Source organism: Pseudomonas sp. URMO17WK12:I6 (genome assembly GCF_003253625.1).
Classification (GTDB): domain Bacteria; phylum Pseudomonadota; class Gammaproteobacteria; order Pseudomonadales; family Pseudomonadaceae; genus Aquipseudomonas.
In genome coordinates, this window is record NZ_QKYZ01000003.1 from 339876 (window position 1) to 455218 (window position 115343).

At 58.3% G+C, this 115343-nt stretch carries 98 protein-coding genes and 7 pseudogenes (2 of these 105 cut by a window edge); 32 read left to right on the plus strand and 73 right to left on the minus strand.

The genetic code is table 11. The annotated features are described in order from the left end of the window. The 11 genes and pseudogenes from F475_RS07515 to F475_RS07560 form a co-directional block, all read right to left on the minus strand. Positions 1-1683: the 5' portion of a malto-oligosyltrehalose synthase gene (locus F475_RS07515; RefSeq protein WP_111453572.1), read on the minus strand. The gene continues 1104 nt to the left of window position 1, outside the view; 1683 of the gene's 2787 nt are visible here — the first part of the coding sequence; the start codon lies at positions 1681-1683; the stop codon falls past the left edge of the window. Then, on the minus strand, positions 1680-3758 hold the full coding sequence (gene malQ, locus F475_RS07520) for a 4-alpha-glucanotransferase (RefSeq protein ID WP_111453573.1): 2079 nt from the start codon (positions 3756-3758) through the stop codon (positions 1680-1682). The genes F475_RS07515 and malQ overlap by 4 nt, the downstream gene beginning before the upstream one ends. Further along, positions 3755-5551: a malto-oligosyltrehalose trehalohydrolase gene (gene treZ, locus F475_RS07525; RefSeq protein ID WP_111453574.1), complete on the minus strand. Its 1797-nt coding sequence runs from the start codon at positions 5549-5551 to the stop codon at positions 3755-3757. Before treZ ends, malQ begins: the two co-directional genes overlap by 4 nt. Before the next feature lie 13 nt (positions 5552-5564). Then, positions 5565-7151 carry a glycogen synthase GlgA gene (gene glgA / locus F475_RS07530; protein WP_111453575.1) on the minus strand — a complete coding sequence of 529 codons (1587 nt, stop codon included), beginning with the start codon at positions 7149-7151 and terminating at the stop codon, positions 5565-5567. Between the two features lie 570 nt (positions 7152-7721). Next, positions 7722-8675, minus strand: a complete 954-nt coding sequence (locus tag F475_RS07535) for a D-2-hydroxyacid dehydrogenase family protein (RefSeq protein ID WP_111453576.1) — start codon at positions 8673-8675, stop codon at positions 7722-7724. Between the two features lie 13 nt (positions 8676-8688). Next, on the minus strand, positions 8689-9732 hold the full coding sequence (locus tag F475_RS07540; RefSeq protein WP_111453577.1) for an alpha/beta fold hydrolase: 1044 nt from the start codon (positions 9730-9732) through the stop codon (positions 8689-8691). A gap of 139 nt (positions 9733-9871) precedes the next feature. Next, positions 9872-10306, minus strand: coding sequence for a YqaA family protein (locus tag F475_RS07545; RefSeq protein WP_018926117.1), 435 nt, complete (start codon positions 10304-10306; stop codon positions 9872-9874). Next, the gene (locus tag F475_RS07550) at positions 10306-10752 is read right to left on the minus strand and encodes a DUF411 domain-containing protein (RefSeq protein ID WP_018926116.1); all 447 of its coding nucleotides are present in this window, start codon (positions 10750-10752) and stop codon (positions 10306-10308) included. The genes F475_RS07545 and F475_RS07550 overlap by 1 nt, the downstream gene beginning before the upstream one ends. A 203-nt stretch (positions 10753-10955) precedes the next feature. Then, a pseudogene (locus F475_RS30980) lies at positions 10956-11483 on the minus strand (methyl-accepting chemotaxis protein); the annotation flags it as partial. A gap of 333 nt (positions 11484-11816) precedes the next feature. Continuing rightward, positions 11817-12950: pseudogene (locus F475_RS30985) on the minus strand (cache domain-containing protein); the annotation flags it as partial. Positions 12951-13190: 240 nt separating this feature from the next. Beyond that, a complete protein-coding gene (locus tag F475_RS07560; RefSeq protein ID WP_111453579.1) occupies positions 13191-14186 on the minus strand; it encodes an aldo/keto reductase in 996 nt (331 codons plus the stop codon). Between the two features lie 115 nt (positions 14187-14301). Between F475_RS07560 and F475_RS07565 the strand changes: the two genes are divergently transcribed. Continuing rightward, a complete protein-coding gene (locus F475_RS07565) occupies positions 14302-15228 on the plus strand; it encodes a LysR family transcriptional regulator (RefSeq protein WP_111453580.1) in 927 nt (308 codons plus the stop codon). Here F475_RS07565 and F475_RS07570 read toward each other — a convergent pair. The 6 genes from F475_RS07570 to F475_RS30425 form a co-directional block, all read right to left on the minus strand. Continuing rightward, positions 15217-16176, minus strand: coding sequence for a GNAT family N-acetyltransferase (locus tag F475_RS07570; protein WP_111453581.1), 960 nt, complete (start codon positions 16174-16176; stop codon positions 15217-15219). The two genes, F475_RS07565 and F475_RS07570, sit on opposite strands and share 12 nt — an antisense overlap. After that, positions 16176-17465 carry a phenylacetate--CoA ligase family protein gene (locus F475_RS07575; protein WP_177431093.1) on the minus strand — a complete coding sequence of 430 codons (1290 nt, stop codon included), beginning with the start codon at positions 17463-17465 and terminating at the stop codon, positions 16176-16178. Before F475_RS07575 ends, F475_RS07570 begins: the two co-directional genes overlap by 1 nt. Before the next feature lie 40 nt (positions 17466-17505). Beyond that, positions 17506-19908 (minus strand): aldehyde dehydrogenase family protein, encoded by a 2403-nt coding sequence (locus F475_RS07580; protein ID WP_111453583.1) that lies wholly within the window; start codon positions 19906-19908, stop codon positions 17506-17508. A gap of 1 nt (position 19909) precedes the next feature. Further along, positions 19910-21040 (minus strand): acyl-protein synthase, encoded by a 1131-nt coding sequence (locus F475_RS07585; protein WP_026286419.1) that lies wholly within the window; start codon positions 21038-21040, stop codon positions 19910-19912. Between the two features lie 21 nt (positions 21041-21061). Next, a complete protein-coding gene (locus F475_RS07590; RefSeq protein WP_111453584.1) occupies positions 21062-22303 on the minus strand; it encodes an MdfA family multidrug efflux MFS transporter in 1242 nt (413 codons plus the stop codon). Positions 22304-22600: 297 nt separating this feature from the next. Further along, on the minus strand, positions 22601-22738 hold the full coding sequence (locus F475_RS30425; RefSeq protein WP_018926108.1) for a hypothetical protein: 138 nt from the start codon (positions 22736-22738) through the stop codon (positions 22601-22603). A gap of 159 nt (positions 22739-22897) precedes the next feature. Here F475_RS30425 and F475_RS07595 point away from each other — a divergent pair, with 159 nt between their 5' ends. After that, the gene (locus F475_RS07595) at positions 22898-23086 is read left to right on the plus strand and encodes a hypothetical protein (RefSeq protein WP_018926107.1); all 189 of its coding nucleotides are present in this window, start codon (positions 22898-22900) and stop codon (positions 23084-23086) included. Here the strand turns inward: F475_RS07595 and F475_RS07600 are convergent. Beyond that, positions 23076-23477: a hypothetical protein gene (locus F475_RS07600; protein ID WP_018926106.1), complete on the minus strand. Its 402-nt coding sequence runs from the start codon at positions 23475-23477 to the stop codon at positions 23076-23078. The two genes, F475_RS07595 and F475_RS07600, sit on opposite strands and share 11 nt — an antisense overlap. Positions 23478-23712: 235 nt before the next feature. Here F475_RS07600 and F475_RS07605 point away from each other — a divergent pair, with 235 nt between their 5' ends. Further along, positions 23713-26058 carry an acylase gene (locus F475_RS07605; protein ID WP_111453585.1) on the plus strand — a complete coding sequence of 782 codons (2346 nt, stop codon included), beginning with the start codon at positions 23713-23715 and terminating at the stop codon, positions 26056-26058. A 56-nt stretch (positions 26059-26114) separates the two neighbouring features. Here the strand turns inward: F475_RS07605 and F475_RS07610 are convergent, their stop codons facing one another. Together F475_RS07610 and F475_RS07615 are read right to left on the minus strand one after the other, a co-directional pair. Further along, positions 26115-27116: a FecR family protein gene (locus F475_RS07610; RefSeq protein ID WP_111453586.1), complete on the minus strand. Its 1002-nt coding sequence runs from the start codon at positions 27114-27116 to the stop codon at positions 26115-26117. Between the two features lie 131 nt (positions 27117-27247). Next, positions 27248-32110 carry a dermonecrotic toxin domain-containing protein gene (locus tag F475_RS07615; RefSeq protein WP_111453587.1) on the minus strand — a complete coding sequence of 1621 codons (4863 nt, stop codon included), beginning with the start codon at positions 32108-32110 and terminating at the stop codon, positions 27248-27250. A 229-nt stretch (positions 32111-32339) separates the two neighbouring features. On the opposite strand from F475_RS07615, the gene F475_RS07620 reads away from it, so the two are divergent. After that, the gene (locus F475_RS07620; protein WP_018926102.1) at positions 32340-33380 is read left to right on the plus strand and encodes an Ldh family oxidoreductase; all 1041 of its coding nucleotides are present in this window, start codon (positions 32340-32342) and stop codon (positions 33378-33380) included. Positions 33381-33403: 23 nt separating this feature from the next. On the opposite strand, the gene F475_RS07625 is transcribed toward F475_RS07620, so the two are convergent. Then, entirely contained in the window at positions 33404-33721 is a 318-nt protein-coding gene (locus F475_RS07625) for a YqjD family protein (RefSeq protein WP_018926101.1), read from the minus strand. Positions 33722-33887: 166 nt separating this feature from the next. On the opposite strand from F475_RS07625, the gene F475_RS07630 reads away from it, so the two are divergent. Continuing rightward, a complete protein-coding gene (locus tag F475_RS07630) occupies positions 33888-34139 on the plus strand; it encodes a hypothetical protein (RefSeq protein WP_007983592.1) in 252 nt (83 codons plus the stop codon). Here F475_RS07630 and F475_RS07635 read toward each other — a convergent pair. Next, positions 34132-35052 carry a LysR family transcriptional regulator gene (locus tag F475_RS07635; protein ID WP_111453588.1) on the minus strand — a complete coding sequence of 307 codons (921 nt, stop codon included), beginning with the start codon at positions 35050-35052 and terminating at the stop codon, positions 34132-34134. The genes F475_RS07630 and F475_RS07635 overlap by 8 nt on opposite strands. 85 nt (positions 35053-35137) lie before the next feature. Between F475_RS07635 and F475_RS07640 the strand changes: the two genes are divergently transcribed. Together F475_RS07640 and F475_RS07645 are read left to right on the plus strand one after the other, a co-directional pair. Further along, complete coding sequence (locus tag F475_RS07640; RefSeq protein ID WP_086946109.1) at positions 35138-36061, plus strand: carbon-nitrogen hydrolase family protein; 924 nt, start codon at positions 35138-35140, stop codon at positions 36059-36061. A 68-nt stretch (positions 36062-36129) separates the two neighbouring features. Continuing rightward, complete coding sequence (locus tag F475_RS07645) at positions 36130-37692, plus strand: alkaline phosphatase D family protein (RefSeq protein ID WP_111453589.1); 1563 nt, start codon at positions 36130-36132, stop codon at positions 37690-37692. 235 nt (positions 37693-37927) lie between these two features. Here F475_RS07645 and F475_RS07655 read toward each other — a convergent pair whose 3' ends face one another. The 3 genes and pseudogenes from F475_RS07655 to F475_RS07665 form a co-directional block, all read right to left on the minus strand. After that, on the minus strand, positions 37928-38401 hold the full coding sequence (locus F475_RS07655; RefSeq protein ID WP_111453645.1) for an LEA type 2 family protein: 474 nt from the start codon (positions 38399-38401) through the stop codon (positions 37928-37930). A 55-nt stretch (positions 38402-38456) separates the two neighbouring features. Further along, a pseudogene (locus F475_RS07660) lies at positions 38457-38687 on the minus strand (xanthine permease XanP); the annotation flags it as partial. A gap of 44 nt (positions 38688-38731) precedes the next feature. After that, the gene (locus F475_RS07665; protein ID WP_018926095.1) at positions 38732-39625 is read right to left on the minus strand and encodes a LysR family transcriptional regulator; all 894 of its coding nucleotides are present in this window, start codon (positions 39623-39625) and stop codon (positions 38732-38734) included. 101 nt (positions 39626-39726) lie between these two features. On the opposite strand from F475_RS07665, the gene F475_RS07670 reads away from it, so the two are divergent. The 6 genes from F475_RS07670 (at position 39727) to F475_RS07695 (ending at position 44850) form a co-directional block, all read left to right on the plus strand. Further along, on the plus strand, positions 39727-40818 hold the full coding sequence (locus F475_RS07670) for a polyamine ABC transporter substrate-binding protein (RefSeq protein WP_018926094.1): 1092 nt from the start codon (positions 39727-39729) through the stop codon (positions 40816-40818). A 22-nt stretch (positions 40819-40840) separates the two neighbouring features. Next, positions 40841-41800, plus strand: a complete 960-nt coding sequence (gene speB / locus F475_RS07675) for an agmatinase (RefSeq protein WP_018926093.1) — start codon at positions 40841-40843, stop codon at positions 41798-41800. Between the two features lie 107 nt (positions 41801-41907). Continuing rightward, positions 41908-42624 (plus strand): YafY family protein, encoded by a 717-nt coding sequence (locus tag F475_RS07680; RefSeq protein WP_018926092.1) that lies wholly within the window; start codon positions 41908-41910, stop codon positions 42622-42624. Between the two features lie 52 nt (positions 42625-42676). Beyond that, positions 42677-43018 (plus strand): nuclear transport factor 2 family protein, encoded by a 342-nt coding sequence (locus tag F475_RS07685; RefSeq protein ID WP_008010768.1) that lies wholly within the window; start codon positions 42677-42679, stop codon positions 43016-43018. 91 nt (positions 43019-43109) lie between these two features. After that, on the plus strand, positions 43110-44228 hold the full coding sequence (gene zapE, locus F475_RS07690) for a cell division protein ZapE (protein WP_111453591.1): 1119 nt from the start codon (positions 43110-43112) through the stop codon (positions 44226-44228). Positions 44229-44358: 130 nt separating this feature from the next. Next, positions 44359-44850, plus strand: coding sequence for a GNAT family N-acetyltransferase (locus F475_RS07695; RefSeq protein WP_018926090.1), 492 nt, complete (start codon positions 44359-44361; stop codon positions 44848-44850). A 65-nt stretch (positions 44851-44915) separates the two neighbouring features. On the opposite strand, the gene F475_RS07700 is transcribed toward F475_RS07695, so the two are convergent. Both F475_RS07700 and F475_RS07705 read right to left on the minus strand, forming a co-directional pair. After that, the gene (locus F475_RS07700; protein WP_111453592.1) at positions 44916-46661 is read right to left on the minus strand and encodes a phosphoethanolamine transferase CptA; all 1746 of its coding nucleotides are present in this window, start codon (positions 46659-46661) and stop codon (positions 44916-44918) included. A 181-nt stretch (positions 46662-46842) separates the two neighbouring features. Then, positions 46843-47034, minus strand: a complete 192-nt coding sequence (locus F475_RS07705; RefSeq protein ID WP_111453593.1) for a DUF6026 family protein — start codon at positions 47032-47034, stop codon at positions 46843-46845. Between the two features lie 272 nt (positions 47035-47306). Here F475_RS07705 and gnd point away from each other — a divergent pair, with 272 nt between their 5' ends. Genes gnd through F475_RS07720 form a run of 3 tightly spaced genes read left to right on the plus strand, consistent with a single transcriptional unit; the run spans position 47307 to position 50625 of the window. Next, a complete protein-coding gene (gene gnd, locus F475_RS07710; RefSeq protein WP_018926087.1) occupies positions 47307-48287 on the plus strand; it encodes a phosphogluconate dehydrogenase (NAD(+)-dependent, decarboxylating) in 981 nt (326 codons plus the stop codon). Continuing rightward, a complete protein-coding gene (gene zwf, locus F475_RS07715; RefSeq protein ID WP_018926086.1) occupies positions 48284-49807 on the plus strand; it encodes a glucose-6-phosphate dehydrogenase in 1524 nt (507 codons plus the stop codon). The genes gnd and zwf overlap by 4 nt, the downstream gene beginning before the upstream one ends. Further along, entirely contained in the window at positions 49804-50625 is an 822-nt protein-coding gene (locus tag F475_RS07720) for an HAD family hydrolase (RefSeq protein ID WP_111453594.1), read from the plus strand. Before zwf ends, F475_RS07720 begins: the two co-directional genes overlap by 4 nt. A 55-nt stretch (positions 50626-50680) precedes the next feature. On the opposite strand, the gene nhaB is transcribed toward F475_RS07720, so the two are convergent. The 3 genes from nhaB to F475_RS07735 all read right to left on the minus strand — a co-directional run bounded on the left by nhaB (position 50681) and on the right by F475_RS07735 (position 54089). Further along, positions 50681-52183 (minus strand): sodium/proton antiporter NhaB, encoded by a 1503-nt coding sequence (gene nhaB / locus F475_RS07725; protein ID WP_018926084.1) that lies wholly within the window; start codon positions 52181-52183, stop codon positions 50681-50683. A gap of 67 nt (positions 52184-52250) precedes the next feature. After that, a complete protein-coding gene (locus F475_RS07730; RefSeq protein ID WP_111453595.1) occupies positions 52251-53540 on the minus strand; it encodes a hypothetical protein in 1290 nt (429 codons plus the stop codon). A gap of 282 nt (positions 53541-53822) precedes the next feature. Beyond that, the gene (locus tag F475_RS07735; protein WP_018926082.1) at positions 53823-54089 is read right to left on the minus strand and encodes a hypothetical protein; all 267 of its coding nucleotides are present in this window, start codon (positions 54087-54089) and stop codon (positions 53823-53825) included. Positions 54090-54432: 343 nt separating this feature from the next. On the opposite strand from F475_RS07735, the gene F475_RS07740 reads away from it, so the two are divergent. Further along, the gene (locus F475_RS07740) at positions 54433-55758 is read left to right on the plus strand and encodes a sigma-54 dependent transcriptional regulator (protein WP_007937802.1); all 1326 of its coding nucleotides are present in this window, start codon (positions 54433-54435) and stop codon (positions 55756-55758) included. Between the two features lie 68 nt (positions 55759-55826). Here the strand turns inward: F475_RS07740 and F475_RS07745 are convergent, their stop codons facing one another. The 10 genes and pseudogenes from F475_RS07745 to F475_RS30995 all read right to left on the minus strand — a co-directional run. After that, a complete protein-coding gene (locus F475_RS07745; protein WP_111453596.1) occupies positions 55827-57131 on the minus strand; it encodes a transporter in 1305 nt (434 codons plus the stop codon). Positions 57132-57177: 46 nt separating this feature from the next. Beyond that, positions 57178-57924 carry a hypothetical protein gene (locus F475_RS07750; RefSeq protein WP_111453646.1) on the minus strand — a complete coding sequence of 249 codons (747 nt, stop codon included), beginning with the start codon at positions 57922-57924 and terminating at the stop codon, positions 57178-57180. A 45-nt stretch (positions 57925-57969) separates the two neighbouring features. Next, the gene (locus F475_RS07755) at positions 57970-58650 is read right to left on the minus strand and encodes a C39 family peptidase (protein WP_018926079.1); all 681 of its coding nucleotides are present in this window, start codon (positions 58648-58650) and stop codon (positions 57970-57972) included. A gap of 67 nt (positions 58651-58717) precedes the next feature. After that, positions 58718-59659 carry a heme utilization protein gene (locus F475_RS07760; protein ID WP_111453597.1) on the minus strand — a complete coding sequence of 314 codons (942 nt, stop codon included), beginning with the start codon at positions 59657-59659 and terminating at the stop codon, positions 58718-58720. A gap of 64 nt (positions 59660-59723) precedes the next feature. Continuing rightward, positions 59724-60317, minus strand: a complete 594-nt coding sequence (locus F475_RS07765; protein ID WP_018926077.1) for a hypothetical protein — start codon at positions 60315-60317, stop codon at positions 59724-59726. A gap of 1 nt (position 60318) precedes the next feature. Beyond that, positions 60319-60771 carry a hypothetical protein gene (locus F475_RS07770; protein WP_111453598.1) on the minus strand — a complete coding sequence of 151 codons (453 nt, stop codon included), beginning with the start codon at positions 60769-60771 and terminating at the stop codon, positions 60319-60321. Positions 60772-61151: 380 nt separating this feature from the next. Further along, a complete protein-coding gene (locus tag F475_RS07775; protein ID WP_064618099.1) occupies positions 61152-61676 on the minus strand; it encodes an AAA family ATPase in 525 nt (174 codons plus the stop codon). Next, the gene (pnuC, locus tag F475_RS07780; RefSeq protein WP_111453599.1) at positions 61673-62236 is read right to left on the minus strand and encodes a nicotinamide riboside transporter PnuC; all 564 of its coding nucleotides are present in this window, start codon (positions 62234-62236) and stop codon (positions 61673-61675) included. The genes F475_RS07775 and pnuC overlap by 4 nt, the downstream gene beginning before the upstream one ends. Before the next feature lie 238 nt (positions 62237-62474). After that, on the minus strand, positions 62475-63209 hold the full coding sequence (locus F475_RS30990; protein ID WP_370695259.1) for a methyl-accepting chemotaxis protein: 735 nt from the start codon (positions 63207-63209) through the stop codon (positions 62475-62477). Between the two features lie 123 nt (positions 63210-63332). After that, a pseudogene (locus F475_RS30995) lies at positions 63333-64142 on the minus strand (cache domain-containing protein); the annotation flags it as partial. A 261-nt stretch (positions 64143-64403) separates the two neighbouring features. Here F475_RS30995 and F475_RS07790 point away from each other — a divergent pair. Beyond that, on the plus strand, positions 64404-65234 hold the full coding sequence (locus F475_RS07790) for an undecaprenyl-diphosphate phosphatase (RefSeq protein WP_026286415.1): 831 nt from the start codon (positions 64404-64406) through the stop codon (positions 65232-65234). Then, positions 65231-65659, plus strand: a complete 429-nt coding sequence (locus tag F475_RS07795; RefSeq protein WP_018926071.1) for a DUF1294 domain-containing protein — start codon at positions 65231-65233, stop codon at positions 65657-65659. Before F475_RS07790 ends, F475_RS07795 begins: the two co-directional genes overlap by 4 nt. Before the next feature lie 6 nt (positions 65660-65665). Here the strand turns inward: F475_RS07795 and F475_RS07800 are convergent, their stop codons facing one another. Both F475_RS07800 and F475_RS07805 read right to left on the minus strand, forming a co-directional pair. Continuing rightward, the gene (locus F475_RS07800) at positions 65666-66025 is read right to left on the minus strand and encodes an MmcQ/YjbR family DNA-binding protein (RefSeq protein ID WP_111453601.1); all 360 of its coding nucleotides are present in this window, start codon (positions 66023-66025) and stop codon (positions 65666-65668) included. After that, positions 66022-66930, minus strand: coding sequence for a LysR substrate-binding domain-containing protein (locus tag F475_RS07805; RefSeq protein WP_086946411.1), 909 nt, complete (start codon positions 66928-66930; stop codon positions 66022-66024). The genes F475_RS07800 and F475_RS07805 overlap by 4 nt, the downstream gene beginning before the upstream one ends. Before the next feature lie 130 nt (positions 66931-67060). On the opposite strand from F475_RS07805, the gene F475_RS07810 reads away from it, so the two are divergent. Both F475_RS07810 and F475_RS07815 read left to right on the plus strand, forming a co-directional pair. After that, positions 67061-67672, plus strand: coding sequence for an FMN-dependent NADH-azoreductase (locus F475_RS07810; RefSeq protein ID WP_064618091.1), 612 nt, complete (start codon positions 67061-67063; stop codon positions 67670-67672). Positions 67673-67841: 169 nt separating this feature from the next. Continuing rightward, positions 67842-68879, plus strand: coding sequence for a dienelactone hydrolase (locus F475_RS07815; RefSeq protein ID WP_111453602.1), 1038 nt, complete (start codon positions 67842-67844; stop codon positions 68877-68879). Between the two features lie 27 nt (positions 68880-68906). Here the strand turns inward: F475_RS07815 and F475_RS07820 are convergent, their stop codons facing one another. From F475_RS07820 to F475_RS30660, 3 genes and pseudogenes are all read right to left on the minus strand, one after another. Next, the gene (locus tag F475_RS07820; protein ID WP_111453603.1) at positions 68907-70094 is read right to left on the minus strand and encodes an MFS transporter; all 1188 of its coding nucleotides are present in this window, start codon (positions 70092-70094) and stop codon (positions 68907-68909) included. 169 nt (positions 70095-70263) lie between these two features. Next, complete coding sequence (locus tag F475_RS07825; RefSeq protein WP_026286413.1) at positions 70264-71853, minus strand: ABC-F family ATPase; 1590 nt, start codon at positions 71851-71853, stop codon at positions 70264-70266. Beyond that, a pseudogene (locus F475_RS30660) lies at positions 71837-72108 on the minus strand (hypothetical protein); the annotation flags it as partial. The pseudogene F475_RS30660 and the gene F475_RS07825, both read right to left, overlap by 17 nt. 348 nt (positions 72109-72456) lie before the next feature. Here F475_RS30660 and F475_RS07835 point away from each other — a divergent pair. Then, positions 72457-72738 carry an excalibur calcium-binding domain-containing protein gene (locus tag F475_RS07835; RefSeq protein ID WP_081626508.1) on the plus strand — a complete coding sequence of 94 codons (282 nt, stop codon included), beginning with the start codon at positions 72457-72459 and terminating at the stop codon, positions 72736-72738. Positions 72739-72777: 39 nt separating this feature from the next. Here the strand turns inward: F475_RS07835 and dapF are convergent, their stop codons facing one another. Then, complete coding sequence (gene dapF / locus F475_RS07840; RefSeq protein WP_111453604.1) at positions 72778-73596, minus strand: diaminopimelate epimerase; 819 nt, start codon at positions 73594-73596, stop codon at positions 72778-72780. A gap of 154 nt (positions 73597-73750) precedes the next feature. Here dapF and F475_RS07845 point away from each other — a divergent pair, with 154 nt between their 5' ends. Continuing rightward, positions 73751-74092: a hypothetical protein gene (locus F475_RS07845; RefSeq protein ID WP_018926064.1), complete on the plus strand. Its 342-nt coding sequence runs from the start codon at positions 73751-73753 to the stop codon at positions 74090-74092. Here the strand turns inward: F475_RS07845 and F475_RS30665 are convergent. Both F475_RS30665 and F475_RS07855 read right to left on the minus strand, forming a co-directional pair. Continuing rightward, complete coding sequence (locus F475_RS30665) at positions 74062-74274, minus strand: hypothetical protein (RefSeq protein ID WP_111453605.1); 213 nt, start codon at positions 74272-74274, stop codon at positions 74062-74064. The genes F475_RS07845 and F475_RS30665 overlap by 31 nt on opposite strands. 182 nt (positions 74275-74456) lie before the next feature. Further along, positions 74457-75134, minus strand: a complete 678-nt coding sequence (locus tag F475_RS07855) for an SOS response-associated peptidase family protein (protein WP_028940522.1) — start codon at positions 75132-75134, stop codon at positions 74457-74459. A gap of 234 nt (positions 75135-75368) precedes the next feature. On the opposite strand from F475_RS07855, the gene lpxO reads away from it, so the two are divergent. After that, positions 75369-76268 carry a lipid A hydroxylase LpxO gene (gene lpxO / locus F475_RS07860; RefSeq protein ID WP_111453647.1) on the plus strand — a complete coding sequence of 300 codons (900 nt, stop codon included), beginning with the start codon at positions 75369-75371 and terminating at the stop codon, positions 76266-76268. 80 nt (positions 76269-76348) lie between these two features. Here lpxO and F475_RS07865 read toward each other — a convergent pair whose 3' ends face one another. Then, positions 76349-77209 (minus strand): Ku protein, encoded by an 861-nt coding sequence (locus F475_RS07865; RefSeq protein ID WP_111453606.1) that lies wholly within the window; start codon positions 77207-77209, stop codon positions 76349-76351. 213 nt (positions 77210-77422) lie between these two features. Here F475_RS07865 and F475_RS07870 point away from each other — a divergent pair, with 213 nt between their 5' ends. Both F475_RS07870 and F475_RS07875 read left to right on the plus strand, forming a co-directional pair. Continuing rightward, a complete protein-coding gene (locus F475_RS07870; RefSeq protein ID WP_111453607.1) occupies positions 77423-77785 on the plus strand; it encodes a hypothetical protein in 363 nt (120 codons plus the stop codon). A gap of 51 nt (positions 77786-77836) precedes the next feature. Further along, entirely contained in the window at positions 77837-78985 is a 1149-nt protein-coding gene (locus F475_RS07875; RefSeq protein ID WP_111453608.1) for a PQQ-dependent sugar dehydrogenase, read from the plus strand. Positions 78986-79040: 55 nt separating this feature from the next. On the opposite strand, the pseudogene rimI reads toward F475_RS07875, so the two are convergent. Continuing rightward, a pseudogene (rimI, locus tag F475_RS07880) lies at positions 79041-79487 on the minus strand (ribosomal protein S18-alanine N-acetyltransferase); the annotation flags it as partial. 200 nt (positions 79488-79687) lie between these two features. Between rimI and F475_RS07885 the strand changes: the two are divergent. Both F475_RS07885 and ilvA read left to right on the plus strand, forming a co-directional pair. Next, positions 79688-81166, plus strand: coding sequence for a RimK family protein (locus tag F475_RS07885; RefSeq protein WP_168206168.1), 1479 nt, complete (start codon positions 79688-79690; stop codon positions 81164-81166). Between the two features lie 222 nt (positions 81167-81388). Further along, positions 81389-82384, plus strand: a pseudogene (gene ilvA / locus F475_RS07890) (threonine ammonia-lyase, biosynthetic); the annotation flags it as partial. Between the two features lie 30 nt (positions 82385-82414). Here ilvA and eco read toward each other — a convergent pair. Then, entirely contained in the window at positions 82415-82897 is a 483-nt protein-coding gene (eco, locus tag F475_RS07895) for a serine protease inhibitor ecotin (RefSeq protein ID WP_086944229.1), read from the minus strand. 390 nt (positions 82898-83287) lie between these two features. Here eco and F475_RS07900 point away from each other — a divergent pair, with 390 nt between their 5' ends. Next, positions 83288-83557 carry a DUF1652 domain-containing protein gene (locus F475_RS07900; protein WP_026286409.1) on the plus strand — a complete coding sequence of 90 codons (270 nt, stop codon included), beginning with the start codon at positions 83288-83290 and terminating at the stop codon, positions 83555-83557. On the opposite strand, the gene F475_RS07905 is transcribed toward F475_RS07900, so the two are convergent. The 3 genes from F475_RS07905 to F475_RS07915 form a co-directional block, all read right to left on the minus strand. Then, positions 83554-83952 (minus strand): hypothetical protein, encoded by a 399-nt coding sequence (locus F475_RS07905; protein WP_018926052.1) that lies wholly within the window; start codon positions 83950-83952, stop codon positions 83554-83556. The two genes, F475_RS07900 and F475_RS07905, sit on opposite strands and share 4 nt — an antisense overlap. A 91-nt stretch (positions 83953-84043) precedes the next feature. After that, entirely contained in the window at positions 84044-84313 is a 270-nt protein-coding gene (locus tag F475_RS07910) for a DUF2790 domain-containing protein (protein ID WP_018926051.1), read from the minus strand. 171 nt (positions 84314-84484) lie between these two features. Continuing rightward, the gene (locus F475_RS07915) at positions 84485-85018 is read right to left on the minus strand and encodes a hypothetical protein (protein ID WP_111453611.1); all 534 of its coding nucleotides are present in this window, start codon (positions 85016-85018) and stop codon (positions 84485-84487) included. A 373-nt stretch (positions 85019-85391) separates the two neighbouring features. Here F475_RS07915 and F475_RS07920 point away from each other — a divergent pair, with 373 nt between their 5' ends. After that, positions 85392-85688: a hypothetical protein gene (locus F475_RS07920; protein WP_111453612.1), complete on the plus strand. Its 297-nt coding sequence runs from the start codon at positions 85392-85394 to the stop codon at positions 85686-85688. A gap of 82 nt (positions 85689-85770) precedes the next feature. On the opposite strand, the gene F475_RS07925 is transcribed toward F475_RS07920, so the two are convergent. The 19 genes from F475_RS07925 to F475_RS08015 all read right to left on the minus strand — a co-directional run bounded on the left by F475_RS07925 (position 85771) and on the right by F475_RS08015 (position 111388). Continuing rightward, positions 85771-87900, minus strand: coding sequence for a lipase family protein (locus F475_RS07925; protein ID WP_177431094.1), 2130 nt, complete (start codon positions 87898-87900; stop codon positions 85771-85773). 11 nt (positions 87901-87911) lie between these two features. Further along, the gene (locus F475_RS07930) at positions 87912-88685 is read right to left on the minus strand and encodes a hypothetical protein (protein WP_111453614.1); all 774 of its coding nucleotides are present in this window, start codon (positions 88683-88685) and stop codon (positions 87912-87914) included. Position 88686: 1 nt separating this feature from the next. Next, the gene (locus F475_RS07935) at positions 88687-89487 is read right to left on the minus strand and encodes a hypothetical protein (RefSeq protein ID WP_111453648.1); all 801 of its coding nucleotides are present in this window, start codon (positions 89485-89487) and stop codon (positions 88687-88689) included. 7 nt (positions 89488-89494) lie between these two features. Beyond that, entirely contained in the window at positions 89495-90346 is an 852-nt protein-coding gene (locus F475_RS07940) for a DUF4123 domain-containing protein (RefSeq protein WP_111453615.1), read from the minus strand. Continuing rightward, entirely contained in the window at positions 90343-92415 is a 2073-nt protein-coding gene (locus F475_RS07945; RefSeq protein WP_111453616.1) for a type VI secretion system tip protein VgrG, read from the minus strand. The genes F475_RS07940 and F475_RS07945 overlap by 4 nt, the downstream gene beginning before the upstream one ends. Before the next feature lie 229 nt (positions 92416-92644). Then, positions 92645-93376, minus strand: coding sequence for a hypothetical protein (locus F475_RS07950; protein WP_018926045.1), 732 nt, complete (start codon positions 93374-93376; stop codon positions 92645-92647). Between the two features lie 396 nt (positions 93377-93772). Then, a complete protein-coding gene (locus F475_RS07955) occupies positions 93773-94711 on the minus strand; it encodes a carbohydrate kinase (protein WP_111453617.1) in 939 nt (312 codons plus the stop codon). A 13-nt stretch (positions 94712-94724) separates the two neighbouring features. Continuing rightward, entirely contained in the window at positions 94725-96221 is a 1497-nt protein-coding gene (xylB, locus tag F475_RS07960; RefSeq protein WP_111453618.1) for a xylulokinase, read from the minus strand. 117 nt (positions 96222-96338) lie between these two features. Beyond that, positions 96339-97814, minus strand: coding sequence for a mannitol dehydrogenase family protein (locus tag F475_RS07965; protein WP_111453619.1), 1476 nt, complete (start codon positions 97812-97814; stop codon positions 96339-96341). A gap of 16 nt (positions 97815-97830) precedes the next feature. Beyond that, entirely contained in the window at positions 97831-98934 is a 1104-nt protein-coding gene (locus F475_RS07970; protein ID WP_111453620.1) for an ABC transporter ATP-binding protein, read from the minus strand. A gap of 32 nt (positions 98935-98966) precedes the next feature. Next, complete coding sequence (locus F475_RS07975) at positions 98967-99797, minus strand: carbohydrate ABC transporter permease (RefSeq protein ID WP_111453621.1); 831 nt, start codon at positions 99795-99797, stop codon at positions 98967-98969. A 10-nt stretch (positions 99798-99807) separates the two neighbouring features. Then, the gene (locus F475_RS07980; protein ID WP_064618053.1) at positions 99808-100737 is read right to left on the minus strand and encodes a carbohydrate ABC transporter permease; all 930 of its coding nucleotides are present in this window, start codon (positions 100735-100737) and stop codon (positions 99808-99810) included. Between the two features lie 182 nt (positions 100738-100919). Beyond that, positions 100920-102230 (minus strand): sugar ABC transporter substrate-binding protein, encoded by a 1311-nt coding sequence (locus tag F475_RS07985; RefSeq protein ID WP_111453622.1) that lies wholly within the window; start codon positions 102228-102230, stop codon positions 100920-100922. A 288-nt stretch (positions 102231-102518) separates the two neighbouring features. Continuing rightward, entirely contained in the window at positions 102519-103424 is a 906-nt protein-coding gene (locus tag F475_RS07990) for an AraC family transcriptional regulator (protein WP_111453623.1), read from the minus strand. 80 nt (positions 103425-103504) lie between these two features. Then, a complete protein-coding gene (locus tag F475_RS07995; protein ID WP_064618047.1) occupies positions 103505-104386 on the minus strand; it encodes a hypothetical protein in 882 nt (293 codons plus the stop codon). 189 nt (positions 104387-104575) lie between these two features. After that, positions 104576-105442 carry a phospholipase gene (locus F475_RS08000; protein ID WP_111453624.1) on the minus strand — a complete coding sequence of 289 codons (867 nt, stop codon included), beginning with the start codon at positions 105440-105442 and terminating at the stop codon, positions 104576-104578. A gap of 149 nt (positions 105443-105591) precedes the next feature. After that, a complete protein-coding gene (locus F475_RS08005) occupies positions 105592-106887 on the minus strand; it encodes a glycosyltransferase (protein WP_018926033.1) in 1296 nt (431 codons plus the stop codon). A gap of 146 nt (positions 106888-107033) precedes the next feature. Further along, complete coding sequence (locus F475_RS08010; protein WP_111453625.1) at positions 107034-110825, minus strand: hypothetical protein; 3792 nt, start codon at positions 110823-110825, stop codon at positions 107034-107036. A 200-nt stretch (positions 110826-111025) separates the two neighbouring features. Further along, entirely contained in the window at positions 111026-111388 is a 363-nt protein-coding gene (locus tag F475_RS08015; RefSeq protein ID WP_111453626.1) for a response regulator, read from the minus strand. Between the two features lie 269 nt (positions 111389-111657). On the opposite strand from F475_RS08015, the gene F475_RS08020 reads away from it, so the two are divergent. Continuing rightward, positions 111658-115149 (plus strand): response regulator, encoded by a 3492-nt coding sequence (locus tag F475_RS08020; protein ID WP_111453627.1) that lies wholly within the window; start codon positions 111658-111660, stop codon positions 115147-115149. Then, on the plus strand, positions 115149-115343 hold the 5' end (the start) of the coding sequence (locus F475_RS08025) for a protein-glutamate O-methyltransferase CheR (RefSeq protein WP_018926029.1). 618 nt of this gene lie beyond the right edge of the window; 195 of the gene's 813 nt are visible here — the first part of the coding sequence; its start codon is at positions 115149-115151; the stop codon falls past the right edge of the window. Before F475_RS08020 ends, F475_RS08025 begins: the two co-directional genes overlap by 1 nt.

Consider the following 115343-nt stretch of genomic DNA (forward strand, 5'->3'; position numbering starts at 1 on the left):
CAGCACCGCCGAGCGATAAAGCGCGGTGTCTTCCACCGCTTTGGCCGCTGTCGGTGAGGTCAGTTGCTGGAAGCGCACGCAGGCATGCTTGAGCAGTTTGCGTGGGCGGCCCACCGGTCGCTTGCGCCAGGGTTGGCCACCGAGCCAGCCGGCCAGGCAATCGAGCACCGGCCAGTCGGCCTCGCCAAGGGTTTGCCTGGCACCGGCCATGGCCTGCTGGAAAAACACGTCATCCTGGGCCGCACGACCCAACGGGCTGATGTAAGTGCGGTACACCGGGAAGTGCACGATCAGTTCCTGCAAGGCCCGTCGGATCGCGCCGAGGGTCAGGTCCCGGGTCATCAGGTCGTCCCGGGCCACTTGCAACAGGGCGTGGGCAACACTTTCGAAATCCCCGGCGAGGGAACCGTTGAGAATCTGCTGGCGCGCCAGTTGTGCTTCCTGGCGGAAATCGGCGGGCCGTTCGCTGTGCCGGCTCCAGAGTTCGCCCAAGGCCTGGGCGCCTTCGGGGTCGTGTTGCAGCAGCGACAACTGGTTCATGAATTCGTAACCGGTACTGCCATCGACGCACCAGTCGCGGTGCAGGGTTTCGCCTTCGCCGAGGATCTTTTCGACGTAGATCGGCAGGTGTCGGCCGGGTGCCAGTCGATCAACTCGACGTCGCAGTTTGCGGCAGTAGCCCCGCGGGTCGGCGAGGCCGTCGATGTGGTCGATGCGCAGTCCGTCGACCAGACCTTCGGCCACCAGCTCGAAGATTTTTGCATGGGTTGCTTCGAACACCGCCGGCCGCTCGACGCGCAGGCCGCCCAGTTCATTGATATCGAAAAAGCGCCGCCAGTTGATGTCGTCCGCCGCGGTGCGCCAACTGGCCAGGCGATAACTCTGGCGCTCCAGCAGGTTATGCAGGCGCTGGAAACCGTCGGGAGTGAGCGAGTCGTAAGTGTCGAGGGTGTGCTGGATGGCGTGCAGAATGGCCGGATCACTGGCCAGTTCCCGCAGCTCGGCTTTCAGTGGAATCGCCAGGCTGTACACGTCGGACTGATAACTCAAGGTGTCGAAACGATCTGCCAGGGATTTGAGCCGTTCAGCCTGCTCGGCATTCAATCGGTCATTGGCCTTGAGCAGTTCGCCGTAGTCGGTGGGGCATATCGGGAAGTGGTGTTCATAGTGCTCGACATGAAAGGCGCCGCGCCGGGCATCGAAACGCAAGGGCAGGGTGCCGTCCTGCAAGGCGATGCCGTAGTCGCTGCCCAGAAAAGGCAGCAGCAACTGGCCTTCCATCAACGGGTCGGGCGAGTGCCACTGAATGTCGAAGAACTCGCCGTAAGGGCTCAGCCGTCCCCATTCCAGCAAGTCGAGCCACCAGGGATTGTCGCCACCGCCGACGGCCATGTGGTTGGAAACGATATCGAGGATCAGCCCCATGTTCTGTTCGCGCAACGCAGCGACCAAACGGCGTAACGCCGCTTCGCCGCCCAGTTCAGGGTTGACCGTGGTCGGGTCTACCACATCGTAGCCGTGCATGGAGCCGGCGCGGGCGGCGAGCAGCGGTGAGGCATAGACGTGGCTGATGCCCAGGCTGGAAAAGTACGGCACCAGCGGGATCGCCTGATCCAGGGTGAAGCCTCTATGAAATTGCAGCCGCAGGGTCGCCCGCAGCGGCTGGCTGAGCGGTTGATTCATTGGTCACGCTCGGCCGCCTGAAGTCGCGCACAGGCGAGCAGTTCCAGGCGGCGGGCGGCGTCCGGATCATCGAGCAGGCTTTCGCTGTCGCCGGGCAATCGGCGGGACCAGTTGGGGTGGGTGTCGGTGGTGCCGGGCAGGTTGGCCTGCTGTTCGATACCCAGGGCATCCTCCAGTGGCAGCAACACCAGCGGCGCGCGGGTATGACCGAGGAAGCGGATGGCGGCGTCGAGCACCTGATCGGTTTCATGGGACTCTTCACGGAAATTTTGCGGGTCCTGGCTCAGCACCCGGCGCAAGCCTTCGCGCTCGCGTTCGCGATGTTGACGCCATTCGATTTCACCCGTGGCGTCGACCAGGCCCAGGCGTGCGCTCCAGTCGATATCGCGGCCATGCCACCAGCCATTGAGCGTCGGCAGGTCGTGGGTGCTGGTGGTGGCCAGGGCGTTGTCCGGCCAGTCGAGAATCGGTTTGAAGTGTGTGTTGTCCTGTTCGAACAACAGCACGCGCATGCCGAGGATCGAGCGCGCGATGAGTTTTTCGCGCAGGCCATCAGGCACGGTGCCGAGGTCTTCGCCGAGAACGATAGCCTGGTGCCGATGGGATTCGAGGGTCAGCAGGCGCAGCAGGTCGTCCACCGGGTAATAGAGATAGGCTCCGTCGCTGGGCGGCGCGTCCTTGGGGATCACCCACAACCGCTGCAGGCCCATGACGTGATCGATGCGCAGGCCGCCGGCATGGGCGAAATTGGCCCGCAGCATTTCGATGAACGCGCGAAAGCCGTTACGCACCAGACCTTCGGGGGAAAACGCGGATATCCCCCAACCCTGGCCGGTGCGGTTGAGGATGTCGGGTGGCGCACCCACGGTCAGGGAGGCGAGTAATTCGTCCTGGCGACTCCAGGCCTGGCTGCCGCCGCCGTCAGCGCCCACCGCCAGGTCGGCGATCAGGCCGATGCCCATGCCGGCACCACGGGCGGCGGTTTGTGCGCGCTCCAGGCTGCGCGCAATCAGCCATTGGCAGAATGCGTAATAGCCGATGCGGGCCGAGTTCTCTTCGGCAAATTGCGCCAGAGCGGCGCTGCGCGGGTTACGCCATTGCTCGGGCCACTCGCGCCAGTCGAGGCTTTCACCGCGCCTTGCACGGGCTTCCTGGATCGCTTCGAAGCGGCAATGATTTTCCAGCGCTTCGCCACCGGCGTGACGGAAGCTGCTGAAGTCGGCATGCAAGGGGTGTGCGCCGTGGGTGAATCCTTCGTACAAGGCTTCCAGCAAGCGATGTTTGGCCTCGGCGGCGGTGGGCCAGTCGATGAGCTGTAAGGTTTCCAGATGCTTGAGTTCGCCAGCCAGGCCCGTGGCGTCGATTGCGGTGCGCAGGGCACGCTCACCGAGAATCGCGCCGGGCGCTGCGTACAGGCTATTGAGAAACAGACGGCTGGACGGCGAGTAAGGGCTATAGCGCTGGGTGTCGCCGCTGAACATCGCATGCAGCGGGCTGATCGCTAATGCTTCGGCGCCCCGTTCGCCGGCCACCCGGGCCAGATCTTCGAGAGCCTGGGTATCGCCGAAACCGCCATCGCCAGGACGGCGCAGCGAATACAACTGCACGCTCAGGCCCCAGACGCGAGGGGTTTGACTGTCAACGGCGTCGCCGACGCTGTAGCAGCGCTCGGGCGCCACCGCCAGGGTGAACGACTGATCGTCGATGCTGACGTGCTGATAACCCACCGGCACCAAACCGGGCAAAACAGCGTTGTCATCGAGCTTGAGGTTGAGCCGCGAGCCGTCTTCGAGATGGATCTCACACGGGGTTTGCGGTGCAAAGTAGTGGGCCAGATCAAGACCGACACCAACGTCACAGGTCAGCAGGGGCGGCAGGTGCCGGGTTTGCTGTGCCTCCTGCAGTTGCAGCAGGCTGGCGTCGATTTCCTGGGCGGTGCTGGCGGGATGGCCAAGCCCGGCCAGCACTGAACGCAGCACCGCCGGGGTAACTTTCTGTGGCCGGCCATTGGCGTCGATCCAGTCGACGGCCAGGCCGGCTTGGCTGGCCAGTATTTCCAGTTGCGCATCGCTCATGGTCGCTCTCCATCCGGGGGTAGCAAAGGGGCTGCGGCTGTGAGGCTGACGAGCGCGCAATACGGGGCAAGGGTGCCCTGATCCAACAGACCGGCCGAGTGCGGCGGGTATTCGAACAGCAGTGTCGCGTCGGCCTGTGGGGAGTGGACCACGGGTGCGTCGCTGAGGTTCAGGTCAATGCGCAACTGACTGCCATCGCCCAGCCGCCAGCGTGCCGACACCGCGCCCTCGGCCAGTACCAGCGCCCCCAGCGCGTGGGCTCCGGGCAGCAGCGGGATAATGTGTTGATGGCGGATTTGCAGCAGTCGACGATACAGCTCATGAATGGCCGGTTGCCGGGTGGCGGTCAGCTTCGGCCGCGACGCTTCGAAAGTCTGCATCGCGTTCGGGTCGGGAATCTGCTCGCGTTTGTGCGGGTCGGCAAAGGCGCTGAAGGCTGCGAATTCATTGCGTCGACCTTCGCGCACCAACTCCGCCAGCTCACCGTGGTGGCTGGTGAAGAACAGGAACGGTTGTTCGGCGGCGAACTCATCGCCCATGAACATCAGCGGAATCATCGGCGACAACAGCAGTAACACGGTGGCGGCACAGAGGGCCTCAGGCCGGGCCAGTTGATGCAAGCGCTCGCCAAAGGCGCGGTTGCCGATCTGGTCGTGGTTCTGCAAAAAAAGCACGAAGGCCGTCGGCGGCAAGTGACCGCTCGGCTCACCGCGCGGCGTACCGTGGCGGGTCATATGGCCTTGAAACACGAAGCCCTGGCTCAGGCAACGGGCCAGTTGTTCGGTGGGGTTTTGCGCATAGTCGGCGTAATAGGCATCGGTTTCACCGGTAAGCAACACGTGCAGGGCGTTATGGCCGTCGTCGTTCCACTGCGCGTCGAAACCTTGCTCCAGCAGGCTGGCCTGGTTGTGCTCGTTTTCCGCCATCAGCCACACATGCCGCGCCGGATTGATATGTTGGCGAACCCGTTGCGCCAGCTCTTGAAGGAAGTCCGGGTCTTCGATGGCGTGCACGGCATCCAGGCGCAGGCCGTCGAAGCGGTACTCCAGCAACCACATCAGCGCATTGTCGATAAAGAAGTCACGCACCTCGCGCCGGCGGAAGTCGATGGCTGCGCCCCACGGCGTGTGTTGGTCTTCGCGGAAAAAACCTTTGGCGTAGCGATGCAGGTAATTGCCGTCCGGGCCGAAGTGGTTGTAGACCACGTCGAGAATCACCGCCAGGCCATAGCCGTGGGCCGTGTCGATCAGGTGTTTGAGTTGTTCGGGCGAACCGTAGGAGGCCTGCGGTGCGTAAGGCAGAACCCCGTCATAGCCCCAATTGCGCTCGCCGGGAAACTGCGCCAACGGCATCAGTTCGATGGCGGTAATCCCCAACTCGACCAAGCGCGCCAGATGCTGCTCGACCTCGCTGAAACCGCCGAGCGCACCAACATGCAGTTCGTAGATCACCGCCTCGTTCCATGGCCGACCTTGCCAGGCACTGTGCTGCCAGCGATAGGCGAGGGGATCGACCACCACGCTGGGGCTGTCGATATCGCCCGCCTGGGCGCGGGAGGCCGGGTCCGGCACCTCCAGTTCGCCATCGATGTTGTAGCGGTAGCGGGTACCCGCGGGACAGCGGGTCTTGATCACAAACCAGCCGTCGGCCTGAGGCAGCAGCGGCAGGGATTGTCCATTTTCCAGCTCAAGACTGACGTAAAACGCATCTGGCGCCCACAAGGCAAAACGCGTGTGTTCAGCGTCCAGCATGATTGCGCCGTGGGGCCAGGTTTCAAGAGTCCGTAACGGCATCGTTGAAAACCTCTTACTGTTTGCCCGATTTACCCAGCGCTTTAGCCACCAGTTGTTCGTAGAGTTCGGCGTAGGGTTCGACCGCCTTGCACCAGTTGAAAGGCGCCGCCATGGCCCGGCAACGCATGGCGTTGAGCAGGCCGGGGAAGGCGAACACCTTGAACGCGCGGCTCAGGGCTTCGCGATAGCTCTCCACGGTGGATTCGTCGAAAAGAAAACCGGTCACGCCGTTTTCAATGGTGTCGGCCAGGCCGCCGGTATTGCGCGCCACCGGCAATGAGCCGAAGCGCTGGGCGTACATCTGGCTCAGGCCGCAAGGTTCGTAACGCGAAGGCATCAGCAGGAAATCACTGCCGGCAAACATCCGGCGGGCGTCGGTTTCATTGAAGCCGATGTGCACGCCGATTTGCCCGGGGAAGCGCAACGCCAGCTCACGCATGGCTTGTTCTTCTTCCGGTTCGCCGCGGCCGATGATCGCAATCTGGCCGCCATTGGCGACAATGTATTCGGCCACCGCTTCGGTCAGGTCCAGGCCTTTCTGGTAGACAAGTCGCGAGACCACGGCGAACAGCGGGCCTTCGGAATCATTCAGGCCGAACAACCGGCGAACGTGCGCCGCGTTGACTGCTTTACCGTCCCAGTCGCCGATGCCGAACGGGCAGAACAGGTGCGGATCGGTGGCTGCGTCCCAGCTTTCATCGATGCCATTGGGAATCCCGCTGAGCAGACCTTGCTGGGTCTTGGCGGCGAGAAAACCGTCGAGGCCGCAGCCGAAGGCCGGCGTGGTGATTTCCTGGGCATAGGTGGCGCTGACGGTGGTGATGTGGCTCGAGTAGGCCATGCCGGCCTTGAGGAACGACATCTTGCCGTAAAACTCCATGCCTTCCTGCTGCAAGGCATGCACGGGAATACCGAGTTCCGGGCATGAGCCGAGGCTGGTGACGCCTTGGTACGCCAGGTTATGGATGGTGAACAGGGTCGGGGTGCGTTGGCCACGCCAGTGCATATAGGCAGGGGCCAGGCCGGCGGGCCAATCGTGTGCATGCACCAGATCCGGGCACCAGTGAATTTGTGCGAGGTTGGCGGCGATATCGGCGGCCGCAAGCCCCAGGCGGGCGAAACGAATATGGTTGTCTGGCCAGTCACGGCCGTTGTTGGCGCCGTAGGGTGAACCTTCGCGCTCGTACAGTTCAGGGCAGATCAACACGTAAATGACCAGGCCATCGGGCATGTCCATGCGCCCGATCTTGCAGGGCGGCAACGCGGCGTGCCCGCCCAGTTCACCGATGATATGAATTGGATTTTCGCTGTTCAGCACTTGCGGGTAACCGGGGATCAACACCCGGACATCGTGCAGGTGAGCCATGGCTCGCGGCAGCGCGGCGGAAACGTCTCCCAGGCCACCGGTCTTCACCAGATCGGCAATCTCCGAGGTGACGAACAACACTTTTTTCTTGTTGGGATTCTGACGGACTACCGGTGCCAACGCCTTGGTGACCGGGACGCTGACCGATTTGGCGGTAAGGGCTCCTACGGTGCTGGCTTCGCCGACCTGTTGATGAGCACGTTCTCCCTGAACATCTAACGCCGTATTGATCATATGCATCTCCCCGTGTTGTTGATCTGATTCCAAACCTGGCACAAACGGTGTTGGCCAATTCCTGTGGCCGGGCGCAAACGCGCTACGCATCGGTGAGCAAGTGCTGCCCATGCGCTGAAGCTCAATGGGTGAAGTGGCTGTTGCAAGGAATGCACCAGTCGCTGTGCCCTACCTTTCAGCTGACCTGAAGCCAATACGAAAAGTTTCTATTTATTTCACCGAATGACCAGTCGGTTTTATTCCCCGAAAACAGTCTAGGCCAGAACCTAGAGGGGGGTGGTCAACCGGACAAATTGTTCGACAATCGGTTGGGGGAGGGTACAAAACACACAGGGTTTATGGGGGAACGCACCGACGAAGGGCAGGTTTGTTTTTTTGGGTGGGTCAAATCGGGACCGGGAAGTCACGATAGTTGGGCACGATGGAATAGGGGTTGCACCATTGCTGTGCGCAGGATTTAGGAGGGTGTGGTGGATTTGAGGGACTCTTCGCGGGCAGGCCTCGCTCTCACAGGGGAATGCATTTCACATGTGGGGGCGCGGCTTGCCCGCGAAGAACGATAACGCCGTCTCAGCCCAGCAACCGAATCGGCGCCCCGGTCGCCCAAGCCTGAATGTCCTCGATCATCTGCGAAAAGAACAGCTGATAGTTCTGTCGGCTGACGTACCCGACATGGGGCGTGGCCAACACATTGTCCAGCGTTCTGAAGGGATGATGGCGAGGCAGCGGCTCGTGCTCGAACACGTCCAGGGCCGCGCCCGCCAGGCGCTTTTTCTGCAGCGCCTTGATCAGCGCCGACTCATCGACAATCGGCCCGCGCGCAGTATTGACCAGCCATGCCGTGGGCTTCATCCAGTCCAGCGCCTGAGCGTCCACCAGCCCTCGGCTGCGCTCGCTGAGCACCAGATGGACTGACAGCACATCGGCCTGCTCGAACAGTTCCTGCTTGCTGACATAGGTCACGCCGACTTCGGCCGCTCGTTCACTGGTGAGGTTTTCGCTCCACGCAATGACGCGCATGCCGAACACCTGGCCGAATTGGGCAACCCGTTGACCGATACTGCCCAGGCCGAGGATCGCCAGCGTCTTGCCCTGCAAGTCGCCACCCAGGCCTTGCTGCCAAAAGCCCGCGCGCAAGGCGTTGGCTTCGGCCACCAGGTTGCGGGTCGCGGCCATGATCAGTGCCCAGGTCAATTCGGGAGCCGCGTGTTTGTAGCTGTCGGTGCCGCAGACCTGGATGCCCAGCGCGGCGGCGGCTTTCAGGTCCAGGGCGGCGTTACGCATGCCACCGGTGACCAACAGTTTGAGGGCGGGCAAGCGGCGCAGCAGGTCTTCGTCGAACCGGGTGCGCTCGCGCATCACGCAGATCACCTCGAATGCGCCCAGGCGCTCGGCCAGGGTTTCGTTATCGGCCGGGTAGTCATGGATAAAACTCACCTGGCCGATGCTGTCCAGCACTGACCAATCCACCACGTCGCGCGCCACGTCCTGCCAGTCATCGATCACCGCAATCTGCACCGCCATCAGCCTTACCTCATCAACGAACGGGATTGGTTTTGTTCAGCCAGCCGAGCAACGCCTGATGAAACTTCGCCGGCTCCTCCATCTGCGGCGCGTGGCCCAGACCCGGGAATTCAATCAGTGTCGACTGGGGGACCAGCTTCGCCACTTGCTTGCCGAGTACATCGTAATGACCGATTTTCGCCTTGACCTCAGGCGGTGCGATGTCTTTGTTGATGGCTGTGGTGTCGGAGGTGCCGATCAACAGCAGGGTCGGCACTTTCAGGTCCTTGAACTCGTAGTACACCGGCTGGTTGAAGATCATGTCGTAAATCAGCGCCGAGCTCCACGCCACCGCTGTTTTGCCCGGTCCTTTGGCCAGGCCTGCGTACATGTTCACCCAGCGGTCAAACTCGGGCTTCCAGCGGCCGTCGTAATAGGTGGTGCGTTGGTAGTCATGAATACCTTGCGCGGTCACTTTCAGCTCGCGCTCATACCATTGATCGACCGAGCGATATGGCACGCCGAGGGCTTTCCAGTCTTCCAGGCCGATGGGGTTGACCAGCGCCAGTTGTTCGACCTGATCGGGGTATTGCAGCGCATAGCGGGTGGCGAGCATGCCGCCGGTGGAGTGGCCGAGCAGGGTCGCCTTTTGTATGCCGAGGGCTTTGAGCAGTTGCTGAGTGTTGCTCGCCAGTTGCTGGAAACTGTACTGATAGTGGTCCGGTTTACTGGAGGTGCAGAAGCCGATCTGGTCCGGGGCGATGACCCGGTAACCGGCCTCGCTCAGTGCCTTGATCGAGCTGTCCCAGGTGGCTGCGCAGAAATTCTTGCCATGCATCAACACCACGCTGCGGCCGTTGGCCTTGCCTTGGGCGGCAACGTCCATGTAGCCCATTTGCAGGGATTTGCCCTGGGATTGAAAGGCGAAATGCTTGACCGTGTAGGGGTAGTCAAAGCCCTGGAGTTCCAGGCCGTATTCTGGTGTTTCGGCCTGGGCCTGGTTCTGGGCATAAACGAAAACCGGCAGTGCCGCCGTTAGCAGCAGGCCGGGTAACCAGCGGGAAAGGATGGGCGACATGGGGAAACTCCACAGGAAATCCGCCGATGCTGGATTGGCGTGATTAGGGTGACATTAAACGCAGTCAAGCCATTCCCCTCGCGATGCACTCTTTTTGTAGCAGCTGCTACGGCGAACGCCGATACACGGGGCCTTTCGTTCAACCCATCCAGCCCAACGTGGCCATTGCCAGCACGCCATAGCGGGCAGCCTTGGCGAGGGTCACGATCATCAGGAAACGCCCCAGCGGTTCGCGCATGACGCCGGCCACCAGCGTCAGCGGGTCGCCGATGATCGGTACCCAACTCAGCAGCAAGGACCAATGACCGTAGCGCAGATAATGTATTTGGGCTTGTTGAAGATGACGAGGGCTGACCGGAAACCAGCGCCGCTCGCGAAACCGCTCGATGCCGCGTCCCAGCCACCAGTTCAGCAGCGACCCCAGCACGTTGCCCAGCGTTGCCACTGCCAACAGCGACCAGAGCCAATACCGGTCGCTGAGCAACAACCCCACCAGCACCGCTTCGGACTGCAAGGGCAGCAGGCTCGCGGCGCCGAACGCCGCGAGAAACAACCCGATGTAGGCACCGAACATCAATGGGCGGGGTAGTCCGCCACCACCACGTCAGTGCCATCCTTTTGCAGGCCGATCACCTGATAGGCATCGCTCATGCCGTCCATTTCCATCCCGGGCGAGCCCATCGGCATACCGGGGGCAGCAACTCCCAACAGATCGTCACGTTTGCTCAAGGCCAGCACTTGGTCGGCCGGCACATGGCCTTCGACGAACTTGCCGTTGATCAAGGCGGTGTGGCACGACGCCAGGCGAGGCGGCACGCCGTGTTGTTGCTTGAACTGGCTCATATCGGCTTCGACGTGGTCTTCGACCTTGAAGCCGTTGGCTTCCAGATGGCTGACCCATTTTTTGCAGCAGCCGCAATTGGCGTCGCGGTGCACTTCGATCGGGATCAGGTCGGCGGCCTGGGCCAGGGAGGAGATGAAGAGGGCGCTCAGGGCGGCCAGACGCAGGTGGGTTCGCATGGGAGTCTCGTCTCGGGTTACGGCCAAAAAGGTGCATTTTGACTCTTTTATCCGACTGGGCATTGCGCGAGTGTTTCTAAGTTATACAAGGTCGGCTGGCCAGATCATCGCAGGTTGATGCTGTCAGCTGAATGAGCGCGCAATGACAAAGTTGTCAGGTTCGCCCCCTAAGCGTTGAAAACCGGCGCTCAGGGGGGCGACAGTCAACGCACCTTGAACCGCCCCATGATCGCGCTCACCCGGTTGTTGGCCTCCAGCAATTGCCGGGTGTTGAGTTCGCTGGCCTGACCGCTTTGCACCAGTTCGTCGACCATGTGGCGGATCTGCACCATGCTGCGGTTGATCTCTTCGGTCACGGCGCTTTGCTGCTCGGCGGCCGTGGCGATCTGGGTGCTCAGGCTATTAATGTGGCTGACCGAGCCGGCCATTTCATCCAGGCCGGAGTTGACCCGGGCCGTGGCATCGGCGGCTGACTGGCAGCTGGCCTGGGTGTTTTCCATGGCGCTGACCGAAGAACTCACGCCTTGGGTCAGGCGAGACAGCATTTCGTTGATTTCCGAAGTGCTGGCCTGTGTGCGGGCGGCGAGGGCACGGACTTCATCGGCAACCACCGCGAACCCGCGACCTTGCTCACCTGCCCGGGCGGCTTCGATGGCCGCGTTGAGCGCGAGCAAGTTGGTCTGCCCGGCAATGGCGCCAATCACCCCGAGAATCTCGGTGATGCGCTGGGCGTCCTGTTGCATGCTTTCGACTTTATGGGTGGCACTCGCCACTTCGCCGATCAGCGCCACCACACTGCTGGACGCTTCGCCGACCACCACGCGGGAGCGATCGGCGTGTTCGTTGGCGCGCTGGGTGAAGGCGGCAGTCTCGGCAGCGTTTTGCGCGACGCTGTCGGCGGTCGAACTCATTTCGGTGATGGCGGTGACGGTCTGATCGGTTTCCGAGGCGTGACGCACCAGAATCTTGCTGGTATGCGCGGAGGTGCGTTGCAGGTTCTCCAGGCTCGACGCCATTGCGCCGGTGGCCTGAGTGACTTCGCCGATCATGTTCTGCAAGTAGGCAATGAAGGCGTTGACCGAATGGCCGATGGCGCCCAGTTCGTCTTCGGCGCGGATGGTGATGCGTCGGGTCAGGTCGGCATCCCCCGTGGACAAGGCATCGATGTTGGCTTTCAAGGCTTTCATACGCTGGATCAGTTGGCGGATGGCGTACACCTGCAGCAATACCAGCAGGATCACCATCGGAATCTGCAACAGGCTCAAGGTGCTCAGCACATCGTCACGCTGGGCGGTGATCAGCCGGGTCGGCAGGGCGGTGGCGAGGAACCACGGCGTGCCTTCGATCGGACGCATGAAGAAGGTGCTGGCTTCGCCGTTGTCATCGAACTCGACCCGTTGCAGGGGTTGGTCACGCTGCGCCAGACCAGCCTTGACCTGAGCGGCAAACGGCGAGTTGGCAGCCAGCTCGCTAATGTTTTTCAACACGATCGGCCCGCTGATTCGCGAGCTGTTGCTGATGATCTTGCCGTCGCCCTCGACAATCAGCATCTCGGCGCCCAGGTCTTTTTCCTTGCGCGCCACCAGGTCGTTGAAGAAACCCAGGGTCACGTCGATGGTCGAGACACCGTACGCCGCGCCGTTTTTCTGAATGGCCATGGCGCAGTTGGTGCGCGGTTCGGCGCTGGCATCATCTTTATAAGCGGCGGCCCAGGCACATTGGCCGCGCGGGGTCTGCATGCCGCCCTTGTACCAGGTCTGGTCGTAATAGTTGGGTGCCGCGTCGCTGTTCCAGAACGTGTTGACCGCCAGTTTGCCCGAGGCATCGCGGTGCCAGAAGGTGCTGAACTTGTTGCGCCCGGCTTCGCGCTGACCAGGCAACGGCCAGATCCCGCCACCAAAGACCTTCAGTTCACCGTACTGATCGACCAGGCCTGGCAGAACCGTGTCGATGGCGGCGCTGTCGAGCAGGGGAATGGTCTGGGTGATGCTGCGCTGCTGGGCTTGCACCTTGTTCAGTTCACCCTGGATCTGCTCGGCCACTTCGGCGATGCGATTGAGGGCAACTTGTTCTTCGGTGTGACGCAGCTTCGGCGCGACCAACTGGCTGATGCCAGCCACGGTCAGCACGGATAGCAGCAGGATGAATAGGACCAGAAACAGCGTGTAGCGAGCCTGAATGGTACGGAATGCGGGCATGGGACCGGTCCTTGTGCAGCGTTTTTATTATTGGGTAGGGGTTCGAAAATCGGCGGCGTCGAAGGGCTATCGGCGCGCGAAGGCTGAGCTTTAGGTACGGTCGTGCAAGATTTGACTGGGGTGACGGGGGGTGGGCGGGAAGTGTCGATCTCGGTCCCCATTGGCAAGGGCGTGAAGGCCAGGGCCTGACGTGGTCGGTTGTGTTGGCCCGCTCGAACTGTCGAGCGGGCCAGGCAACGGCTACCGGTCGAGCAACTTCATGACCTCTTCCGGATAGCGCAAGCCAGCGGTGGCATTGGCCGGGAATATCGCTTCAAGGGCCTGCAACTCTTCGCGGCTCAGTTTCACCTCCAGCGCGGCCACATTTTCCTCCAGGTATTTACGCTGTTTGGTGCCCGGAATCGGGATCAGGTAATCCCCTTGAGCCAAAACCCAGGCTAAGGCCAATTGGCCGGCTGTCACGCCTTTGTCGGCGGCCAGCGTTTGTACCTGCTGCACCAGCAACAGGTTTTTGGCAAAGTTTTCCCCTTGGAAACGCGGGCTGAAGCGACGGTAGTCGTCTGCGGCGAAGTCATCCGGGCTTTTCAGTGCCCCGGTCAAAAAGCCCCGGCCCAACGGGCTATAAGGTACAAAGGCCACGCCCAGGCGCTGGCATGCGACCAGGCAACCGTTCTCTTCCTGATCGCGGCTCCACAACGAATATTCACTTTGCAGGGCACTGATCGGATGAATCTTGTGCGCTCGCTCCAGTGTGTCGACCGAGGCCTCACTCAATCCCAGGTAACGCACCTTGCCGGCCTTCACCAGTTCGGCCATGGCGCCGACGGTTTCCTCGATGGCCACCTGCGGATCGATGCGGTGCTGGTAATACAAATCCAGGGTTTCCACGCCCAGGCGCTTGAGGGTGCCGTCGATCGCTTCGCGAATGTATTCCGGGCGACCGTTGACGCCACGCGCGCCGGGGTTGGACGGGTCGCGGACAATGCCGAACTTGCTGGCCAGGAACACTTGGTCACGCTTGCCGACAATCGCCTTGCCGATCAGCTCTTCGTTGGTGTGTGGGCCGTACATGTCTGCCGTGTCGAGCAGGTTGATCCCCAGCTCCAGCGCGCGATGCAGCGTTGCCGTGGCTTCGCGGGTGTCCACGCCGGTGGTGTAGAAATCGGTCATGCCCATGCAACCCAGACCGATGGCTGACACCTGTGGTCCGTTCTTGCCCAGTTGACGTGTTTGCATGAAATGAACTCCCTGTGGATGTAGGCGCTTAGTGTCGATCTCGACAGAACGAAGATAAACCGGCTAAAAGTGCTATCACTGTTCGTAATTTCTAAATAATCATCGAGCCCTGACCATGGATCGTTTAAACGCCATGCGTGTATTCACGCGAATCGTCGAACTGGGCGGCTTCGCCAAGGCGGCGGACAGCCTGCAATTGCCGCGTGCCTCCGTGACCATTCTGATCAAGCAACTTGAGGCCCATCTGGGCGTGCAACTGCTGCAACGCACCACCCGGCAAATCAGCCTGACGCTCGATGGCGCAGCCTATTACCCGCGTTGCGTGCGGTTGCTGGCGGATCTGGAGGAAACCGAAGCCGTGTTTTCCGCTGCTCGCCACAACCCCAAAGGCCTGTTGCGAGTGGATATGCCGGCGGGAGTGGGGCGTTTGATGGTGATCCCGGCATTGCCGCAATTCACTGCACGCTATCCCTTGATCGAGCTGGAAATCGGTTTGAATGACCGGACTGTGGATCTGATCCGCGAAGGTGTCGATTGCGTGTTGCGGGGCGGCTCGGCCCTGGACGAATCACTGGTGGCGCGACCGCTGGCCACACTGGATCAGGTCACGTGTGCGAGTCCCGAATACTTGCAACGTTGCGGGACTCCGCGGTGTCTGGAGGATCTGAAGGGGCATCAGATGGTGGAGTACTTTTCCAATAGCACGGGCAAACGCTACGGACTGGAGTTTGTCGTCGATGGGCAGTTGCGGTTGATCGACCTGCCCAAGCACGTCGCGGTCAACAGCTCCGATGGCTATCTGGCAGCGTGTGAGGCGGGATATGGCTTGGTCCAGGCTCCGTATTATCACGTTGCCCGTCAATTGAAGGAGGGACGTTTGATCGAGGTCCTGAGGGATGTGCCGCCACCGGGTATGCCGCTGACGGCGCTCTATCCTCCTCACCGCCAGTTATCCCGGCGGGTTAGGGTATTTGTCGACTGGCTGGTGGAACTTTGCGCTCAGCCGGGTAATGACTTTTACAGGAAACCCTCACGCGGCTGAGCGGGCTCCAATGGGTGCATCGGCGCAGCGCTGGCTTCTCGTGGCGCTCGCGTTCTGCTGCAAATCGTCATGCAACTGTTGCATGTATACGCAGCCCAGATCGAGGGATCGAACCTGCACGCCCCGATGAAACAGGGCGAACCAGCCATTGTCACCTGACGTAGGCATCAAGCCGGTAAAGGCGAAGCCCAGCGCCGAAAAACTGCACAAGTCCCGGGCGAAGTGCCGGGACAGTTCGAGCCGTGCCGAGATCACCCAGTGCCCGGGCAGTTGCCGGAGTTGCTCAAGTAAATCATCGTTCAAATGCTGAATGATAATGTCGACCCGATGCTGATGTTGTTCAATTTGCAAGGACGTGGCGAGGCGCGGAGTGTCCTGGTGGGTTCCGAACACCGAGCACAGGTGCTGCATAAGCGCCCGGCAGCTTTCGGGCCATTGGATATTGGGGAGTGGTCGTGTGTGTCCTTCGATCATGTGGCAACACATCACCATGGTTTCCGGAAGTGGTTCGCCAAATGGCGAGGGGACGTAGTCGGGAAGCAGTCCAGTGTTGTGGAAACCGAGTTTTTTTGCGATGCGTTGCGTGTAGGGATGGTGGGTCACTTGCATGATCGAGGCGCTTTTAAGCCCCAGAGAACCTGCCTGTCTCAGCAGTTCGCGGCCCAGACGAGTGGCGATGTCCTGCCCCTGCGCGGCGGGATGTACCACGGTGAGGGCCAGTTCCGCGGTATTCGAAGGTGTGTCGCGTCGCAACGCGGCATGACCGAGGACGGCTGTGTCATCCACAGCCAGCATTGATTGCCAGTGACCCTCGGCATTGTGCTGATTGATCATGTTCGGCAGGTAAACATCCGGCTGAGCGTAATGATCGCCGTAGACTTCTTGAAACAATCGACTCACTGCGTTTGCATCGGAAGGGCGGTAGGCGCGAATTATCAACGGGGTCATCACACGAACTCCTGCAAGGGAACGTCATACACTCGCAAATCCAGCACCCGCAGTTGTTTGCCCGAGCGAGGGTGGAGTTTCAGGTCTGTGGTTGCGCAAGGCAGTACTCGAAACTCCAGCAGACCCTCGCGGCTCAGGTCGTCGATGGCGGGGTAGTGGGCGAGCAGCGCTTCACGCAATTCGCGGAGCACCGGTTCGACGGCTTGTAACTGAGGTTCGGGCACCCACTTCACGCTCAGCAGATCCTTGGGGCCGGTCTGCTCGATCAGCAATTGCCATTGTTCGCTGCGCGCTACACGCTGGACGATCTCGTGTATTTCTTCAGTGAACAGCGACAACACACCGACTCGTACTCGTTGACTGTGGGCACTGCGCCCTTTGAGCGCGAATTTACGCCTCGGGGTTGCGGCCGGCTCACGCCAACAGGCACGGTCGCCCACTGGGTAGCGCAGCAGCGGCATAAGCCGGCGTGTCAGGTTGGTCAGTACCAACAACCCGGTGCGATCGCACTCTTCAATCACTTCACCGGTGTGTTCGTCGACGATTTCCAGCAGGGTTTGTTGATCGAACACCCGATGCTCGCCCAATGCGCAGTCGCGATCGCTGGCGCCTATCAGCCCGGCGTCTACGCTGGCGTAGCCGATCGAGGCGATACGGGCATTGGGGAACATTTCCCCAAGGATTGCCAACTGCGGAGCAAACAGGCTTTCGCCGGCATATAACAGCGTCTCAACCCCGTACAACACACGCCGATGCTGCGCCAGGTAGGCGCAGAATTGCAGCAGTTGTGCCGGTACGCCGGCCAGAACGTTGATCCGATGCCGCTCTATGGCATCCGCCAATACGTCCGGCTCGACGTTTCCGGTAAACGGAAATTCGCAGATGGATCGCTCGACATAGGCCAGGGAGTCGTGGACGAACAGAAAGCTGGCGTAGAGATCCCCTGAAAAAAACAGGTTGGCAACCCGGTCGCCATTGTCCAGTTGAGCTGAGAGGCTGGCGCCGAACGTGCTGACCAAGGCTTGCCATTCCTCGTAGGAGTAAACCGCAAGTTTGCCTTGGCTGGTCGAGCCTCCGGTTTTTAATACCAGTGCATCATCGACATCTCCGGTCAGGACTGACCAATGACTCAAGTCGTTGCTACCGGACCAATAGTCGGCCACATGGGTTAATGGCAGATCTTTTAAAGTAAGCCCGTTCTCGGGCAAGTGTTCCAGATGTTTACGGTAGAAGTTGGAGTGTTGCCTTATATAAGGTACAAGTTGTTCAAGCGAATAAGTTGGCTTCACGGGATTCTCTTTTATAGTGGGCGTCTTGCGTCGACTTCTCTTATTTTCGTTGATCGATAACTAAGGGGGTTTTGCCACTGTGTTTGTTTCGGGTGAATGCTTGTTCAACGCATGTTGTCACCTCCACAATTAAAAGTTCAGCGCGCACCGCATTCGCCAAGGCTTCGTGGGTCAGCAGTTTTTCGTGTACCCACTCGGCGTCTGCATCCGCGAGAACGTACATGCGTTCGACCCCGTTGGCGGTGTGGTCCAGGACCACTTGAATGGGGGATCCCACACTGAGTTCCAGCGCCGCGGGCGAAATGAACTCCGTGCCAATGCGCACCAGTTTGTCGTGCCGCTGCAGCAGTTCGAATCGCGGCGTCTCCAGTCCGCAAGGGCAGGTTCCGGGTATCCAGCGGCCGGTGTCGCCGATGTCATATCGGCGCACGTGCTGACCCTGCCGGGCGCGTGACGTAAACAGCAGGCGGCCGATCTCATTGGCCTGTACCGGCGCATCCTGTTCGAGCTGGACGATTTCCAGATGCTGGATTTCGCTCATCAAGTGGAATACGCCGTCCGCCGTTGCCCGGCAGGCATGCCCCAGGGGGCCTGCATCGACGGAGCCATACATGGCGGAGCGAATCGTCGACACCCCACAGCTTTCCATCAGGCGCCGACTGGCTTCTCCCGGATGTTCGCCGCCAAGGAATACTTTGCCGATACCGGCATAAGCGCGAAGTCGGGCCTGCTCTTTGAGAAACAGCCGATGCAACGTGCTGGGCATGCCGATCAGCACGGTGACACGCTGCTCCACGATCAGTCGGGCGATTTCGCTGAAGTCATCGTCCTGGGGAGCCCCCATGGGCAAATGCACAACCCCCATCCGTTCAAGAATGTTGGAACAACTGAAAAAACCACCATAAAGGTTGCCGCCGTAGAACAGGTTCATTACTCGGTCCAGTGACGGATCGAGCCCGACGCAGAACATGCCGTCGGCCGAGGCGCGCATTTGTCGATGAAAGTCTTGATAGCTGAAGCCAGCCAGCGCCGGGGTCCCGCTGCTACCGCCGGAGCGGAAGTACAGCTGTGCTGCGGACCCGATCGGCTGGGCCATAAAAGTGTCCTTGTCCATGATCGGGTCACGGGATGTGTCGGGGGCGGGCGGAACTGGGTCGAGCGTTGCACGACCTGTTAAGACATGCTGGGGCAAACTCACCGAGAGGCGGCGACTCAGACGCGACAGCGCGTAGACGCCATCGTGGGGCTCGCCGGTGTATCCGTCATGGATCGATTCGCAAGGTGCAATGCGACTGACGCCGGCATTGACCAATGTTCGAACGAGCTCAGGCGTTTTTGCCGAGGGGGACATCAACGCGCAGCTTTGCAGGAAGTTGCGCCAGGGCTGCAGCGTCTCGGCGAGCAGATACTGAGGAACCGGTTTGAGCACAATCGTACGAAACAACGGTGACGGCGCGAGCTTTTGATGGTGCTCCCAGATGACACGCCATCCGAGGCCAGTCCACACTTGGCCGGTCTGATTGGCATAGCACTGATCGAGCCGTGCCATGGCGGTGCGGGTGGTGATTTCCGATGCTTCCTGATCTGTCGGCGTTAATGCCGGCCAGTGTGGGGCGCGACGGTTGAAGGCTTCGGCCAGTCGATCTCCGAGGTTCTGCAAGACGGCCGGATCGTTGCTGTCCACCAGCACCCATTGAGGACTGGAACACGCTTGTTGATCCAGTCGACAGACTTCATCCGCCAGGGCATCGAGCGCCGAAGGGGACGCCGCGTCAGGCGACAGATAGGCGAAGCTGATCTTGTGTCCCCAATCGATCCAGCGACAGCCGGACGGGATCTGCTGGCGTATCGATTTAAGCGCCGCTTCTGCGCCCCAGGCGGATACCCCATCGGCCTTGGCGCAGAGTTGAGCGATGCACGAGGTGTTCACCGGCAGTACCGCTACGAATTCGGCCAGTCTGCCGCTGGTGTCGCACTGCACAAGGGCGGCGAGCAATTGTGCGGTCAAACCCTGATCGCTGGAGCTGGGGCGCAGCCAGTTGATGTTGCCGGCCAGCAGGCTTTCGAGGATCGCGCAGAACGCCAGCATCGGCGCATTGCCCGGGGTGATATGCACCACCAGCCCCAATGGATGCCAGCTTTCGAAGCTTGGCTGGCGGTAGTCGATACGCCGCAGTGAACGCGGTTGCGGGCCCAATTCCCGTTCAAGCTTGGTGCTCAGGTTGCTGCGCTGGCAGAAGTCGATAAGCCCCTGACATTGGTCGTCGTCCAGGGGCAGATCCAGGCTGCGAGCTTGCAACTGCATGGCAAAGCAAGCGGCGGACTCGATCACGATATCGCTGTCGATCGGCGTAGCCAGCAGCCGGGGCAGCGGTTGCTGAAGGAGCTCGAGGGCGCTTTGGGCAGAGATGTCGTCGCGCAGTTGGCCATTGATCAGGTACATATCAAGCTCCCCCGATCAGTTCTGAAGCGGCCATGGCACAGCTACGACTGGCGCTGGTGCCGGCACGTCCATGCAGTTCGAACCAATCGGTCGTCAGGCCGCATCCGCAACTGGCGCCGGGGTGCAACGTTGCCAGATCGCCCATGACCACAGCATGAGCAGGGCTTGAGGAAATGTAGGGGGAGACGAATTCCAGCAAACCGCGCTGGCCGTAGGGCTGGACAGTGAAATCGGATGGGTTGCGCACGAAAACCTTCGAGTAAATCGGTACATGAAAATGATGGTGGGCACACTGGATATAGGGCACGGCATGCTCTACGGCGCCGTAGCCGTCCCGGCAGCGGGACAGGTCGATACCCAATTGCCGGTTGATGCGGGCATACAACTGATGCAGGGGAATCTCCTGTGCCGCCTGGGTTTTCCAGCCGCCCCCCAGCAACACCAGTGACTGGGCAGGCAACTGCAAGTCGGCCACGCCTGTGTCCTCCATGTGCTGCAGTGCATGGGAAAGGAACGCCGGAAAACCGAGAATGCGAACGGGCAATCCTTCCTCGGCAAACTCCTGCAGGGCGCGAATGACACCGAAGAGGTCGAACTCGTGGCCTTTGCCGGTCAGGCGCAAGCCGTAAGCGGCTCGGTTGACGGGGGCATAGCTACACAGAAATTGATCGGTATAGGCCGTGCCCAGGGTAATGACCGCCTCGGGTTCGTAGCTCAGAAGCAAATAATTGCAGGGGCTGTCCGGGGTGTCCCAGCCGTAGTGCCGGAAAATGTGGCTCACCATGCCTTGGGCGGCGACCATGCTGCGATGGTCGTAGCGCATGCGACTCTTCTGACCGCTGGTGCCGGATGAGGTCATCTCCAGCGCGCCTTCGCCTGTGGGACTGATCAGCAGATGACGTTTGAAGTAATTGGCGAAAATCGGCGGCAACCTTGACCAGTCATCCAGCGTCTCGAGAGTGCGGGCATCAAGGCCATTGGCGTTCAGCCAGCGTTCATATCCGGGCGTGTGATGACAATGAAACAGGCTGATTTCACCCATTGCCTGATCGAACAGACCTTCTGGCATGGATTCCAGGCAATAGGGTTGCGTTAACGCGCAAAGCGCATCGGCGTGGGGTAGATGGATCATCAAAAGACCTATGGGGTGGTATCAGACGGCAAGCGTGATATGAGAGCGACGCAGAAACAGTCGTAAGGGCGCCAGGCACAAGAGTCCCGTGAGGCCGGCCATCAGGGCGAAGGCTTCAAGGCTGTCACCGGCACCCAGTGCGGCGATAATTGAGCCGCCGCCACCCATGACGGCGATGGAGATCATGCCGATCATGGCCGAGACCAGGCCTTTGCTGTCGTCGCTGGAGAATAGGGCGAGCCGGTACAGCGCGGCATTGCTCATGCCGAGACCGATGGCGTAAAGCGATAGGCAACTGACCAACAGCACCGTTGAAGCACCGGTGAACGTTATGGTGATCAATGCAATGAGCCCGCCGCAAAATGGCCAGAGCGCATATCGAATCAGTTGGGGCAGTTCAGTGTTGGCAATCAATCGGTTGAGTATCAGATTGCCGAGAATGACGGCCGCAAATACCGGGATCTGCCACAGGCCATACTGCAGAGGAGAAAGTCCCTGGCTCTGGATCAGCAAGATTGGCGCCAAGCCGATCCAGGCAATCAACGGCAGGCTCATTAGTCCCAGGGCGACGGTAGCGCTCAGGAATTGTGTGTTGGTGAGCAACGCGGCGTATCGGCGCACGGTGCCGTTCCATTCAAAGGGCACTGCGGCCAATTGTTGACCGTCCTGGCGCGCGGTGCCCACGGTTTCCGGCATGAACAGGTAAAGCCCGAGCCAGACCGTCGCGCCGCCGACACCCAACACTAAAAACAGCTCCCGCCAGGAAAGCCATTCCAGCGCCAGGCTGCCGAGCAGGGGGCCGAGCAGCGGGGAGAGCAGCGCAACGTTCCCCAGCAACGCCATGATTTTTACCGCGTCGGCTTCGCAGAAGACTTCTTGCAGGGCTGGATAACTGACTGCAATGACAAAACCCAATCCGATGCCCTGAATCAGGCGCAAGCCGTTGAAGGCAAGAATGCTCTGCACGTAGAACGCCACGGCACAGGCCAGGGCGAACACCGCACAACCAATGAGCAACAGCCTGCGACGACCGAAGTGATCGGACAATGGTCCGATAAGCCACTGCAGAAGAACGCCGCCAATCAAGTAAAGATTGAAGGCATATGGAACGTGACTCGTACTGGCATCCAGTTGATGGGTGACGGTCAACATGGCCGGCATAATCATATCGCTGGCCATATAAGTCAGCAGTTCGAAAAGAGTGATTGCAAGACAAAAACCGAATAATCGAGGCGGACTTATATCTATCAAAGGTTTGCGCATGGCGTTCCCGTTGGTGCTGGAGTTGGATAAGGCAGCAGAGCAAGAGTAACCATGGCTCATGAATAATTACATGTGCTTATGTGAGGCTAAGAGTTTCAATACTTTTCGTTATGTGTCTGGCTGGAAGTTCAGGGGAAAGAGGAGTGGGGTTTTGTAAATAAAATTACAGAGAAATAAGAATAGTCCTACACAAAAATGCCCGCTATAGAGCAGGCATTTGTACGCGACTTGTAGGGTGATTTCTTCGTCTTGTGAGTGAATGGTAAGTTATTCACTGGTCAAGAAAGCAGTTTAACGTTATCGACGCTGATAGTAGCCGTGTCCGTCACGGTCGTAATGGTGGCCGCCATGCCAGCCGTTATTAGGAAAAATGATGCAGCCACTCAGGGTCAGGAGGGCGAGCAGTGGAATCAGCTTTGTGATTCGACGGAACATTTTAAAAATCCTCATGGTTATCGCCGCAATGAAGTCAAAACTCTTCATCGGCTGTAACATGAGACCCCGTTTGCAGCCCCGCATTCGCGCAGAACTGTAGGGGTTTGGTATGCAATCGGATACAAACCGGATACATTTTTTTTGGTTCAGGAACCCGTAATGACCCAGTCGCAACGTTTGAAATACTCGATTCTGATTTCCCTGGTGGTACTGGGGATCATGTTCGGCCTTTCCTGGCTGCAGAACGCAGGGTTCATCAGCGAGAAGCTGTTCCAGTACATCGCCATTGGCGTGGCGGTGGTCGTGGTGGTGATCAATGGCGTGATGCGTCGCAAGGTCAAGCCTTGAGCGACGCCTGCTGGCCTGATTGCTCGCCATGAAGGACGGCGACAGCCTGTGGATGCAGGCTGTAGCTTTTGTCTGGATTGAGCGTGATAACGCCTTCACTGCACAGGCGTTTCAACACTTCGCGGACACTGAGAAAGGACAGGGGAATGTCCAGGTCCAGCAAATGACTGTGCACACCGCGCACACCCAGGCTGCGGTCGCCTTCGGCGGCGCTTAGCAAGGCGTCGATGACTTTCAGGCGAATCAGGCTGGTCCGCAGGCCAAAGCACTTGAGCAAAAACCTGATCCGTTCGTTGCCCTGGCGTTCGGTCTGTTGATTGCAGGCACCGGAGCTCATGGCGCTGCCCTTTGATGCATGGCTACCATCCGTTGGCAGTTGCGGGTTGTACATGCAAAAACTCCTTTCCAGAGCCTGATCATGAAAATGTGATGGGTGCTCTTGATCAATAAGACGAACGAGCCGGGAAATAATGAAGACCTGCATGTAGAAAATTTGTCGCCGCGACGTCAGCGCTCTGTGAGAAGGGCATTTGGGGATGCCCTCGAAGACCTAATTTTTTTGGTGTTCGCTTCGTTTTTCTGGAAGGCGCATTGCGTGTCATACGTCTTTTCGATCAGGAGCGAGCGTGATTATTTCCAGGCAGTTAACCAGGTTGAGCCTGGCGGGTGTGTTTCTGGGGCTGAGCCTTGGGGCAAACGCGCGCAGTCAGCCAGAGCAGGCGACGGCCGACATCCGTCGAACCAGTTTCGGCGTACCGCATATCCGCGCCGAAAACGAGCGCGGGCTCGGCTATGGCATTGGCTATGCCTACGCTCAAGACAACTTGTGCTTGCTGGCCAATGAGATCGTCACCGTCAATGGCGAGCGTTCGCGGTATTTTGGCCCGGAGCAGGTGACGCTCGAGGAGCGCGGTAACCTGGCCAGCGATCTGTTTTTCAACTGGCTGAACACCCCCGAGGCTGTCGCCGGTTTCTGGCAGGCGCAAACTCCTGAAGTACGTGATCTCATTGAAGGCTATGTGGCGGGTTACAACCGTTCGCTGACAGAGCGTCGAGCGCAGGGTTTACCGCAGCAATGCCAGGGCGAATGGGTGCGCGCAATTACCGCCCAGGACCTGGTCAAGTTGACTCGTCGATTGTTGGTCGAAGGCGGCGTGGGCCAGTTTGCCGAAGCATTGGCCAGCGCGACTCCGCCTAAAGCCGTCGCTCATGCGGCAGGCGACCCGGCGTCGTTCCAGTTGGCGGCTTCGCGCATGCAACGCTTTGCTCTGGATCGCGGCAGCAACGCCGTGGCGGTTGGCAGTGAGCGTTCGTTCAACGGTCGCGGAATGCTGCTGGCCAATCCGCACTTCCCTTGGGTGGGTGGGATGCGTTTTTATCAGATGCACCTGACCATTCCCGGCAAACTGGATGTGATGGGCGCCGCGTTGCCCGGTCTGCCGATGATCAACATCGGGTTCAACCAGCATCTGGCATGGACCCACACCGTGGACTCGTCCAAGCACTTCACCTTGTATCGCCTGCAACTCGATCCGAAGGAGCCGACCCGCTACCTGCTCGATGGCAAGTCTTTGCCAATGAAAAAGCAGACGCTGACAGTCAGCGTGAAGCAACCCGATGGCCAGACCCGGCAGATTTCCCATGTGGTCTATAGCTCGGCGTTCGGGCCGATTGTGCAATGGCCTGGAAAACTGGACTGGAACAATCAGTTTGCCTACAGCCTGCGTGATGCCAACCTGGATAACGACCGGGTCTTGCAGCAGTGGTACGCGATGAACCGTGCCGTCAGCCTCAAGGATTTACAGGCCTCGGTGCACAAGATTCAGGGGATCCCGTGGGTCAATACCCTGGCGGTGGACGATCAGGGCCAGACGCTTTACATGAACCTGTCAGTGGTGCCGAACGTCAGCGCTGACAAGTTGGTCAAATGCAGCGATCCGCGTGCGGGGTTACAGATGATCCTGCTCGACGGCTCCAACAGTGCTTGTGCCTGGGACGTCGACCCGCACGCCGCGCAAAAAGGCATTTATGCCGCAGACAAATTGCCGCAACTGTTGCGCAAGGATTTTGTGCAGCATTCCAACGATTCGGCCTGGATGGCCAACCCGGCACAACCGCTCACCGGTTTCTCGCCATTGATCAGTCAGGACAGCCAGCCATTGGGGCTGCGTTCGCGCTTCGCCCTGGAGCGCCTGAGCTTTTTGAACAAGGCGGGTCCTATCGCGGCGGCGGATCTGCAACACATGGTGATGGACGATCAGGTGTATCAGGCGGCCCTGGTGATGCCGGACCTGCTGCAATTCTGTGCCGCGGACCTCGGCACCGATGCGCCGACGCTGACGCCCTTGTGTGCCAGTCTCAAGGCTTGGGATCACCGAGTGAATCTGGACAGTGGGCTGGGCTTTGTGCATTTTCAGAACGTCATGCTGGCGTTGCAGCAAAGCCCTGACTTCTGGCGTGTGGCGTTCGATCCGAAGGATCCGCAACACACCCCGAGTGGCCTGGCAACCGAACGGCCGGAAGTCGCCAAAGCGGTTCGAGCGGCGATGCTGGCTTCGGTAGAGAAGGTCGAGACCCTTGGCCTGAAGGCCGACAGCCGCTGGGGCGATATCCAGGTGGCCAGCAGTGGCGGGCAGCAAACGCCGATCCACGGCGGGCCGGGCGCGCTGGGTGTGTATAACGCCATTCAAAGCGTGCCGAGAACCGACGGCAAACGTGAAGTCGTCAGTGGCACCAGCTATTTGCAGGTGGTGACGTTCGATGACAAGGGGCCGCAGGTTCAGGGTTTGCTGGCATTCTCGTTGTCCAGTGACCCGGCGTCGAAGTATTCCCGGGACCAGACACAGGCCTTTTCGAAGAAGCAGTTGAGTGTGTTGCCGTTCACCGAGCAGCAGATCACGGCTGATCCGCAGTATCAGGCTCAGACGATCCGCGAGCAGGATGAAAAGGTGGGAAAGGTCGCCGCGCAGTAACAGCGATAGCGTTTAAATGAAAAGGTGAAGGCCGTACCCCGCAAGGGTCGCGGCCTTCAGCTTTTTGGGGCTTGTTGAGGCATTGAGTTGAGGACCGGATTGCCGTCCTGGTTGCGGGTCAGGTAGACCGGCAGCACCTTGGGCAGCGAAGCCACCAGGTTATTGAGCTCTTTGATGTTGTAGATACCGCCGAGGCGAATCGAACCAGCGCTGTGGTCCGCGAGCATCACCGGTTTGTTCAGATAACGATTGATCAAGGGCAGGGCATCGGTCAGCGCCAGATTATCAAGCACCAGTTTGCCGCTGCGCCAGGCCAGCGACTGGTCGTTGGCATAGGTCTGGCTGATTTGTGGCGTGAAGTCGCCGTGCCTGTAACGTGCCTGCATCGCAGGTTCCAGGCGTAGACCGTCGCCGGGCAGGGCATCGTTGCTGGTCACCAGCACGGAACCCTCGATCAGGTTCACGCGTACCTGGTCTTCATACATCCAGACATTGAATTGGGTGCCGGTGACGCGAATCCTGCCGTCGCCCGCCCTGACAATGAACGGGTGCTGCAGGTCGTGGCTGACGCTGAAGAAGGCCTCGCCTTTTTTCAGCGTGACCCGACGTTGATCCTTGTAATTGCTGAACGTCAGTTCACTGCCCAGGTTCAGCTCCACCTGGCTGCCGTCACCCAGCGTGACCTGACGAACATTATCGGTCGCCTCGAAATGCTGGTAGGCATTGGGCAGCCACCCCAGGTTCCATCCGGTATACGCCGCCAGCGGCAGCGCCAGGGCGCAGACGGTAGCGGCGATGCCGAAGGTGCGCCAGGGCGTTGTCGGTTTGAGCCGAACAGCCGGTGTGACGGATTCAGGACGAGGCAAATCCCCCGCAACATCCCAGATCTCCAGCATGGCTTCGTACTCGAAGGCGTGCAGCGGATGGGCATCACGCCATTGCTCGAACGCCAGGCGTTCCTCTGCCGTGCAGTCGCTGGCGTGCAGACGCATGCACCAGTGCGCAGCGGCATCGGTGATGGCGTCGTATTGGGCTTGCGAGAGAGAGTGGTCGGTCATTGACTCATCCTGATTTCCTGCATTCTAACCTTGAGGGGAAGCCTGCGAGAACAATCGTCATGGCATTTCCCCATCAAAGTCGAAGTTATTTTCAGGGCACTGACATTGCGCCAGTGCCTGGTGACCGCGTTTCAGGGGGTGTCGACGTGAAGTTGACGTCCCAAATGAGAGATAAGCCAAGCGACAGAGTCAGCATTGGCCAGCTGGACAGCCAGTCTTGTCGTAGCATCCTTTTTGAAATGCGTGCGTGCTTCTGCCAGGTTTTTTTTTCCGGTCAAACTCAAAATCCGCTCACGTGTACGGTTGGTTTCCTCGTAGAAGGTTTGACCAAAATCTTCCCATACATTTGTATCGTCATTCAAAACGGCGAACAGTTCGGATAAGGGGGTATGGATTGAAAGTGCTTCCTTCTGAAGCTGTGTCAGCGCCTTGCTCAAATGGTTGCCACGGGGCGTAGTGGTATCAATCAGGTCGACAAACGGTCTGCTTGCATCCATATAAGCAATATCCTCCGTGTCACAAATCACATGCGACAGCTCGTGGATCAACGTCGTTGCGCGGGCGTGGGCACGGATCGGGAACGCGGCATCGGTCATGTAATTACGGTAGTGATCCATGTAAGGCATAAAATACTTCTCTGCCAGGTAGATTTTTTTCTGTTGATCGGTGGGGATCGTGAAGGCAAACATATGGTCCCGGTCACCGGGATGAGCTCTCCCGGTGACGAAGCGTTCCGACTGCTCGTTCCTGAGGGTCGGATCCAACAAGGCACCGAGGATGTCCTCTACGACCTTATGGATCATCGTCACATGCTCGGGCGATATCTCCGACACATCAAGAAACCTCCTGACGAGCTGATGAACCGGTGTCTCTGTGTCGCCTGAATTTTTCAACAGTTGCAAGTTACGAAAACCGTTCCACGCATAGGTGGTTGCGAAGTCAAGGCCTTCGTCGATCAGCCGCGCCCGCACAGGGAAGAGCCGGCGTATTTGAGCCATTCCGTTGGCTTCGACGTTCATCCCGCCACGGACAGCGTTCCACGTTTTCAACCTCTTGATCAGGCTGTACTGACGAACCAGCTCATCCGGTTCCCGCACCCACTGCTTTGAAGCGTTTCGAGCAACATGGGGGCCGCTTCCGTCCGGACCGCTGATGCGCCAGCGCAGGCCACGTTTTTCGAGTTGATAGACCTTTCCTTCAACCGCTCCGTATTTTTTCTGTGTGGTCGGGTGCGTGTAGAGCCCAAGGGCGGTGTCCCGGGTCATTGAGCCAAGGTTGACATCAACGTGCTCGTGGCTCTGCAAACCGGTGCGTGCGGGATCGGTAGTGGCGATGTCCTGCCATTTAAGGCTGGCACTGGCTGGGGAGGGGGAAGACTCGCTGGCCGCTGCAGAGGGCTCTGCCTGGCCTTCCATCGACTGGCGCAACATCGCCAGTTGCGTGATGCCGCTGATAAAGGATGTTATCGCCGGGCCCCATTTGTGTTGTTGAAGCTCCTCCGCAGACTGCTTGACCTCACGATAACTGCGCCACACGACAATCGGGTAGGCCAGTTTGCCCATCAGGAACGTATAGGCCTGTTCCAGATCGTCGCCCAATACACGTTTTACGGTTTCCCACTCGCCCTGAGCGTCTTTGTTGGACTGGGTGCCCAACAGCCGTGCGAGGAGTTTGATATTTTCGTTGAACAGGTGCCTGAACAGATGGCCCTTGATGGGGTTGGAGGCCAGACTGATCTTGCCGGACGCTTTCGTACCCCTCACATGGGTGTCGTAATGTGTGCGGCCAGTGTCCGACAGACTGTTACGCACCCAACTTTGTAATGGACCTTGTGACTTGAGCTCGGTCAGCAACAGCTTTTCGTTTTCATATTCCTTCACGCCATGCTCAGGGCTATAGGGCGCGATAAGCACCTCGGGTCCAGGGGTGTTCTGTTTGGGGCCGATCAAATACATTCCCGGGACTTTGATCGACTGGTCTTTACCGAAGAGAAGCTCAAGTGGACGGATTATCGCATTCGTACCGCTGACGGCCTCGCGGGCGATTGCATCGGGCATGTCCATGACCTGCCGAACGAGGTCGAACCCGGTTTCGCTCAGGCGTTCCTGCAGTTTTAGCGAATGCGCGTAGTGCAGCAGTTGCCAGGGCAATTGTGCGGCGAACAGCTGCCTGCAGGATTTCGCAGTGGTGCTGGTTTCGGCAAGCGCCGCCTCCACAAATTTTTTGTGGAACTGACCGACATTCAGCTTTCGTATCAGGCTCTTGATGTAAGGCTTGTCCATTTTGGCAGGGATGGCGGCTGAGGTGAGTGACTTCAACTTGAAGTCGGCACTGTCCAGTTCATCAAAGTGAGTCAATGCAAAAGCCGACAGCGTTAACGTCTTTGCCGTGGACATCAGGCGCGAGGCAACCTGCACCTGGACGTTGTCCGGATCAATGGTCAATTCATCGGCCTTGAGTAACTCTTTCAACTCGAACTGTGCCGTGCGTTCAAGAGAGCGCACGCCGCTCAGGTAATCCTTATCGTCCTGGGCATTGTTCAGGTATTGCTGAAGCAGTTCTGCATGCAGTCTCTGATCCTGTATGGACGCTTTGGCCAACCATGCCGGAAGCTTTTGTTGTGTCGTCAGAGAGCGCGCGAGGTCTGTTGCCCGACGCAGCCCCGTCATCGGTTTATGCAATGCCACCAGGCTCAGTAGATTCTTCAGGACCGGTTCGGTCAGGGGGGAGGCCAATGCGCGTTCGACGGACAGTTGATCCAGCCGAACAAATGGTTTTTGTACGTGATCCAGAAAATTCTCATGAATCAGCTGTAATGGCGCGAGGGTAAAGGTGCGCCCTGATGTTCGCTGGCTTCTTTCGATATTCTCCAGAATCGCTGGGCGATCGTCCTCGCTCTGCAAACGTTTATTGAACGCTGTCAGCAGCGGTGTGAGGGCGGAAAAGGCTTCGAATCCCGAGGCGGGGGTCCATAAAATCGCCTTGCCGGAGTGGGTCGGGTCCAGGCCGCCGCGTTCGGTGAGTACAAAACAACTGGCGAGATCGAGCAAGTCACTGGAGTCGCCGGCCTTCAGCGCAAGGGAAAAGACGTCCGGCAGAAAACCGTTCAGCGCTGCGCGTTGCAGCCGGACCGGCGTCTCAAGCACCGTCTTGATCATCGCCAGTTCCGTCGTCCCAAGCGCGCGGATGACACCCAGCAGCTTGTGTTCGCTACGCAATGCGGTGGTCAGGGTATGCACAAACTTGGGTTGCAGTTGCTCAAGGGACGAACGGGTGAGGGTTTGTGCCGCCGCTAACGTTTTAACCGAAATGGACGGGTGTTTATCCAGCTGTTGCTCGAGTGCCTGCTTGACGGTGGAGAGACTTTCCAATTGTTCTTTTGCCGACTCTGCACGCACGGTGGCCGGTCGGGCACTCCATCGCTGATCGGCCCGGGTGCTCCAGCGGCCGTTTGCATCGCCGGTCAACAGGCGATTGTCGATCAGGCCCCGTACATCCAGCGCATTGTCGAGCAACGCATGCACATTGAGCGTGCCCTCGCTTTCCCGGTACCGGCTCAGGGCGTAGGTCAGGTTCTGCCATTGCTTGGCCTGGACATCTTCCATGAGTCGCTCAAACACCTGGCCACTAATCGGTTCAGCAATGATCAAGCGCTCCTGTGGCTCAAGCGACAGGAAGGTGCCGCGTTCCTCGAGGGACATGAAATTAAGCAGATTGTCCTCGTGACCTTCACTTTTGAGCATGGTCAGTATCGTGTCTTTTATCGCTGCAAGATCGGTACTGGCCTGGATGCCTGAGGAGTGGGTGTACAGGTAGCCCAAGGTGTCTGAGTTACCGCACATAAAGGTGGATGCGAGCTCTACGTAATGTTTGTAGAGGGCGCTGACACGTACGGTCTCGACCCGTAACGGCAGGGCTGGCGCAGGCGCGGCGCCGCTGACGCTCATCAACTCCAGATATTCAGTGGTGTTCAAAATACCTTGCTGACGTTTTCGCAGAAGATCCACATGGTAGGCATCCCGCATACCCTCGGCGAAAAAGTCGGAACGGGACTGCCCGCTGCTCATGGGAGAATTCCAGAAGGTTTCGAGCAGACTCTGCAGATGGGGCGTGAAGCTTTGCGCGATCTCTTTTACCTCGAGTTCCCAGGCCTGGTTATCAGCGTCGCTGCTCACACCGTGGCCGGGGTTGGAGAAGGTCCTGATGTCGCCATCCGGCCATTGATTGGTCAGGTAGAAGTGCAGCAGGGCATCGCTCAGAGATAGCGAAGAAAGCTTGCGCCGGCTTTCCGGGTTGTCGGTATTGGAGGAGGGAGACGCGCTGTCGATAAAACTATCCAGTTGCGTTTGGCGCTGGTCCAGTTTGGGAAAACGCTTGGCCAAGGCGATGTTGAGCAGCTCGTCCAACATCGATTGCAGCGACGGAATTTTCACCAGTTCTGCCAGCATCGTCTGGATGTTCTGCGTCTGGTTGCGGTCGAGGATCTGCTCCTGGTCCTGAAACCCCGCCCCCTCGATTTTTTGCAGCGTCACTGTCAAACCCGTGGCAGCCAATGCAGTCGCCCGCTGTTCGATGGAGAGATAGCGCAACAGCGCCTGCTTGCCGTCGTCCTGGCTCAGCAGTTCCTCGAGTTTCTTGGTGAGGTCGGTCATGTCCGCGTATTTGACGAGACCTTTCCACGGTGTGTAGAGGATGACTTCGCCGTTGGCCTTGGGTTCGTTTTTGACATCGTCCTCGACTTTGGGGTGACTCATGCAAAACGCACCGGCCAATGGAATATCAGGCCCATCGGGCATCTTCAACATCAGCCGATCTATCTGCATCGGAGTCTTTTGGGCTGCGCGAACCTCGTGGGTGGCGAGATAGACACCACCCCTCAACCATTTCAAATCGTCAAGAGTGAGATGCAGCGCTTTCTCGCGATCACCGGGGTGTTTGGCATTGGATGCACGTTCTGCCTCGTCGAAAAAATACGGCAGTGCTGGAGCAGTCATGATTTTTCCTCGATGGGCTGCGATCGATGGCGATCGCAGGTCGTTGGCTCGAGGGAAAACAGTAGGGCCAATGAAAAGCCCGGGTGCGGTACATATTGCTTGAGCTTATCCTTTGTCGCAGGCTTGACAGGACGCCGGTAAAACAGCGCTTAATCGACGACTTTTTTCGGTTGCCCTGCAACCTCGCTTGACCTGTTGCCCATACCCAATAATAAAACCGGAGCTTCAGATGACCGCATCGCCTGAAATGGCCGTCAACTCGAACACACAGAACCTCGACTTCGACGCGCTCGTTCAATTGCTCGAACAGATTTTCCTGCGCCATGGCACCTCGGCCGATGTCGCCAGAACCCTGGCCCTCAACTGCGCCAGCGCCGAACGTGACGGAGCTCACAGTCACGGCGTTTTCCGTATTCCCGGTTATGTGTCGACGTTGCAGAGTGGCTGGGTCAATGGCCAGGCCGTGCCGGTGGTCGAGGACGTGGCCTCGGGTTTTGTCCGGGTTGACGCCGGCAATGGATTTGCCCAACCGGCCCTCGCGGCGGCGCGGCCCTTGCTGGTGGAAAAAGCCCGCAGCGCCGGCATTGCGGTGTTGGCGATCCGCAATTCCCATCACTTCGCCGCCTTGTGGCCGGACGTCGAGCCGTTTGCCGATGAAGGATTGGTAGCGCTGAGCGTGGTCAACAGCATGACCTGCGTGGTGCCGCACGGTGCCGATCGTCCGTTGTTCGGCACCAACCCGATTGCCTTCGCCGCGCCCAGGGCCGGCGGTGCGCCGATAGTCTTCGACTTGGCGACCAGCGCCATCGCCCATGGCGACGTGCAGATCGCCGCGCGCAAAGGCGAACGTTTGCCAGCGGGCATGGGGGTGGACAGCCTCGGCCAGCCGACTCAGGACCCGAAAGCCATTCTCGAAGGTGGCGCGTTGCTGCCGTTTGGCGGGCACAAGGGCTCGGCGCTGTCGATGATGGTGGAGTTGTTGGCGGCGGCGTTGACCGGTGGCAACTTTTCTTTCGAGTTCGACTGGTCGAACCATCCGGGGGCCAAAACCCCCTGGACCGGGCAACTGCTGATCGTGATCGATCCGAGCAAATCGGCGGGGCAGAATTTTGCCGAACGAAGCCAGGAACTGGTCCGGCAGATGCATGGTGTGGGGCTCAAGCGTTTACCGGGGGATCGGCGTCACCTGCAACGCGCCAAAGCCAATGTTGAAGGCATTGCGCTCGATCCACAAACGCTGGCGAATCTGCGGGAACTGGCCGGGTCTTGAGCCCGTTCCCACAGGTCAATGGTTCAACGCCGACCCAACAACAGACCAACCACCAGGCCGAAACCCGCAGAGATGGCCACGGTTTGCCATGGATGGCCGCCAATGTAGGTTTCGGTGGCGTCGACCGCGGGTTGGGTCCGGTCACGAACACTGGATAACGAGCTTCGGGCCTGCTGGAGTTTCTGGGCGATTTGCCCGCGAAGGGTGTCTGCTTCTTCTCCGACCAGTGAGGCACTGCTTTTCAGCAGTTTTTCCGACTCTTCGATCAGGGCCTGAAGTTCGCTGAAGACCTGATCCTTGATTTGATCATCGGCGACTTGATCGACGGTTTTGCGAGCCATTTGGTGTACTCCTTACAGTGAATGGACAGTGAGCAATGGAGTCTGCCGCCGTGGCAAAAGTTGCAGCCATTTTGCGCGGTGACTCACCCCTGACGAAAAATCCAGCGCAGGACATTTCTTCCTACAGTGTAAGATGTCGCCTATTTTACGCAGCAGGTAATTCCCCATGAGCTTCAATCTGGCCGACAAACCCCTCGCCGAGCGCGCGGCGCTTGAAGATGAAAAATCCCGTCTGTTCGAACTCTGGCAAAACAACCTGGGCAAAGCCAAGGGCGAAGCCGCGCGGTTGTTCGGTGAGCGCGCCAAGCGCAAAGGCAAATGGGCGGAATGGGTACGCGCCGAACTCGACGGCATGTCGCCGCCGGAATTCGCGAACATGGTGCGCAGTGAAGTCAATCGCTTGATGGCCGCTAAATAAACGCCCCGGAAAAAATCGCGGCAATCGCTTCACGCACTTTCAACACCACCGGATCGAGCTGTGTGCTGGTGCGCCAGCCCAGTTCGATCGGGTAACGCGGCAGCGCCAGAGGGCAGGGCAGCAACGCCAGTCCACTGAGGGCGGCGATACTTTGCGCCGCATGGGCCGGAATGGTCGCCACCGCCTGACTGCCCTTGAGCAGATACGGCAACGCGGCAAAGTGAGTGGTCGACGCGCATACCCGCCGACTCAATCCCAGCGCCGCCAGACCTTCATCGGTAATCCCGATAAAACCGCCCGAGGACACCAGAATGTGCTCGCGGGCGACGAACTCATCAAGGCTGAGACTCTGTTGTCCTTCGGCCAGGTTGAGGGGATCCACCAGGCAAAGATAACCCCCTTCACCCAGCACTTGGCGGCTCAGCAGTCGCTCGGCAAACCCGCCTGCGGTGATCGCCAGATCGATGCTGCGTTCCATCAAGGCCCGGGCGACGATCTGGCTATGGGTCTGGCGAAAGATCAGCCGCAGTTTCGGCGCTCGGTGAGCGATTTCCTCGATCAATCGTCGCCCGTAGGCGATTTCGAAATCATCCGACAAACCCACGGTTACCGAGCGTCCGTCGTATTGATGGGCCGCCGGGTCAACCATCGCCAGGCTCTGGCGGCATTTGTTCAGCGCATCGCTGATTACCGGTTTGAGCTGGTTGGCCTTGAGCGTCGGCGCAAGGCCTCGGCCAGTGCGCACGAACAACTGATCACCATACACCTCGCGCAACCGGCGCAACGCCGCGCTGACCGCCGATTGCGTCACGCCAAGACGCAGCGCGGCGCGGCTGGCACTGGACTCCTCATGTAGCGCTTCGAAGACTTTGAGCAAGTTGAGATCGACGGTGGCGATATTCATTTGGTTCATATCATTCAGCAGTGAGTCGGACTTTATTCATGATCCTGTGGCGCCGGAGAATGAGCAACACCTCATTCCTGACGGAGCCACCGTAATGCCCAAGTCAATCGTTGCTGCCCTGCAAATCGGCGCCTTGCCCGGCGGCAAGGCCGACACCCTCGATCAAATCCTCTCTTGGGAAACCGCTATTATCGAATCCGGCGCGGCGTTGGTGGTCATGCCCGAGGCGTTGCTCGGTGGTTACCCCAAAGGCGAGAGCTTCGGCACGCAACTCGGTTACCGGCTGCCGGAAGGTCGAGAAGCCTTTGCCCGGTATTTCGCCAACGCCATCGACGTGCCCGGTACCGAGACCGACGCCTTGGCCGGGTTGTCGGCCCGCACCGGGGCCAACCTGGTGATCGGCGTGATCGAGCGCGCCGGCAGCACCTTGTACTGCACCGCGCTGTATTTCGACCCGCAGGCAGGGCTGGTTGCCAAGCACCGCAAATTGATGCCCACCGGCACCGAGCGACTGATCTGGGGCAAGGGCGATGGCTCGACCTTGCCGGTGATCGACAGCCAGGTCGGGCGGATCGGCGCGGTGGTGTGCTGGGAAAACATGATGCCGTTGCTGCGCACCGCGATGTACGCCAAGGGCGTGGAGGTCTGGTGCGCGCCGACTGTGGACGAGCGCGAGATGTGGCAGGTCAGCATGCGTCACATCGCCCATGAAGGACGCTGCTTTGTGGTCAGTGCCTGTCAGGTTCAGGACTCGCCACAAGCCTTGGGCGTGGACATCGCCAACTGGCCGGCGGAGCGCCCGTTGATTGCCGGCGGCAGCGTGATTGTCGGGCCGATGGGCGATATTCTCGCCGGGCCGCTGCGTGGCGAGGCGGGATTGCTGACCGCCGAAATCGACACCGATGACCTGATCCGCGCCCGGTACGACTACGACGTGGTCGGGCATTATGCGCGCCCGGACGTGTTTGAGTTGACGGTGGATGAGCGAGCCAAACCGGGCGTGCGGTTCAACACATAATCCGTCGGGGGGTGTGATTGTCGTCTAGTCTCCAGGCGTTCACACCCCCGTCAACGGATGGACTCGCCATGAGTTTGTTACTAGGCCCGATTCTGCAGTTTCGTGGCATCAATAATAATGTCTACAACGTGTCTGCCGTGGTGGTTTCACCCTTGGGCGAGCCACCTCCCACGGTAAAAGTGCCCAAGGATGTGACTGCCGACACACCCTTGGCCATCGCCGATATCCCGCTGCTCAACCCTAATTCCCGCGTCTGGCGCATCGATTTCAAGGCGGCGCAGGATCAGGCCGTTGCCACCAGTTACACGGTTTCCATAGACGGTGCGCAGGCCAACTTCGTCGTTCCGGCCAAGGGCCAGTCGCCGCGCATTGCGTATGTGTCGTGCAACGGTTTCTCCGACCCCAAGGAGATGGAGAAGGTCGACCGCAACAACGAGCGTTGGGAGCACATGTGGGGTGCTCACCAGGGCGAGCCCTATCATCTGCTGTTGATGGGCGGCGATCAGGTTTACAGCGACGACATGCGCAGCAGTGTGCCGTCGATGAAAGCATGGTTCGCCAAACCCTTCGCCGACCGGCAAAAGGCTGCTTACAGCAAGGTGATCGAAGCCGATCTGGACAAGTTTTTCACCAGGCTCTACCTGGAATGCTGGAAACAGCCCGAGATGGCCAAGGTGTTCGGCGCCATTCCGACGGTGATGATGTGGGATGACCATGACATCATCGATGGCTGGGGTTCCTACGATGAGATATTGCATTCAAGCCCGGTGTTCCAGGGGCTGTTTGCCACAGCCAAACGCTATTTCAGGATTTTCCAGCAGCAACTGATCCAGACGCATCCTCACCTCAAGCCGTCCGCTGATACCCATCCCTGCGCGATTCCCGGCACTGCTGATGGCTTTCACCTGGGGTTCACCGGCCTGGGCGAGTTGGCCTTGCTGGTTCCCGATCTACGCAGCGAACGCGCGCCGGACTTGACCACCCCGCAGGCCCAACAAACCCGGGTTATTTCCCCGGTCAGTTGGGATGCGATTTATGCCTGGCTGGACAAGGTCCCGGCGCACAAGCACCTGTTGCTGATGTCGAGTATTCCGGTGGGCTACCTTGATTTGCAGGCGGCCGAAAAGGCGCTGGACGTGATGGTGGGGCAACAGGAGCTCGAGGACGATTTACGCGACCACTGGCGAAGCCTGCCGCACCGCAGTGAACGCAAGCGCTTGATCATGCGGCTGCTGGATTTCGCCAAAGCCCAATCATGCAAGGTCACGCTGGTGTCTGGCGACGTTCATGTGGCCGGGGTCTGCGTGATCGAGTCGAAGCTGCCCCGGCATGGCTGCGACGGCGCGGGGAAAATCTACCAATTGATTTCCACCGGCGTCGTGCATCCTGCGCCGCCGGTGTTGGCGGTGCACTTTCTGGAGTCCATCGGTGGCAATCAGGAACAGATCGATTACGGCATCACCGGAACCATGTTGCCTGTTGGCGCGAGGGGGCGTTACCTGATCGCCGCTCGAAACTGGTTGGCGATCGAGCCGGATGAAGGCGGCAACGGCAAGACCCGACTATGGGCCAACTGGCACGTAGAAGGTCTGAAGCATAGTGTGACGCAGGTGATCGACCCCGTTACATAGCGTGCTGCGGTTCACTTAAGCGATTTCAGCCGCGACGCATTCCTTGTAGCAGCTGCCGAGCTCGCGAGGCTGCGTTCGGCTGCGAAGCAGTCGGTAAATAAGACAATGCGGTGCATCAGATACACCACGGCAGCCGGACTCACGACTGCTTCGCAGCCGAACGCAGCCTCGCAGGCTCGACAGCTGCTACAGATCGCATTACGGCGTAAGTGAACAGAATTACGTTACTAGCGCGTTACCAGGTGCCAGAGATCGAGCCCGGCAGGCTGAGCTTGCCGCTGTCGACAAAACGCATGGTGCCGAACGCCCCTCCGGCCAGTTTGCCGCGCAGTACGTAAGGCAGATTGTCCAGTGTCTGCGTCTGACTCAGCCCGAGGGTCTGACGCAGCATCGAGAAGGCCGAAACGCTCACCGGCACCACGATCACTGCTTCGGAGAACCGCGGGATCGAGCCCGACTGATCGCTGACGCCGGAAGCTAGTGGCTGGCCATTAACCTCCAGGTCCAGCGCCACGCCGTTATAGGCGATCGCGGTTTCATTGGGGTTTTGCACGCGCAGTTTTACCGCGAAGCGCACTTCCAGCTCCTGGCTTTGCAGCGGCTCGATACCGACCACGTTGATGTGCAGCGGGTCGCGACTGGGGAACAGGGCGCAGGCGCTCAGAGACAGCAATAGAAGGGATAGGGACAGGGCCAGCAATCTGCGCATGAACATATTCTCGTAAAGAAAAAGGCCGAACCGCTCAAAGCTCGGCCTTCGAGCATTACGGACGGTTCAACTGTGCGACAGCCACAGGTGACGCGGGTTCACCCTTGGCCGCAACATCCGGGTAATGCATCACCTGAAGCACCGAGGCTTCCGGGTCGAACTCGTCTTCTTCCAGCTCGATGAACTCTTCGGGCAGGAAGATATTCAGCACGATAGCGCACAACGCACCGACAGTGATCGGCGATTCGAAGATGTTGTGCAGCGCCTTCGGCAGCTCGCGCAAGACTACAAGCCCCCTCGCCACAGGGGTGATCATTCAACGGCAGAGCTTCAAGCAAACGCCGCAAGCAGATCCTCTTCAAAGGCCTTTTGCGCATCCCCCGGCACCTGTGCGCGATGGCGCGCCAGGTGGAACGCCACCTCGAAACTCATATCACCCTGGCGCACGGCACGGAGCAATCCTTTGTCTTCCCAGCTTTGGGCGAAGTGATCGGGCAAATACCCCACGTGCTTGCCGGACAGAATGAAGGCGAGGGTGCCTTCGACCTGCTCGGATCGCGCTGAACAGAGCTTCCCCTGAAACGGCTCATCGCTGCGCAGGAAACGATAGGGGTGATCGACCCGGTCGCAGGCCTGGAGCGCTTGATCGTCAGGTGCGTCATCGGTAAACAGCGGATGCCCGGAGGCGCAGTACAGGTGCTGGGTTTCGGTGAACAGTTCACGGTAGTCAAAAGCACGCTGCGCCTGTGAGAAATAGCCGATCGCCAGGTCCAGCCGTTGTTGCAGCAACAACCGCTCCATTTCGCCGGGCATCGCGCTGATCAACTCGATGCGCACCGATTCGTCACGTTCGCGAAAGCGTCGGATCGCCTCGGCCACCCGTTCCAGCACGGACTGATCAAGCGCTTCGGACAAACCCAGGCGCACTTCGCCGATCAAACGTCCGGCCACACCGTTGGATTGATGGCGGAACGCTTCAATGGATTGGAACAAGGCACGGGTGGCAACGAGCAACTGTTCACCCTTGGGCGTGATCTTGAACCCGCCCTTGCCGCGACTGCACAGGCGATAACCGAGCCGGGTTTCGAGCTTGGCCATCTGCTGGCTGATGCTCGACTGGCTCAGCCCCAGGTCACCCTGGGCCGCGCTGAAGCCTCCGTATTCCACCACGCTGACAAACAGGCGCAGCAGGTGCAGGTCCAGATCATGCAGTTGGCCGAGCATCAAACATTACTCCGCAATAAAGTCAGGATAACTAACTTGGTATTTTTTCAATGTAACCGACGACGCATCCTGCAACCACTTCCTCCAGTCAGGTGTTCGTCATGGCTCCGCTCTTCAAGCTGTGTTTACCCGCGCTGTTCCTCGCCATGGCCGTGCCGGCCCAGGCTGAGGAAAAAGTCCTCAATCTCTACAGTTGGGCCGATTACGTGGCGCCCGAGACCTTGCAGCGCTTCGAAAAGGAAACCGGCATCCACGTGCGCTACGACACGTTCGATACGCCGGAAGTGCTGGAAACCAAACTGCTCACCGGCGGCAGCGGTTACGACGTGGTGGTGCCGTCGTCCAGCGTCCTGGCGCGCGGCCTGGCGGCGGGAGCGCTGAAGGAAATTCCTCACGATGGCCTCAAGGGGTACGCCAACCTCGACCCGGACATGCTGGGAAAACTGGCGGCGGTCGATCCCGGTAATCGCTATGGCGTGCCTTACACCTGGGGCACGCTCGGGCTTGGGATGAATGTTGAAGCGGTAAAACAACGCTTGCCCAACGTACCGCTCAACAGCCTGGACCTGCTGTTCAAGCCCGAATACGCCAGCAAACTGAAAGACTGCGGCATCGCGATTCTCGATTCGCCGCAAGAGGTGATTGGCCTGGCGCTGCATTATTTGGGTAAAGATCCCTACAGCACCGACAAGGCTGATCTGACAGCCGCCGACGCCCTGTTGCGTCAGCTACAGCCGTCGGTGCTCTACGTCGCCACCGGGCGGCAGATCAACGATCTGGCCAATGGCAGCGTTTGCCTGGCACTGACCTACAACGGCGACGCGAGCATGGCCGCCGATCAGGCGCGCAAGGCCAATAAACCGTTCGAGGTGGCTTACCGCATTCCACGTGAAGGCACACTGGTGTGGCAGGACAACCTGGCAATTCCCAAGGACGCGCCGCACCCCGAAGCCGCCCGAGCCTTCGTCGAGTTCATGTTGCGCCCCGAATCCGTCGCTGCACTGACCAATACGCTGTTCTTCGCCACGGCCAATGAGGCGGCGACGCCACTGGTGGATGAGGCGGTGCGCAGCAATCCCGACATCTACCCGCAGGCCGTGGTGCGTGAGCGGCTGTATGCCGACCGCAGCATGAGCCTCAAGGACATGCGTCAGCGCACCCGCCTGTGGACCACTTTCCGTAGCCACCAATAAGCCAACAATAAGGAACACACCCATGGACGTCCCTGCACAGAACGATCAGGCCATGACCCGCGACAGTCTTTATGGGACTGCCGCCGAAAGCACCTACGCCGGTATCACCAGTTTCATGCGCCGGCGCTACAGCCGCGACTTGCGTGGCGTCGACGTGGTGGTCAGCGGCGTGCCGTTCGACACCGCCACCAGCAACCGTTCCGGGGCGCGTTTCGGACCACGCGGCATTCGGGCGGCGTCCACCGGGATCGCCTGGGAACGCCATTGGCCGTGGACGTTCGACCCGTTCGATCACTTGGCGGTGATCGACTACGGCGATTGCGCCTTCGATTACGGCGCGCCGCATTCGGTGCCGGAAAGCATTGAAGCCCACGCCGGGCACATCCTGGATAACGGTTGCGCGATGCTGACCTTCGGCGGCGATCACTTCATCAGTTATCCGCTGCTCAAGGCCCATGCCCGCCAGCACGGCCCGTTGTCATTGATTCACTTCGATGCCCATAGCGACACCTGGCCGGATGAAGAGGGCAAGCGCGTCGATCACGGCACGATGTTCTGGCATGCGGCCAGGGAAGGGCTGGTGGATCCGTCGCGCTCAGTGCAAATCGGTTTGCGCACCACCAATGACGATCATCAGGGCTTTCAGGTGCTGGATGCGCGGCAGGTTCATCGGCAAGGGTGCGAGGCGATTGTCGAGGCGATTCGTGCGCGGGTCGGTGATCACCCGGTGTATTTGACCTTCGACATCGACTGCCTCGACCCAGCCTTCGCGCCCGGTACCGGGACGCCGGTGTGCGGCGGCTTGAGCACGGTGCAGGCGCTGGAGATTCTCGGCGGCTTGCGCGGGATCAACCTGGTGGGGATGGACGTGGTGGAAGTGGCGCCGGCCTACGACCACGCCGACATTACCTCACTGGCTGCGGCGACCCTGGCCATGGAAATGCTGTGTTTGTATGCGGCCAGGCATAAGGTCGATCGGTAACAAGCCAAAATGTGGGAGCGGGCTTGTGTCTGGCGTTTCGCTACTGCCACTTTCTGACAGCAGCCTCTGCTAAGCTCCGGCGACTTCCAGAAAGGAGCCTGCCGACCGTGTCGCGAACCACTCGTTTACTGACCTTGTTACAAGTGCTACGCGGCAAAAGTCGTCCGGTGACTGCCGCGACATTGGCCAGCGAGCTGGAGATTTCCGAACGCACGCTGTACCGCGATATCGCTGAACTCACCGCACTCGGCGCGCCGATTTTTGGCGAGGCGGGGATCGGCTATGTGTTGCGCAGCGGTCTGTTTCTGCCGCCCTTGATGCTCAATGCCGATGAGACCGAAGCCATCGTGCTCGGTTTGCGCTACGTGGATCAGCGGGGTGATGAGGTGTTGAGCAAAGCGGCGGCCGATGCCCTGGCAAAAATCGCCGCGGTGCTCGACCCGACGGCCCAGGACGCCTTGCGCAACCCGACGGTGTTGCCGGGGCCGCCGGGTTGTGGCTATCCGCAAAACGCCGTGCCGTTGAATGTGTTTCGCCAAGCCATCCGCGATCAAGCCAAGTTGCATATCGATTACGCAGACGCCAACCAGGTGCCCAGCCAACGTTTGATCTGGCCACTGGCCCTGGGGTTTCTCAATGAGGTGCGGATCATCGTCGCTTGGTGTGAGTTGCGCAGTGCCTATCGCACGTTCCGCACCGACCGGATCTCGGCCGCCAGTGAACAGGGTGAGCGCTATCCGGGGCGGCGCAGCGACCTGTTGCGCACCTGGCGCAAGCAGATGCAACTGGACGAAGCAGGGCGTTTCACTCCTGACAAGAACTGACACCGGCTTGTTTTAGCATGGCTCCAGAAACAACTCACAAGGAGCCGTAAACATGTCCAATCCAGCCTCTTCACTGGCCCCCGCCATTGCCGCCTACATTGCTGCCGCCAATGCTCGCGACACCTCGAGGGTCGCCAGTTTTTTCGCTGAGGATGCCAACGTGTTCGATGAGGGGCAGCATCAGGTCGGCACGCAAGCCATCGCCCAATGGATGCAAGACACTGCGCAACGTTATCAGCCGCGGGTCGAGGTGCTTGACGTTCAACAGCGCACTGGCAAAGTGCTGGTGCACAACCTGATCTCCGGCACTTTTCCCGGCAGCCCGCTGGAACTGCGCTATATGTTCCGCCTCAATGAACAGGGCAAGATCGCCCGGCTGGACATCTCGCTGTAACCACCGGCCTATGTAGCAGCTGTCGAGCACCGCGACGCAGCTGCTACGGCCCGGGCTTGGCGAGCCGCTATAGAGACGTATACTGCCGCGCATGAATGTCGACTCTCCCTTAACCGCCTGGCAACACGCCATCGAACAGAAGGGCTTCGTCCAGGACGAAGCCCAGGAACATGCCGTGTGGGCGCTGCAAAAATGCCACGAAGCCTTGCAGGAAGGCCGCGCGCCCATCACCGGCGTGTACCTCTGGGGCCCTGTCGGGCGGGGCAAGACCTGGTTGATGGATCAGTTCTATCAAAACCTGCGCGTCCCGGCCCGGCGGCAGCACTTTCACCACTTTATGGGTTGGGTGCATCAGCGCTCCTTCCAGTTGACCGGTACCGCCGACCCGCTGAAGGCCCTGGCCCGCGAGCTGAGCCAGGAAGTGCGGGTGCTGTGTTTCGATGAACTGTTCGTCAACGACATCGGTGACGCGATCATTCTCGGGCGCTTGTTCCAAGTGATGTTCGAGCAGGGCGTGGTGGTGGTCTGCACCTCCAACCAACCGCCGGATCAGCTGTACGCCGATGGCTTCAACCGCGACCGCTTTGTGCCGGCGATTAGCGCGATCAAGCAACACATGCAGGTGATTGCGGTGGACGGTGGAGAAGATCATCGTCTGCACCCCGGCGCCGGCCTGCAGCGTTACTGGGTGAACGTTCCGGGTCAGCCCGGTGCCCTTGGCGACGTGTTCAAGGCCCTGACCATCGGCCAGACGCTGTCCAGCGATCCGGTGCAGATCGGCTACCGTTCGGTCAATGTCATGCAGGCCAGTCGAACCGTGCTCTGGTGCCGTTACGCCGAGGTTTGCGAGCAGCCTTTTGCCGCCATGGACTTCATGGCCCTGTGCGACACCTTCAGCGCTATTCTGTTGAGTGACGTGCCCAATCTCAGCGCGCAAAAACGCGAAGGGCGCATCGCTCGCGGCACTGAAGACGGTGTCGAGCGGGTGGCGGCGGGGGATCGCGAGTTGCCGCAATTGTCGGTGCATGACGACGGTGTGCGGCGGTTCATTGCCCTGGTGGACGAGTGCTACGACCGCAAGGTGCCGCTGTACCTCGAAGCGCAGGTACCGATGGAGGCGTTGTACACCGAGGGTTATCTGGAATTCCCGTTTCGCCGCACCCTCAGCCGTTTGCAGGAGATGCAGCTAAAACGTTTTGCCGAGGCTTGATGTCCGGGAGAAGGTGCAACGGGGCGAGAGGATCCGGTTGTCGGCACCCCGGCGCTCGCGATAAGGTCGCAGGACCTTTCAGTGCGCAAGAAGCGAACTGGGGCAACTTCATGTGTGATCGAGGGTGGAAATGGAATCCGCAGAAATTCTTGTGCTTCAGGCCAGTTACAGCAACCCGACACATGCCGAGGCGATTTGTCTTGTATTGAACCATTACGCCGAAGACCCGATGGGTGGCGGTAAGTCGTTGCCCACCCATGTGTTGCAACAACTGCCGGGGGAGCTGGCCAAGCGGCCCCATGCCTTCAGTGTATTGGCGTTTGTCGGTGGCGAGCCGGCAGGGCTGGTCAATTGCTTCGAAGGCTTTTCGACCTTTGCCTGCCGGCCATTGGTCAACGTGCACGATGTGGTCGTGGTGTCGAAGTTTCGCGGGTTGGGACTGAGCCAGAAAATGCTGCACAAAGTCGAGGACATCGCACGTCAGCGCGGCTGCTGCAAAATCACCCTGGAAGTGCTGGAGGGCAATCCAGTGGCCCAGGCGTCTTATGGCAAATTCGGTTTTTCACCCGGCATGTTCGACCCGGCGCACGGCCGGATGCTGTTCTGGACCAAAGCGCTTTAGTCCTCCGAGCCATAAAAAAGGGCGTCGATCAGGACGCCCTTAAGTCATTTGTCGGCCCCTCAAAACTACTGCTGAACGACCGCCGGGGCGACAGGCGCGACCTTGGGTTTTATCAGGCTGAAGTCGATCAACGGCCGCTGCTCACGCTCGTAAGGGTTGCCGATCATCAATGGCCGAGGCTTGAAGCTGTCGCTGACCAGGCTTTTGCTGCGGTCCAGTTCATCGAAACTCAGGCCGGCCAGATCCGCCCAGGTGTGAATCAGCTGGGAGCTGCTGTACGGTCGACCCAGATCAGCGGCAAAACTCCAGTCATGGGTTTCGCGCCATTTCGGCGAGGCCCAGGCCACGAATGGAATGGTGTACATCGGCGCGGTCGGCTTGTTCTCGTTGCGGCCCAGGGTGTTGTGGCCAGCGGAGTCGAACACGTCTTCGCCGTGGTCGGAGAGGTACAGCAGGAAGCCGTTCGGATCAGTCTTGGCGTAGTCCTTGATCAGGCTCGAGACCACGAAGTCGTTGTACAGCACCGCGTTGTCATAGCTGTTGTACGTCGGCACCTGATCGTCACGCACGCCGTCCGGCACGCCTTTGCGGTCGGTGAACTTGTTGAACGTCGGCGGGTAACGGTACTGGTAGCTCATGTGCGTGCCGAGCAAATGCACGACGATCAGCTTGCGTGGCGCCGCATCGGCCAGCGCCTTGTTGAACGGCTCGATCACATCGCCATCGTACTGGGCGGCGTTCTGGTTGCGGTTGTTGTTCAGGTACGCCTGCTCGTCGGCCTGTTCAGAGAAGGTCGTGAGCATGGTGTTGCGCTTGGTCATGGTCTGCTGGTTGGTGATCCAGAAGGTTTTGTAACCCGCCTGTTTCATCATGCTGACCAATGACGGCGTCGTCAGGTAGAGGTCCGGGTTTTCTTCGTCGGCGAACGTCAGCACCTGCTGCAGCGCTTCGATGGTGTAGGGGCGTGGGGTAATGACGTTATTGAAAACCGCCAGTTGGTCCTTGAGCTTATCCAGTTCCGGGGTGGTTTCCCGCGGGTAGCCGTACAGGCTCATGCGCTGACGGTTGGTGGACTCGCCGATCACCAGCACCAGGGTCGCCGGCTGATTGGCCATCGAGTCGGTGAAGTTCTTCAGCGGCGGGATCTTGCTGGCGCTGTCGAGCATGCCTTGCATGCTGCCCAGGGTACCGAGGTAACGGTGATAGGCCACGGCCATCTGCCATGGCACCGCGGGCTCGATGCGGGTTTCGAATTTCTCGAAGCCTTCCGCCAGGCTGCCGGTGTGCGCGGTCTGCTTGATCAGCGGGTAACCGATCACGGCCAGCACAATCGCCGTCGCTGCGATCAGCGCCTGGACGCGTGGCAGGTACACCGGACGCACGCGGGTCCAAAGGAAGTACGCGAATGCAGTGTGGGCGAGGAACGCCAGCACCATCCACCAGGCAAAATACTGCGTCAGGTATTCGCCGGCTTCAGACACGTTCGATTCGAACATGATGAAGATGACGCTCTGGGAAAATTCCTGCTGATAGATGAAGAAATAACCCAGGCTGGCCATCGAACAGGCCCACAGCACCACACCGATCAGCGCGGACATCACACGGGTTTGTTTGGGGAACAACAGCATCGGCGCGAGCCAAATGGCGCTCATCACAAAAGCCTGGCGGAACCCGCTAAAACCGGAGGTGCCCGTCAGTTGAATCAGTAGTTGGGTGATACCGGAGAAATACCAGAAGAACAGAAATAACCAGAGTAATCCTGCCCAATCAAAACCATTCGCAGACGTTTTTCTGCGTTTAAGCAAAGCCATTCAACACTCCAGCCTGATGATCGGCCGTCGGCACTCTCCTTGTCGCAGACGAACGGATGCCGCTCGCAAAGCAAGCAGCCACAAAGGGCCGGAGTATCGCCAAGCAAGTGTGAAAACTTTGTGAGTTGTCGCAGCGGACAGGATTGCAGCGAGTCAGAAACAGCGCTGGGCCGCTTCCGACTCAAGCGAGGAGATCAGGCGTGAGGAGCACGGTGACGGGCAAGGGCTGAGCCTGATTGCCTTGGGTCAGCAGGCGCAATTGCGCAACTTCCCGCTTCAACTGATCGCGCTCCTCTTTCAACTGGCGCAGTTCATCGCGACGGATCGTGACGTAAAGGGTTTGTGCTGGCAGTGCTGTGTGTACGGTGCCCATTGCTCACCTCGCAAATGGCGGTATCAACTGTAAGTCGACTCCCGAAATCGGGTGCTCACTTACTATCGGCGCCAATTTTGATTTCTTTTGCCCCTGAAGGGAACTTTTTTATTTTTCATGGTCGTTGTGTCTTCGGCACGATTCCCGACGTTATCAGTCTGGATCGGGCACAATGCCCAGAAACTTCATCCCACCGCTCTGGACTAACCTTCACTAGTCGCGTTGGGCTATAACCTTAGACACACTTTATTTGTAGTAGGGAGCATCAGTACATGCAACTCGGGATTATTGGACTGGGCCGCATGGGCGGTAATATTGCGCGGCGCCTGATGCTCAACGGGCACACCACCGTTGTTTACGACCGCAATACCGCTTTTGTCGATACCCTGGCCGAAGAGGGCGCCACCGGCGTCGCCGACTTGCCAGCCCTGGTCGCTGGCCTGGCCAAGCCGCGCGCGGTGTGGGTCATGCTGCCCGCCGGCGCACCGACCGAAGACACCATTGACACCCTGAGCACCTTGCTTGAAGCGGGCGATACCATCATCGATGGCGGCAACACCTTCTATAAGGACGATATCCGTCGGGCCAAAACCCTGTCGGAAAAAGGTCTGCATTACATCGACGTCGGCACCTCCGGCGGCGTCTGGGGCCTGGAACGTGGCTACTGCATGATGATCGGCGGCGATGCCGAGACGGTTAAGCGTCTTGACCCGTTGTTCGAGTCCCTGGCCCCGGGTATGGGCGACATTCCGCGCACCAAGGATCGCAAGTCCGATGACGATCGCGCCGAGCGCGGTTACATCCACGCAGGCCCCGCCGGCGCCGGCCACTTCGTCAAGATGATCCATAACGGCATCGAATACGGAATGATGCAGGCCTTCGCCGAAGGCTTCGACATCCTCAAGACCAAAGCCAGCACCAACCTGCCGGAAGATCAGCGTTTCGACCTGAACGTGGCCGACATCGCCGAAGTCTGGCGTCGTGGCAGCGTGGTCTCGTCCTGGCTGCTTGACCTGACCGCCGATGCGCTGGCGTCCGATCCGAAACTCGACGGCTACTCGGGTGAAGTGGCGGACAGCGGTGAAGGGCGCTGGACCATCGAAGCCGCCATGGAACAAGCGGTGCCGGTACCGGTGCTGTCGAACTCGCTGTTCTCTCGCTACCGTTCGCGCGGGCAAGGCAACTTTGGCGACAAGATTCTCTCGGCCCAGCGCTTCGGCTTCGGCGGCCATGTGGAGACTGCGAAAAAATGACCCACGTGATCCGCAGGAAATCCAAGGCAGAACCCGCACCGCCCACCACGCTGTTTTTGTTCGGTGCCCATGGTGATCTGGTCAAGCGCCTGCTGATGCCGGCGCTGTACAACCTGAGTCGCGATGGTTTGCTGGGGAATGGACTGCGGATCGTCGGCGTTGATCACAACGCCATCAGTGACGAAGCCTTTGCCAAAAAACTCGAAGATTTCATTCGGGCGGAAGTGGCAGCCAAGGTCGGCAAGGGCGATCACGCCCTTGATCCGGCGTTGTGGGCCAAATTGGCCAAACACATCAGCTACGTCCAGGGCGATTTCCTGGATGAGCGCACTTATGACGCGCTGGCGGCGAAAATCGACGCCAGCGGCACCGGCAACGCCGTTTTCTACCTGGCCACCGCTCCGCGCTTTTTCAGTGAAGTGGTGCGACGTCTCGGGGCTGCCGGATTGTTGCAAGAAGCCCCTGAAGCGTTCAGAAGGGTGGTGATCGAAAAGCCTTTCGGCTCGGATCTGTATACCGCCGAAGCCTTGAACGCGTGCTTGCTCAAAGTGATGACGGAAAAGCAGATCTACCGGATCGATCACTATCTGGGCAAGGAAACCGTGCAGAACATTCTGGTCAGCCGGTTCTCCAACAGCCTGTTCGAAGCCTTCTGGAACAACCATTACATCGACCACGTACAAATCACCGCCGCTGAAACCGTCGGCGTTGAAACCCGTGGCAGTTTTTATGAGGTCACCGGCGCCCTGCGGGACATGGTGCCTAATCACCTGTTCCAATTATTGGCGATGGTCGCCATGGAACCGCCGGCGGCGTTTGGCGCCGATGCGGTACGTGGCGAGAAGGCCAAAGTGATCGGCGCGATTCGCCCCTGGTCGATCGAGGAAGCGCGAGCCAACTCAGTGCGCGGCCAATACACCGCCGGCGAGATCGATGGCAATCGGTTGCCCGGTTATCGTCAGGAAACCAACGTCGCGCCCGACAGCACCACTGAAACCTATGTCGCGCTCAAAGTGATGATCGACAACTGGCGCTGGGTCGGTGTGCCGTTCTACCTGCGTACCGGCAAGCGCATGAGCGTGCGCGACACCGAGATCGTCATTTGCTTCAAGCCGGCGCCGTATGCGCAGTTCCGTGACACCGAGGTCGAAGAATTGCAGCCGACCTACCTGCGGATCCAGATCCAGCCCAACGAAGGCATGTGGTTCGACCTGCTGGCCAAACGGCCGGGACCGGCGTTGAACATGGCCAATATCGAGCTGGGCTTTGCCTACAAGGATTTCTTTGAAATGCAGCCTTCCACCGGCTACGAAACCTTGATCTACGATTGCCTCACCGGCGATCAGACGCTGTTCCAGCGTGCCGACAACATCGAGAACGGCTGGCGCGTCGTGCAGCCGTTCCTCGACGCCTGGCAGCAGGATGCAACCGTGGAGAGCTATGCAGCCGGCGAAGACGGACCCAAGACCGCTGACGAACTGCTGACCCGCGACGGTCGCGTCTGGCACAGCCTCGGATGATGGACGTCACGCAACAACCCATCCGTTTTCTGCTCAGTGACATGGACGGCACCTTGTTGCTGCCCGATCACAGCCTCAGCCAGCGCACCATCGATGCCGTTCGCGCCTTGCGTGACGCCGGCGTGCTGTTCAGCCTGGCCACCGGGCGTCCACCTAAAGCCATGTTGCAGCAGATCGAAGCCCTGGGCGTTGATCTGCCGACGGCGGCGTTCAATGGCGGCACGATCGTCAACCCGGATGGCAGTTTGCTGGTGGCGCATTATTTGCCGGCAACCGCAGCGCTGACGGCGCTGGCACTGTTTGCCGATCAGCCGGACATTGAAGTCTGGGTGTTCAGCGGTGGTGACTGGCTGTTGAAGGACTCGAACGGCCCGATGGTCCCGCGAGAGCAACATGGCCTGGGTTATCCGCCGGTGGTGGTCGAGAGTTTCGAGCCTTGCCTGGCACGCATCGACAAGATTGTCGCTGCCAGCAACAACACCGAACTGTTGATCGAGCTGGAGGCGCGGTTGCTGCCCAAGGTCGAAGGGCAGGCGCAGGTGTCGCGTTCGCAACCGGTCTATCTGGATGTGACGGCGGTGCAGGCCAACAAGGGCGCGGCACTGGCGACGCTGGCCGAGTTTCTCGGGGTGTCGCTGGAACAGACCGCCGCCATGGGCGACGGCGGCAATGACCCGGCGATGTTTCATCGTGCCGGGCTGTCGATCGCCATGGGGCAGGCGGAAGAGGCGGTGAAGCGTCAGGCCGACGTGGTGACCGGGGCCAATACCGAAGACGGCGCGGCTCAGGCGATCGAGCGATACATCCTCCCTCGATAAGCACACAAAACCAATGTGGGAGCGAGCAGGCCCGCTCCCACATTTTTGTTCTGGGTTACAGCCAGTAACTTACCGCGTACCAGCCAAGAACTCCCATCACCACGGTGTATGGCAGCGCCATCCACACCATCCGCCCGTAAGACAGACGAATCAGCGGTGCAATCGCCGAGGTCAGCAGGAACAGGAACGCCGCCTGACCATTGGGCGTCGCCACGCTCGGCAGGTTGGTCCCGGTATTGATCGCAATCGCCAGGGTTTCAAAGTGCTCGCGGCTCATGTGGCCGGAGATGAATGCCTGTTTTACTTCGGTGATGTAAATGGTCGCCACGAACACGTTGTCGCTGATGGCCGACAGCAAGCCGTTGGCAATAAACAGCATGCCCGGCTGTTGGTCCGCCGGCAGCGTCAATACCCACTGGATCAGCGGCGCGAACAGCTGCTGATCGTGAATCACCGCCACCACGGCGAAAAATACCACCAGCAGCGAGGTGAACGGCATGGCGTCCTTGAAGGCGGTGCCGAGGCGGTGTTCGTCAGTGATACCGGTAAACGCGGTGATCAGCACGATCACCATCAAGCCGATCAGGCCGACTTCGGCGATGTGAAACGCCAGCCCGGCAATCAGAATCAGTGCCGCCGCCCCTTGAACCAGCAGCGCAGCGCGCTGACGCGAAGTACGCTCGGCGTTGTCTTCAGCGGCGTAGTTGGCCAGCACCGCACGCACGTTGTCCGGCAGCAGCGTGCCATAACCGAACCAGCGCAGTTTCTCCAGCAGTACGCAGGTCACCAGGCCCGCTGTCAGCACCGGCAACGACACCGGGGCGATCTTCAGAAAGAACTCGGCAAAGTGCCAGCCCATCTCATGGCCGATCAGCAGGTTTTGCGGCTCGCCAACCAGCGTGCAAACACCACCCAACGCTGTGCCGACCGCGCCGTGCATCAGCAGGCTGCGCAGGAAGGCGCGGAATTGTTCGAGGTCGGCATGGTGCAATGTCGGTAACTGCCGGTCATCGCCGAACTCACTGTCCTGACGCGGATCGTTGCCCGAGGCAACGCGGTGATACACCGAGTAAAACCCCACGGCCGCGCTGATGATGACCGCGGTCACGGTCAATGCATCGAGAAACGCCGAGAGAAACGCTGACAGGAAACAGAACATCAACGCCAGCAGCGCCTTGGAGCGAACTCCCAGTAGCAGGCGCGAGAACAGAAACAGCAGCAGGTCTTTCATGAAGTAGATGCCCGCCACCATGAACATCAGCAGCAGGATCACCGGGAAGTTGTGCACCAGTTCGTCATAGAGCGCCTGGGGCGTGGTCATTTTCAGCAGCAAAGCTTCGATCAGCAGCAACCCGCCGGGCATCAGCGGGTAACACTTGAGCGCCATGGCCAGGGTGAAGATGAACTCCAGCACCAACAACCAGCCGGCCGCCACCGGACCGATCGTCCACAACACCAGGGCGTTGAGAATCAGGAATCCGATAATGCTGGCTTTGTACCAGCGGGGTGAATGCCCAAGAAAATTGTGTGCGAAGGCCTGGGCCATTGAGCCGGACATCGGCTACTCCTTGTGTTAAGAAGCGCGCAACTTGCCGTAAGCGGAAGGGAAGATCAAGTGCAGGAAACTAGGGTTGATAGCGGGCGACGACGGCGCGGTAGTTGCCATCCAGTGAATAGCCGCCGACGACGATGCAACCATCGGCCTGCACGGCCAATGCAGTGGCGGTGTCGGGGCCTCGACTCAGGCGTGTGCGGACCCAGCCCATGCCATTGGCGAAGCTGCGATCCAGCGCCCCATTGGGTAAGTAGCGAGCGAGAATGAAATCGCCTTCGAGCCCGCCGCCCGTCGCTCCGACCGTCAGTACACAGTCGTCCGGTTGTATCTGGGCTGCGGTCCACTGGCAGCCGCTGTGGCTGATTTCCAACAGTTGTGGCTGGCCGCTATTGCAATGCATGTCAGGTCGGCCATTGCTGTGAACGTTCAGGGCGAGGCAGTGCATCGGGTCGCGACTGCTGCCAAAACAATGCAAATCACCATTTTCGTGCTGGACGATCTGGCAGACCTGGGCACTCTGACCCCAGGCCTTGAAGGTCATGAAGCCATCCACGGCGAAGCCGTCATCCAACTGGCCATCGGTGTGATAACGCGCCAGCAAACCTTCCTCGGGGAAATTGATCGATCCGCCCACCAGGATTCGGCCGTCATGTTGCACCATCAGACTGTTCAGCCAGGTGTTCATCAATAAGTGCCGGACCATGACAAAGCCACGACCGTTGAAGGTGCTGTCCAGCGAGCCGTCGGCATTGAGCCGAATCAGCATGCCGACGTGATCGGCCAATTCAAAGTGATGATTGGCCAGCAGCAGGATTCGACCATCGTCCTGCACGCAGATATCACAGGCCTCGGTACCCGGCACGCCGGGTGGTAACCAAGCGTCGCGAGCGCCTTCGGAAAGCTTCCCCGGCAGGCGCACCACGCAGCGGCCGTGCTCACCAAAACCCTGTATCGGACAGCCCCGTTGATCAAACATCGCCAGGGCGGGCAGCGTACGATGAGCATTTTCGTAGTGCAGGCCGGCCACCAGAATGTTCCCGTCGGCCAGCACCCGCACTGTGCCCGCCATGGCCTCGTAGCCGTGGGCGAATTGCCCGATGACGCTGCCTTGTTTGCCGAAGGCCAGATCCGCCGAACCATCCTCACGCAGGCGGGCCAGGCCAAAGCGGCTGCCACCTGGCGTGCCGACCTTGGCTGCCGCCAGTATTCGGCCGGTGTGGTCAATCGCCACGCCATTGATCCTGCTGGAAGTACTGCCGGCGAAATACACTTGAGTCTTGCCGCTGCCAGCGAAATGGCTATCGAGTTGCCCGGCGTCTTTCACCGCTGCCGGTATGGCAAAAGCAGTCTGGAGTGACATGCACGCATCTCCTTGCCAGCCGTCCTTGTCCGGGTGCCCGGAGGTTGACTGCATGAGAAGAACATTCAATCCCTGAATGCGATGATGCGCAACTGCCATTACGCTCGGGAGGAGCGGCGTTTTGTGCCAGAACAGTGTCTTCTCGAACCACTGACAAGCCTGCCAAGTAATCTGGCGGCTAGAAGTTGGAAAACGAAAATGGCGTTATGCAGCTGACCGTAGAAACCGTCAACTAAGGAGAAGAAGGGACGCGGATTACCGGGCGGTAATCCGCGAAAAAGATTAATGCGGCATGGACCACGATTGCAGTGTGTAACCTTCCTCGCTCAGCTCGGCGCGGGCTTGTTCCAGCAAGTGTGCAAGTTGCTGTGGATCGGAATAGGCACTGCTGGGGATTTGTTTGCTGCTGATGCGAGTGTTAGTGCGATCAATGATGGCCAGGCTGAGCTCACCATTACCGTCTTGTGGGGCCCAGGCCACGCATTGAAAGGGTTGGAATGCGCGGTCGGCAATCAAAAGAGCTTCGTTGATACGGAGCGGGGCGTTCATGGGGTCTTCTCTCTGTGTGCCCAATCAAGTGATGTGCCGTCGGTTGGGCTTACCGTTCGGCTGGTTACTTGTACTGATGTCCGCAACCGGGGGTTGGGTCACACACAATCAAAAGAAATTTCAACTTTCTTTGATTCGCCGGCGATTCAGGCAGTTGCTGAAAGCTGAATGAAAGGTTCAATTCGTTAGGCAACTCATTAAGTGATTTTTTATAACTAATAAGCCGACGTCCCTATAAGCAATCGATACAAGCCCGCGTCAATATTTTGCTAGTGTTACACCGAAGCCCGCCAAATGACTGTTTTTAATAATATTTCCTAAAATTTGGCGCCAAGGAACAGTCATGATCGAAGCGCCTGCTTTACGACGTCTTTTAGTAGTGGATCCTTGCGACGACTGCCACCGTTTGCTGCCGGGTTTACGCGCTGTGGGTTGGGATGTCGACAGCTGTACCCTGGAAAACGCCGCGGAACGAACCTGCGACGTCGGCCTGTTGCGCTTGCAGCCGTTTCATCTGGAACGTCCGGAAGCCGTCAAGGAACTGATCACCCGTAGCGGTACCGAGTGGATCGCCGTGCTCGATCAGGATGTCCTGCGAATGCAGAATGTCGGGGATTTCGTCTGCGAATGGTTTTTTGACTTCCATACCTTGCCGTTCGATGTTTCAAGGGTTCAGGTCACTCTGGGCCGAGCGTTCGGCATGGCGCGCCTGCGCGGGCAGGGCACGGTTCATATCGATCAGCCTGAACACGAACTGCTCGGCGACAGCAAACCGATTCGCGAGCTACGCAAACTACTGAGCAAGCTGGCGCCCACCGAGTCGCCGGTGCTGATCCGCGGCGAAAGCGGCACCGGTAAGGAATTGGTCGCCCGCACCCTGCATCAACAATCCCAGCGCCACAGCAAGCCATTCGTGGCGATCAACTGTGGCGCGATTCCCGAACATTTGATCCAGTCCGAATTGTTCGGTCACGAGAAGGGGGCCTTTACCGGCGCCCATCAGCGCAAGGTCGGGCGGATAGAAGCCGCCAACGGCGGCACCCTGTTTCTCGATGAAATAGGCGATCTGCCCCTGGAGCTGCAAGCCAATCTGTTGCGCTTCCTGCAGGAAAAACACATCGAGCGGGTTGGCGGCCATCAACCTATTCCGGTGGATGTGCGGGTATTGGCGGCGACGCACGTCGACCTTGAAGAGGCCATCGAGAACAAACGCTTTCGCGAAGATTTGTACTACCGTTTAAACGTCCTGCAAGTGGTCACCGTGCCGCTGCGTGAGCGCCATGGTGATCTATTGATGCTGGCCAACCACTTCTCCCATTTCTACAGCAGTGAAACCGGTCGTCGTCCGCGCAGTTTCAGCGAAGATGCATTGGTCGCCATGGGCAAGCACGACTGGCCGGGCAATGTCCGCGAGCTGGCCAATCGGGTACGTCGTGGGTTGGTACTTGCCGAAGGGCGGCAGATCGAGGCGCGAGACCTGGGGCTGCTCAGTCAACACGCCTTCGCCACGCCGATGGGCACCCTTGAAGACTACAAGACTCGCGCCGAGCGCCAGGCGCTGTGCGATGTATTGAACCGGCACAGCGACAACCTGAGTGTTGCCGCCCGAGTCCTGGGCGTGTCACGGCCGACTTTTTACCGATTGCTGCACAAGCACCAGATCCGCTAGGGCGGTGCAACAAAAAAGGCCCGCTACGACAACTATCGTAGTGGGCCTTTTCTATTACGGGGTGCGGTTTAGAAGTAGTACGGGAATTTCAGGCTGAAGGAAAAGTCCGGCGCATCGTCGGTCATACCGATGGACAAGTTGGGAACGATCGTCAGGTTGTCGGAGGCCGCGATGGTCATGCCGACGTTGAAGTAACCGGCGTTGGCGTCGCTGGACACCACCGACTCCCAATCCCCGCCATCCTGCTTGAGCTTGCTTTTGCGTTGCACCAGGTCAGACACCGAGAACGACATACTCATTTTTTCGTTCAGCGCGAACGCGATGCCCGCGCCAATCTGGAAGCTGTCGCCGATCCGCACCTTGCCCGGGACTTTCTGATTGACGGTGGCGCTGATGTCGTCGAAGGATTCTTCGAAGTTGTGGGTGTAGGACAGGCTACCGAACAGAACCGCCGGATCGTAGGTCTTGACCAGCGAGATACCGGGGCTGATCGACCAGACGCCGTTGCCGGTCGGCAGGGTGTCAGGCACGAACAGGTTGGTATTGGCGTCGCTCTGGCGCAGTTTGATGCCGAACGGGTCCTTGCCGGTCGGTGCCTTGACTCGGAAGGTGAACACCGCATCTGGGGTGTTGACTGATTCGTCCATGAATTTGTAGGCGATCCCGAAGTTGATATCGCCCAGCGTCGGATCCCGGGTGACGGTTTCTTCGCTGGTCACCCCCGCGGCACCGTTGTTGGCGCCGCCGGACTGATACGTCGATTCGCGGTACACCACCGGTACGTTCAGGTCGAATTGCCAGCGATTGTCGAAGTTGTAGCGCCCGGTGAGGTCCAGCGTCCAGGTGTCGGCCTTGATCCGGTCCAGGTTGATGTTGCCCAGAAAGATCGAGTCCAGTGCGAGGAAGCCATTGAGGATCAGCTGGCGGGTATCGTAACGCGAATAGGTCAGCCCGGTTTCGAGGCTGAACTTGCCGCCGCCGAAGAATCCGCTGGCCTCGTCATACAGGTTGGAAACACTCTGTGCCGGTTGAGAGTCATCGGCCAGCGATTGTCCATAGGAGCTGCCGCTGCCCGCGGCGCCGCCTGAAGCCGCGGCCGCTCCCGTCCTTGTGGCCACTTGCGGGTTGCCTTTCATGTCGGCTGGCGACTTGGCCAGGCGTTTAGGCGGTGCCGCCGCCGGTTGTTCCTCCACTTGGCGGACTCGTTGTTCGAGTACTGCCAAGGCCTTTTGTTGTACTTCGTATCGTTGCTTGAGCTCCATGAGTTGTTGCTTCAAAGCTTCCACGTCCGCATCGGACGCTGCTTGCAGCAGCGCCGACGGGAACAAAGTGCTCAGACAAACGATCGCGCGCAGTGGTACTGACCGATACATGATAAGCCGTCCCCCATGAAGCCCAATGATCGAACATCAGCGTAGTTCAATATCCCAGGCTGCGTAGTGCGTTGAGTTGACTCAGATTGCAGTTGACTGCTCCGGCATTTCGGCCATTGTTGTTAAGCACTACATTAAGTTGCGTCAGGTTATTGACCCTGTTGCTGTTGCCCAGAAGCCGGGTGTTCTGCACCAGCCCCCCCTGAGCCGCTTTTTGCATGGCCGTACCTTGATTGTTGCTGGCCTGGATGGCCATTTGCACGCCACCACCGGTGGCCGCCACTGCGACGTTACCGGCGGCATTGCTGTCGGTAATGGTTTGCCCGCTTGTCAGCACCTGCCCTTGGACGGGACTCGGCGCCGGCGCCTGGTTGGCCTCTTTGACGTTGATGGCGACATTGTTGTAGGCGGTATTGCCGTCACCAGCGGCGCGAACAGTTTGGGTGACTCCCTGGGTAGTGGTCAGTCCTGCGCCACCGATCACATTTCCGGTGCCCGATGGCGGCGTACTGCCGTTACCGGTTTCTTTAATGGTCGACACGTAAAGTTGCGGCTTTACGGTAGAGGCCTGGATCTGCATGGCCGTCGCCACCCCGATCAGGTCTCCGCTGGCATTGCGCCAGGTGCTGCTCATGATGATGCCAAAGCTGATGATCCGCCCTGGCATGACATAACGACCGCGTAGCTCGGCGAGCTCATGGTCCTTGAGTTCGATGGGTTTGAATCCTGCATTGGCATAACCCGATGCGCTTGCTGCCAGGCAAGCGGCGGCCAGCCAGTATGAGGTTTTCATCTGCTGCTCCCAGGGCATCCAGCCCTCTCTATCATCAGTGGGCGATTAGAAGAAGTCGCTCTGAATGAAGCCAAAGTCCATCAATTCGGCATCTTTGACCGGGTTGAAAGTGTCCAGTTTGTTCTTGGCCGTCAGCGGTTCCGGAGGGCTACGCAATGCATTGGTTTTGTCGTACCCGGGACCCACGATAGCGAAGACGATGCCGTTCCAGCCTTTGACAAAGTCATCATGGGAATAGCGTTTGTGCCCAAGCACCGGGTCGCCGATATAGACCCAGTTCTTGTCCGCCCGCTGCATCACCACGAAATGCTTGTAGCCGCGAATTTCCATCAGCACCACCACCGGAATGGTCACCGCTTCGAGTTTCTCGGGCGGTATCCGGTAGCCACGCGCGCGCATGCCGATTGCTTCGATGTAGCGCTTCATGTCCAGCATGGAGAAACCTTGAGTACGGACAAGGTTCTGATCAGCATTGATCAGCATGCCTTTGATGATGTGTTCCTCATCGACATCGAGCCAGTAAGCCTGGCGTAGCACCGTAGCCAGTGCGGCAGCGCCGCAGCTGAAGTCGGTTTTTTGTTCGACGATGTCGCTGAACTTGCGCTCACGCACGCTTTGCACCTGCTTGTAAACCAGCATGCCGCCCGGTAAGGCGGCGACTGGCATCTGTGCCGCCTGAGTCAGACCACACAGGCACAGCAGGGCGAAAAAGGCTGTCGTACGCATGATCGATACGCCCTCGAGGAGCCATGGAAAGAAAGCCCCGTTGCCGGGGCTTTCATTTCGATCGCGATTACATGCAGGCTCTGCAGCCGGCAGCAATGGACAGAGAGTTGCTTTGTTGGTTGCCCACACCCGCCGACACGTTGGCACCGCCGTTGCCGGAGAAGCTGTTCATCGAGTTGGTCATGGAGGCGTTGTTCACAACCGGGTTTTTCCAGCCGTCTGGAGTCAGCACTTGATGGGTGGTGACGCCAGCCAGATCGAAGGTGCCCACGGCGCTGAATTTGAACTTGTCATCGCCTCTGTGACCCCAGCCACTGTCATCGATCGTCCCGGTGCCTTTGGCCTTGAAGGTGCCCGAGGACGTGGTGGTATCGGTGAGGGTGGTGGTGACGTGGGTCCGGTCAGCCTTGTTGTCGACATCCAGGCCGGTGGTGGATTGGTAAGCGTCAGCCGAGGCTGTTGCTACCCGGCCGCCAGACACGGCAATCGCCAGGTTGTTTTTCTGTTGGTTGAAGTTGCCGGCAGTCACGTTGATGCCAATGTTGCCGGAGCCGTTGTTGCCCGCATTGTTGAGCGTGGCGTTATTTTGAGTAGAGAGGTTTTTGACGTAGTTATTGGTGTTGTATTGATACGCGGTGGAGGTTGCCTCGGCAGAACCGAAGATGAAGCTTTCATCAGCGGTAGCCAGCGCGGCGGCGTTGTCTTGTTGGTTGCCATCGCCCCCCGCGACGTTGGCACCCATGTTGCCGTTGGAACCGTTGAGCGAGTTGTCAGCCCCGGCGGTGTTGTTGGTGCCTTGGTTGAGTACCGAGTTGCCGCTGCTGTCCTGTGTATCCCCTACATAGGCGCTGGCGGCTGAGTCGATTGACAGTTGCTGTTCCCAGGTGGGGCCTTTGGGGCCGTGATGATGGTGGCCGTGACCATGGTCGTTATCGTTGGCTTGTGCAGCCATCGCCATGACGGCTGCCAGGGCGAACACGAGAGGCTTGAGAGCCATTGTGGGTTTCATGGTGATTCTCCGTGCTTATTAGTTGGTTAAGTGTTGGTTACTTTCTAATCGCACTGCGTTCGGGTCAGTCAGCGACCCGTATGCTCAGGGTGTTAGCCATTCGGTTCCCCACCCCGGCACTCTGGTTCACCTGAATCACTCCTCGGCTGCCGGTGAAGGCCTGGTCGCTTGTCACGACCTGGCGACTGCCTTTTGAAGCGTCAGTTGCCCCTGAGCTTGGTAACAACGCCACGTTCTGTTGAGAAAGGGCGCTATCGTCGACGCTTTGCGGCGCAGCACTGATGCTGATGCGCATTGCGTTGGCCATCTGGTTGTTGGCCCCGGCGCCCTGGTTGACACCCAGTGCACCGTTGCCTTGACTGAAAGAGTTGCCGCCGATGGTGGCCGTCGCGTTCATCGACGGGTTGGCGGGCGTGTCGAGTTTCTGGATGACGCGGGTGGTCGCCGAGGCATCAGTGGTGCCGATGGCGATGGCGCGGGTATTGGCCTGTTGCTGTTGATCGCCGGAGGCCTGGTTGACGTTGAAGTTGCCGTTGTACCGGGCGCCGGAATCCAGGATGTTGGCGGTGTTGACCACCGGAACGCTGGAGTCGGCCATGGCGCCTGGGCTCACACTGGCACCGATGACCAGGGCGAGAAGGATCAGGGAGCGGCTCATGTCATTGACCTCCCGCCAATCTGCCCAACGGCGCGAGGCCGGAACTCATGGCATGGTTGATCGTTCCCGAAATCGCGCCACCGCTACCGCCGCCGTGACCGGCACTCATGCCGGGCATGCCATTGGGATTGGTCACGACATTGAGGCTGCCGGGTATGTTGCCGTTCTGGTTGATGTTGTTGCTGATGGACGAACCGCTGGCCACGCTGGCGAACTCACCATCGCTCAGTTCGGTGCTGTTGAGTGTCGAGGTGACACGATCCGAAGGGTTGGCGTTGACAGTGGTCGGGTAGGGGTCTTTCTGGAACGGTGGCCTGCCAACGGTGTGGGGCTGTACATCACGAGTGAGTACGATCACGCCATTGCCTTCAGCCTGAACATCAAGACTGAGTACCGAGACGGCGGCACATCCGAGCAGCATCAAGCGCGTAAAGCCTTTACGAAAAGTCCCCACGACTGCGATTCCTTCTGTTGTGCGCTGGCCCTAATCAGCGTTGTGAAGGAGAGAGCGAAAGTCGTGCCGCTTTTTGATTGTTGTTTTGATTCAAGGGGTTATCGATCAGGCTAAATGGATCCTTGATTGAGCTGTTTCAGGCCTGAGACAAAAGCGGGGGTTATAACGGGGAAAAGGAGGCGCAACGCTCTGGATCCATAGCTTGCGTGGTGATGTATCAGCGCTTTAACACAGATCAAGACGCAATGATGAATAGCGCTGAAACGGGCTGTTCGAGTGCAAAGGTATGTTTCACAAACGGACGCATTTGAAAAATTATCGCAACAAATGCTGGGGGGCTGGGGGGGCTGGGGGGGCTGTAGCAGCTGCTACAGCCGAATTCAGCAATCTAGCAGCAGAGTGACGGCCTGCAACGCTTGGGCTCGGCGTTCTGCCCAGTCACCCTGGATCACTTGAACAGATTGCCGATGCTGCTCCAGCCACGCTTGAGTCGCGTTGAAAAAAGCCCGGCGTTGATCCAGCTGCGGCTGACAGCGCTGGCCATCGTCGGTCCAGTCGACGAGTTCAGGCGACAACAGCAAGTGCAAGTCGTAATGCCGGGCCAGCAGCGCTTGTTCGAGCCAGGCCGGGCAATCGCTGAACAGGGTCTGGCTCCAAAGCATGTTGCTCAGCAAGTGCGTGTCGAGAATCAGCAACGGTGGCGCAAGGGCGCGGGCATCATCTTCCCATTGCAACTGGCCGCGGGCGATCTCGGGGATATCCGCGAGGCAGGTGTCCCGTGCCTCCTGTTCAATGAACCAACGCACGTATTCACCCACCAGAACGCCGCCGAATTGCTGTTGCAGCTCGGTGGCGAGCCAGCTCTTGCCGCTCGATTCGGGGCCCGTGAGCACCAGCACTTTCATGTGCGCAACGCCGGGTCGGCGCGCCACGTCCGCCAGCCTTGCACCGCCAGCAGGGCGAAAACCCCATAGAGGGCGGCGGTCAGGTACAGCTCTTTGTAGATGAACAGGCCGACGAAGATGACGTCCAGCGCGATCCACAGCGGCCAGCATTGCAGGCGTTTTTGCGCCATCCATAACTGTGCTACCAGGCTGAAACCGGTCAAGGCGGCGTCGAGCCAGGGTTGGGCGGCGTCGGTCCAGTGAGCCATCGCAGCCCCCAGCAGCAGGCTGCCGACCGCGCCCACGGCCAGCCCAAGCACGACGGATTGGCCATCGAGCACGCTGACATGCCGCCCGTCATGCGTCACGCCCGCGCGAGTCCACTGCCTCCAGCCGTAAAGCTGCAACGCGGCGTAGATCACTTGCAGCAACATGTCCGAATACAGCTTCACCTCGAAAAAGATCCAGCTATACAGCAGCACCATGACCAGACCGACCGGCCAGCACCAGGGGTTCTGTTTGACCGTCAGCCAGACGGCAATCACACCGAGGGCGGCGGCAAACAGTTCAAGCCCGGACATGGAGGATCCTTGGGGAAGACGAAAGGGGGGAGGATTGTAGCGGCAGGCGCGGCCAAGTAGAACCGGCTTGCGCAGTCCGGTGTAGCAGCTGCCGAGCCTGCGAGGCTGCGTTCGGTGTGGGCCGCATTCGGACGAAGCCGTCGTAAATTCTGCGCACACGGTCTATCTGGAACCGGCGTCGCCTGATTTCACGACTGCTGCGCAGCCGAACGCAGGCTGCGCCAGCTGCTACAAGTGATCAGACGCGAAACTGCTTGAGCAACCCGTTCAACTGTTCGCTCAATTCCTTGAGATGAACACTGGCCACGCTCGACTGCTCGGCCGCCAATGCCGTGCTGTGGGACAACCCGGCGGCCTGGGTGACGTTCTGATTGATGTCTTCCACCACATGCGCCTGCTGCAAGGTTGCACTGGCAATCGAGGCATTCAAGCCGTTGAGGTTGCGCAAGGCCTGGCCGATGGCATTCAGGCTGGCACCGGCCAGGCCGGCCTGCTCGATGGTCAGTTGCGAGGCGCGGCTGCTGTCGCCAATGACCTTGACCGCCGCTTCGGAATGGCTTTGCAGGCGTTCGATCATCGACTGGATTTCTGCCGTCGACTTCTGGGTACGCTGGGCGAGCAGGCGCACTTCATCGGCGACCACCGCGAACCCTCGACCTTGCTCACCGGCCCGGGCGGCTTCGATGGCAGCGTTGAGGGCCAGCAGGTTGGTTTGCTCGGCGATAGAGCGAATCACTTCCAGGACACTGCCGATTTGCGTGCTTTCGTCGGCCAGCGTACGAATCACTTCCACCGCTTGATCGATGGTCGAAGACAGCTTGTCGATCTGCTGCAGGCTGCCATCGATATTGATCTGCCCCTGCTGCGCCTGAGATTCGGCATCGCGCATTTCACTGGCCGCGTGCTCGGCGTTTTTCGCCACATCCTGCACGCCGTAGGTCACTTCGTTGATCGCGGTCGCCACCAGTTCCATTTGCTGGGACTGCTGCTGGCTGCGTTGCTGGGCTTGTGCGGCGTCGTTGCCCAGTTCGCTGGAAGACTGGCCCAGCGCGCCGGCGGACACTTGCAACTGATTGATCACCAGGCGCAGCTTGGCGGTAAAGGCGTTGAAGTGTCGGGCCAGTTGCGTGACTTCGTCCTGGCCGTGGGTATCAAGGCTGCGGGTCAGGTCGCTTTCACCGCTGGCGATATTGGCCATGGCATTCACGGTTTCCTGCAGCGGGCGCACGATGCTGCGGGCAATCATGATCACCAGCAGCGCCATGATCAGGGCAATCACCAGGCCGACGAAAGACGCCTTCCAGACCTGCGCATTAAACTCGGCCTGCATGTCGTCGATGTACACGCCTGAGCCGATCACCCAACCCCAGGGCTCGAACAGTTTGACGTAGGAGGTTTTTTCCACCGGCGCACTGGCGCCCGGTTTCGGCCAGCGATAGTTGACCATGCCGGCGCCCTTGGACTTGGCGATGGCAGCCATTTCGTTGAACAGTGCAAAACCGTCCGGGTCGCGGATCGTCGAGAGGTTCTGGCCTTCGAGTTTTGGATTGGTCGGGTGCATGACCATGACCGGCGTCAGGTCGTTGATCCAGAAATAGTCATTCTGGTCGTAGCGCAAACCCCGCACGGCGGTCAGTGCCTGTTGTTGCGCGGCGCCGCGGGTGAGGGTGCCGGCGGTTTCCAGGCCGTGGTAGTAGGTCAGGATGCCACTGGCGGTCTGCACCACATGCTGGGTCTTCTGGGCCTTGGCCTGATAGAGGTCGTCGTGGATCTGCTTGAGCATCAACGCGCCCAACGTCAACAGCATCACCACGGCCACGATCAAGATAAGCCACAAGCGTCGGCTGATCGACACACTGCGCAAGCTGTTCATAACGCTGTTACTCCGTTTTCTTGTTCTTGTCATAAACGATCGCCAGCATCCAACCACACGTTGCCGATCGGGCCTATCCTACTCAGGTCCTATTACGCGGCAGCGTAAATGAGGCTTGTCTGATAGGATTTCGGCCCCGCGCGGAAAAACCTGAGTCCAAGTCGATTTTTCACGGAATTTTTACGGTTTTGTGTGGATCTTGTGCGCGCGGGGTTTCAGCGCACGCTGATCGCGAATAACGCTCTACAAATTATTAACGGGGCATGCCTGGGGGCATGGCTTCTTGGGGGAATGATGGATCTTTGGACAGCCTTTCAGGCATTGATTTTAGGCGTTGTAGAAGGGCTGACCGAGTTCTTGCCCATTTCCAGTACCGGGCACCAGATCATTGTGGCGGACCTGCTCAATTTCGGCGGCGAACGAGCGATGGCCTTCAACATCATCATTCAGCTCGGCGCGATCCTGGCGGTGGTCTGGGAGTTCCGTCGCAAGATCCTCGACGTGATCATCGGTTTACCGACGCAGCCCAGCGCTCGACGCTTTACCGCGAACCTGTTGATCGCCTTCATGCCGGCCGTGGTATTGGGGGTGATTTTCGCCGACCTGATCCACAAGTACCTGTTCAACCCGATCACTGTGGCCAGCGCATTGGTCGTGGGCGGGATTATCATGTTGTGGGCTGAACGCCGGCAGCATGTCGTGCATGCCGAAAGCGTCGATGACATCACCTGGAAAGAGGCCCTGAAAGTCGGTTTCGCCCAGTGCCTGGCGATGATCCCGGGGACCTCGCGTTCCGGTTCGACGATCATCGGCGGTTTGCTGTTCGGGTTGTCGCGCAAGACGGCCACCGAGTTTTCGTTCTTCCTTGCCATGCCAACCATGGTCGGCGCAGCGGTTTACTCGGGCTATAAATACCGCCATCTGTTTGTGCCGGCTGATTTCCCGGTGTTCGCCATCGGCTTCGTCACCGCGTTTATCTTTGCGATGATCGCCGTCCGGGGCCTGCTCAAGTTCATCGCCAGCCACAGCTACGCGGCATTCGCCTGGTATCGCATTGTGTTTGGCCTGGTGATTCTGGCGACCTGGCAGTTCGGTTGGGTCGACTGGACCGCGGCCAAGCCATGAGCGACGCCACCGCACGCAACAACCCCGGGCGCAAGTCCGGGGGAGCGATTCAAAACCTGCGGTTGAAATTGCTGGTGTTCGTTTTGCTGTGCGCAGTGCCGTTGTTTGGCTCGGTGTCGCTGTGGCTGCGCGGGGTGTCGGTGATTCCCCTGGCCGCCTATGGCATCGTTAGCGTGCTGGCGTTTTTCCTGTACTGGGGCGACAAGCACAAGGCCCGCGCCGACAGCTGGCGCACGCCGGAGAACGTCTTGCACGCGGTGGAACTGGCGGGCGGTTGGCCGGGTGCCTTGCTGGCCCAGCAAGTGTTTCGGCACAAGACCCGCAAGGTTTCGTTTCAACTGGTGTTCTGGCTCATCGTGCTGATGCATCAGGTGTTCTGGATCGACCAGTTGTTTCTGGGTGCTCAGCTGTTCGCGCTGTTCTAAAGCTGTTTAAAGCAGCAAGCCGATCTGGGTGCGCTTGGGCAACTTGCTCACCACCAGTTGGTGGGAACGTTGCAGCAAGCCTTGCAGCTCTTCGGTGCCCAGCGGGTAGGGCGTGTCCATGATGATCCACTGCGCCCGGGCCAGATACGGCGCCGGGTGAATGCCCGGTCGGTCGCAATGACCCAGGAACAGGTCCTTGTCGACCTTGAAGGCCAGGGACTGACCCCGCAGGTTCTGCAAGGCGAACATCTTGCTCCCGGCAATCGAAAACACCCTTACGCCCCCCCACTTGTAATCCTCCCGCGCGCCGGGCAGCGCCAGGCAGAATTGCGCGATATCCTCTTCGCTCATTGGTCTTGCCTTCATAACAGTCGGTCCCCACAGGCATTGAATGATTCGATCAAATGGTCGATCCAGGCGCGTACTGCCGGCATTACCCCGCGCCGATGAGGGTAGACCGCTTGCAGCCAACCGCCCGGCAATGACCAGTCAGGTAGCAGCTGCACCAGCGAGCCGTTTTCCAGTTCCTGCTCGCAATACATCATCGGCAACACGGTGAAACCCAGCCCGGACAGGGTACACGCCTTGCGCACGAGAAAATCGTCGATGCCCAATCGGGCTTCGAATGTCATTTCACAGGCCTTGCCCTGCTGGTCGAGCATCCGCAGATGCACCAGCCGATCGGCTTCCAGTGCGCCCAATATCGGTACGTTTTTCAAGTCGTCCGGGGTCTTGATCCGCCGCTCGCGAAGAAACGCCGGGCTGGCGACCATGACAGTCTGCGCCTGACGTAAGCGGCGGGTGACCAGCAGTGGGTCTTCATCTCCCAGTTCCCGCACTCTCAAGGCGACATCGACGCCTTCGGTCACCAGATCAACCCGGCGATTGAGCAGCAGCATCTCCAGCTGAACCTGCGGGAATTTCTCCAGGAACTTGCTGATCACCGACGGGAACATGTCGTGGGCCAACCCCACCGGGCAGGAAACCCGCAGCCGCCCCCGGGGTTCGCTGGACATGCTGGCCACCGCTTCGTCGGCCATCTCGGCCTCCAGCAGCATCGCCTGACAGTGCCGCAAGTAGCGCTCGCCCACGGCGGTCAGGTTGAGTTGGCGGGTGGTGCGTTGCAGCAGGCGCGCGCCCAGGCGTTCTTCCAGTTCGGCGATGCGTCGTGACAACCGAGACTTGGGAATCCCGAGCAAACGCCCGGCCGCCGCGAAGCCGCCGGCCTCGACCACCTTGGCGAAGTAGTAGAGGTCGTTGAGATCTTGCATGATTTAAATCCAGCTGTTCTATCAGTGGGACGAACTATCGCATTATTGCCAGCTAATCAGCTATTGGTTTCGTTGGTAGGATTGTTTCCATCAGATCGCCGGGTGGCGATCCTCACCTTGGAGATCCCACATGAAATTACTGCATATCGATTCGAGCATTCTGGGTGACAACTCGGCTTCCCGTCAGTTGAGCGGTGAAGTCGTCAAAGCCTGGCAAGCCGCCGAGCCTGGCGTTGTGGTGACTTACCGCGACCTGGCCGCCGATGCCATCAGCCATTTTTCCGCCGCCACGCTGGTCGCCGCTGGCACCGCCGCTGAGCTGCGCAACGCCGCGCAACAGCATGAAGCCGATTTGGGTGCGCAGGCCCTGGCCGAATTCCTCGCCGCCGATGCCGTCGTGATTGCAGCGCCGATGTACAACTTCACTATCCCGACCCAACTCAAGGCCTGGATCGACCGCATCGCCGTAGCCGGCCAGACTTTCCGCTACACCGAAGCCGGCCCTGAAGGCCTGTGCGGCGGCAAGAAAGTGGTGATCGTTTCGACGGCTGGCGGTTTGCACGCTGGCCAACCGACCGGCACTGCTCATGAAGAGTACTTGAAGGTGATGTTCGGCTTCCTCGGTATCACCGACATCGAGTTCGTCCGCGCCCATGGCCTGGCCTACGGTGATGAAGTACGCAGCAAAGCCATGAGCGACGCTCAGGCGCAAATCAGCGAACAACTGTTCGCCGCCGCGTAAGGCTTGCGTAAAGTCGTAAACAGCTCGGGCAATACCCCTGAAACTCTGTATTCTGGTCATCGTGATGGCCAGGTACAGAGTTTTTTGTTTCTGGCGGCGATCAGTTTCTGGCCCAGGTTATGCAGTCGAGGGTTAATATCTGCGGTCAGGTAATAAGGTGGGGCATCCCATGGTGCGTCTTTGTGCAACATTACTGATTTGCCTGTTCGGCAGCCTGAATTCAGTGCACGCCGCGCCTGTGCTGTTTCCTCACTGGAGCGTCGGTTTCCATGAGATGACGTTCCTCGATCCGCTGGACTTGCAGCCGATGCGCGCCATCGCCTTTTATCCGTCCAGTGAGAGGGAACACTCCAGCAAGCTCGAGGGTTACACGGTCGAAGCCGGTGAAGACACCAAAGTCGCCATCGGACGCTTCCCGATGCTGATGCTGTCCCATGGCAACACTGGAACCCCGCTGGCCCTGCACGATCTGGCCACCTCGCTGGCACGCAAAGGGTTTGTGGTGGTGGCGGTGATCCATCCCGGCGACAACTCCAAAGACCACAGCCGCCTCGGCACCTTGAGCAATCTTTACGGGCGGCCGATCCAGATTTCCGAAGCCATTACCGCGACCTTGGGCGACCGTATGCTGGCGCCCTTCGTCAATGCCGATCAGGTCGGGGTGATCGGCTATTCGGCGGGCGGTGAGACCGCGTTGATCCTGTCCGGCGCCACGCCGGACCTGGACCGTCTGCGCCGTTATTGCCATGAGCGCCCGGACGATCATGATGCCTGCAACACGCAAGGTGAATTGATCGTCGACCGCGATGACTTGCAGCCTGTGCCAGACCCACGAGTGCATGCCTTGCTGTTGATGGCACCGCTGAGTCTGAAGTTCGGCCGCCAGACCCTGGCCGAGGTGCATGTGCCGGTGCTTCTATACAGCGGCGATGGCGACAAACTGGTGGCGTTCGACAAAAACGCCGCAGCGCTGGCGCGCAAACTGCCGACTGCACCGGATTTCAAATTGCTGGCCGGGGCAGGGCACTTCGTGTTCCTGGCACCGTGCAACGAAGAACAGATCGCCGCCATGCCGGCGCTGTGCACCGATGCCGACGGCGTCGACCGCAAGGATATTCACCGCAACCTGATCTCCGAAGCCGGACGTTTCTTCTCCCATGCCCTGGGTAAACCGAGTCGGGCCGGCATGCAAACTGCCGATCAATAAACTCTCACAAGAGATTTACAGCAGGCTTTAGACCATCGCCCGGTGTTTCAGTAACAGGGTCAAACCGAGCCCGGTCACGGACAACAACGCCGCACTGAAGAAAATCCACGCATACCCCAGGTTCAACGCCACCGCGCCCATCAACGGGCCGGCAATCGCCAGCGCCAGATCGAAAAACACCGCATAAGCACTCAAACCCGCGCCGCGACTGGAATTGGGCACCTGCTTGATCGCTTCCACGCCCAGCGCCGGATAGACCAGCGACAGGCCGAAGCCGGTCAGGCCTGCGCCAATCAAGGCGTAAACGGTCGAGGGCGCCAGCCACAACAGGACCAGTCCCACGGTTTCAATGCTCATGCAGGCAACGGCCGAGGTGAAACCGCCGAAACGGCTGATGCTGGAAATGAACAACAGCCGCGACAGAATAAAACACACCCCGAACACCGTCAGGCAGTAAGCCGCACCCGTCCAGCTACGACTGGCGTAATACAGGGTAATAAAAGTGGTGAGCGTGCCGTAGCCGATAGACGCCAGGCTCAGGCTCGCGCCGAAAGGGGCAATGCGCCCGAATACCGCCCAAAACGGCAGCCGCTCGCCGCGAATCACTGGCACCGAGGGTTTGTTGCGGATCAACAGCAGTGCCAACAGGGCCAGTAACGACAGCACGATCCCGAGGCTGGCGAAGCCCAATTCAGCGACCATCACCACGCCCAACGGTGCGCCAATGGCAATGGCGCCGTATGAGGCAATCCCGTTCCAGGAAATCGAACGTGCCGTGTGCTCGACACCGACCTGGCCCATGCACCAACTGATGGTGCCGACTCCGATCAACCCTTGGGCGATCCCCAGCAACAACCGGCCAGCGATCAGGATGATCAGGCTCAACAGCGGCAAACTTTGCAGCAGGGTCGACAGCAGCGTCAGCACGCCGCTCAACACAATCCCCGACAACCCGTAAACAATTGCCCGTTTGGTGCCGACGCTGTCCGACAAGCGCCCGGCCATCGGACGGCTGAGCAGGGTGGCCAGGTATTGCGAACCGATGGTCAGCCCCGCAACGATGGCGCTGAACCCCAACTGTTCATGCACATACCCCGGCAACACGGCAATCGGCAGGCCGATGCAGAGGAAGGCAATAAAGGTATAGAAAACGATGGAAACGATCTGCAGGGTGATCGCCATGGAGCTTTGCGGGGGCAGTTGCTGCACAGACATGAGAGCTCGATCGCGGGCGGCGGTAGGAGAACTGCATCATGGCGCGGGCGTGAAATAAAAGAAAGCAGGCTAACGATGTGGATGACAGATCGGCTGTAAGTGGATCAACCTGAAATGCAAAAAGCCCCGTCACCAGGCCGGGGCTTTCCATTTGCAGCCAGTAGCCGCCTTACATCAACACACCCTGACTACGCAGGTAGTCGTCATAGGTGCCGCTGAAGTCGATCACGCCATCGGCGCTCAACTCGATGATGCGGGTGGCCAGGGACGATACGAACTCACGGTCGTGGCTGACGAAAATCAGCGTGCCCGGGTAGTTCTCCAGCGCCAGGTTCAGCGCCTCGATGGATTCCATGTCCAAGTGGTTGGTCGGTTCGTCCATTACCAGCACGTTCGGCTTTTGCAGGATCAGCTTGCCGAACAGCATGCGACCTTGCTCACCACCGGAGATGACCTTGACCGACTTGAGGATCTCGTCGTTGGAGAACAGCATACGCCCGAGGGTGCCGCGAACCAGTTGCTCGCCGCCCTGGGTCCATTGGCCCATCCAGTCGAACAGGTTGCAGTCGTCTTCGAAGTCGTGCGCGTGGTCCTGGGCGTAGTAGCCCAGCTCGGCAGCGTCGGTCCATTTCACGGTGCCGGCGTCCGGGGTCAGTTCGTTGACCAGGGTGCGCAGCAGGGTGGTTTTACCGATACCGTTCGGGCCGATGATCGCCACGCGCTCGCCGGCTTCAACGGTGAAGCTGAAGTCCTTGAACAGGGTCTTGCCGTCGAAGCCTTTGGCCATGCGCTCGACGATGACCGCCTGACGGTGCAGCTTTTTGGTCTGCTCGAAACGAATGAACGGGCTGACACGGCTCGAAGGTTTGACTTCGGCCAGCTGGATCTTGTCGATCTGCTTGGCGCGGGAAGTTGCCTGCTTGGCTTTCGAGGCGTTGGCCGAGAAGCGACTGACGAACGATTGCAGTTCCGAGATCTGCGCTTTCTTCTTGGCGTTGTCCGACAGCAGTTGCTCGCGGGACTGGGTCGCCACGGTCATGTACTCGTCGTAGTTGCCTGGGAACAGGCGCAGCTCGCCGTAATCCAGGTCAGCCATGTGCGTGCACACGCTGTTCAGGAAGTGACGGTCGTGGGAGATGATGATCATCAGGCTGGAGCGCTGGGTCAGCACGTTTTCCAGCCAGCGGATGGTGTTGATGTCCAGGTGGTTGGTCGGTTCGTCGAGCAACAGCACTTCAGGATCGGAGAACAGCGCCTGCGCCAGCAACACGCGCAGTTTCCAGCCCGGCGACACTTCGCTCATCGGGCCGAAGTGCTGCTCGATGCCGATACCCAGGCCCAGCAACAGCTCGCCGGCACGGGACTCGGCGGTGTAGCCGTCCATTTCGGCGAATTCGGTTTCCAGCTCGGCCACGGCCATGCCGTCTTCTTCGGTCATTTCCGGCAGCGAGTAGATGCGATCGCGCTCGGCCTTGACCTTCCACAGCTCTTCATGACCCATGATCACGGTATCGATCACGGTGAATTCTTCGTAGGCGAACTGGTCTTGACGCAATTTACCCAGACGCACGTTCGGCTCAAGCATGACCTGGCCACCGGACGGCTCGAGATCGCCACCGAGGATTTTCATGAAAGTCGACTTGCCGCAACCGTTGGCGCCGATCAGGCCGTAGCGGTTGCCCGCGCCGAATTTGACCGAAACGTTTTCGAATAGCGGCTTGGCGCCGAACTGCATCGTGATGTTAGCTGTGGAGATCAATTACTTTACCTATCAATGGGTTGCGAGCTGCGCATTTTGGCGCTTGGGCCATACCTGGGGTGTTTTGGAGTTTCTCCATCTCTCCCCAGTCACCGCTAGACTTCAACCGGCGCGCATAAGTCGAGAGCAGCATCTGGACGCTTGTCCAAGCTGTTGGGCAATAAAGGCGGGATTCATGCCAGACATTCTGCATATTGTCGCATAAGTGTGACGGCAGTTGTACGGCGCGCGATAACGTGTCGCGAGCTTCTTCAGGTTGGCCCCGCTGCTTGGGTCTGCCAGAGGGGATGGTTCATCCTGGTGGGTGGCGAAACGCTGCGCAAATCCTTGATTACACGCCAATGTTATTTTTGTTCAGCGTTGTGTTAGGGACACTGGGCGCTGCTCTGGGTAAAGTCGGCAGCGCTTGCCCGGCCAGGTGTCTTTCAGAAGGATTGCTGAATGGCCAGCACTTGGTCAGGGTGGGCACCTATCCGGATTTATCTCTCCATGCCGCATGAGGCGGCAGTCTCTCTCCAGGGCATCGAGGCTTTGGTTGCTCTTGCCAGATGATTCGTTCTAAGCGACTAGAATATAAACGGCCTCTAGTCACGGATGAATCAAATGAAACTGATTTTGGTCGTGTTAATCATTGGTTTGTTGGCCTGGAAGCTATCCCCCGAGTTACAACCTTGGGTTGAAGCCAAGCTACCGCCCCCGAAAGTAACCCCTACAGTCGCGACTGCGCCGAAACCTGTTTCTGCGCCATTCAAATGTGACGGACGCCAATATTGCTCGCAGATGACCTCGTGTGCAGAGGCCAAAAAATTTCTGCAAAATTGTCCGGGAATGAAAATGGATGGCGACAACGATGGCGTGCCCTGTGAGTCGCAGTGGTGCCAATGACTTTTGCCGCGGGACAAGGGGAATAAACGGGCCTGACGGCTACAAAACTTGTAATAAGTTGTCCGTGATTGTTCCCGAAAAAATAGTCTCTACCGGCCCGATGAGAAAGACCGGGCCCACGCCATCCCATCGAACCGTTACGGTGCCGCCATCACATTCAACCTCAACGGAATGGTCTAATAAACCACGACGAATTCCGCTGACAGCGGCGCCACAAGAGCAAGAGCCTGAACCAAGCGGAATACCACCCCAGCGCTCCCAAATGCGCAACCGTATGTGTTGTCGGTTAATGATCTGGACGAAATGCACGTTCGTCCTGAGAGGAAACAGTGGGTCGGTTTCAATGGTCGGTCCGAGGGTCGCTATATCAATGGCTGTCAGATCATCCACAAAATAGGTGCAGTGAGGATTGCCCATGCTGCAAGCTGCCGGGCCACCAGCCAGTGGCAAAACAGCAGTGTCCAGTTCCTGAGCCAGGGGAATATCCGACCAGCCGAAAAGCGGCTCGCCCATGTTGACCGAAATTGCGCCGGCTGAAGTTCGTTCGCAAGTGAGTAGGCCACGGTTGGTTCGCAGCGCTATCGAAGTCATACTGGATTCGCGCATCAGCATGTCCGCGGCACCCCGCGTTGCGCTGCCACAAGCATCCAGCGTGGAGCCATCTGCATTCCAAAACATCAAGCGGGCATCGGCATCATCGCAATCAAGCACTGCTGCGAGTTGATTGAATCCGACGCCTCGGTTCCGATCACCCATTCGCCGAGCCAAACTACTTGTCACTGGATTGGCCGAGTTTCGCGAGTCCACAATGACGAAGTCATCGCCATTGGCGTGCATTTTATGAAAACTCAGCGGCATAAATAGATCCTGGGCGAACTGGCGTTTGAGAACGATCTAGCCCCAATCACATAACCTTTGCAAGCCGTGAGCGGGTAAAGAAAAACACCGGCCCTCGAAACCGATAACGATTGATCGACTCTTGAATTAGTATTCCATCCCCCACCCAAGGAACATGGAAGTGAGAAACAAATTCGCAGCAGGTATGTTCTGTTTCCTGACGATTGTGACGGCTCAATACGCTTACTCCAGCGCTACGGATGAGTCCGCCGAAAACGCCTCATTGCTCTGCAAAATCCTCGATGGCAATGATGCCTTGACCCAGGCCTCCGAATTCTCGGCCGAGGATCGTACGGTCAATATCTCGGTAGACCGTTCTCCAGAGGACGCCAAAAAGCTTTGCCCGGAAATCAGCGCCATCGTCGAGTATCACGAGATGACTTTTACGCAAGGCTGGACTGTGCAGATCACTTCTCCAGACAGTGGTTATGACGTTGTTGCTATCTGCCCACTGTAATGATGGTGGTTGTCCTGTACGCCAGTGATCAGGTGCAGTGGAATGTGCTGTTGCTCATCAATGCATGTGATTTCGAAACTGCCCACTATTTGAGGGGGGCGCTCACTCAGCCCGGTCGACTCTTCTTCCTTTGCCTTAGCCATTCTCGCGTGGTTCGCTGCGATTTCGTTGAGAGTTGACACGTTACATCTCCCGGTGACTGACCAAGCGTATCGCTGGAGTCCTTAAACGTTAATGTGAATGCCGCCGCGTCAGAATTACGTCGTTCTGGGGCCGCTATCGCCGGCATGTGCAAACCCTAAGCCAGACATTGACGCGTATTCCGCGCCACGCTTTCCATGCGACGAATGGTGTCGCGCGATGTTCAGATAGGTTCGATCAGTCCAGGGCCATCGTTGTGCACATTGCCCACGGCTTGATCAACCTTGAACCACTCGAATGTCTCGGCCGGCTCGCCCTGCGACAGTACTATCTGCTCGGCTCGCTCTTTCGGCGTGGCCGGGTCCAGCCATTCCCGGGCCAGTTCGGCATTCAGCGTCACCGGCTGGCGATCATGAACATCCACCATGCCGCCCTTGCTGTCGGCGGTGATGATCACGAAGCCGTCATGTTCGTCCGGCTGATGTTCGTACCTTGGGTATTGACCGATCGCCGCGCACAGGATCGGTGCGCGATCCTTGCGGCGGATGAGGTAGGGCTGCTTCTTCGGGCCGCCCTCGTAAACCCATTCAAACCAGTTATCGATGGCAACGATCGCCCGGTGCGGCCATATGGCTTTGAAGAATGGGCCGTGACTGACTTTCTCGACCCTGGCATTGATCGGCATAGGGTGTTCTTCGGACCAATGCGGCCGCCAGCCCCAGCGAACCCTGTCGGCGTGCAGCACGTCGCCTTCCTGGTGGAAGAGGGCGAGCTGAGTCGTCGGTGCGGCGTTGTAGAGCTCGAATGGCTGATCGCCGGCATTGTTGACCAAGGCGTTGGGCATGCTCAGCGCCTTGACGAAGTCGTGAATGCCTCGGTACTGCGAAAGTCGTCCGCACATGGCTGAGCCCTCATGCTTACATCTGAGCTTAGACGATCCTTTGAACTAATAGGGCGTTAAAGCCGCGTGGCATTTTGGCGGGCATCAGTAGACACATTTTCACAGTTGAAGGTTAACTATTGGTTACAAAGTATGGCTAAAATGACATCTTTCGCCCCCATGTCGATTGTCGGCATGGCTCAAGAACGCGCCATCGGGACGCACTTTGTTCATTTCAGACGTGTGACGATTTCCGTGAAACTCATTATTGCCGCTATCTATGTCATCTCCATCGCGTATGTCCACTTGCGCGGTAAGGTGCGCCACAAACCAGGCCGCCAACTAAGCGACCACTCGACGTTTCTGGCGCCGATCAATTGCTTCCTTTATATGTTCTCGAAAATCCCCAATCGGCCTTATCTCAATCCGGCGGACTTTCCTGACTTGAGCCCTTTGCAGGCTCATTGGGAAGAGATTCGCGCCGAAGGCCAGAACCTGCTCAAGGCCGGGGAGATCAAGCGCTCGAATCAGTACGACGACGTTGGTTTCAACTCGTTTTTCAAAAGTGGCTGGAAGCGTTTCTATCTCAAGTGGTATGGCGACAGTCACCCATCGGCCGCGAAGCTCTGCCCGCGTACTACTGAACTGGTGCAAAGCATTGGCTCGATCAAGGCAGCGATGTTTGCCGAACTGCCACCGGGTTCCAAACTGGTCCGCCACCGCGATCCGTATGCCGGCTCGTACCGTTATCACCTGGGGCTGGAAACGCCGAACGATGTCGGTTGCTACATCAACGTCGACGGTGAGAGCTACCATTGGCGTGACGGCGAAGCGGTGATGTTCGATGAAACGTTCATTCATTACGCTGAAAACAGCACCCAGCAGAACCGCATCATCCTGTTCTGCGACGTCGAACGGCCGATGAAGTATCGCTGGGCGGCGGCGTTCAACCGCTGGTTCAGCCGCACAGTGATGGCGGCGGCGGGGGCACCGAACGATGCGGGTGACAAGACCGGTGCTATCAACCGTTTGTTTGCCAAAATCTACACGGTTCGCCTGCGCGGCAAAGCACTCAAAAAGCGTAACCGCGCTCGCTATTACCTGGAGAAGTGGGCGATTTTTGGCGGGTTGCTGGCGATTTTTGTGCTGATCTGAGTTTTGCTTTGCGGCGCATTTAGTCATTGCGAGCAGGCCAGTATTTTCACCGCATAACGTATGGGCACTCCAATAATCGATCAGCCACGAGAATGCTTCGTGGCTTTTTTATCTGTGCTCGCTTTGGCTTTTTCTGCCGTTTTACCGGCACTCCTGGCACCGAGGCTGCGCTTGAGCAGTTCAGTCAGATCGATCACATCCGCGGTCCTGCGTTCGTCCTCGCCCGTAGCGGTTTCGACGATTTCGATCTTGCCTTCATTCGCCTTCTGCTCAACCAGCGCCATGATCTTGTCTTCAAAGCTGTCGCGGTACTCCTCGGGTGTCCAGTCGGCGCTCATATCCTCCACCAGCCGTTTGGCCATCTCCAGCTCGCCCTTGGCCAGGTCCGGCCTGGTCACTTCACTGCCCAACTCCAATTGATCCAGGCTGCGCACTTCGGCCGGCCAGCGCAGCATCACCAGAACCAGGGCCGATTCCAGCGGCATGACGGCCGCCAGGTGCTGGCGGGTATGCAACACCACACGGGCGAGGGCGACCTTGCCGGTTTTGCTGAGGGTTTCGCGTAACAGCGCATAGACCTTGCCACCGCGTTTGTCCGGCGCCAGGTAATAGGGGGTGTCGATGTTTTGCAGGGGGATCTGCTTGCTGTCGACAAAGGCAAAAATGTCGATGGTTTGGGTCGACAGTGGATGGGCCGAGCGAATGTCCTCTTCGCTGAGCACCACGTAACGACCCTTTTCGTACTCGACCCCTTTGACGATGTGCGCCTGGGTGACCTCCTTGCCAGTGACCTTATTGACGCGTTTATAGCCCACCGGCTCCATGCTGCGACTGTCGAGCCAGTTGAAATCGATCCCGTGGGAAGACGTCGCCGAGACCAGCGCCACGGGGATGTGCACCAGACCGAAACTGATTGCGCCTTTCCAGATTGCCCGTGCCATCGTCGTGTTCTCGTCAGCCCATTGATGTTCAGGTGACCTGTTGCCCGGGGGAAAGTTTCAGTCGGCTGCGACCCGCTTTTGCGGGCTGATCGACGGTGCAGTCAACTGGTGTTACATCTTCTGAAGGAGGTTTTAGTTAACAAATCCGAACCCCGGGCGTAGCGTGGCTCTATTCATCCATGAAGCGTTGCACGCGCTTTTAGAGAGGTTTCCATGAACCGATGTGTGTTCGGCGTCATCGCACTGGCATTGAGTGGCGTGCTAAGCAGCCTGGCCCTGGCCGATGCCGCCGCGCCGCCATCCTCGCCCTTGCTGCTGGCCCAGAACCTGCCGGGCAGCACCAATAACAATCCTTACAACAACCCGATCCGCCGGGCCAATCCCAACAGCATGCAAGGCACGCGACCCGGCATCTCGGTGATCCGCGGGCCGAGTACGGCGCCTGCGCCGCGACCACCGACCCTGGAGAACGGCGGTATCGGCAACCGTTATCCGCAGGATCGCCAGGCTCCTGCCAGCCCACCGACATTCATACCCAATCCACCTCATCGGGACGCAGACACCAGCAACCGTTGAACGGCAGGACAGAGGTCTTGCCAGCCATTTTGACCACAAAAGGAATCGTGCATGTTGCATAAGACCCTCCTGACTACACTATTTGCCGGCGTACTGATCATCAGTGCGCCCGTGTTTGCAGCGCCTGCCCAGGAATTGAAAAGTGAGGAGGGCACCCTTGAGGTCACGCCGATCGTTAAAGGTCTGGAGCATCCCTGGGCGCTGGCGTTCCTCCCCGGTCGCCAAGGGATGCTGGTGACCGAACGGCCGGGCAACCTGCGGGTGGTCAGTGTCGATGGCAAACTTTCGAGTCCGCTCAGCGGTGTGCCTCAGGTCTGGGCCAACGGGCAGGGCGGGTTGCTCGATGTGGTGTTGTCGCCCGACTTCAAGCAAGACCGCATGGTCTATCTGTCTTATGCCGAAGGTGGCGGTGAGGGCGGCAAGGCGGGTACGGCGGTCGGTCGCGGAAGGTTGTCGGAAGACCTGACGGCCCTCAAGGATTTCAATGTGATCTTCCGCCAGGAGCCCAAGCTTTCGGTTGGCAATCACTTCGGCTCCCGTCTGGTGTTCGACCGCGACGGTTATCTGTTCATCACCCTGGGCGAGAACAACGATCGACCCACGGCGCAGGACCTCGACAAGCTGCAAGGCAAGGTCGTGCGGATCTATCCGGACGGCAAGGTGCCGAAGGACAACCCCTTCGTCGGGCAAAAAGGCGTACGCCCGGAAATCTGGTCCTACGGCCATCGCAACCCGCAAGGCGCGGCGCTCAACCCCTGGAGCGGCACGCTCTGGGAAAATGAGCACGGCCCCCGGGGCGGTGACGAAGTCAACATCATCGAGCGTGGCAAGAACTATGGCTGGCCGATAGCAACCCACGGCATCAACTATTCCGGCCTGCCGATCCCGGAAGCCAAGGGCAAAATCGTCGAAGGCACCGTAGGTCCACAGCATGTCTGGGAAAAATCCCCCGGCCTCAGCGGCATGGCGTTCTACGATGGCGATCGCTTCAAGGCCTGGCAGCACAACGTGTTTATCGGCGCGCTGGTGGGCCAGGAGCTGATCCGCCTGCAGTTCGACGGCGACAAGGTTGTTCACGAAGAGCGGCTGTTGGGTGAGCTGAACAAACGGATTCGCGATGTGCGGCAGGGGCCGGATGGTTATCTGTATGTACTGACCGATGAAGACGATGGTGCGTTGTACAAGGTTGGGTTGAAGTAAACAGACTCGCACAACCTTTGTAGCTGCTGGCGTAGCCTGTGTTCGGCAGCTGCTACAGAACGTGTTTCTCCAGTCGCATCGCGTCGGCATGGTCCTGGTAATAGTCATGAATCAGCCCGAATCGCCGATAACCGTTGCGCTCGTACAGAGCGATTGCCATCGGGTTGTCGATGCGAACTTCAAGTCGCAGGCAGGCGCAATCGTGCTCAAGGGCGCAGGCTTCGGCGCGTTCGAGCAATTGCTTGCCCAGCCCACTGCCGCGAGCATCAACGGCGATCGCAATCGAGTACAGACGTGCCCGTGAAGTACCCCGGTGAAACAACACCAGCGCATACCCTACCAATCGCTCGCCACGTTGGGCCACCAGCAGTTGCCCGTGAGCCCGGCTGATCATCCATCGAAAACTGCGCCGGCTGAGCCGGTCGGTGGTGAAGCATTGCTGTTCGAGTGCCAGCAGCGCTGGAACGTCTTCAATGACCGCCAGGCGAAAAACAGGATTCATATGACCGCCGTAAAAGTTGTGTAACGAAACGGGACTTTCGAAAAAGTTCGTGCTTAATAGGAAAGGTCTTGTTCTCCAACGGATCAATCACTATGTCAGCGGTACAAGGTCATTGGCGCGAAGTATCCGAACAAACGTTGCCGACGGCAATAACTTCTGCAAACTATTTAAATGCCTCGATCAGAACTTCCAGTCCGTTGATGATAATCGTCGAACGCAAGGAAGACTGGGCCTCATACTTTCCCAGTGAAGACATCGTCACCGCCCAGGAATACCTCGAACAGACCCGTAACAACGAGCAGGGCAAACGGGTTCAGGTGATCAACCTGTGCCGCAGTTACAAGTACCTCGGGCACGGTTATTACTGCTCGCTGTTGGCCGAAGCGCGGGGGCACAAGGTGATTCCGTCGGTGCGGACCATCAGCGAGCTGACCCGAAAGTCCCTGTATGGCCTGGCCCTGGACGATCTGGATAAAACCCTGGAAAAAGCCTTAAGTCATCATGTCTACAGTGACACCGAAGGTTTCACCTTGACCCTGTACTTCGGCCAGACCTCCATCGAGCCATTACAGGAATTGGCTCGACAGTTATTCGAGGTTTTCCCTTGTCCGATATTGTTAGTTGAATTTCGCCGAACTAACGGTTGGCACATCGAAGGTGTAAAGTTTGGCACCTTGCATAAGTTGCGTGAAGATCAGGAAGACCAGTTTGCTAACGCGCTGGATAGTTTCAGTCGCAAGATCTGGCGTCTGCCGCGCTCCAGGCGATTGACCCGTTATGACTTGGCCATTCTGCACGATCCGCAAGAAACATTGCCGCCCTCCAACCCCAAGGCTCTGGACAACTTTGTCAGGGTCGGCAAGATGCTGGGCATCGACGTTGAGCTGATCGAACGCAAAGACTACGCCCGAATCGCCGAATACGACGGGCTGCTGATACGCGAGACGACAAGCGTCGACAACCACACCTATCGTTTCGCGAAAAAAGCCGAGAGTGAAGGCCTGGTGGTGATGGACGATCCGGCGTCGATCCTGCGCTGTACCAACAAGGTTTACCTGACTGACTTGCTCAAGAGCCATCAACTGGGCATGCCGGCCACTGAAATCCTCTACAAGGAGCGACCGGAAGACTTTGAGCGGGTAGGCGAGCGTCTGGGGTTTCCTTTGGTGTTGAAAATCCCCGACGGCTGTTTCTCAAGGGGCGTCATCAAGGTCGAAAGCCAGCAAGCCTTGCTCAAGGCCACCGCCGAACTGTTCGAGCACTCGGTGTTGCTGTTGGCTCAGGAATTCTTCTACACCGAGTACGACTGGCGCATTGGTGTGCTCAACCGCAAACCAATTTTTGCCTGCCAGTACTTTATGTCCAAGGGCCACTGGCAGATCTACAACCATAAGGCCAAAGGCCAGGACATCAACGGCGAATGCCGCACCCTGGCGGTTCACGAAGCGCCGCGCGCGGTGGTTGAACTGGCGGTGAAAACCGCGAATCTCATTGGCGACGGACTCTATGGCGTCGACCTCAAACAGTCCGGCGACAAAGTGGTGGTGATCGAAGTCAACGACAACCCGAACATCGACGCCGGCATCGAAGACGCGTACCTGCAGGACGATCTGTACACGTTGGTGCTGGAAGAGTTCGTCCGGCGGCTGGAGCTTAAACGCCGTGGTCAGGCTTGGTGAGTGGCCTCAACCTACAGAGCTTGTTGAAATTTGGCCATTGACTTGCCATCAGCGGCCGGCTAATTTCCAGCCATGACTTCCACCGTATTGCGCTGCCAGCCAAGCATTATTACCGCCATTCCTTATTTGGCGGGCTAGCTCACGACTGCAGCACCCAACCCGCCCTAGAGGCGGGTTTTTAGTTTCTGTCTCTTGGGCTCCGATCAAAGTCAGGAGACGACCATGAACAGCACCCCCGCCCAGCAGAGTTTGCTTGAGCATTACGTGAAAAAGATCCTCGCCGCGCCGGTCTACGAACTCGCCGTGCGCACGCCGCTGCAAGCGGCACCGGCCTTGTCCGAGGCGTTGGGCAATCAGATCCTGCTCAAGCGCGAAGACTTGCAACCGACTTTTTCCTTCAAGATCCGTGGTGCTTACAACAAGCTGGTGAACCTGAGCGATGAACAGAAGGCTCGGGGCGTGATCACCGCATCGGCAGGCAATCATGCCCAAGGCGTAGCGTTGGCGGCTCGCGAGTTGGGGATTGCCGCCACTATCGTCATGCCCTGCACAACGCCGGAATTAAAGGTGCTGGGTGTGCGCAGCCGGGGCGCCGATGCGGTGCTGCACGGCGAAAGTTTTCCGTTTGCCCTGGCCTATGCGCTGGACCTGGCACAGCAAACCGGCCGCACCTTTGTCTCGCCCTTCGACGACCCGGACGTGATCGCCGGGCAGGGCACCGTCGGCATGGAGATCCTTCGTCAGCACCAAGGGCCGCTGGATGTGATCTTTGTGCCGGTGGGCGGCGGTGGCTTGATCGCCGGTATCGCCGCGTACGTCAAATACCTGCGCCCGGAAGTGCGGATCATCGGTGTCGAATCGGAACATTCCGCCTGTTTGCAGGCGGCCTTACAGGCCGGCGAACGGGTTGTGCTGCCGACCGTTGGCACCTTCGCCGATGGTGTGGCCGTCGCTCAGATCGGCGCGCATGGTTTCGAGGTCTGCCGGTTCTGCGTCGATGAAGTGCTGACCGTCAGCAACGACGAACTCTGCGCCGCGATCAAGAATATTTACGACGATACCCGCTCGATCACCGAACCTTCCGGCGCCCTGGCCGTGGCGGGCATCAAGCAGTACGTGGCGAAAACCGGCACCCGAGGGCAGACCCTGGTGGCCATCGACTCCGGTGCGAATATCAACTTCGACAGCTTGCGTCATGTGGCCGAGCGCGCCGCATTGAGCGGCGCCCCGGCGTGAGGGATGGACCAGTTATTCCTGAACGGCGTTCTCGACGCGGCTCGACGCCGACCAGATCCGGTAGCGCACTTCGACATCACTGGGCACGTAGAGCACGATCGGCAGTTTGCTGTTGTAGCGCAGCTTGAAACCGTCACCGACCACCGGCACGAAGTCCTGTTTGTGCTTGCCGTCAGGACAGGCCATCAGGGTGCTCATCGGGCCGGTGACTTTTTCCAGCCGGTAAAACGGGTAGCCCCAGCCTTCGAGGTTCTTTTCCTCAAGCATGCCGCCTAGACGCTGACGGTTGCAGTCGACGGTCAGGGTCTTGCCGGCCAGAATTTCGACCTGGTAGGCGTCTTCCTGTTTTTGCGGGGCGAGATGAATGACCTGGCGGGTAAAGCCGCTCTCTGGTTTGGGATACGGCGCGACGTCTTCGAGTGTCGCGGCCTGGGCAACGGACGACAGAACGGTAACTATCAGCCCGACGGTCGTATTAAAGGGCAAAGCACCCATAATGCCTCCTTGCGTGTGCGTTGGGTCAGCGGATACTGAACAGATGGCCGCATTCTCACTGCCGTCCTCGGTCAATGCAAACCCGCCATCAGAGATGGGTTGCAAAATGCAGGTGTCGAAAACAGTCCTTTCTTGCATTTTGCATGACGTGATGTATTGCCTTCTTTGTTAAACCCTTGATTGGCCGACGAGCCGCAGGGCGAAATTCCGGGCATGTTTTATGCTGAAGCTGTCTTGAGCTGACCACGGTCCCGTTGAGTCAGCGCTGAAACAAAAAAACGGTCGGACGTTGGAACGATGAAGCCCGCAAGGAAGAAAAGAACGGGTGATCTGAGCTCCGACCGACAATTGATTTTCGATTGGCAATCTCACAATACCGAGAGGGTGGCCATGTTTCTTTCTGCCTTGGAACTACGCAATATCGTTGAAAGCAGTTTTCTTCCGAAACGCTGCCAATGCACGCTATCTCCGGATCTGTCGATGACCGTCAAGGTGTATTCGGACAACGAGACTGACCATCTCGACCTGTGCGTCACCGGCATAGACGCCCATCGCCTCAACGGATGTCGGGAGATTAATCATCTGATCGCCGAGTTACGCACCGACCTTGAGCACAAGACCCATAGCCATTTGCCCAGCACTAAGTCGAAAGCTCATTAGCCGACTGTTTCACCCAATTCGAGCGACACGCGCCGGGTCTGGATAAACCCCAGACCCAGTGCCAATTCCACCAGGATCGCCAGTAAGATACCCGGCCCGGCATGACCATTGAGCCATTCGCCGAAGCCCAGCGCTGCCAAGCCGAAACAGCCAACCATAAAGCCGCTGCATATCGCACTTCTCGCCGCCGAGGGCGGTGCCTGCCGCACGAGATAAAACATCACCCCAAGCGCACCGAACAGCACCGCACTGCGCCTGGCCACAAACCCCGCTGCGGGCGAATACTCGATACTCCAGATCGCCAGCAACCATTGCGGCATCAAACCCCACACCAGCGCCAGCAGAAAGCAAAGCGCGGCGGTGAACGTTGAAAGCGTGCGAAACGAGAACGGCATGGCGAATCCTTTCGGCGGTAGAGGGGGACGCCGAAGCATAGCCTCAGAATCCCCGCAGGCCTACCGCCAAGTGCCGAATCAGAATCGTCTGTCAGCTCTGATAACTGCACGCGTCAGAAAGTTTTCGATAGGTAATTTCCGCAGGCTTGCCCGAGGTGCTATCGATGTACTTCATGTCCGCCGTGACCACTTCGCAGTCCAGCGTCGACGGTTCGGTCATGGAAATGACCTTGCCCACATTCAGCGGCATGCCGTAGTGATAAGGCACGGCCTGAGAGGACGACGTGTCGTTGGCCTGAGCGAAACCGGCGAAAGCGGTGCAGGCGAGGGCGGTGGTCATCAGCAGTGTTCGCATGTTCATGATGGGTCTCCAGTGCAGAGGGGAAGCCAGTTCGATGCAAGAGCGTCGAACCTGCCGCACTGGGCGTCAGAGGGTGCTGAGGGAGTGCGGTCCAGTAAAGTTTTGGACCGCAGGATTAATCGAAGGTTAAGTAGCGGGCTAATGGTTGTTGCGAGCCGGTTGTATGGTTATCTATTCGAGGCGCACAACCTTGAATCCACGTCGATCTGGAGGCGTCTCTATACCAGCGGGTCCTTCCAACTGCCCCCTTCCAGCAACATAGTCATAGACCAGAAACTTCGCCGACACTTCATACCCGATATTAGGAATGACCAGTCGGATCTGCTCTCGTCCGAGGTACAGCCAACGTGGTAGCGCCTTCTCGGCAAAATCGATTCGCTCGACGGTGTGAGTGACAGGGTTCTTGCGTAAAACGACGCCTTTTAGATACGGCGAGCCGTATGCGAAGGCGAATATCAGGCTGGAAGAAACACACTTTGCCAGGAAGACTTCGCCGAAAAAGTCGAAATCCGGGATGTCGGTAAAGGCCGGTTGGATTTTGCTGTCGAGTTTCACAAACAGGCGGTGGCCTTGCGCATTCGTTTCCGCCAGCAAGGACACCTGAGTTCTATCGGCCAAAGGGCAGGTGAGGATTGTCTGGAGTGGTTGCGCGTAGGCCGGGGCGGCTAGCAGTGCCGCGATGATGTACTTCCATGGTGTTTGCATTCGGGGAAATCCCTTCGGTTGTCGGGTCCTACGTTACTGCCCGTGAGTCGTGATAAATCCTAAGAAAGCTTCGTCCCGTTCCTACAGGCTGGGGCGTGTTGTCGTCTTTCGCCGGCCGGCTGCCAGCGTTTACTGTTTGGCGTCGCTGCAAAATCAGCGAACAGGTTTGGTCACCTGTTAACGTCGCACATATTTGTGCCCTCATTCGCACTGCGGACTTCTACGTCTCGTATTGCGTTGTAATGGCGGCTGTGTGCGGGACGCCTTCGGGCGAGCCGATTTGGCGTTATCGGTTGACCAAGCCTGTGCACAGCCGCCACCCATCGTTTGGTCACGGTGCTGGCGATTACTAAATTAATGCCGAGTAATTACTATGCCAACGATAAACCCATTCCCCGAGCGCTACCGTTCAATTAAAAGTGGCCTTACCGACTCAAATCCCTTGGTGATCGACACTGAAGCCAATCCCCAAGACATCCTCGAATCTGCCCTACAGCGCATCCGAGCCTCCAGCCAGCTACTTGAAACACTCCACTGCCTATGCTTCAAGCACGGTGATGTTCAGGACATCCCGCACATTACCCATGCGCTTTATTTACTGACTCAGGATGGTTACGACCTGCTGCAGGTTGCGCAGCAGCGGATGATGGGGTGGAAAGCGCCGGTCTGACGCCACAGCATGACAAACAAGCCAGCCCCTTATGGTCGCTGGCTTGTTTGCGGGATACACCGAGTCATTGCCCCTCTGAAAACTAAGCCGTCCTCAGTTCACTGCTGCTTGCCTGAGGAATCATCGCGAGCTGGACCTCAACAGTGTTTTCTTTTTTCGCCATCCAGCGATCGACGTTGTTTTTATGTTCCGGCGCCTGAGTGGCAGAGCCGTAAATGTCTTCGGGCGTCAGTTTAAGGAAGCTCAAGGCGTGCAGCCGTTGCCGGGCGGTATTCAACCGACCTATTTCCGCTCTCAGTAGACTCGCTTCTCGCTGGTTTGCCTGACGATCGTATTGGAAGGAGTTGTTCAGTTCAGCTTCCTTCGTCTTCAAACGGTCCTGCATTTCTTGCAGTTGGTAGTAGACCTGATCGTACTCAGTCTTGGTCACCACCGTGGTTCCGCTTTCCTGGGTTTGCTGCCAGCGGCGCAATGTTGCCCAGGCGTACGGGATGTAGGAGGGCACCATGAAGTGATCGCTCATGTGGAACAGTTGCTTCACAAAAGCGGCACGGTCGGGCAAGTCGTCGAACTTTTTCAATGCTCTGGTGCAGGCGGCCTCTTCGATGGAGTCGCAACCTGGATCCCAGAGAACGGCGGATTGCTCACGTCCTTTAAAGTGGACGGGCATGAAGTGGTGCAAATTACCGTGGTGCTCATATGGCGAACCGCCGGTTCGCGACAGGCCTATGGCGAAAATAAGTGCGCCTAAAGGGGCGGTGACAAAACTGATGATTACACCGGGCACCCAGATACTTTTGCGAGTGTTCATCCATGGCGCGGGGACACTTGGGATCGGGTCGTTGTTGTTGACCATGCGGTGATGGGCCAACTCTGCCGCGCCGTTGACGAAGTCTGCGTCGCCGGCTCGTGGGGAGCCGTAGGTGTAGAGCAAGATGTCGTATGCGCTTGGACTACGTCGTAACGCTTCTGCGAGCAATGTTGCGATTGCCCCGCCCAGGCTATGCCCGCAAATGATTACCTTTTGTCCTGTATAAAATTGCTCGAGATAGACTTGAATGAATTTGCTCATCGCCTGATAGGCTTCGTAGAAACCTTTGTGCGCTTTCCCTACGCCATCCTCAAATGGAACTTGCTCTGCATCGGTATCCCGCAAGAAGTCCGCGCCCTCTAATGTCCCTCGGACCGAAATTAGGATGATTTCGTCATGGTGAGTTATGAACGCCTGAGTATTTGTACCACCCTTTATTTGGCCATCATCAAAGAAATGCCACTTTGCTGGGTGCTCTTGTTCTACGCCCAAGCCAGGTTTGTTTTGATCATAGAGTGTCGGGTCGAAAGGCAGAATCTCAAAACGCTTTGAGTACGGTACATCTTCATAAAGCGGGTAGTAAGGGGTGGTTTGGTCAGCATTAATTCTCCAATCTTCTCTGAAACTAGCCAGTCCATCTCCAAATAGGTTGCCGACGCTAGGGGTGAGAGGGAACTTGATAGTGTCAGTTGGCAGTTCAGCCGGTTCTTGACCAAAATTGGCGTAGCTTAAGCTTGCAAACAGAGAAAGTTGATATAAATTCAAGGCGCTGAATTTTTTGTCTTTTGAAAGCATGGGGCGGAATGCACGCAGTGGACGGACCTCAAGGACAGTGTGTTTATTAGGCGATAACACGACGCCAAATAGTTCCGATTCCTCGGGGCCGAAACTGAGGTCTCCCATGATTTTTAGTAAATTGTAGTTCGGTGGATATTTTTTTTTGGATTCAGGAGGAAGGTGAGCAGATTTTTTTACAAAATCTCGAACTTCAACCTGAAAGAACTGATCAGCTTTGGCTTTTGCAGGGTTGTTCTCAACGCGCAAACCATCTTTTCGAACAAAACGGGTTTGTTCTGCATTGACTTGGAGTTGGGTGATGGGTAATGGATATTTTTTTCGAACTGAGAGAGCTTTGTAGTATTCGTCCGATCCTGTATAGGGCGCATCCAGAGTCAGAACTACCGGTCCTTGATAATGATTGAAAACCTTGGCTGATCCATCACCGTCTAGTACTCCGGGGTACTTTTGATGCGCACTATCCTGCAATACATAAGCAAGACCAGCATACGGCTTGCCATTACCCGTCTCATCTACTATCTGGAAGCTGATCCAATCGCCTCTAAGTGGGCAAGCTTGTGACTTTCCACCCAATAATGGTTTGCATGATGCCTTCGGCTCCATAATAAATATCCTTATTCAGTACAGTTAGGATAAACAGTGCAATCACGTCCATCCGGCATCTTAAATGGTTTGAAATCAGTCGTATTGCCGCTACAGAACCCATACGGATCCTCGATATTTTTCCCTAAGCATCGTTTCCAGCCTTCGGGGAACTTTATCCACGTGTCACCCATATAGGGAAGCTCCTCTTGTGCCAGGGAAAATATTACGGTTAACGTTTTTCCAGAAAGCTGATCACGTTTCAGAACTGCGGATGTAATCGGGTCGGCGACTGCCTTGCAACTAAGTATCTTGCTAATATAGTTTTTTGGTCCAGTTGTTCGAAATAGCCACTGGCACTCTTTTTTAAGTGTTTTTGGAGATGTTGGTTGGATGTTGTTGCTTCCGTCTTCAAAAGAAATTCCAGTGTAGTCTCTTCCAATATTTAATCGGGCTGCGCCATATTTTCCGTCTACTTCATATCCGAAGCTTTTAAGTACTAAAGGGCACCCTCCTTCATTGCTGGTCAGCGGGACTTTGAAGTGTGCTGTTTGCGCATCGTTATTAAGCTCTTGCTCGAAAAATTTTTTGCCGGGGTAGTTTTTCCCATTGCGAGGCGGGACCGTGCAAGTCTCTCCCGTTCTAGGCGCATAAGACGCTTCGCCTTTAATACTGAAACCAGGTGGCAATTCGGTTACCAGCGTGAAGCTATCCTGTTGTGCAACGGAGCATCCTGTAGCCCCGAGCGTCCCCAAACCGATGGCCGCAGCTCGAACAAGTCTAGTGAAAAAGTCTCGAGAAAACATTTTATAGTCCTTGTTCAGTGCAGTTGGGATAGACGGTGCAATCACGCCCATCCGGCATTTTGAAGGGTTTGAAGTCTGTTTTATTGCCGTCACAAAATGCATAGGGGTCCTCGAGGCTATCGCCCATGCATCGTTTCCATCCTTCGGGGAATTTAATCCATGTGTCACCCATGTAGGGACGCTCTTCCTTCATAAGTGAAAACACTACTTTTACTGTCTTTCCTGCGAGCTGATCACGTTGCAGAGTGCCACCGATAACTGGACTGGTTGTCTGGCCTTCATTAGTCGCCGTTTTGCATTTAAGTATCTTCGTGATGTAGTTCTTTTTTCCGATAGTACGAAATAACCATTGGCACTGGTTCTGAAATACTATTGGTGATGTGAGCGATTGGCTGTTTGCGATTCCGTCCTGGAATGAAAGGCCTGCATAGTCTCTCCCGATATCTAGTCGCTTTGCGCCATATTTGCCTTGAACCTCGAAACTAAAGCTATCCAATACTAAAGGGCATCCTCCAGCCTTGCTGGTTAGGGGGACCTCAAACTTGGCAGTTTGCGCATCCTTGTTAAGCTCTTGCTCAAAGAATTTTAAGTCTGGATAGTTTCTTCCCTCGCGGGGTGGAACAGTGCATGTTTCTCCAGTGCGAGGGACATACGACGCTTCACCCCTCAAGCGGAATTCAGGCGGCAATTCCGTCACCAGCGTAAAGCTGTCCGCAGACCTAACCGAACAACCAGAAACCGCCATGACACCCGCAACAGCAAAAAACCAAAGCAAACGTCCCGAAAAGGTTGCGTCAGACACCTCCACCTCACCCACGCTCTGACTGACCCAGCTGCGCATCAAACACCCGCTGACACCGCGCAAAATGTTGCTCCGGCGTCTCACCCGGCAGCGGCTGCCAAGCAACATCGTCCGCGCATTGAGGATCAAGCCTCAGGCTGAGCATGAACTCGCGCTGTTCCGGCGTGTTCCATTGCCAGGCCTCAAGCAGGTCCATCTGTTCTTCCAGCCATTCGCGGACGTTGCGGGTTTCGGAGAGTTTGGCGGCGGCCTCGATGTGGTACACCAGCAACCAGCGCTTAAGGTTTTCGCGCAAGATACTGCGCGTACGTTCCGGCGAGTTTGGAATTCGCATCCACGGCGCCGGGTTTGGCACCGGGTACATGCCAGGCCTGGCGTTATCCGCGCTTTTCCACTGCTCCTCGTCCCAATACAGCACGCTGCTGATCGGGCCCAGCAGCAAGGGGCGTTCGGCCTCGCTCAGGTTGGCGAGGCAGCGAGCTATCACGCGGTTGTCCTGAAAACGGAACAACGAACGTTCGCCGTCTTCCTCAATCACCATTCGCGCTTGCCAGTGTTGGGTCAGGCCGTCGAGGTCGGCCTTGTCCATGCTGCCGATCCAGCCCCAGTTGCGCTGTGGGTCGTCCAGCAGTTGGCGAAAGGCATCGGTGCCGGGGTTGTGCAGTTCGGTCAGCCACGGGCTGATGGCGGCGAACTCGGCGTATTGGGTGCGTCGATAGAGTTGCACCGAGCGCTGCATCAGGCCTGCGCTGTAGAGCGAGGTGACGGGGTTCGGTTCGGCGAGGCTGTCGAGGGCCAGGATCAGGACGCGATTGAGTTTTGCTTGTTCGCCAAGCCAGTTGTTCAGTGCGTCGCTCATGCTGTTGCCCCCAAATCACATTTGCCTTCACGGCAGGCTTCGCAAATCGGGCAGCGGATGTCGCCGGCAGCTCGGGCGGCTTTGGCCATGGCCATTTGCACGGCGGCCGGGACGAGCAGGGCACCGGCCTTGTCTTTGGCGGCGGCCCAGGGGATGACGGGGTCGAGAATCTGAATACCCGAACCAGCGCCGGGAGCCCCCCCGGAATTCACTTTCACCTCAGCCCCACTAATCGTCACACCCCCCGCATCAATCTTCACAAAGCTGCCGCCAGCCTTGGCGGTCAGCTCCATGCCACCCTCGACCACCACCTTTTCCCCAGCGTGGTAGTGAATCTCCTGACCGGCCTCGACAAACTGCGCCGTGCCGACCTTCACATGCTGGGTCACGCCCACAGTGAGGTGATCATCCGCCCGCGCTTCAGTCTTGCGATCCAGATGGGTGAGGCGATGCTCTTCCACCTTGAACTCGCTGAACACATTGGCCTCGACCGTGTCGTGGCGTTCATTGCCGACGCGGATTTTCTGGTCGTGTTCGATGTTTTCATCCCAGTCGCGCTGGGCGTGCAGGTAGATCTGTTCCGCGCCTTTTTTGTCTTCGATGCGAAACTCGTTGTAGCCCTTGCCGCCCGGCGAGCTGAGGGTTTTGAAGGTGCTTCGGGTCTTGTTCGCCGGCAGGTCGTAGGGGACGACGTTTTTCTTGTGGTACAGGCAGCCGGTGATCAGCGGCTGGTCGGGGTCGCCTTCGAGGAAGGTGACGAGCACTTCCATGCCGACCCGCGGGATGGCGATGCCGCCGTAGGCGTTGCCGGCCCAGCCGCTGGCGACGCGTAGCCAGCAGCTGGTCTTGTCGTCGGACTGGCCGTCGCGGTCCCAGTGGAATTGCACCTTGACCCTGCCGTATTCATCGCAGTGGATTTCTTCCCCCGGCGGGCCGGTGACGATGGCGGTCTGGCTGCCCAGCACTTGCGGTTTCGGGTGTTCCAGGGCTGGGCGGTAATGGGCGTCCCACGGGGTGGCGAGGAAGCGGTTGCGGTAGCCCTGATGGAAATCGTCCTTGCTGTCGGTGACGTCGCTGGTGATGTTCTCGCCAAGCACTTGCGGCTGTTTGCCCTCGTGGACGATTTCCAGCAGCAGCCACAGGTCGTTCCATTCGGCGCGCGGGTGTTCGCTGAGGGCCAGGAAGTGGCCGCTGACCAGGGTCGGTTCGTCGCCTTTGCCTTCGGCCAGTTGGTAGTCGCTGCGATGGCGCTCGAGGGCACGGGTTGCCAGTTGCTTGCCGCGCGCGCGGTCGGTGAAACGGCCGGGGTAGTCGTAGTCTTCGAGGTCCGGGGCGAACGCGCTTTTGGCCGCGCTTTCCGGCAGCAGCCGGGGTTTTTCGAAGTCGTAGTCGCGGCGGCTGACGCGGGTAGTGCGGGTTTCCAGGCGCAGGTTGAAGCGCTTGATCACCGGTTTTTCGGCGGCCATGCCGGAGTCCTGCTGGTAGCTCACTGGCGCCAGCTTGCGGAACACCGTCTGGTCATCGCCGAACACCAGTTTGTGGCCGCTGGTCGAGTGCTGGAAGTGGAAATGGATGCCTTCCTCTTCGCACAGGCGCTGGATGAAATGCAGGTCGGATTCGTCGTACTGCACGCAGTACACGCGCTCCGGGTAGATCGCGCCGAGCTGGAAGCTGTAGGCGTCGGCCAGAATGCCGCGGGCTTCGAGGACCTGGGCGATGATCTTCGGTACGCTGAGTTGCTGGAAAATCTGTTGGTCGTGGTTGTGGCGCAGGTAGGCCAGTTGCGGCACCAGACTGATGCTGTAGCGGGTCAGGCTCTTGCCGGAATCGCCTTGCTCGATGCGGTACACCAGTCCGTGGATTTTGCCTTGGCCGGTGGCGCCGAAGGTCAGACAACCGGGCTTGTGCAGCAGCTCTTCGAGTTTCAGGTCGGGGCGGGTGCTGACCAGTTCGATGTCGAAACAGAACGGCTGGTTGAGGGCCTCGCGGCCGATGAAGCTGAGCACCTGAAGGTCGACGGAAACGCCTTCGAGGGTGAGGGAGATATGGATTGCGTTTGCGTCCAGCATGCCTTGAATTCCGTCCTTTGAAAAAGCAGGGGGCGGATGGTGCAGTATTAAATGGCCATGTTCAAGGCGAAAATGCCGTAGGTCAGGGGCCTGACGCTTGTAGGGCTTTCCCCTATAGCTGAGGTTTTGCACGATGAATACAGGCACTTTTCGAGGCAATTGACCGCTACGCCATATAAAAAAGAAGGCCCCACAGATGGGGCCTTCGTTTATGACTCAGCCAATAAATTCAAAGCGATTGCAGGGAAATGGTCGCGCTCTGAGAGTTTTGCTGGCTGTCAGCATCCATCCAGACCCACTGCGTACCGTCGCCTTGCAGATTATTGGAAATACTCTGAATCTGCGAGTAACTGATCTTGACGGCCCCAACTTCACTTGCAGTAGGCCCGATCGTGGTGACCTGGCCGGAGAGCAGGCCGTTCGACGTCTCGTTGACGACGAACACGGTCGCTTGCGCCTCACGGAACTGGCAAGAGAGGAACTGTGTAATGGTGCTGGTGATCGTCAGGTTCATCCATTTCGATGGAGGGACCGCATAGTAGCGGGTGTACTTGTTGAACGGATGCTGCTCACCATCGGCCGGCAGCGGATAGTTGCTGAGCCCCGATGTGTTGGTCGGCATGCTGACACTTCCCAGCCAGATTTCGACCTGTGATTTACCGGCGTTGCTGGACAGTGAGACCGAAACGGTTTGAGTATCGGTGCCCGAGACAAAACCCAACGATGCCAGGCCTGCATTGGCCGTGGTGCCAGGTACCGTGATCGGTACGGGCGGTTGGCTGTTGCTCCAGTTCACGGAGACAGTCGAGTTGTTGTCATTTTGCGCGGAGTTGTAGATAAAGATCCCATACAGCTGGCCTGGGCTAAGCGCGGTACAGGTGGCTGTATCACCTGCGGTGAGCGTAATGCGTTGTCCGCCGTTCCAGTTAATTTGGGCAGCTGAGATAGCGACACTTTCCATGTTGGAGTTCCTTTTCCTGTTGTGGTGGTATAAGGATTCGCACAGCAATTGTCCTTACCTGCGCCGTGCGTGGAAAAGATACTAGTTGAAGGTATGTAGCGGTCAAGTAACTAACTGGTTGTAGTTGGCTGCATGTGATTATTTTTTTGGAATAGTTGCAAGTATAAATCGCTATAAATTTTCTCAGGTGTAAAAAATATAAAGCTGTCAATGACCGCTTATCTTTTGTACGGGTTTTATTTTTTAAATTGCAATAAGACTATATCTAAAAAATATAATGGGAGAAAAGATGTAGCGCCCAATGAAGCAAGATATGCAAGCTGTCTTTTATTCAAGTCCTGCGGCAGGCCCTGAAATCAGGACCCGCCATAGTAGAGGAGGTATGGGGGGGGTATTTCAGCTCAACTGCCGCCGATACGGCAAATCCGGCCCGGTCTTGCTGCAGGTCAACGCGGCGGCACTCACCGCAAACCTGAGCATCCCGTCAATCTGCTCACGGCTGAGCCGCTGCACACCCGCAACCGAATCCAGCTGCTGCTCGGTCAGCCAGGTAATCAGCGCCGCCTGGAAGGTATCGCCAGCCCCAACGGTGTCGGCAATCTTCACCGAACAGGCCGGCACCGACCATGTGCCATGAGCCCGGCTGAACACTGTCGCCCCCTGACCGCCACGGGTCAGGAACACCAACTGACAACGATGGTCCAGCCAGCCTTCGATCACGCGCTGCGGATCCTGCTCGGGATACAACAGGCTCAAATCTTCGTCGCTGACCTTGATCAGGTCGGCAAGCTCCACCAGGGTGGCGATCCGTGAACGCCACAACTCGATGTTCGGCTCGGGATTCAGGCGCACGTTCGGGTCGAGGCTGATCAGGCGTTTGCCACTTTCGCGCTGCACCAGCGCCAGCAAGGTATCGGCAACCGGTTGCACCACCAGCGAGAACGAGCCGATGTGCAAGCCGCGCACTTCAGGCCCCAGTTGCGGCAGATGAGCAAGGCTCAACTGCCGATCCGCGCAGCCTTCGCCGCGAAAGCTGTAGTGAGGCGAGCCGTTGGCACCGACCGCGACCATCGCCAGCGTGGTCGGCGCGGCGAAGTCCACGAGGTAATCCGGGCGCACGCCTTCATCCTGCAGCACTTGCTGCAAGCGGCGGCCGAGGTAGTCGGTCGACAGTCCGGCAAACAGCGCGGCATCCACGCCCAAGCGGCGCAACCCCACTGCAACGTTGAACGGCGAGCCGCCGGCAATTGCCTTGAAATTCACTTTGGATGCCAGGCCGCTGGCATCGTCTTCGCTGAAGAAATCGAATAGCGCTTCACCACACACCAGATACATAGTTGCTCGCTCTTTAAAGGGTTGCGACATGCTGTTGATAGCGTTCGTAGGCCTGCTGACAGGCCTGTACATTTTCTGCAATCGGCAGGGTTTCACTGGCCAGGTCGAGCTTCACGCAGCGCTCGCACAAGTCCGCCAGGCTGTCTTCGTGGCCGTTTGCCCAAGACTTGCACCACGCCGCCTGAATCGCTGCGCCAAGCGCCGCGGCCTCGCTCTGTTCGGTACAAATCACTGGCGTATTCATGATGTCGGCGACGATTTGCCGCCACACCGGGCTCTTCGAGCCGCCGCCGGTCAGGCAGATGCCGCGGCTTTGTAAGCCATTGTGGCGCAGCAGGTCCAGCCCGTAACGCAAACCGAAGGTGGTGCCTTCCACCACGGCGCGGCACAGGTTGGCCCGGGTCAGGTTGGTCATGGTCAACCCCAGCAGGCTGCCGCTGGCATGGGGCAGGGCGGGAACGCGTTCGCCATTGAGGAACGGCAGCATGCACACGCCTTCAGCACCAATCGGCGCGTGCTCGACCAAGGCATTGAACTGCTCGATATCCAGTTCGAACAACTCGCGAATCGCGCCGGTGGCATTGGTCAGGTTCATGGTGCAAATCAGCGGCAGCCAGCCGCCGCTGGAGGAACAGAACGTCGCCACCGAGGCGTCCGGACTGACGTGCGCTTGCTCGGCATAGGCGTAGACCGTCCCCGAAGAGCCGAGGCTCATGGTGATCGCGCCGGGCTTGATGTTGCCGGTGCCGATCGCGCCCATCATGTTGTCGCCACCGCCGCTGGAGACCAGGGCCTTGGGGTTGATGCCCAGATGCTCGGCGATGCCCGGCAGGATCGTACCGACCGGCTGGTGGGCATCGATCAGCTCCGGGAGCGCGGCTTGCAGGCGCCCGCTGGGGTCGATGTCGCGCAGCAGTTGCAAGTCCCACTGGCGCGTACGTACGTTGAAATAGCCGGTGCCCGACGCATCGCCGTACTCGCTGCAACTGCGACCGGTGAGCCAATAGTTGAGGTAGTCATGGGGCAGCAGGATACGGGCGATGCGGGCGAAAATTTCCGGGTGTTGTTCTTTGGTCCAGAGCAGCTTGGACACGGTGTAGCCCGGCGCGATAACGATGCCGAGGCGCTCCAGGGAGCCTTTTTCACCGCCCAGATGAGCCAGTAGACGATCATTCTCCGGGGTGGATTCGGTATCGCACCAGAGCTTGGCCGGGCGCAGTACCTTGCCGTGATCGTCGAGCAGCACCAGGCCATGTTGCTGGCCGGAAACGCCGATGCCGAGAATGGCCTGACCATCGACATCCGCGGCGAGCAACGCGCGACGGGTGGCCTGGGTAAAGGCTTCCAGCCACTGGGCGGTGTCTTGCTCGCGACGGCCATTGGGGCCGCTGATGAGGCTGTGGACAGCAGCGCCCTGACCGAGGACCTGACCGCTGTGTGCGTCGAGGATCACGGCTTTGGTGCCTTGGGTGCCGCAGTCGATGCCCAGGAATAGTTGTTGGTTTGCCATGGAAACACCCTACCGAAGATTGTTCCCACGTTCTGCGTGGGAATGCATCAATGGACGCTCTGCGTCCGCTTCTGAATGGGACTCGGAGCATCCCGGGCTGCATCAGCGTGGGAATAATCAGACGGACAGCACTCGTTCGAGCGTCTGCGTCACGCCAACTTCCCGCAAGCTGTTACAGCACCACTCGAACGCCGCGACGAACTCTGGCGAACGCGGAATCGCCGTGCCGAAAATCTCCTCAACCTCCAGCAGCCGCTGGGTGATCAATGCATCATCGGCCACCAGCGCCTGACAGAACGCCGCCCGCGGATCCGGAATTGCATAGGTCTGACCGTTCTCATCCACGCCTTTGAGGTACAGCGCCCAGGCCGCCACCACCAGCGCCGCACGTTTGGTCTCGCGGCCGTCGGCGATCAAGCGGTTGAGGGTCGGCACGGTGAATTTTGGAAACTTCGATGAGCCGTCCGAACACACCCGCTCCAGTTGATCGGCAATCGCCTGATTGGAGAAGCGCGCCACCAGGGTGTTTTTGTACTCGGTCAAATCGATGCCCGGCACCGGCGCCAGTTGCGGCGTCACGTCCAGGTCCATGTAGGCGCGCATGTAGCGCACGAACAGCGGGTCGTTCATGGTTTCGTGAACGAAGCGGTAACCCTTCAAAAAACCCAGATAAGTCAGGGCCAGGTGACTACCGTTGAGCAGTTTGATCTTCATCTCTTCGTAAGGCGTGACGTCGTCGGTGAACTGCACGCCGACTTTTTCCCAGGCCGGGCGACCGTTGACGAATTTATCTTCCAGCACCCACTGCACAAACGGTTCGCAGACCACTGGCCAGGCGTCGTCAATGCTGTGTTTGTCGTGCAATTGCAGGCGATGCTGGATGCTGGTCATCGGCGTGATGCGGTCGACCATGGCGTTGGGGAAGCTGACGTTGCGCTCGATCCAGTCGCGCAGGTCGGCATCGCGCAGGGCGGCGAATGCGAGCAAGGCTTTGCGGGTCACCGCGCCGTTGTGCGGCAGGTTATCGCAGGACATCAGCGTGAACGCGGGCGTGCCGGCGGCACGCCGTTTGGCCAGCGCGGCGCAGAGGAAGCCGAACACGGTTTTCGGCGTGTTCGGATTGCTCAGGTCGTGCTGGATCTGTGGCAGATGCGCCATGAACTCGCCATTGCTGTCGTCGATGCAGTAGCCGCCCTCGGTGATGGTCAGCGAGACGATGCGGATCTCGGGGCTGGCCAGTTTATCGACTAGCGCCTCGGCGCCGTCTTCGGCCAGCAGCATGTCGCGGATCGCGCCGATGACTCGCACTTCGGTGTCGTCGGTATCGCCGAGTTCAAACAAGGTGAACAGGTAATCCTGTTCTTTGAGATCGTCCCGGGCACGACGGTCTTCGGCGCGCAGGCCAACCCCGCAGATGGCCCAGTCCAGTGCTTCGCCGGTGTTCATCAAGGCGTCGGTGTAGTACGCCTGATGTGCGCGGTGGAAACCGCCGACGCCAATGTGCGCGATGCCCTGGCGGGTGTCGCTCAGGGTGTAGGCGGGCAGGGCCACCTCGGGGGCGAGGCGGTTGAGGTTGGACTTGTTCAGTTTCATCGCATGTTCTCTGATATCAGGCTGCGGCGCGCAGTGGACGAGTCAGCGCCACGCCGTTGGCATCGAATAAATGGCAGTGTTCGGCGTCCAGGTGCAGGCTCAGGGTTTCGCCATAACGGCTGGCCAGATCGCCGCGAACGCGCATGGTCAACGCTTCGCCGGACGACGTCAGCACATGGCAGAAGGTGTCGCTGCCCAAACGTTCGCTGACATCGGCGGTGACTTGCAACGTGCAGTCGCCAGGTTGCGCCAACTCCAGGTGTTCCGGGCGAATGCCCAGGGTCACCGCGCCGCCGACGCTCAGGTTGGCCGCGCTCAGCGGCAGAGTGATGCGGGTGCCGGCGTCCAGCAGCACTTCGCAGCCCCGGCTTTCAATACGGGTGACTTTGCCTTTGAGGAAGCCCATTTTCGGTGTGCCGAGAAAACCTGCGACAAACAGGTTGGCCGGCTGGTGATACAGGTCCAGTGGCGAACCGACCTGCTCGATCTTGCCGCCATTGAGCACGACGACTTTGTCGGCCATGGTCATGGCTTCGACCTGATCGTGGGTCACGTAGATCATGGTGGCTTGCAGTTCTTTGTGCAGGCGCAACAGTTCCAGGCGCATTTGCACCCGCAGGGCGGCGTCGAGGTTGGACAGTGGTTCGTCGAACAGGAAAATTTTCGGGTTTCGCACGATGGCCCGGCCGATCGCTACGCGCTGACGCTGACCGCCGGACAGCTGTTTCGGTTTGCGTTCGAGCATCGGCCCGAGTTCCAGGATGCGAGCTGCTTCGCCGACCTTCTTCTCGACTTCGGCTTTCGCTACACCGGCCAGGTCGAGGGCGAACGACATGTTTTTACGCACGCTCATGTGCGGGTACAGGGCGTAGGTCTGGAACACCATCGCCAGGTCGCGCTTGGCCGGGCTGACTTCGGTGATGTCGCGGCCATCGAGCTCGATGATGCCGCCGCTGACTTCTTCAAGGCCGGCGATCAGCCGCAGCAGGGTCGACTTGCCGCAACCCGACGGGCCGACGAACACCACGAATTCCTTGTCGTTCACTTCCAGGTCGATGCCTTTGATGATGGAAAAACCTTCGAAGCCTTTTTGCAGATTTTTGATTTTCAGGTTGGCCATGATGGCGCTCCTTTATGTTTATTCTTTGAGGGCTATTTCACGGCGCCAAACGACAGTCCGCGGACCAGCTGTTTCTGGCTGATCCAGCCGAAGATCAGGATCGGCGCGCAAGCCAGGGTCGACACCGCCGACAACTTGGCCCAGAACAAACCTTCGGGGCTTGAGTAAGAGGCGATCAGTGCGGTCAGTGGCGCGGCTTTGGACGAGGTCAGGTTCAGCGACCAGAACGCCTCGTTCCAGCACAGGATCAGCGACAGCAACACTGTGGAGGCCAGGCCGCCCTTGGCGATCGGCAGCAGCACCCGGACCATTTCCTGCCACAGGGTGGCGCCGTCCAGGCGTGCGGCTTCGAGGATGTCCTTGGGGATGTCTTTGAAGTAGGTGTAAACCATCCAGACCACGATCGGCAGGTTGATCAGCGTGTAGATCACGATCAGCGCGATTCGCGTATCCAGCAGGCCAAAGCTCTTGGCCAACAGGTAGATCGGCATCAGCACGCCCACTGGCGGCAGCATCTTGGTGGAGAGCATCCACAGCAACGTGCCTTTGGTGCGCTGGGTTTCGTAGAACGCCATGGAATAGGCGGCCGGCACCGCGATCAGCAGGCACAAAGCGGTGGCGCTGAAGGAAATCACCACCGAGTTCCAGGCGAAGCTGAAGTAATCGCTACGCTCGTTGATGTGCAGGTAGTTCGAAAGCGTCGGCGTGAAGATGAATTGCGGTGGCGTGGCGAAGGCGTCGATTTCGGTCTTGAAACTGGTCACCACCATCCAGAAGATCGGGAAGAAAATCAGGATCGCGATGGCCCAGGCCAGGGTGCCGAGCAGCAGGCTTTGCAGACGACGGGATTGTTGAAGAGTCATGGCGCGGGCCTCAGGCTTTGTCTGTCAGGTTTTTGCCGATCATGCGCACCAGCACGATGGCCGCGATGTTGGCAATCACCACCGCGATCAAGCCACCGGCGGAGGCCATGCCGACGTCGAACTGCACCAGCGCCTGGTTGTAGATCAGGTAGGCGAGGTTGGTCGAGGCGTAACCGGGGCCACCGTTGGTGGTGGTGAAGATTTCGGCGAACACCGACAGCAGGAAGATGGTTTCGATCATCACCACCACCGCAATCGGCCGGGCCAGGTGTGGCAAGGTCAGGTGCCAGAAAATCGCGATCGGGCCGGCACCGTCCAGGCGCGCGGCTTCCTTTTGTTCCTGGTCGAGGGACTGCATGGCAGTCATCAGGATCAGGATCGCGAAGGGCAGCCATTGCCAGGACACAATGATGATGATCGACAGCAGCGGGTAGTGCGCCAGCCAGTCCACCGGCTGCGCGCCGAACAGCTTCCAGATGTAGGCGAGAATTCCCGAGACCGGGTGAAAGATCAGGTTCTTCCAGATCAGCGCACCGACGGTGGGCATGATGAAGAACGGCGAGATCAACATCACCCGCACGATGCCGCGACCGAGAAACTCACTGGCCTCCAGCAACGCGCTGATCAACACGCCGAACACCACGCTGATCAGCAACACACTGCCCACCAGCAACAGGGTATTGGTGGCGCCGGGCAGGAAACCCGAATCGCTCAGGAAGTAGCTGAAGTTCTCCAGCCCCACGAATTCGTTTTCGCCGGGGTAGAGCAGGTTGTAGCGGATCATCGAAAAGTAAATGGTCATGCCCAACGGCACGATCATCCACAGCAGCAGCAACGCCACCGAGGGGCTGACCAGAAACCAGCCGGGGTTGGTCAACCGGCTTTTACGCACCGGTTGCGGGATGTCCATGTGAGCTTTGACAGTGGTTGAAGTATTCATGGCGATCAGAACCGATTGGGAACAGACAAATGAAGATCAACTGTAGGGGCGAGGCTTGTGTGGTGAGGGAGCTTGCTCCCGCTGGGTCGCGAAGCGGCCCCAAAAGCTTTGCGACTGCTGCGCAGTCGAACGGGAGCAAGCTCCCTCGCCACACAAGCCGACCCCTACATGGGGGGCGCTGGTTATTTGGGATAACCGGCGCGCTTCATTTCACGTTCGGTGGTTGACTGGGCGGCGGTCAGAGCCTGGTCGACCGTGGTCTGGCCGATCAACGCGGCCGAGAACAGCTTGCCGACCTGGGTGCCCACGGCCTGGAATTCAGGAATGGTCACCAGCTGGATGCCAATGTAGGGCACGGGCTTTTGCGACGGTTGGCTCGGGTCCGCGGCTTTCAGCGATTCCAGCGTCACCTTGGCGAACGGCGCGGCATTCATGTAAGCCTCGGTGTAGGTCGAAGCGCGAGTGCCTGGTGGCACGTTGGCGATGCCGTCTTTTTCCGCGACCAGGGCTCCGTACTCCTTGGACGTGGCCCAGGCGCTGAAGGTTTTCGCCGCTTCCTTGGCCTTGGAACTGGTTGGGATGGCCAGTGCCCAGGAATACAGCCAGGCCGAACCTTTGTCGGTGACCTGATGCGGTGCGTAAGTAAAGCCGACGTGGTCGCTGACTTTGCTCTGGGTTTTGTCGGTCACGAACGAGCCGGCCACGCTGGCATCGACCCAGATCGCGCACTTGCCGCTGTTGAACAGCGCCAGGTTCTCGTTGAAGCCGTTGCTCGATGCGCCGGGTGGGCCGGACTTTTTCATGGTGTCGACGTAGAAATTCAGCGCATTTTTCCACTCAGCACCGGTGAATTCCGGCTGCCATTTCTCATCGAACCAGCGCGCGCCATAGGCGTTGGCGACAGTGGTGATCAGCGCCATGTTTTCGCCCCAGCCAGCCTTCCCGCGCAGGCAGATGCCGTACTGTTCTTTATCTTTATGGGTGAGTTTGCTGGCGAATTCGCCGATCTGTTCCCAGGTCGGGCGTTCCGGCATGGTCAGCCCGGCGTCCTTGAACAGGTCGGTGCGGTAATAGGTGATGGAGCTTTCAGCGTAGAACGGCAGGGCATAGAGCGAGCCCTTGACCGAAAGACCTTCACGCACCGAAGGGAAAACGTCGTCGAGGGCGTAGTTGGCCGGCAAGTCCTTCATCGGTTCCAGCCAACCCTTGGCACCCCAGAGTGCGGCTTCGTACATGCCGATGGTCAACACATCAAACTGCCCGCCCTGGGTGGCGATGTCGGTGGTCAGGCGTTGGCGCAGGACGTTTTCTTCAAGCACCACCCAATTGAGTTTGATGTCCGGATGCTCGGCTTCGAAGGTTTTCGAGAGCTTTTGCATGCGGATCATGTCGCTGTTGTTGACGGTGGCGATGGTCAGGGTCTGAGCGCCGAGGCTGACGCTGCTGAGGGTCATGCAGGTGAGGGCAAGCAGAGCTTTTACCGAAGGTTGCATCGTGCACTCCTTTTCTGCACCCGGGGGTTACAGAAGGACAGTTATTGTTTTTGTGTCTTCCTGCGGAGGGAAGAATGTGCAGCGATTACAGCCTTCAATTGACAGGCTGACAAATCATCCATCGCACTGTGATCGATACTTTTTTGCACTGGGCTTTGGCGGGGGAGATGCAAGGACAGGCTTTGCAGAGGCGAGCGGTCATTGAATTTGTACAGGTTTCATCGGCCTCTTCGCGGGTAAACCTCGCTCCTGCAAAAGCGAGGCTTGCCCGCGAAGGAGATCTAAAAATCAGCCGAGGTTTTGCTCAGTCAACCGTTGCACCGCCAGCCGCCGGTAGTGCGACGGCGTCATGCCCTTGAGTTGCTGAAAACGCCGGTTGAAGTTGGAAATGTTGTTGAAGCCCGACTCGAAACACACATCGGTCACCGTTTTGTCGCCATCGGCCAGCAGCTCGCAGGATTTGCTGATGCGCAGGCGATTGACGAACTCGATGAAGCAGCGTCCGGTGGCCTGTTTGAACACTCGGCTGAAGTAGGTCGGCTTCAGGCCCAGATGCTCGGCCACCTCTTCCAGCGTTAAATCCCTGGCGTAATGGGCAAAGATGTAATCCACCGCCCGGTTGGTACGGTCGATATTGTGTTCATCGGCCAATTGCGGCGTTGTGGCACCGGACAGCAACTGGTAGTCATCGGACGCCGCCAGCAACTCCAGCAGAATGAAAAAATACCCGAGCCGGGTCATGCCTTGGGTGTCGGCGATGCGCTGCATCAAGGTCATGGCCTGGCGTATGGTGCGCTTGCAGCGAAACTCGATGCCGTACTGCGCGCGCTCCAGCAAGGGCGCAATTGTCTTGAGTTCGGCGAATACCTGATGGCCACTTTCGAACAGCTCGTCAGTGAAATTGACCAGCATGTCGCGCTCGGGCACCACTTCGTCTTCGGCCACCTGGCTGATCCAGTTGTGGGGCAGGTTGGGGCCGGTCAGGAACAGTGTTTCCGGGTAGAAGTTACCGATGTAGTCACCGATGAACACCTTGCCGGAGCTGGCGATGATCAAGTGCAGTTCGTATTCCTTGTGGAAATGCCAGCGCACCAGGGGGCAGGGGAATCCGTGTTGGCGATAGATGATGGACAACCCGTTGTGGTCGTCCATCAATTCGTAGGAAGGATCGGTGACTCTGGCTGTTCGGGTCATGTCAGGGCGCTTTTATTGTTATCGCCTCTTGATCATGCCTCTTTCGGGGCGCCTAAGGCCAGCTTGCAACGCGACTGTGCTCAGGCGGGGGCATGCAAGGCATCACCGTATACCGCTTTCATGCTGGTGGCACTCCAGCAGTAACGAACGATTTCGGATTCGTCGAAAAAGTCGGTATTGATGATGCTGCAGCGCGTGACCCAGTCCCGGGTGGGATTGAACCAGTCATTGATGTGGTTTTTGATGTCTTGAGGCCCTCCCAGAAACGCGTAGCTGGTGGCCGATAACGACCATAAAAATGTTTCGTATGGCGCGTCTTTGAGTGTGTTGGAAATATGGGTTTTCAAATCCTCGGTGTCGGTAAACCGCTTGTTGATCCACTTGTGTGCAATACGCGGCCAGAAATAATTCTCATCCAGTTCCCGCCGTACGGGCGCCGCTAATATCACCCGGCGCAGAGCACTGATCCGCTTGAGCTCGCCGATCGTTTTTGTGGCGTTGTCGGGCGGTATCACTCGCTGTCCGAGTTGGCTGACCAGAAGCTCATTGAGTTTCTGATAGTCAAAGCGATTGTTACCGTCCCCTAGCTGATGAAAGTCCAAAACCACGAATTCATCCGGGTTTCGGTCCAGGAAAGATGAAACTGCGCTGATGAGTTCATCGAGAACCCGATGTGATTGATATCCATGGTGATGGAAATAGAAAATCGACTGCTCAGCCCCCTCGGTGTAGCCCAGGCGGATATCGAATGCCCGTGCGCCATTGGACAATTGCCATGCAAATGAACCGTTTTGACATGTCGTCCAGTTGCCGACGACCACCTCATAATTAGGCGCCTGTTTATCCATGCCGGCGTTATGGGCGCCGGGCCAGATAACATCAGTCAGTTTTATACGATCGATGTCGAGGGCATTACTCATCCATTTTTGTTTATCCAGCGTGATTACTGCGTTATGGGTCATGACAGTTCCTTGTCGTAGACTCGTCCCCTCCATGGAGGGGACGAGGTCCATGTTTCGGGTGTGGCTGCGTGCCATACCTCTATTGCTCGCCTGCGTAGAAAGGCTTTCATGACCCAGCATAGAAGTGCGCGACTGCATTGCCAGTCACGGAAATACTTGCATAAGAATTAACCCTTTAATGGCTCGGCGCTAGTTGGCGCGCTTGGCCGCTTTACTCAGGTTTGCGGTCAGGCAATACGAAACGATGTTGCTTTCTTCAATAAAGTCGACATTGATAATGTTGCACCGTGTTGCCCAGTCGCTTTTATTCGGGTCAAACCACGAATTAAGCTCATCGTGAATATCTACCGGACCACCGAGAGCGCTATAACTGGTCGCGGACAGGGACCATGGTGCCCATGTGCCTGGCGGGAATTTCAGCACTTTTATAATGTGCTGTTCCAACTCGGAGGCACTGGTGAGGCCGTTGCCAGACCATTTGTGCTCGATTTGCTGAATGAACACGTTCTTGTCAATTGCCCAGTGCCAAGGCGCAGCAACCACAACGCGTTGGCTGTCGCTGAGACGTTTGAGTTGGCCGATGCTCAACGAGCGATTTTGGTTGGGAATCAAGCGGTATCCAAGGAAATGGATCATCATCTTATTGAAGTAAGCGTAATCAAAGGTATCCCCATTCAACTCATGAAAATCCAGGATGATGAATTCATTGGGGTTTTCTTGCAGAAATATTTCTACGTCTTTGACAAGGTGCCCAAACGTGCGGCCGTTACGGTAGCCGTTGTGATGAATGCAGAACTTGCCGAGCCCCGGCGCACTGGCGTCATACGTCAAACGGATGTCAAGCACTCGGGAACCATGGCGCAGTTGCGAGTAAAACGATTCGTGCTGACACGCCAGCCAATGGGCGCCTGGGATCAGCGGCCAGGATGCCTTCCAGTCGCTGCCGGCGTTATGGGTGCCTGGCAGTGTCAATTCGGCGAGCGACAAAGTATCAATCGCCGGCGTGGCGCCCATCCAGTTTCTAAATGCGTAGTTGTTCTGAACAATGTTGTCCATTTAATGCTTCCTTGCATAGTTTGATAGGTGTTGTTGGTTGGCCGAAGTGAGTGACTGCCACCCACTTCGGTCAAGAATTTATAAAGGGAAAGAGAGGGGTGATCAATTGTCGTGATAATGCAAGATATGTATATTTGGTTGTGCGTAACTTAGGCAGGGTTTCGGTTTTTCGCCTCAATCCATTGCGCCATGTATTGCGTACTTTTATGGTGGTGATGACGCAACATGCTACCGGTAAAATTATCGCGTCTAAGTTGAGTCAAGTGCTGTTGGCAGTGCAACAACTTCTTGATCAATGCCGGGCCATGTTCCGACATTTTATATCGATCGGCCAGTAACCTCTGTCCGTGGGATTGGGCCTGCGCCCAAAGCGCTTCATCCTTATACAGCCGCACCGCACAGTCAGCCAGTTCCCGTGCCGTGCGGGCCACGGTCCCAGGCCAGGGATGATTGCCATGCATGGCTTCGGCGCCGATGGGCGTCGTCACCGTGGGGGTGCCACATAACATGGCGTCGACGATCTTGCCTTTGATACCGGCACCGAAGCGTAGAGGCGCCAGACAAATGCGTGCCGCCGACATCACTTGCAAAGCATCTTCTGCCCAGTTCATGACATGAAAACCCTGGGCCGGGTTGTGCAGCGCGGTAGCTTTGGGGGGCGTGTAAGCACCGTAGATATGCAACTGAGCCGTGGGCAGTTGCTCGCGGATCAACGGCCAGATGGCTGTTTTCATCCAGAGCACCGCATCCCAGTTCGGCGCATGTCGAAAATTGCCGATGCTGAGAAAGTGCGCCCGATCTTCAAAGGCTGTCGGCGGCACGAGCTCAGGTTCGACCATCAGCGGACACCAGTGCAACAAGTTGCGCGGCAGCTTGAACTGCTCGACCAGCAATTCGATCTCCACTTCAGAGATCATCAGGTTCAAGTCGCAACGGTACAGCGCAGCAATCTCCCGTTTGGCGAGATCGGTATCAGCCATCAGTTCGAACTCTTCGCGCAACGCCGGCGCGAACAAGTCGCTGAAATCATTATTGTCGTCACTGACCTTCAAGCGATCCTTGAGGCGCTGATGCCGGGCGTGCCGCAAGCTTTGCAGATCCGATGTCTCGAGGACACGCAGGGCATCGGGACAGTATTTTTCGACCCGCCAGCCAAACTGCTCCTCCATCATGAACTGGTCGAACAGCACTATGTCCGGAGCAAGTTCACTGACGAAGTCGTCGAAACTGCTGTTGTTCAATTCAATCGGAATTTCACGAATGCCCAACGCCGTCAGATCAGCCCGATGTTCGCCGGTTCCGGCCGGGCTACTGAAGGTGACGTCCCAGCCTTGCTGCAAGAATGTCTCAAGGATTTGCATGACGTGCCCACCGGCCGCTGAAGAACGGGGCTCGGGCCAGACGTAACCAATGACCAGGACTTTGGTTGCGTTGAGCTGACTCATGACAGTGTTCCTTGGTGTAGGCGAGGAGGGACGAAGAAAAGGCCGCAATTAAACCACAGGAGGCGATTCCTGTGAGTTTGCGGCCGTTTACTTGAGTCGACGGGAGGTCAGCACCCCTGTTGACAGAGATTTTCTGTCCCAGGCATCTAGGCGAGTGTAGACAGATTAATGATCACAGCCTCCGTGATGTGCTTACCGGTTGCGGTGTCGAACTTGCTCCTCATCCGGCCCAGGTTTTCGAGAAAGCGCGGGTAATTGGCCGATCGTTGATTCAGCAAGCCAATAGCCAGGGCGTAAGAGTCGGCGTTCAGGAGTGCAGGAGCCTCGGCAACGATCTTGGGCAAGTCTTTTTTAAGCTGGTTAAACTCACGGAACCCCTTGTGATCGGCATCCCGCAATGTGAAAGGATCTAATCCTTCCGGATGCTTCGCCAGATTCATCAACTGAGTCACATCGACATCGCCTGCCTTACCAAATGCGGGATCCGGGTTGCCATACATCAGGTCAATCGTACGTTGTGAGCCATGAGACATCTCATGCACCACGCCATCAGCGATCCGTCCTTTGTCGAACCTTTCCTTTTGGAAAAAGTCAGTCATATTGTCCGAGTAGATCTTAATGAATCGACTTTCAACCGAGTCAGCGGAGTAATTCGCTGCTTTCCATCGCGCGAAGGTCTCGGGAAGCATTGCCGCCAGCGCGCCGTCCGAAGGTTTTTTTACAATATCTATGTTCTTCAGGGAGATGTGATTGAGGTCTTTTTTCATTTTGCGTAATGCTTCGGTCAGGTGCTCAACAGTTTGAGCGGAACTGTTGCCGAAGAAATACTTTATTACTGCTTTTACTTCGAAATCAGCACTGTTCGCCACCAGTTGATGCAGTGCGGTGTCAATTTTTGTCTGGGCGATCGGTAAGCTTCTTTTGACATAGGCGGAGACGAAGCTATCCGGGAGGAGTTTCTTGCGAACGTAGGACTTGAAACTCAAGTCGAAGTTTTTGAGTTTCTTTCCCCACGGCTGCCCCAGCCGGTTGAGAGCGTACCAGTCATCCTGCATGCGGACCGCAGACACGACGAAAGAATCTCCAGAGCTACCCAGCGGACGCCAGGTTCCTTGTCCGATATCAGTTCGTTGCGCCGCTTTGATCAAGTCATAAGCGTCAGCACTGCCGGTCAGTCTTCGAAGTTGATGGGTTGCACTTTCCAAAGAGTTCAAGCCAGCCCGACTGATACCCAATACACCTTTCTTTAAATACTTTCCGACGCCCAGGATCAGCTCTGGCGTACCGTCCAGCGGGTTGAACACAGAATGGAGAAACCCTAGGCCCAACTTGGCTAGCGCTCTGGCCTTCGAGGCCGTGGAAACGGCCTTTGCCGCGACGCTAACGGCTTTTGCGGCGACGCCAACGACCAGCAAAACGGTCATCGCAAGTTCAAGCGTGCAGGACAACGTACTGCCCCTGTTACGGTCCGGATCGTCGGAGAAGAAGTCTTCGATGCAGGATTTAAAAGGCACAATAATATTAATGAATGTCTCGAATTGTTGTTCTTCCTTTGAGTGTCTTTGCTCCAGTTCTGTTCGGCCCCGTGCGTCTTCTATCAGTTCGTCGTACGTCCAGAGGGGGCGATGCTTCAAAATGAAATTTGTCAGGGGGCTGAATTCTTCGCTTTGATAGCTCTCATAATAACCAGGCTTAATAGTGCGTGTTGTTTTTACCGATGCGTTCAATGATCCCAGTTTTTCAATTACCCCATGACTGGACCGGGTGTTGCCGGGTGGAACTCCATGGGTATAGCTCTCTATATCAGTTGGCAAATTGTGGATTTTTTCGGCTTTGCTCAAACTGTTGATGTGATCGGTAAAGTCCAGTCTCGCAGGTTGTGCCAGCAGACCTTCTTTTTGCACAAGTGCTGCCAGTTGAGGGTTCTCCCTGCATTCACCGTGTAAGGTGAACAGTTCATAACAATACAACCGGCCTTCATATTTCGAGCACATCACGACGCCATAGCGACCCGTGGCTTCATCTTTGGCTTTCTGTTTTTCCTGAGGAAACAAATCGGGAGGCTGGATGATGGCAACCGAGGGCCGGATAGTGAAGAAAGTGACTTCACCGCACAGCAAACGAACCCGGTCAGCCGGCGGTAACGCCGACAAAGCCAGATTGACAATACTGGCCATCGCTTTTTCCAATGGCGCATAAGCCTGGTCAAAGCGACGTTTGAAAATCCCCTCCGTAGAGACCAGATTAGGCACAAGGTGCGGAAATCTCTGGTAGAGACTAGGGCTTTTTTTCAAATCCCAGTTCAGTGTCCCCAGATGGTTGGACATGTTGAGCTCTACCATGGACATGGCTAACGGCTCGAAATTGTTGAACTCGTGCCAACCCCGTTGTTTCTCGAACAGTATTTTTTCGTCGATGAAATCGCAGTCCGGCACGATCTGCTCAAGTATCTCCCGGGAAATCGCTTTTCGGCTGGGCAGTGGGGTCGATAACGTGGCGACTGCTTGCGAATAGACATCCGCAAAGGTCTGATAAGCCCCAATGGCACGATCACCAGAACCTTTATAGTCAATGATCACCTGCTCAAGCGTAATCACGTTGTTCAACAGCGCCCAGTCAATAATCGGATCGACTGACAGCACGCTGTGCAGAATCTCCTGCTCCTTGTTGACTGGCTCAATCGCTTCAAGTTGCATGACGTTTGCAAAGGTCATGGAAAGCACGGAACCGCAAGCGTTGGCTTCTGCTATGGCAACGCCCCGACAGAATGTAATCCATTCGGGGGTGCCCAGTCGCAATGATTCGGGCAGATCTCTTACCAGAAATTCGGGTGCCCTGCCTGCCAGCAGCAAGTAGGCGGCGAGCGTACTGGTGTTAGAAGGAATGTCATGCTCACTCTCAAGATGCCGTTCCAGTTCAGTGAAAACCTCTGGAACCGATTTCTCTATGTTTTCAGGCGCATAAAGGTTGTAACCCGCGATGTGATTTCGACGCTCGTCGCCTCCCGCGTCCGGGTAAATGTCGAGAATAATTGCAGTCATGAGCACCTGCTCGAGGTTCAACTCAGAGACGGGCTCACCTGATTTGGATACGTACCAGTCAAGCGCTTTTAAATAACTTTCGGACCAACTTTTGAAATAGGGGTGTACACCCAATTCGTGCAGCAGTTCGCGGCAATTCAATCGGTTTGCTGTTTTCGAACGGTTTCCCAATACAATACTGCACAGGTCCACCAGCAGCTTTCCGCGCCCCCCGATATGCTGAGCGGTCAAGGTACGAATTGTTTGCCTGTCATCCGCCGATAGCACCAAAGCCTTGTCCTCACTGCCTGTGATGGCTTCCCAGTAGTTACCCAATGCCGGGGAAGGGTGGTAGTCAAACTCCAGATGCTTGATCAGGTTTTTAATGCGTTTTACATCTTCGGGCAGTTCGTATTCGTGGAATGTGATCCATTGAGCAACACCCAGCCGATTGTCGAAGAACACCACTCTGTCGATGGTTGCTGCAATGTCAGCGATTGCAACCAGATCATCATTGAGATCCGGATCAAGTTTCGTTTTTGCGGTCAATCGTATTTCGCGGCCATTATGGGACGCGATGATGTGTCCGGCATCGACAACATAGAACGAAGCATCAGGATGAACGGCATAGTAGGCGAGCACTTCTTTAAAGGCGGGCTTGTCGATCATGCTCTGCAACATGACAGCCCCGGGGCGCAGTGCCTGTTCGAACGAAGAACCTTCGGTCACTGTAATGAATAGCTCTTCCCAGTCTATCTGCTCATTGTTTTCTTTTCCGGAAATAGCCTTTTTAAGCTGTGCGATGATTTCGCCTCGCTCGATTTTATCGCCCTCAATACCTTGCTTAAGTCGAGGGGTAATATCTTGAGGGCTTGATGGTTGCAAATTATAATTCGCAGCTGTGCGCGGTTGGTTCATTAGTGGTTCCTTCTACTGGTTGTTGCTTAAAGGTGCGGAGATCCTCTTTTAGTTTAAGTTATTGGGCAACTGACATTGTATTAGTGCCTGTTTCAGGTGGGGTCATAAAGTATTTATGGGTGCGGACTGTTCCGTTGCGGAACAACTAATAAGCACCGCTCTTTTCAGGAACAGGTGCTTGGCGCGGCTTAAGCGCTTAGTTACGTTTCAAGTATGCCCTTGACCTTATCCCGCAGTTGATCAATCGAGAACGGCTTGCCGATCACATGCATGTCATCAGGCACCTCGATGCTTTCGGCATAACCGCTGGCGAACAGAATCGGCAACTCGGGGCGCAGCATGCGTGCCTGCTTGGCCAGCTCCCGACCGTCCATGATTGGCAGCCCCACATCGGTCATCAGCAAGTCGATGTGCCGATCCTCATCGTTGATGAAATCCAACGCCTCTTCGCAGCCATCGGCTTCAAGTACCCGGTATTCCAGTTCCTCCAGCACATCGACGATCAGCATGCGCACGATGGCATCGTCTTCGACGACCAGGATGGTGGATGCGTTGGTGGACATAGTGGGGCTCTCAAAGGTTGGATTTGCGATAGCGTCGATCGAAATCGCCGGGCTCTTGCATGAGTAAGTGACGGATCACGACAAGTTCCCGAGGCGTTACAAAGAACAATAGCCGCACAATAGCCGCACAAGAGCCGCACAGAGTAACCGCTCCTTTGCGCTGGGGCAGTGAAATGCAGGATTTTGCCGAAAAACGTGTCAGAAAAATGGATACCCTCGGCTGATTTGGGGCAGACTCGATGGCTTTCAACAGTTCGACAAGGCTTCCCATGACCTCTGCGCCTGCGGTTGATGAGCAACGATTCCGTAAACTCCTGAGCCGCAACGTCAGCCTGCCGTTGGGTGTCGGTGTCATCAGCGCGGCGTTCTTTGTCTTGCTGATCACCTATCTGTTGTCGGTGATCCAGTGGGTCCAGCACTCGGACCGGGTGATCAATAATGCCAATGAAGCGGTAAAACTGACCGTCGATCTGGAAACCGGTATGCGCGGTTTCCTGCTCAGTGGCGACGAGCATTTTCTCGAGCCCTATGAGACGGCCAAGCCAAGAATAGTGGCCGCCCTCAATACCTTGCTCGAACTGACCGCGGACAATTCGGTGCAAACCGACCGCTTGCACCGGCTCCAGGCCTTGCAGACGGAATGGGCCAATTACGCGCAATCGATAATCGATTTGCAGCGCGCAGGCGGTGATTACCGCAGCGTCGTCAAGGTCGGGCGCGGCAAACGGTTGACCGATGAGATCCGCAAGCAATTCGAAGACGTGATCGACATGGAGCAGCAGTTGCGTGCCACGCGCAATGAAGAAGTGCGAAGCGCCACAATCTGGAGCATCGCCCTTTATCTGTTGTTCGTAGCCGGTATCAGCGGATTGCTGGCCTATGTCGGCCGCCGGGATCTACTCAACCTGTCCCGCAGCTACAGCGTCAACCTCGCCGCGCAACAGGCCAGCGCCCGGCGTCTGGAACAGCAGGCCTGGTTGCGCAATGGCCAGACCGAACTGGCCGAGCAAGTCCTGGGGCAGTTATCGCTCAATCTGTTGGGCCGCAATATCCTGCAGTTCTGCGCGCAATACCTGGGCAGCGCCGTCGCGGCGATCTATGTCCGTGAGGAGCATGGTGGCCTGAAGCGCATCGCGTCTTACGGCTTCTCCCGGGAACAGGAAGCACTCGAGCAGCAGATTTACAATGGCGAAGGGATTGTCGGCCAGGTGGCGCAACAGGCGCGCCTGATTCGTCTTGATGAGGTGCCAGGGGACTACTTCAAAGTCAGCTCCGGCCTGGGCGAAGGTTTACCACGCAGTGTACTGGCGGTGCCGACCAGCGATGACGATCGCGTCAACGGGGTGATCGAACTCGGTTTCCTGCGACCGCTGACAGATCGTGACATCGAGTTGCTCGAACTGGTTGCCGGCAACATCGGCACCTCGATCGAAGCGGCGCGCTATCGCCAGCGCTTACAGGAAGTGCTGGCCGAAACCCAGCAACTCAACGAAGAGTTGCAGGTTCAGCAAGAAGAACTCAAGAGCGCCAACGAAGAGCTGGAAGAGCAGTCGCGGGTTCTCAAGGAGTCCCAGGCTCACCTGGAAACCCAGCAGATCGAGCTGGAGCAAACCAACGAGCAACTCGCCGAACAGGCGCAGATCCTGGCCGAGCAACGCGACGCCATGGACCTGAAGAACGGCCTGCTGAATCAGGCCCAGCTCGAGCTCGAGGCCCGCGCCGAAGAATTGCAGCGTGCCAGCAAGTACAAATCCGAATTCCTTGCCAACATGTCCCACGAATTGCGCACGCCGCTGAACAGTTCGTTGATTCTGGCGAAATTGCTGGCGGAAAACCCGCAGGAAAACCTCAGCGCCGAGCAGGTCAAGTTCGCCGAGTCGATCTATTCCGCCGGCAACGACTTGCTCAACCTGATCAACGACATTCTCGACATTTCCAAGGTTGAGGCCGGCAAGCTTGAGGTGCGTCCGGAGAACACCAGCGTTGCGCGCCTGGTGGAAGGCCTGCGAGGAATGTTCGAGCCGTTGGCCGCGGACAAGAAACTGGATTTTGAAGTCGAATTGCGCGCTGACGCACCGCTGATGCTGTTCACCGATCGCCAGCGCCTGGAGCAAGTGATCAAGAACCTGTTGTCCAACGCGGTGAAGTTCACCGAAAAGGGCACAGTCAGCCTGATTGTCGCGGCTCAGCCAGGCGAGGGCATCGCCTTTATCGTCCGTGATACCGGGATCGGCATTGCGCCGGATCATCAGGACAGCATTTTTGAAGCCTTCCGTCAGGCCGACGGCACTACTAACCGTCGTTACGGCGGAACCGGCCTGGGCCTGTCGATTTCTCGTGATCTGGCCACCTTGCTGGGCGGCTCCGTCAGCCTGACCAGCACGCCGGGGCAGGGCAGTGTGTTCACCCTGGTGTTGCCGCAGCACTACATCGAACCGGGCGATACGCCTGTCGAAACGATGAAAGCTACGCCGGTGACCATGCCGCAAGCCATCGTGGTTACCGCGCCTGTGCCGCTGGTTGCCGAGGTCGAAATCGCGCGTTTCGATGATGATCGCTACGGGGCGCCGTTCGCCACTCGTTGCATCCTGGTGGTGGAAGATGAGCCGGACTTTGCGCGTATCCTCTACGATCTGGCCCATGAACTGGGTTATCAGTGCCTGGTGGCCTACGGCGCCGATGAAGGCTACGACCTGGCCAGGCAATTCATCCCCGACGCGATCCTGCTGGACATGCGCCTGCCGGATCATTCCGGGCTGACGGTGTTGCAGCGCCTGAAAGAGCAAGCCGAAACCCGGCACATTCCCGTGCATGTGATCTCGGTCGAAGACCGTGTCGAGGCCGCCATGCACATGGGCGCCATCGGTTACGCGGTCAAACCGACTACGCGCGAGGAGCTCAAGGAGGTGTTTGCCCGCCTCGAAGCCAAACTGACCCAGAAGGTCAAACGCATATTGCTGGTCGAAGACGACGATCTGCAGCGTGACAGCATTGCCCGATTGATCGGCGACGAGGACATCGAAATCACCGCCGTCGGCCTGGCGCAGGATGCACTCGATTTGCTGCGCACCACGATTTTCGACTGCATGATCATCGACCTGAAACTGCCGGACATGCTTGGCAACGACTTGCTCAAGCGCATGTCCTGCGAGGATATCTGCTCGTTTCCACCGGTGATCGTCTATACCGGACGCAACCTGACCCGGGACGAAGAGGCCGAGCTGCGCAAGTATTCGCGCTCGATCATCATCAAGGGCGCGCGTTCGCCCGAGCGGTTGCTGGATGAAGTGACACTCTTCCTGCACAAGGTCGAATCCCGGTTATCCCATGAACGCCAGACCATGCTCAAGACCGCCCGCAGCCGCGATAAGGTGTTCGAGGGGCGCAAAGTGCTGCTGGTGGACGACGATGTACGCAATATCTTCGCCCTGACCAGTGCGCTGGAGCACAAGGGCGCGGTGGTGGTGATTGGCCGTAACGGTCGTGAAGCAATTGAGCGATTAAATGAAGTCGAGGACATCGACCTGGTGCTGATGGACGTGATGATGCCGGAAATGGATGGTTTCGAAGCCACCCAGGAAATCCGCAAGGATCTGCGCTGGCGCAAGCTGCCGATCATTGCGGTGACGGCCAAGGCGATGAAGGACGATCAGGAGCGCTGCTTGCAGGCCGGCTCCAACGACTACCTGGCCAAGCCCATCGACCTGGATCGCCTGTTCTCGCTGATTCGTGTGTGGTTACCGAAGATGGAACGCCTCTAATGGAGCGCAGCGAAATCGAACTGAGGTTGTTGATCGAAGCGATCTACCTCAAATACAGCTACGATTTTCGCGATTACTCCGGCGCGTCGATCAAGCGTCGGGTCAACCATGCATTGAGCCAATTCGAGTGCAATACCATCTCGGCGCTGCAAGAGAAGGTCCTGCACGACCCAACCGCGTTCATGCAGCTGCTG

What these genes read in the sequence shown, in the direction of transcription:
- malQ (WP_111453573.1), bottom strand. Translation starts at nt 3,758, where the DNA reads ATGAGCGATGCGCAACTGGAAATACTGGCCAGCCAAGCCGGCCTGGCC.
- treZ (WP_111453574.1), bottom strand. Translation starts at nt 5,551, where the DNA reads ATGCCGTTACGGACTCTTGAAACCTGGCCCCACGGCGCAATCATGCTG.
- glgA (WP_111453575.1), bottom strand. Translation starts at nt 7,151, where the DNA reads ATGATCAATACGGCGTTAGATGTTCAGGGAGAACGTGCTCATCAACAG.
- F475_RS07535 (WP_111453576.1), bottom strand. Translation starts at nt 8,675, where the DNA reads ATGGCGGTGCAGATTGCGGTGATCGATGACTGGCAGGACGTGGCGCGC.
- F475_RS07540 (WP_111453577.1), bottom strand. Translation starts at nt 9,732, where the DNA reads ATGTCGCCCATCCTTTCCCGCTGGTTACCCGGCCTGCTGCTAACGGCG.
- F475_RS07545 (WP_018926117.1), bottom strand. Translation starts at nt 10,306, where the DNA reads ATGTTCGGTGCCTACATCGGGTTGTTTCTCGCGGCGTTCGGCGCCGCG.
- F475_RS07550 (WP_018926116.1), bottom strand. Translation starts at nt 10,752, where the DNA reads ATGCGAACCCACCTGCGTCTGGCCGCCCTGAGCGCCCTCTTCATCTCC.
- F475_RS07560 (WP_111453579.1), bottom strand. Translation starts at nt 14,186, where the DNA reads ATGCAAACACGTCAACTGGGCAAGAACGGACCACAGGTGTCAGCCATC.
- F475_RS07565 (WP_111453580.1), top strand. Translation starts at nt 14,302, where the DNA reads ATGGATCGTTTAAACGCCATGCGTGTATTCACGCGAATCGTCGAACTG.
- F475_RS07570 (WP_111453581.1), bottom strand. Translation starts at nt 16,176, where the DNA reads ATGACCCCGTTGATAATTCGCGCCTACCGCCCTTCCGATGCAAACGCA.
- F475_RS07580 (WP_111453583.1), bottom strand. Translation starts at nt 19,908, where the DNA reads ATGTACCTGATCAATGGCCAACTGCGCGACGACATCTCTGCCCAAAGC.
- F475_RS07585 (WP_026286419.1), bottom strand. Translation starts at nt 21,040, where the DNA reads ATGATCCATCTACCCCACGCCGATGCGCTTTGCGCGTTAACGCAACCC.
- F475_RS07590 (WP_111453584.1), bottom strand. Translation starts at nt 22,303, where the DNA reads ATGCGCAAACCTTTGATAGATATAAGTCCGCCTCGATTATTCGGTTTT.
- F475_RS30425 (WP_018926108.1), bottom strand. Translation starts at nt 22,738, where the DNA reads ATGTTCCGTCGAATCACAAAGCTGATTCCACTGCTCGCCCTCCTGACC.
- F475_RS07595 (WP_018926107.1), top strand. Translation starts at nt 22,898, where the DNA reads ATGACCCAGTCGCAACGTTTGAAATACTCGATTCTGATTTCCCTGGTG.
- F475_RS07600 (WP_018926106.1), bottom strand. Translation starts at nt 23,477, where the DNA reads ATGTACAACCCGCAACTGCCAACGGATGGTAGCCATGCATCAAAGGGC.
- F475_RS07610 (WP_111453586.1), bottom strand. Translation starts at nt 27,116, where the DNA reads ATGACCGACCACTCTCTCTCGCAAGCCCAATACGACGCCATCACCGAT.
- F475_RS07615 (WP_111453587.1), bottom strand. Translation starts at nt 32,110, where the DNA reads ATGACTGCTCCAGCACTGCCGTATTTTTTCGACGAGGCAGAACGTGCA.
- F475_RS07620 (WP_018926102.1), top strand. Translation starts at nt 32,340, where the DNA reads ATGACCGCATCGCCTGAAATGGCCGTCAACTCGAACACACAGAACCTC.
- F475_RS07625 (WP_018926101.1), bottom strand. Translation starts at nt 33,721, where the DNA reads ATGGCTCGCAAAACCGTCGATCAAGTCGCCGATGATCAAATCAAGGAT.
- F475_RS07630 (WP_007983592.1), top strand. Translation starts at nt 33,888, where the DNA reads ATGAGCTTCAATCTGGCCGACAAACCCCTCGCCGAGCGCGCGGCGCTT.
- F475_RS07635 (WP_111453588.1), bottom strand. Translation starts at nt 35,052, where the DNA reads ATGAACCAAATGAATATCGCCACCGTCGATCTCAACTTGCTCAAAGTC.
- F475_RS07640 (WP_086946109.1), top strand. Translation starts at nt 35,138, where the DNA reads ATGCCCAAGTCAATCGTTGCTGCCCTGCAAATCGGCGCCTTGCCCGGC.
- F475_RS07645 (WP_111453589.1), top strand. Translation starts at nt 36,130, where the DNA reads ATGAGTTTGTTACTAGGCCCGATTCTGCAGTTTCGTGGCATCAATAAT.
- F475_RS07655 (WP_111453645.1), bottom strand. Translation starts at nt 38,401, where the DNA reads ATGCGCAGATTGCTGGCCCTGTCCCTATCCCTTCTATTGCTGTCTCTG.
- F475_RS07665 (WP_018926095.1), bottom strand. Translation starts at nt 39,625, where the DNA reads ATGCTCGGCCAACTGCATGATCTGGACCTGCACCTGCTGCGCCTGTTT.
- F475_RS07670 (WP_018926094.1), top strand. Translation starts at nt 39,727, where the DNA reads ATGGCTCCGCTCTTCAAGCTGTGTTTACCCGCGCTGTTCCTCGCCATG.
- speB (WP_018926093.1), top strand. Translation starts at nt 40,841, where the DNA reads ATGGACGTCCCTGCACAGAACGATCAGGCCATGACCCGCGACAGTCTT.
- F475_RS07685 (WP_008010768.1), top strand. Translation starts at nt 42,677, where the DNA reads ATGTCCAATCCAGCCTCTTCACTGGCCCCCGCCATTGCCGCCTACATT.
- zapE (WP_111453591.1), top strand. Translation starts at nt 43,110, where the DNA reads ATGAATGTCGACTCTCCCTTAACCGCCTGGCAACACGCCATCGAACAG.
- F475_RS07695 (WP_018926090.1), top strand. Translation starts at nt 44,359, where the DNA reads ATGGAATCCGCAGAAATTCTTGTGCTTCAGGCCAGTTACAGCAACCCG.
- F475_RS07700 (WP_111453592.1), bottom strand. Translation starts at nt 46,661, where the DNA reads ATGGCTTTGCTTAAACGCAGAAAAACGTCTGCGAATGGTTTTGATTGG.
- F475_RS07705 (WP_111453593.1), bottom strand. Translation starts at nt 47,034, where the DNA reads ATGGGCACCGTACACACAGCACTGCCAGCACAAACCCTTTACGTCACG.
- gnd (WP_018926087.1), top strand. Translation starts at nt 47,307, where the DNA reads ATGCAACTCGGGATTATTGGACTGGGCCGCATGGGCGGTAATATTGCG.
- zwf (WP_018926086.1), top strand. Translation starts at nt 48,284, where the DNA reads ATGACCCACGTGATCCGCAGGAAATCCAAGGCAGAACCCGCACCGCCC.
- F475_RS07720 (WP_111453594.1), top strand. Translation starts at nt 49,804, where the DNA reads ATGATGGACGTCACGCAACAACCCATCCGTTTTCTGCTCAGTGACATG.
- nhaB (WP_018926084.1), bottom strand. Translation starts at nt 52,183, where the DNA reads ATGTCCGGCTCAATGGCCCAGGCCTTCGCACACAATTTTCTTGGGCAT.
- F475_RS07730 (WP_111453595.1), bottom strand. Translation starts at nt 53,540, where the DNA reads ATGTCACTCCAGACTGCTTTTGCCATACCGGCAGCGGTGAAAGACGCC.
- F475_RS07735 (WP_018926082.1), bottom strand. Translation starts at nt 54,089, where the DNA reads ATGAACGCCCCGCTCCGTATCAACGAAGCTCTTTTGATTGCCGACCGC.
- F475_RS07740 (WP_007937802.1), top strand. Translation starts at nt 54,433, where the DNA reads ATGATCGAAGCGCCTGCTTTACGACGTCTTTTAGTAGTGGATCCTTGC.
- F475_RS07745 (WP_111453596.1), bottom strand. Translation starts at nt 57,131, where the DNA reads ATGTATCGGTCAGTACCACTGCGCGCGATCGTTTGTCTGAGCACTTTG.
- F475_RS07750 (WP_111453646.1), bottom strand. Translation starts at nt 57,924, where the DNA reads ATGAAAACCTCATACTGGCTGGCCGCCGCTTGCCTGGCAGCAAGCGCA.
- F475_RS07755 (WP_018926079.1), bottom strand. Translation starts at nt 58,650, where the DNA reads ATGCGTACGACAGCCTTTTTCGCCCTGCTGTGCCTGTGTGGTCTGACT.
- F475_RS07760 (WP_111453597.1), bottom strand. Translation starts at nt 59,659, where the DNA reads ATGAAACCCACAATGGCTCTCAAGCCTCTCGTGTTCGCCCTGGCAGCC.
- F475_RS07765 (WP_018926077.1), bottom strand. Translation starts at nt 60,317, where the DNA reads ATGAGCCGCTCCCTGATCCTTCTCGCCCTGGTCATCGGTGCCAGTGTG.
- F475_RS07775 (WP_064618099.1), bottom strand. Translation starts at nt 61,676, where the DNA reads ATGAAAGTGCTGGTGCTCACGGGCCCCGAATCGAGCGGCAAGAGCTGG.
- pnuC (WP_111453599.1), bottom strand. Translation starts at nt 62,236, where the DNA reads ATGTCCGGGCTTGAACTGTTTGCCGCCGCCCTCGGTGTGATTGCCGTC.
- F475_RS30990 (WP_370695259.1), bottom strand. Translation starts at nt 63,209, where the DNA reads ATGGAACTGGTGGCGACCGCGATCAACGAAGTGACCTACGGCGTGCAG.
- F475_RS07790 (WP_026286415.1), top strand. Translation starts at nt 64,404, where the DNA reads ATGGATCTTTGGACAGCCTTTCAGGCATTGATTTTAGGCGTTGTAGAA.
- F475_RS07795 (WP_018926071.1), top strand. Translation starts at nt 65,231, where the DNA reads ATGAGCGACGCCACCGCACGCAACAACCCCGGGCGCAAGTCCGGGGGA.
- F475_RS07800 (WP_111453601.1), bottom strand. Translation starts at nt 66,025, where the DNA reads ATGAAGGCAAGACCAATGAGCGAAGAGGATATCGCGCAATTCTGCCTG.
- F475_RS07805 (WP_086946411.1), bottom strand. Translation starts at nt 66,930, where the DNA reads ATGCAAGATCTCAACGACCTCTACTACTTCGCCAAGGTGGTCGAGGCC.
- F475_RS07810 (WP_064618091.1), top strand. Translation starts at nt 67,061, where the DNA reads ATGAAATTACTGCATATCGATTCGAGCATTCTGGGTGACAACTCGGCT.
- F475_RS07815 (WP_111453602.1), top strand. Translation starts at nt 67,842, where the DNA reads ATGGTGCGTCTTTGTGCAACATTACTGATTTGCCTGTTCGGCAGCCTG.
- F475_RS07820 (WP_111453603.1), bottom strand. Translation starts at nt 70,094, where the DNA reads ATGTCTGTGCAGCAACTGCCCCCGCAAAGCTCCATGGCGATCACCCTG.
- F475_RS07835 (WP_081626508.1), top strand. Translation starts at nt 72,457, where the DNA reads ATGAAACTGATTTTGGTCGTGTTAATCATTGGTTTGTTGGCCTGGAAG.
- dapF (WP_111453604.1), bottom strand. Translation starts at nt 73,596, where the DNA reads ATGCCGCTGAGTTTTCATAAAATGCACGCCAATGGCGATGACTTCGTC.
- F475_RS07845 (WP_018926064.1), top strand. Translation starts at nt 73,751, where the DNA reads ATGGAAGTGAGAAACAAATTCGCAGCAGGTATGTTCTGTTTCCTGACG.
- F475_RS07855 (WP_028940522.1), bottom strand. Translation starts at nt 75,134, where the DNA reads ATGTGCGGACGACTTTCGCAGTACCGAGGCATTCACGACTTCGTCAAG.
- F475_RS07865 (WP_111453606.1), bottom strand. Translation starts at nt 77,209, where the DNA reads ATGGCACGGGCAATCTGGAAAGGCGCAATCAGTTTCGGTCTGGTGCAC.
- F475_RS07870 (WP_111453607.1), top strand. Translation starts at nt 77,423, where the DNA reads ATGAACCGATGTGTGTTCGGCGTCATCGCACTGGCATTGAGTGGCGTG.
- F475_RS07875 (WP_111453608.1), top strand. Translation starts at nt 77,837, where the DNA reads ATGTTGCATAAGACCCTCCTGACTACACTATTTGCCGGCGTACTGATC.
- F475_RS07885 (WP_168206168.1), top strand. Translation starts at nt 79,688, where the DNA reads ATGATAATCGTCGAACGCAAGGAAGACTGGGCCTCATACTTTCCCAGT.
- eco (WP_086944229.1), bottom strand. Translation starts at nt 82,897, where the DNA reads ATGGGTGCTTTGCCCTTTAATACGACCGTCGGGCTGATAGTTACCGTT.
- F475_RS07900 (WP_026286409.1), top strand. Translation starts at nt 83,288, where the DNA reads ATGTTTCTTTCTGCCTTGGAACTACGCAATATCGTTGAAAGCAGTTTT.
- F475_RS07905 (WP_018926052.1), bottom strand. Translation starts at nt 83,952, where the DNA reads ATGCCGTTCTCGTTTCGCACGCTTTCAACGTTCACCGCCGCGCTTTGC.
- F475_RS07910 (WP_018926051.1), bottom strand. Translation starts at nt 84,313, where the DNA reads ATGAACATGCGAACACTGCTGATGACCACCGCCCTCGCCTGCACCGCT.
- F475_RS07915 (WP_111453611.1), bottom strand. Translation starts at nt 85,018, where the DNA reads ATGCAAACACCATGGAAGTACATCATCGCGGCACTGCTAGCCGCCCCG.
- F475_RS07920 (WP_111453612.1), top strand. Translation starts at nt 85,392, where the DNA reads ATGCCAACGATAAACCCATTCCCCGAGCGCTACCGTTCAATTAAAAGT.
- F475_RS07925 (WP_177431094.1), bottom strand. Translation starts at nt 87,900, where the DNA reads ATGGAGCCGAAGGCATCATGCAAACCATTATTGGGTGGAAAGTCACAA.
- F475_RS07930 (WP_111453614.1), bottom strand. Translation starts at nt 88,685, where the DNA reads ATGTTTTCTCGAGACTTTTTCACTAGACTTGTTCGAGCTGCGGCCATC.
- F475_RS07940 (WP_111453615.1), bottom strand. Translation starts at nt 90,346, where the DNA reads ATGAGCGACGCACTGAACAACTGGCTTGGCGAACAAGCAAAACTCAAT.
- F475_RS07945 (WP_111453616.1), bottom strand. Translation starts at nt 92,415, where the DNA reads ATGCTGGACGCAAACGCAATCCATATCTCCCTCACCCTCGAAGGCGTT.
- F475_RS07950 (WP_018926045.1), bottom strand. Translation starts at nt 93,376, where the DNA reads ATGGAAAGTGTCGCTATCTCAGCTGCCCAAATTAACTGGAACGGCGGA.
- F475_RS07955 (WP_111453617.1), bottom strand. Translation starts at nt 94,711, where the DNA reads ATGTATCTGGTGTGTGGTGAAGCGCTATTCGATTTCTTCAGCGAAGAC.
- xylB (WP_111453618.1), bottom strand. Translation starts at nt 96,221, where the DNA reads ATGGCAAACCAACAACTATTCCTGGGCATCGACTGCGGCACCCAAGGC.
- F475_RS07965 (WP_111453619.1), bottom strand. Translation starts at nt 97,814, where the DNA reads ATGAAACTGAACAAGTCCAACCTCAACCGCCTCGCCCCCGAGGTGGCC.
- F475_RS07970 (WP_111453620.1), bottom strand. Translation starts at nt 98,934, where the DNA reads ATGGCCAACCTGAAAATCAAAAATCTGCAAAAAGGCTTCGAAGGTTTT.
- F475_RS07975 (WP_111453621.1), bottom strand. Translation starts at nt 99,797, where the DNA reads ATGACTCTTCAACAATCCCGTCGTCTGCAAAGCCTGCTGCTCGGCACC.
- F475_RS07980 (WP_064618053.1), bottom strand. Translation starts at nt 100,737, where the DNA reads ATGAATACTTCAACCACTGTCAAAGCTCACATGGACATCCCGCAACCG.
- F475_RS07985 (WP_111453622.1), bottom strand. Translation starts at nt 102,230, where the DNA reads ATGCAACCTTCGGTAAAAGCTCTGCTTGCCCTCACCTGCATGACCCTC.
- F475_RS07990 (WP_111453623.1), bottom strand. Translation starts at nt 103,424, where the DNA reads ATGACCCGAACAGCCAGAGTCACCGATCCTTCCTACGAATTGATGGAC.
- F475_RS07995 (WP_064618047.1), bottom strand. Translation starts at nt 104,386, where the DNA reads ATGACCCATAACGCAGTAATCACGCTGGATAAACAAAAATGGATGAGT.
- F475_RS08000 (WP_111453624.1), bottom strand. Translation starts at nt 105,442, where the DNA reads ATGGACAACATTGTTCAGAACAACTACGCATTTAGAAACTGGATGGGC.
- F475_RS08005 (WP_018926033.1), bottom strand. Translation starts at nt 106,887, where the DNA reads ATGAGTCAGCTCAACGCAACCAAAGTCCTGGTCATTGGTTACGTCTGG.
- F475_RS08010 (WP_111453625.1), bottom strand. Translation starts at nt 110,825, where the DNA reads ATGAACCAACCGCGCACAGCTGCGAATTATAATTTGCAACCATCAAGC.
- F475_RS08015 (WP_111453626.1), bottom strand. Translation starts at nt 111,388, where the DNA reads ATGTCCACCAACGCATCCACCATCCTGGTCGTCGAAGACGATGCCATC.
- F475_RS08020 (WP_111453627.1), top strand. Translation starts at nt 111,658, where the DNA reads ATGACCTCTGCGCCTGCGGTTGATGAGCAACGATTCCGTAAACTCCTG.